Consider the following 115,343-nt stretch of genomic DNA (forward strand, 5'->3'; position numbering starts at 1 on the left):
GTAAGTCGGTAGGCGTTAATGCCATGATCCTCAGTATCTTGTATAAAGCCACGCCAAAAGAAGTGCGCTTTATTATGATCGACCCGAAAATGCTCGAATTGTCGGTGTATGAAGGCATTCCACATCTGTTAACCGATGTGGTCACCGACATGAAAGATGCGGCCAATGCGTTGCGCTGGTGTGTGGTTGAGATGGAGCGTCGTTACAAGCTGATGTCGGCACTGGGTGTGCGTAACATCGCGGGCTATAACGAGAAGGTGGATATGGCTGAGGCGATGGGGCGTCCCATCCCTGACCCGTTCTGGAAGCCAACCGACAGCATGGATATGACACCACCGGTACTGGAAAAAGAGCCTTATATCGTGGTGATGGTGGATGAGTTTGCAGACCTGATCATGACCGTCGGCAAAAAAGTGGAAGAGCTGATCGCACGTCTGGCACAGAAAGCACGTGCGGCGGGGATTCATCTGGTGCTGGCCACACAGCGACCTTCTGTGGATGTGATCACCGGTCTGATTAAGGCCAATATTCCGACACGTATTGCCTTTACGGTATCCAGTAAAATTGACTCACGTACCATTCTCGATCAGTCGGGTGCAGAATCTTTGCTGGGCATGGGTGACATGCTGTATCTGGCACCTAACTCTTCTATTCCGGTCCGAGTCCATGGTGCCTTTGTTCGCGACCAGGAAGTGCATGCCGTCGTGAAAGACTGGAAGGCACGCGAACGTCCTCAGTATAAAGAAGGTATCCTTAGCGGCGGCGACGATACTGAATCGGGTGCGGGTGGCGTTGACGGTGACGAAGAGCTGGACCAGTTGTTCGACCAGGCCGTTGAGTTCGTTGTCGACAAGCGTCGCGCCTCGATTTCCGGCGTTCAGCGGCAATTCCGTATCGGTTATAACCGTGCTGCGCGTATCATTGAACAGATGGAAGCGCAGGGAATTGTTTCGTCACCGGGGCATAACGGGAACCGCGAGGTGCTGGCACCACCTCCGCATGAGCGTTAAGTCTTCTTGTTTCGCTCACCATCAACGGGTCAGGCACTGCCTGGCCCGTTGAATTCCTGACAGCAGTCCCAATATTTGTAGGATACGGACTGGGAGATTCAATTTTTTCTCCTGTTGTTGTTATCAGCGCCTGGCTAAAGTTATCCACGTCACGCTTAACCCGAACGGGATACAAGAGTTTCAATAAGGATGCCGTAATGAAAAAATTAATGATTTCCTGCTGTGTGTTGGCTGCTTTTTCCTCGGTTACCGCCTGGGCTGATGCATCTGGCGATTTGCAGCAACGCCTGGATAAGGTGAAAAGTTTCCATGCCACGTTTAGTCAAAAAGTAACCGACAGCACCGGTGCATCGGTGCAGGATGGCGAAGGTGAGATGTGGGTTCAGCGTCCGAACCTGTTCAACTGGCATATGACAGCGCCGGATGAAAGCACCCTGATTTCCGATGGTAAAACGTTATGGTTCTACAATCCGTTTGTTGAGCAGGTTAGCGCCAGCTGGGTGAAAGATGCCACCAGCAATACCCCCTTTATGCTGATTGCACGTAACCAGGCGAGTGACTGGAAGCAATACAACGTTGCGCAAAAAGGGGATGACTTCTCTCTGACGCCGAAAAATGCTGATGGCAACCTGAAGCAGTTCACCATCAACGTGGCGACCAATGGCACCATCAATCAGTTCAGCGCGGTAGAGCAGGATGGGCAGCGCAGCAGTTATACGTTGAAAAGCCAGCAAAATGGCAGCATCAGTGCCGATAAGTTCAAGTTCACACCACCTAAGGGTGTAACTGTGGACGACCAGCGTCAGTGAGGTTTGCGTGAGTAACCTGTCCCTCGACTTTTCCCGTAATGAGTTTCAGCCTCTGGCCGCGCGTATGCGGCCACGTACGCTGGCCGAGTATATTGGCCAACAGCATCTGCTGGCAGCGGGTAAACCGCTGCCGCGCGCTATTGAGGCGGGTCATCTTCACTCGATGATTCTATGGGGACCGCCGGGGACGGGGAAAACCACGCTGGCCGAAATTATCGGTCACTATGGACAGGCTGACGTTGAGCGCATTTCCGCTGTCACCTCCGGGGTGAAAGAGATCCGTGAGGCGATTGAGCGTGCGCGGCAAAACCGCAATGCAGGTCGGCGTACCATCCTGTTTGTTGATGAAGTTCACCGTTTTAATAAAAGCCAGCAAGATGCTTTTCTGCCACATATTGAAGATGGCACCATTACCTTTATCGGTGCCACAACGGAAAATCCCTCATTCGAACTGAATTCAGCGCTGTTATCGCGTGCCCGCGTGTATCTGTTGAAATCTCTGACCACGGAAGACATTGCTGCCGTGCTGAACCAGGCGATGCAAGACGGTGAGCGTGGCTATGGTAATGACAACATCATCCTGCCTGAAAATACCCGCAATATGATTGCTGAGCTGGTCAACGGCGATGCGCGCCGCGCGCTGAATACGCTGGAAATGATGGCCGATATGGCTGAGGTGAATAGCAAAGGCAAGCGTGAACTGACGCCGCAGTTGCTCAATGAAGTGTCTGGCGAGCGTAGCGCACGCTTTGATAATAAAGGTGACCGTTTCTACGATCTCATATCGGCGCTGCACAAATCAGTGCGGGGGTCGGCCCCGGATGCGGCACTTTACTGGTATGCACGGATCATTACCGCAGGCGGTGATCCGCTGTATGTCGCGCGACGTTTGCTGGCTATCGCCTCCGAAGATGTTGGCAACGCGGATCCGCGTGGCATGCAGGTAGCGATCTCTGCCTGGGATTGTTTTACTCGTGTCGGCCCGGCAGAAGGTGAGCGGGCGATCGCCCAGGCGATTGTTTACCTGGCCTGCGCGCCAAAAAGCAACGCGGTGTATAACGCTTTCAAAGCGGCCATGCGTGATGCGCGTGAAAGCCCGGATTATGATGTTCCTGAACATTTACGTAATGCGCCAACCAAACTGATGAAAGAAATGGGGCTGGGAGCGGAATACCGTTATGCCCACGATGAACCTAACGCGTATGCAGCAGGTGAGGACTATTTCCCGGCGCAAATGGCACAAACCCGCTATTACCATCCGACCACGCGTGGGCTGGAAGGGAAGATTGGTGAAAAGCTCGCCTGGTTGATTGAACAGGATCAAAATAGCCCGACAAAACGCTACCGCTGACAGTGACGTTGCGGTAAGGTTAGCAATGAATTCAACGCATTCGATATGTCGGTGCGCCCCTTCTTTTTTAACTCAATCAATCATCACAGGACAAGCATGCTCGATCCCAATCTACTGCGTACTGAGCCAGACGCAGTCGCTGAAAAACTGGCACGCCGTGGCTATAAGCTGGACGTTGATACGCTGCGCGCACATGAAGAGCGTCGTAAAGTACTGCAGGTCGAAACTGAAAATCTGCAGGCAGAGCGTAACTCGCGATCCAAATCCATCGGGCAGGCCAAAGCACGTGGGGAAGACATCGAGCCATTGCGTCAGGAAGTGAACGTACTGGGCGAACGCCTGGACGCTGCAAAAGCAGAGCTGGATGCACTGTTGACCAGCATCAATGACTTTTCAATGGCCATTCCCAATATCCCTGCGGATGTAGTTCCACTGGGCAAAGATGACAGTGAAAACCAGGAAATCAGTCGCTGGGGTGAGCCGCGCAAGTTTGACTTCGCGGTGCGCGACCACGTTGAGCTGGGCGAAATGGCCGCAGGCCTCGATTTTGCCGCCGCAGTTAAACTGACCGGTTCACGTTTTATCGTGATGAAAGGCCAGATTGCACTGATGCATCGTGCTTTGAGCCAGTTCATGCTCGATCTGCATACCGAGCAGCATGGCTACCTGGAAACCTACGTACCTTACCTGGTGAATCATGCCAGCCTGTACGGCACGGGCCAGTTGCCTAAATTTGGCGAAGACCTGTTCCATACACGTCCGTTGGAAGAAGAAGCCTCCAGCAGCAACTATGCTCTGATCCCGACCTCCGAAGTCCCGCTGACCAACCTGGTACGCGATGAGATTCTGGAAGAAGAATCACTGCCGATCAAAATGACCGCACATACGCCATGTTTCCGTTCCGAAGCTGGCGCGTATGGTCGTGACACTCGTGGTCTGATCCGCATGCATCAGTTCGATAAAGTTGAAATGGTGCATATTACACGCCCTGAAGACTCAATGGATGCGCTGGAAGAACTGGTGGGTCATGCAGAGAAAGTGCTGCAACTGCTGAACCTGCCATACCGTAAAGTACTGCTCTGTACTGGTGACATGGGCTTTGGTTCTCACAAAACCTACGATCTGGAAGTGTGGTTGCCAGCGCAGGATACCTACCGTGAGATCTCGTCCTGCTCCAATATGGGCGATTTCCAGGCGCGTCGTATGAAAGCGCGCTGCCGTCCACGTGGTGAGAAAGCAACACGCCTGGTACACACCCTGAATGGCTCTGGCCTGGCAGTGGGTCGTACTCTGGTTGCGGTGCTGGAAAACTACCAGCAGGCTGATGGCCGTATCGCCGTACCGGATGTTCTGCGTCCGTATATGAAAGGCCTGGAGTTTATTGGCTGATCCACGCACAGGTTCGAGGCTGTACCAGCAGGATAAGTCGCCCTGAACAGTGTTTTGAAAAACCCGCCACTGGCGGGTTTTTTATTGTCAGAGATTGAGCAAAAATAATGATGGATAATAGTGATGCTATTCTGACTTATTACATGTGAATTCAATAAGATAATTCCGTCGACAGTCCTCTGCTAAACAGCTCTAAGCCATTGAAGATAAAAATTTTAAATCGCGTAGCTACAAATCGTGCTATTGCCTTTTTATTGTGCTTTTCCAATCGTCTACTCAGTGGCATGATGCGCGCAAAATCTCCCTCGTTTTCGGTCCCCCAACTACTATGTCCACCTGGTCACGTCCTGTTTTGGTGCTGCTGTGCGGCTTGCTGCTGCTAACAGTCTCTATTGCTGTGCTCAATACGCTGGTGCCGCTCTGGCTCACGCATGATGCACTGCCGACCTGGCAGGTGGGGATGGTCAGCTCGTCATATTACTGCGGGAACCTGCTGGGAACGCTGATGGCGGGTTGGGTGATCAAACGCTATGGCTTTAACCGTAGCTACTATCTCGCCTCTCTGGTCTTTGCTCTGGCAACGCTGGCACTGGCGCTGGGTACCGGCTTCTGGTCCTGGACACTATGGCGCTTTGTGGCCGGTATTGGCTGTGCGCTGATCTGGGTTGTGGTGGAAAGTGCGCTGTTGTGTAACGGGACGCTGCGTAACCGTGGGCGACTGCTGGCTGCCTATATGATCATTTATTATATTGGCACGGTTATCGGGCAATTACTGGTCAGCAAAGTCTCGACTGAATTGATGCACGTTCTCCCCTGGGTCAGCAGTGTGATACTGGCGGCGGTTCTGCCATTGGTCTTTTGTCGTGTCACTGCCAGCCAGGAAGGTGACGAAGAAACACCTGCAGGGCGGCTGTGGCCGATGCTGCGCCGCCGTAATGCCCGTCTTGGTATCAATGGCTGTATTATTTCAGGCATTGTTCTGGGGTCGTTATATGGTCTGATGCCGCTTTACCTTTCGCATCAGGGGATGAGTGACTCAACGGTAGGTTACTGGATGGCGTTACTGGTGAGCGCCGGTATTATTGGCCAGTGGCCGGTAGGCCGTCTTGCCGATCGTTATGGGCGCCTTTTGGTGTTGCGGGTGCAGGTGTTTGTGGTGATCCTTGGCGCTCTGGCGATGCTGAGTAATGCTGCGATGGCACCTGCCTTGTTTATTCTCGGCTGTGCAGGCTTTACTCTTTATCCAGTGGCGATGTCCTGGGCGTGTGAAACCGTTGCCCACCATGAACTGGTTGCGATGAATCAGGCGCTGCTGCTGAGTTATACCGTTGGCAGTCTGGTGGGGCCGACGATGACCTCAATGTTGATGCAAAGCTATTCAGACCGCTTGCTGTTTGTAATGATTGCCGGGGTCGCAATGGTGTATCTGGCGATGTTGCTGCGTAAGGCCGATCACCACGCCAATCCTGTGGCACACGCATAAAACAGACATTAAAAAGGCTGACTTCTGGCCAGCCTTTTTAATCACTAAAATTGAGTCCGAACCGCTAATACATCACGTAGTGACCGTAGCTTTCGAGAATACTTTTGACCCGTTCCATCGTGTCGGCTTTCGGTGGATGAACGCCGTCCAGCTTGTACTCTTCCCCCATTGCGACCCACTTATGTTTGCCCAGTTCGTGATAGGGCAGCAGTTCGATTTTCTCAACATTGCCCATATCGCGTGTGAACTCACCCAGACGATGAGCCGATTCATCATCATCAGAATAGCCTGGCACAACAACATAGCGGATCCAGGTGCGAATGTTACGCTTGGACAGATAACGAGCAAAATCGAGTGTGCGGTGGTTGGATACGCCGACCAGAATCTGGTGGACATCATCATTGATCTGCTTAAGGTCGAGCATCACCAGATCGGTAACGTCAAGCAGTTCGTCAATCACCGGGTCATAGCGGCGAACAAAACCGTTAGTATCCAGGCAGGTATTAATCCCTTCAGCTTTACAGGCACGGAACCAGTCACGTACGAATTCGGCTTGCAGGATAGCTTCCCCGCCTGACGCGGTAACACCACCGCCAGAAGCATTCATGAAGTGGCGATATGACACCACGTCTTTCATCAGTTCTTCTACGGTGATTTCTTTGCCGCCGTGCGTATCCCAGGTATCACGGTTATGGCAATACAGGCAGCGCATCAGGCAGCCCTGGAAGAAGGTGATAAAACGGATGCCGGGGCCGTCAACGGTCCCGCAGGATTCAAAAGAGTGGATGCGACCGAGTACTGACATTGCGATGAATTCTCCACGGTGACACAGTCTTTAGCTGTGTTAAGTCTGTTTTGGCAGGCGTCCGTATCAGGCGACTGAAAAAACCGGCTGGTGGTGAGCAGGCCCCCTTACGGGAGCCTGTTTAGAGCGCAGCGACTTACATAGACTGTGTAAAGGTACGTGTAATCACGTCCTGCTGCTGCTCTTTAGTCAGTGAGTTGAAGCGTACTGCATAGCCTGATACGCGAATGGTGAGCTGCGGGTATTTTTCCGGGTTCTCCATTGCTTCTAGTAGCATTTCACGGTTCATCACATTGACGTTCAAGTGTTGACCACCTTCGATGCTGGCTTCGTGATGGAAGTAACCATCCATCAGACCCGCAAGGTTGGTTTTGCGTACGTCGTCATTTTTGCCCAGTGCGTTTGGCACGATGGAGAAGGTGTAAGAGATACCATCTTTCGCGTAAGCAAACGGCAGTTTTGCAACCGAGGTAAGAGAGGCAACCGCACCTTTCTGATCGCGACCATGCATTGGGTTTGCACCTGGCCCGAATGGCGCGCCAGCACGACGTCCGTCCGGGGTATTACCCGTTTTCTTACCATACACCACGTTAGAGGTAATGGTCAGTACGGATTGAGTTGGCACTGCATTACGGTAGGTTTGCAGTTTCTGAATTTTCTTCATGAAACGTTCAACCAGGTCGCAGGCAATGTCATCCACACGTGAATCGTTGTTACCAAACTGCGGGTATTCACCTTCGATTTTGAAGTCTACAGCCAGACCATCTTCATCACGAATGGTGGATACTTTGGCGTATTTGATAGCAGACAGGGAGTCAGCCGCAACGGACAGACCTGCGATACCGCAAGCCATAGTACGGTAAACATCACGGTCATGCAGTGCCATCAGTGACGCTTCATAGCTGTATTTATCGTGCATATAGTGGATAACATTCAGCGCAGTGACGTACTGTTTTGCCAGCCAGTCCATAAAGTGATCCATACGGTTCATCACTTTATCGTAGTCCAGCACTTCATCCATCATTGGCGCTTCTTTTGGGCCAACCTGCATTTTCATTTTTTCATCCACGCCGCCGTTAATGGCATACAGCATGGTTTTCGCCAGGTTGGCACGTGCACCGAAGAACTGCATTTGTTTGCCGACGATCATCGGGCTTACGCAGCAGGCAATAGCGTAATCATCATTGTCAAAATCAGGGCGCATCAGATCATCATTCTCATACTGCAGAGAAGAGGTATCGATGGACACTTTTGCCGCGTATTTTTTGAAGTTCAGTGGCAGTTTTTCAGACCACAGAATGGTCATGTTTGGTTCCGGTGAAGGACCCATGGTGTAAAGGGTATTCAGGAAACGGAAGGTGTTTTTAGTCACCATGGTACGGCCGTCAACGCCCATACCTGCCAGTGATTCTGTCGCCCAGATTGGGTCACCTGAGAACAGTTCATCGTATTCAGGAGTACGCAGGAAACGTACCATACGCAGCTTCATCACCAGGTGGTCGATCAGTTCCTGTGCTTCCAACTCGTTAATCACGCCTGCTTTCAGGTCGCGTTCAAAGTAGATATCCAGGAAGGTCGATACGCGACCAAAGGACATCGCTGCACCGTTCTGGGATTTCACCGCAGCAAGGTAACCGAAGTAGGTCCACTGTACCGCTTCTTTTGCATTGGTAGCCGGACCAGAGATATCACAGCCATATTTTGCTGCCATCTCTTTAATCTGCTGGAGTGCGTGATGCTGGTCGGCAATTTCTTCGCGCAGGCGAATTGTCGCTTCCAGGTTAACACCGTTTTCCATATCGCTCTGCAGTGAGGTGAACTGAGCGAATTTATCTTTCATCAATGCATCGATACCGTACAGCGCTACACGGCGGTAGTCACCAATGATACGGCCACGACCGTATGCGTCAGGCAGACCCGTCAGCACACCTGATTTACGGCAGCGCATAATATCTGGAGTGTAGACATCGAATACACCCTGGTTATGGGTTTTACGGTATTCGGTGAAGATTTTTTTCACGGTAGGATCAAGTTCGCGGCCATACACTTTGCACGAACCTTCAACCATTTTAATTCCGCCGAAAGGGATCAGCGCGCGTTTCAGTGGAGCTTCTGTCTGCAGACCAACGATTTTTTCCAGGCTTTTATTGATATAGCCCGCATCATGAGAGGTAATGGTTGATGGCAGGTCGGTATCAAAGTCAACCGGTGCATGAGTGCGGTTTTCTTGTTTGATGCCTTCCATCACTTTGTCCCACAGGGCAGTTGTTGCCTCAGTGGCACCGGCCAGGAACGCTTCGTCGCCTTCATACGGTGTGTAGTTTTTCTGGATGAAGTCACGGACGTTAACGCTGGTCTGCCATTCGCCCTGTGCAAAGCTTTCCCAGGCTGTCGCCATTTTTTGATTAAGCTCGGTCATTTGATACCTACCTTATAACGTGAAGTTCGTTGTACGTTCCCGCCGTGTGACATCACACCGACGGTTGCAAAATTCTGTTAGTGGGTGAATCAGTGATGATCGCCATCACGCAGATAAATTACCCAGTAAGTTAAACCAACAAGCAAACCACCACCGATGATATTGCCCAGGGTAACCGGGATCAGGTTATCGGTAATAAAATGGCCAACGGTGAGGTGCGAAAACTGCTCTGCACTTGCTCCGGTAGCTTGCCAGAATTCGGGAGTCGCAAAGTCTTTAATGATGATCGCCATCGGGACGAGAAACATGTTGGCGATGCTGTGCTCAAATCCACTGGCAACAAACATCGCAACCGGCAGTACCATGGCAAACATTTTATCCATCAGACTACGACCGGAGTAACTCATCCATACTGCCATGCACACCATCAGATTCGCCAAAATGCCAAGGCAGACTGCTTCAGTGAAGGTATGGTGCATTTTGTGGTCAGCGGTTTGCAGGACATTCAGTCCCCAGGCACCGTTGGCCGCCATGTATTGCCCGGCAAACCAAATCAGAGCGACAAATAAGATGGCACCGATAAAGTTACCGACGTAGACGATAATCCAGTTGCGTGCGAGCTGCGCCCAACTGATACGACCGCTGGCTTTAGCAACCACGGTGAGAACAGTGGAAGTAAACAGGTCAGCACCGCAAACCACAACCAACATCAGACCCAGTGAAAAGCAGATACCACCAACCAGTTTTGCCAGCCCCCATGGGACAGCAGCCGTACCCGTTGTCGCAGTAATATAGAAAGCAAAGGCGATGGAAATGAAGACTCCAGCGGTAATTGCCAGAAAAAATGTGGTGAAGGGGTGTTTCGTTGCTTTATAGACACCTGCATCTTCAGCAACTTTCGCCATTTCTGACGGTAATAATAAATCAAAGGGGTTGCCAGCTTTCACACTAACGTCCTCCCAAAAGTAATCAGCGAGGAAAGTCTAACAAAGGAGTATAGGAAAGAATTTGATGTGGATCATATAGGCCCGGCTAATTCGCGGATAAGACCCTATTTTTATCATGGGTTTATTGTTTAAGTTGTTGTTTTTATTTAAATAAAACTTTTTTAATTATTAAAAAAATATTTGAGTATCAGATGTGTTTCGCGAAAGAGTGGGTGAATAAACGAGAGTAAATATAGCCAGGTTGTAACAATTAAAAAGGTAACAGCCTGCGCTGTTACCTTTTATTAACCTGCAGATAGAGATCGGCTGCGGTGAAATAATCTTGTCTGTTTATAACCCCCTTTAACCGGGTGCTATTTTTATAGTCAATTATTTCCAGTAAAGACGTTTGGCCGCCTGAAGTTTTTCATAAGCCGCCAGCAGAGATTGGTGTGCCGGGAACGCTTTCAGATCGTTATCAACCGCCTGCAAACCATAAAATGGCGCTTCACCACTGATAGCTGCTGAAGCTGTGTCTACGGCTTCCTGCCCATACATACGGACGAATGCCGTATGATACTGCAAAGGGTCGCGACCTTCTTCCTGGCTCAATAACAGCAGTGTTTGCAGGCAGCGATAGTAGTTGGCGCGTTCGGCGCTGAAGATCGACTGATTGAACTCCATGGTCCATTCCGTCCAAATCAATGCCTGTTCCAGATCGCCTGCTGCCAGTGCTAACATCGCCTTAAGTTCACCAATACGCAGTGTGTACCAGCCGTTATCTTTACCCGTTGCAAGGCCCAGCAGTTCGCGTACACGTGTGAAGTCGTCATGGCCGTCTTCATCCAGCTGCTCCAGCAGAGACAGATAGTCTTCTTTTTCCCAGCTGCTTTCCGGCAGGCTGAGTAGTGTATCGCGCAGGTAAGCACCCATGCTGTTGTTCGCCAGCAGCAGGTCTTCTGCCGGGTAGATATCAGACATGCCCGGCACGATGATGCGGCAAGCGTACACATCCAGATGCTCATAGTCCGCGATGTAAACTTCCTGATCTTCTGACTTGAAGATGTCCATCAGTGTCGAGAACTCTTCTTCAGTGCTGCCTTTAAAGCTCCAGTCAACAAACGGATAATCGGCGTCATCCTTAAACATATCCCACGAGATCAGACCGCTGGAATCGATAAAGTGTGTTTCCAGGTTGGCGTGTTCCGCCACTTCTTCATCGTCGAAGGTCGGCGGTGTGAACACATCCAAATCTTTGAGGCCACGACCTTGAAGCAGTTCGGTGACGGTACGCTCAAGCGCTACGCCAAAGTCAGGGTGAGCACCAAAGGAGGCGAAGCACGTGCCATTAGCAGGGTTAAACAGCACCACACAGATAACAGGATATTTACCGCCCAGTGAGGCGTCGTAAGAGAAGATTGGGAAACCTTCTGCTTCCAGCGAGGCGATGGCTTCGACAACGCCCGGATAACGATTTAACACGTCTTGCGGAATGGCTGGCAGGCTGATTGATTCCGCGATAATACGGTTTTTAATATAGCGCTCGAATACCTCTGACAGCCCCTGAACGCGGGCTTCGTTGGCGGTATTACCGGCAGACATACCGTTTGATACATACAGGTTGCCGATAATGTTCATCGGGATGTAAACGGTTTGCTGATCCGACTGACGGGTAAACGGCAGGCCACAGATGCCGCGTGCGGCATTGCCCGACTGCAAGTCAACCAGTTCGCTGGCGCTCACTTCGTTTTCCGGGTCGTAGAATTTACGCAGTCGTGGATCCAGAATGCCTTCTGGCAATTGGTCATCTTCCGGCAGTGGGAACCACTTCTCGTTAGGGTAGTGAACGAAGTCGCCGTTAGCGATCTTCTCGCCTAACCAGAAGTCAGCGAAGAAATAGTTGGTGGACAGGCGTTCAAAGTATTCGCCCAGCGCAGAGGCCAGAGCCGCTTTTTTGCTCGCGCCTTTACCATTGGTAAAACACAGCGGGCAGTCGCGATCGCGGATATGAACTGACCAGACATTCGGGACCGGGTTCAGCCAGGATGCTTCTTCGATGTTGAAGCCAAGATCCTGCAGTTTTTGCTGAAAGCGTGCGATGGAAACTTCCAACGCGGCGTCTTTGCCTGGGATATAAGTTTGAGTCATTTTGCCCACTCGTTATTGATTGTGCGGAAAGCGCGCAATGATACGGGGTTTCCGGCGGAATCGCTATCCGACATCATTAATTTCATGAACGCAAGAATGCCATTTTAGGATGAAAAGATAACGGGTCTGTTTTTTAAACAGGAAAACACCTCACAAAATATCGTCTGCTGTTGCATTTCCCCTACAAGCTGTTGCGGTACAGGCCGGTGAACTGGTCGGTCGACCTGATAAATCATTGCAGCAACGGGGTGGCAATGATAAAACCGATAGAGGAATCAAAACCGATTGATCTGAAAGTGGTGAGGGGAAATGAGTCAGGTTTTCAATTTTAGCTCAGGCCCGGCTATGTTGCCGGTAGAAGTACTTCGTCGCGCTGAACAGGAACTCTGCAACTGGCAGGGTTTAGGAACCTCCGTAATGGAGATCAGCCACCGTAGTAAGGAATTTATTCAGGTCGCGGAAGAGGCTGAAAAAGATTTTCGTGATCTGCTGAAAATCCCCTCCAACTATAAAGTTTTATTCTGCCATGGCGGTGCACGCGCTCAGTTTGCTGCCATCCCGATGAATCTGTTGGGGCAGCATGCTACGGCGGACTATGTTGATGGCGGTTATTGGGCAGCCAGCGCAGTAAAAGAGGCTCAGAAATACTGCACGCCAAATGTGATCGATGCCAAAACGACGATTGATGGCCTGCGCGGTATCAAACCAATGAGCGAGTGGGCACTGTCTGATGATGCTGCCTACGTTCATTACTGCCCGAACGAAACGATCGACGGTATCGCTATCCCGGAAACCCCGGACTTTGGTGATAAAGTGGTAGTGGCCGATCTTTCTTCCACGATTCTGTCGTCCCCGATCGATGTTAGTCGTTACGGCGTGTTGTATGCCGGCGCACAGAAAAATATTGGTCCTGCCGGGTTAACACTGGTCGTTGTGCGTGAAGATCTGTTGGGTCAGGCGCGTAAAGAATTGCCTTCCATCCTGGATTATAAGGTCCTGGCGGATAACGAATCTATGTTCAACACGCCACCGACCTTTGCCTGGTATCTGTCCGGCTTGGTGTTTAAGTGGCTGAAAGAGCAGGGCGGCGTGGCGGAACTGGATAAACGTAACCAGGCAAAAGCCGATCTGCTGTATGGCACCATCGATAACAGCAGTTTCTATCGCAACGATGTGGTAGCCGCTAACCGTTCACGTATGAACGTACCCTTCCAACTGGCTGATGCCACACTGGACAAACTGTTCCTTGAAGAGTCATTTGCAGCAGGTCTGCATGCTCTGAAAGGCCACCGTGTGGTCGGCGGCATGCGTGCTTCGATCTACAATGCGATGCCGTTGCAGGGCGTGAAAACGCTCACCGATTTTATGGTCGACTTCGAACGTCGCCACGGCTAAGGTACGCCTGCATTGGCAGTAAGTTTTGAATCTGAAACCCCGCAGCCCAGCGGGGTTTCATTGTAATTATTTTGGAGAATACGTTTCACATGCAGGATTCCCTGACGTTACAACCTATCGCCCTGGTCGATGGCACCGTTAACCTTCCCGGCTCTAAGAGTGTGTCTAACCGCGCGCTGCTGCTGGCCGCACTGGCAAAAGGCACCACCCGCCTGACGAATCTGCTTGATAGCGACGATGTTCGCCATATGCTGAATGCACTACAGGCGTTGGGCGTTCATTTCACACTGTCTGCCGATCGCACGGTGTGTGAAGTCGAAGGTCAGGGCGGTGCACTTCAGGCAGAAGGCGCGCTGGAACTGTTTCTTGGCAATGCCGGAACGGCAATGCGCCCTCTGGCGGCGGCACTGTGCCTGGGCAGCAACGACATCGTTCTGACCGGTGAGCCTCGCATGAAAGAACGTCCGATTGGCCATCTGGTTGATGCTTTACGTCAAGGGGGGGCCGATGTCGAATACCTTGAGCAGGAAGATTACCCGCCGCTGCGCCTGAAAGGCGGGTTCCGCGGTGGCGAAGTCGCCGTCGATGGTAGCGTTTCCAGTCAGTTTCTGACGGCGTTGCTGATGACCGCACCGTTAGCCGAAAACGATACTCGCATTGTGATTAAAGGTGATTTGGTATCAAAACCCTATATCGATATCACGCTCAACCTGATGGCGACTTTTGGCGTTAACGTTGAGAATGAAGATTACCGCGCGTTCCACATTCGTGGCCAGCAGCAGTATCAGGCACCCGGCGACTACCTGGTTGAAGGTGATGCATCCTCTGCGTCTTATTTCCTTGCCGCGGCAGCAATCAAAGGTGGAACGGTGAAAGTTACCGGTATTGGCCGTAACAGTATGCAGGGCGATATTCGTTTTGCCGATGTACTGGAAAAAATGGGCGCCAGCGTGGAGTGGGGCGATGATTTTATTGCCTGTACGCGTGGGGATCTTAATGCTATCGATCTGGATATGAATCATATCCCTGATGCTGCGATGACCATTGCAACAGCTGCCCTGTTTGCGAAAGGTACAACGGTTATGCGCAATATCTATAACTGGCGTGTGAAAGAGACCGACCGTCTGGCGGCGATGGCCATTGAACTGCGTAAAGTGGGTGCTGAAGTTGAAGAAGGCCATGACTTCATTCGCATTACACCACCCGCGCAGGTTAAATTTGCTGAAATTGGAACCTATAACGATCATCGTATGGCGATGTGTTTCTCCCTGGTTGCTCTTTCCTCAACGCCAGTGACCATTCTTGATCCAAAATGCACGGCGAAAACGTTTCCCGACTACTTCGAACAGCTCGCCCGTATCAGTCAACTGGCGTAACGGGCATCTTCGTCAGGAATGCGTGCCGCCTATGACAGAATACGGTGCGCAACCAACGCAGTTGCAGCTTCATGCATGAGGGGTATAATGCGCGTCGATATTTGTCTGGGCACCCGTTGCCCAGGCATTCCACCGACAGGAGAACGACATGATGGCAATAGCCCCAGTGATCACCATTGATGGCCCAAGTGGTGCAGGGAAAGGTACATTGTGTAAAGCGATGGCCGAGGCGTTGCAGTGGCACCTGTTGGACTCCGGTGCAATTTATCGCGTTCTGGCCCTGGCTGCGCTGCATCATCAGGTGGATATGGCTTCTGAAGAAGCTTTGGTTCCTATCGCCGCCCATCTTGATGTGCGTTTTGTTTCTAACAACGGCGAAATGGAAGTGATTCTGGAAGGTGAAGATGTTACCGGTGAAATCCGAACTCAGGATGTCAGTAACACCGCCTCCAAAGTGGCCGCATTCCCTCGTGTGCGTGAAGCATTGCTGCGTCGTCAGCGTGGTTTCCGGGATTTTCCGGGATTGATTGCCGATGGTCGCGATATGGGCACGGTGGTTTTCCCTGATGCACCAGTGAAAATTTTCCTTGATGCCAGCTCTGAAGAACGTGCTAACCGTCGTATGCTACAGTTGCAGGAAAAGGGCTTTAGTGTTAACTTTGAGCGCCTTTTATCTGAGATAAAAGAGCGTGATGAGCGAGATCGTAATCGAGCCATTGCACCACTGGTGCCGGCTGATGATGCGTTAGTGCTTGATTCGACAACGATGTCGATCGAGCAGGTTATCGACATCGCATTAAAGTATGCGCGTGAGAAGCTCGCGCTGGCGTAAATATCAACTACGCTTAATGACCTCTGCATGAGCTTCGGCTTGCAGAATGATTTATCTAACTCTGTGATATGGATGTCATGGAGCATGTGAAACAACCCCACCCGGCAGGATGTCAGGTGGACGTTAAATTGAAGAATCCTGAAGATTATCAATATGACTGAATCTTTTGCTGAACTATTTGAAGAATCCCTAAAAACAATCGAAACCCGTCCGGGTTCCATCGTTCGTGGCGTTGTTGTCTCTATCGACAAAGACGTAGTCCTGGTTGATGCGGGTCTGAAATCTGAATCTGCGATCCCTGCAGAGCAGTTCAAGAACGCAGCCGGCGAACTGGAAATCCAGGTAGGCGACGAAGTTGACGTTGCGCTGGATGCAGTGGAAGACGGCTTCGGTGAAACTCTGCTGTCTCGTGAGAAAGCTAAACGTCACGAAGCATGGATTACACTGGAAAAAGCTTACGAAGATGCTGAAACTGTTACCGGTGTTATCAACGGCAAAGTTAAAGGTGGCTTCACAGTTGAGCTGAATGGCATTCGTGCGTTCCTGCCAGGTTCACTGGTAGACGTTCGTCCAGTGCGCGATACACTGCACCTGGAAGGCAAAGAGCTTGAGTTCAAAGTCATCAAGCTGGATCAGAAACGTAACAACGTTGTCGTTTCACGTCGTGCGGTTATCGAATCCGAAAACAGCGCAGAGCGCGATCAGCTGCTGGAAAACCTGCAGGAAGGCATGGAAGTTAAAGGTATCGTTAAGAACCTTACTGACTACGGTGCATTCGTTGATCTGGGCGGCGTTGACGGCCTGCTGCACATCACTGATATGGCATGGAAACGCGTTAAGCATCCAAGCGAAATCGTGAATGTTGGCGATGAAATTACCGTTAAAGTTCTGAAATTCGACCGCGAGCGTACCCGTGTTTCTCTGGGTCTGAAGCAGCTGGGCGAAGATCCATGGGTTGCTATCGCGAAACGTTACCCAGAAGGCACTAAGCTGACTGGTCGTGTAACTAACCTGACCGACTACGGCTGCTTCGTTGAAATCGAAGAAGGCGTTGAAGGCCTGGTACACGTTTCTGAAATGGACTGGACCAACAAAAACATTCACCCATCTAAAGTTGTTAACGTTGGTGATGTTGTTGAAGTTATGGTTCTGGACATCGACGAAGAACGTCGTCGTATCTCCCTGGGTCTGAAGCAGTGCAAATCTAACCCATGGCAGCAGTTTGCAGAAACCCACAACAAGGGCGACCGTGTTGAAGGTAAAATCAAGTCAATCACTGACTTTGGTATCTTCATCGGCCTGGACGGCGGCATCGACGGCCTGGTTCACCTGTCTGACATCTCCTGGAACGCTACCGGAGAAGAAGCAGTTCGTGAATACAAGAAAGGCGACGAAATCGCTGCTGTTGTTCTGCAGGTTGACGCAGAGCGCGAGCGTATCTCCCTGGGCGTTAAGCAGCTGGCAGAAGATCCGTTCAACAACTACATCTCTCTGAACAAGAAAGGTGCAATTGTTAACGGTAAAGTGACTGCAGTTGACGCTAAAGGTGCTACAGTTGAATTGGCAGACGGCGTTGAAGGTTACCTGCGTGCTTCTGAAGCATCGCTGGACCGCGTAGAAGACGCAACTCTGGTTCTGAACGTTGGCGACGATGTTGAAGCTAAGTTCACCGGTGTAGACCGTAAAAACCGCGTTGTTAGCCTGTCTGTTCGTGCAAAAGACCAGGCTGATGAGAAAGAAGCAATCAATACTGTTAACACCAAACAGGAAGAAAGCAACTTCTCTAGCGCAATGGCTGAAGCTTTCAAAGCAGCTAAAGGCGAGTAATCGCTTTCAGGGCAGCGCAAGCTGCCCTGTACCGTCGTTACTGTCAGAACTTTTCCTAACAAGGATTAACCGGAGGTTATATGACCAAGTCAGAACTGATTGAAAGACTTGCCGGCCAGCACTCTCATATTCCGGCGAAAGTCGTTGAGGATGCGGTAAAAGAGATGCTTGAGCATATGGCAACAACGTTGTCAGATGGCGAACGCATTGAAATCCGGGGATTTGGCAGCTTCTCTTTACACTATCGTGCACCTCGTACTGGCCGTAACCCGAAAACGGGTGACAAAGTGGAGTTGGAAGGCAAATACGTTCCACACTTCAAGCCAGGTAAAGAGTTGCGTGATCGCGCTAATATTTACGGCGGTTAATACCTTAGGGTATTGCGATGAATCGATAAAACGACACTCCGGTGTCGTTTTTTTTTGCCCAAAATAAAACCATTGGTTTATGCATAAAATCTTGATGACATTTGCAAATAGCGAAAATTGTTTGCGAGGTGTTTTCCACATCCTTTCCGGGTGATATGACTTTCAGGAGTGATTGCTGCACACTGGTCATCATTGATACAGGGAGGTGTCATGTTGATAACTGTGAACCGGCTGGCATGGAGTGTCATTGCTGCAACGCTACCGCTGAGTTTCCTGTCTAAGCTTCCTGCTGCTGTCTACGACCTGCCCGTTTTGTCCGCAGCTGTTCTCATGGCGCTGTCCGGATGGCGTTGTGCAAAATTGGTCGCGCTGATATTAGTCTTGTTCCTCTGGGCAGTCTGTGCTGGGCGGGTCATGTTGGATCAAATAGAACAGCTGACGCACGGGCAGTTGAAAGCAGAAATTGTCGTAGAAAACGTACTACCCGATGGGAAGATGGTTAAAGTACGGCTGCTGCGCTACAAAGACAGGATTCTGTTCCCTCCGATTTATGCCACCTTGAAAGTTCCGCCGCAGGAGATAGCCTTTTGCGCCGGACAGCACTGGAACATGGAACTTGTTCTGCGTCCAGTGCATGCTCAGCTCAATGAAGGCGGATTTGACCGACAGCGTTTTGCGCTGGCTAATCATACGCCACTCACTGGCAGAGTGGTGTCGACAGAGGTTATTGATTCACAGTGCAGCTGGCGTGCCAGGGTGATTAATGCAACGCAAAAGAACTATGGTCATCTGACGTGGCAGGCATTGATTTCTGCGCTGGCCTTTGGCGAAAGAGCGGAAGTCGACAGGGAAACAAATCTGCTATTGCGTGAAACTGGCACGGCACATCTGATGGCGATTTCAGGTATGCATATTGCCCTTGCCGCGAGTTTCGGCTGGTTATTATCGCGTGGTGTTCAGTTCCTGTTGCCTGCCTGGTGTATTGGCTACCGATTGCCTATGTATTGCAGCCTGATGATTGCATTAGCCTATTGTTGGTTATCCGGTGGCAATCCCCCCGCGCTGCGGGCAATGCTGTCTTTACTGGTCTGGAGTACGCTTCGTTTGCGTTTTATCCACTGCCATAGTTGGCAGGTATGGTGCCTGTGCATCGCTTTGATCCTGTTTTTTGATCCATTAAGCGTACTTTCTGACAGTCTTTGGCTGTCAGCGCTGGCGGTAGCGGGTCTGTTACTGTGGTTTCACTTTTTTCCTCTACCTCGCCGTTTTAACCGTGGTAAACGCTGGCTGCTCTTGCGTTTACTGCATCTTCAAATTGGAATGCTACTGTTATTAATGCCACTACAAGCGATGCTGTTTCATGGGTTTAGCTTGAGCGCGTTGGTAGCAAATTTGTGGGCAGTGCCGTTAATCACGATGCTGACAGTGCCTTTGATTCTTGTGGCGATCGTGTGCAATCCGTTGCCGTGGGTCAGCCCGCTACTGTGGCAATGGGTTGACCACTCTCTGGCTCTGGTTTTTATTCCTCTTCAACATTTACCTCGCGGCTGGTTTCCTTTGGACCAAACATTGGGCGCTGCCAGCCTGTTATGCTGGCTGATACTTTTGAGTCTGCGTTTCGGCTGGTGGCGTACCTCACCTGTCAGCCTGTTTAGTGCGGCTCTTTTGCTGTGTAGTTGGCGCGAAGTAGGATCCCATCCGCATTGGCGTGTTGATATGTTAGATGTTGGCCATGGGTTAGCCGTCGTTGTCTCTCGTAACGGCGAGGCAACGCTATACGATACCGGTAACCGCTGGCCAGGAGGGGATGTTGCCCGTAGTCAGATCCTGCCCTGGCTCAACTGGCAGGGATTAAACGTCACCGATGTTATTATTAGTCACGGCCATCTTGACCATATTGGCGGGCTGGAAACTGTGCAGGCTGCATTCCCGGCGGCGCGTGTACGCAGCGCTCTGGCGCGTAGGGGGCACTTACCCTGTCGCAAAGGTACTCGCTGGCGCTGGCAGGAACTTCAGTTCAGCGTTCTCTGGCCACCCGAGGCGGAAAAAGGTGAGGGGAACAACCAATCCTGTGTCGTCGCCATCACGGACGGAAAATGGCGAGTGCTACTGACAGGAGACATTGAGGCCCCGGCAGAGCTAAAACTGGTCGCAGAACAGCGTGCCAGCCTGTCGGCGGATCTGTTGCAAGTTCCACATCACGGTAGCAGAACATCCTCTTCTCCACCTTTCTTACGCGCGGTGGGCGCCACAGCGGCGGTCGCATCAGCCGCGCGTTACAGTGCCTGGCGGCTACCAGCTGCCAAGATTATCCAGCGTTACGATAAAAATCACGTCGAATGGCATGATACGGCCCTTTCGGGACAGATCAGCGCCCGTTTTTTTGTTGATAACTGGCAACTTATGGGGTTAAGAGAACAAATAATGAACCGTTGGTATCATCAGTGGTTTGGCGTAGTCAGGGATTCCAGGTAGAATGAGCGGCTATTTCATTCAAAGCTGGTTAAATAATGCATCTGGATAAAGATCTCTCCACCTGGCAGACCTTCCGTCGACTCTGGCCAATGATTGTGCCATATAAAACGGGGTTGATTGTGGCTGCAGTCGCACTGATTATCAATGCGGCTGGCGATACACTCATGCTGTCACTGCTGAAGCCTTTACTCGATGATGGTTTTGGGAAAGCAGACAGCTCCGTACTACTCTGGATGCCGCTTGTCGTGATTGGTCTGATGCTTGTTCGCGGCGTTACCAGCTACGTTTCCAGTTACTGTATTTCCTGGGTGTCTGGCAATGTGGTGATGTCGATGCGTCGTCGCCTGTTCAGTCATATGATGGGCATGCCGGTCACCTTCTTCGATCAGCAGTCTACTGGTACGCTGCTATCGCGCATCACCTATGATTCCGAACAGGTTGCTTCGTCCTCTTCCAGTGCATTGATTACCGTCGTACGTGAAGGGGCGTCTATCATTGGTCTGTTCATCATGATGTTCTACTACAGCTGGCAGTTGTCGGTGATCCTGATCGTTCTGGCACCAATAGTCTCCTTCGCTATTCGCATGGTCTCAAAGCGTTTCCGCAATATCAGTAAAAATATGCAGAACACCATGGGCCAGGTGACGACCAGCGCGGAACAGATGTTGAAAGGGCATAAAGAAGTGCTGATCTTTGGTGGTCAGGAAATCGAAAGCGAGCGCTTTAACCGTGTGAGTAATCGTATGCGTCAGCAGGGGATGAAACTGGTTTCAGCATCCTCTATTTCTGACCCGATTATTCAGCTGATCGCCTCGCTGGCGCTGGCCTTTGTGCTGTATGCCGCGAGCTTCCCGAGTGTGATGGAAACCCTGACAGCGGGTACGATCACCGTAGTGTTCTCGTCAATGATTGCCCTGATGCGTCCGCTGAAATCACTGACTAACGTCAATGCTCAGTTCCAGCGCGGTATGGCTGCCTGTCAGACGTTGTTCTCCATTCTCGATAGCGAACAGGAAGTGGATACCGGCAAGCGCACAGTTGAGCGGGCAAAGGGCGACATTGAGTTCCGTGAGGTAACATTTACCTATCCTGGTCGCGAAGTGCCTGCCCTGCGAAATATCAATCTGACGATCCCTGAGGGTAAGACGGTGGCTCTGGTCGGGCGCTCGGGTTCAGGTAAATCAACGCTGGCGAGCCTGCTGACCCGTTTCTATGATGTGCAGCAGGGGGCCGTCCTGATGGATGGACATGACCTGCGTGAATATACCCTTGCCTCACTGCGTAATCAGGTGGCGCTGGTATCGCAAAATGTGCATTTGTTCAATGACACCATTGCCAATAATATTGCCTATGCGCGCGAGGAACAGTACAGCCGCGAAGATATTGAGAAAGCGGCAACGATGGCCCATGCCATGGACTTTATCGGCAAGATGGAGAATGGCCTGGATACCATGATTGGTGAGAATGGTGTATTGCTCTCAGGGGGGCAGCGCCAGCGTATTGCTATTGCCCGTGCCCTGCTGCGTGACAGCCCGATTCTGATCCTGGATGAAGCCACCTCGGCTCTGGATACCGAATCTGAGCGTGCTATTCAGTCAGCCCTGGACGAACTGCAAAAGAACCGGACTTCGCTGGTGATTGCCCACCGTCTTTCCACGATTGAAAAAGCGGATGAGATTGTAGTGGTTGAAGATGGTCAAATCGTTGAGCGTGGCAGTCACGAGATGTTGCTGGCAGAACGTGGTGTTTACGCGCAGCTGCATAAGATGCAATTTGGCCAATGATTGAACGCATCTGGAGCGGCCGCTCTGCGCTTTATCTGTTGTTGTTGCCTTTCAGCCTGTTATACGGGCTGATTAGTAATGTGCTCCGTCTTAGCTATTGCTGGGGCTGGCGTAAAGTGTGGCGTGCACCCGTTCCGGTGGTGATCGTCGGTAATCTTACTGCCGGCGGGAATGGTAAAACGCCAGTGGTCATCTGGCTGGTACAGGCACTGCAACAGCGGGGTTTTCGCGTTGGGGTGGTGTCTCGTGGTTATGGTGGTAAAGCAGAAAGCTATCCGCTGGTGCTGGGCGAAGAGACGACTACCCGTGAAGCCGGTGATGAACCGGTTCTGATCTATCAGCGTACCGGGGCGGCGGTCGCGGTCGCACCCCAGCGCCGTCAGGCCGTAGAGGCGTTGGTGAGCGGTGGCGGGGTCGATGTGATTATCACTGATGATGGATTACAGCACTATGCTCTGGCGCGTGATGTTGAAATCGTCGTCGTTGATGGTGAACGTCGCTTTGGTAATGGCTGGTGGTTGCCCGCAGGTCCCATGCGGGAACGCGCTTCTCGCCTGAAAAGTGTGACTGCCGTCATCGCCAACGGTGGCCATGCACAGCCGGGTGAACTGTCGATGCAACTGGTGCCGGGCCAGGCGGTAAACCTGCTTTCAGGGGAACATCGTCCGGCCGCACAACTGCAAAATGTGGTGGCAATGGCCGGTATTGGCCATCCGCCACGTTTTTACAACACGCTGCGTCAGCAGGGGGTTGTGATCCAAAAAGAGGTCTCTTTCGCTGACCATCAGAATTACACTGCCGCTACTCTGAATGCCCTGATAACGGAAGGACAGACACTGTTGATGACAGAGAAAGATGCGGTCAAAGCGCGCGCTTTTGCCACTGACAGCTGGTGGTATTTACCGGTTGATGCCATGCTTCCCGATGAGCAGACCATCGTATTGCTGAACAAAATCAGTGCATTAATTCCACGTTAATTCAGTCCACAACTCTCCACATCGCGCTACACTAAAGCCATCTGAACTTTACGGATGGCATCATGACGGCGGTAACTCTTTCTCTTGTTCAGGCGCGCCAGCTTCAGCTGGCGGCTCAGGGCCTGCTGCGCCCACCTTCACATAAAGCCCGGTTTGACGATCTACTGTCGGCGGTACGCCGAATGTCACTGCTGCAAATCGATACCATCCATGTGGTGGCGCGTAGCCCTTACCTTGTGCTATTCAGCCGTCTCGGCGAGTATCCGCACATCTGGCTTGAGCAGGCGCTGGCACAGCGAAACCTGTTTGAATATTGGGCGCATGAAGCCTGCTTTATTCCCATTGAGGATTACCCTCTGCTGCGTCACCGCATGCTGAACCCCTCAGCATTAGGCTGGAAGTACAGTCAGACATGGATGGATGAGCATCAGCAGGATATCACCCATTTGCTGGCACATATCCGTGAAAATGGCGCGGTTCGTTCGGCGGATTTTACCGCTCCGGCAGGGCAGAAGCCTGGTTGGTGGGCGTGGAAACCTCATAAGCGCCACCTGGAAAATCTGTTCACCGCCGGTGAGTTGATGGTCAGTGAACGTCGTCAGTTTCAGCGCGTTTATGACCTGCGTGAGCGGATGATGCCAGATTGGGATGATGCACAGCATGCACTCACCGAAGCAGAAGCGGTACAGCGTATGCTGGATAACAGTGCGTGCAGTCTGGGGATCTTTCGTCTGGCCTGGCTGGCAGATTATTACCGTCTGAAACGGGCGCCAGTTATCCAGGCCATCGATCGCTGGCTGGAGCAGGAAACAGTACGTGAAGTACAGGTTGAAGATCTCGGCACGATGTATGTCCATCACAGTCTGTTTACACAACTGGCTCACCCGCGAGCCGCTACTCATACTGCTATTCTGTCGCCATTTGACCCATTGGTGTGGGATCGCAAACGCGCGCTTGAACTGTTTGATTTTGACTATCGCCTGGAATGTTACACCCCGGAGGAAAAACGGCAGTATGGATACTTTGTCCTGCCTGTTTTGCATCGAGGTGCGTTAAAAGCACGACTGGATGCCCGTATGCAGCGCAAAACAAAAGTGCTGGAGGTCAAACAATTATGGCTGGAGCGGCACACACGCGTCAGCCAGCAGTTCGTGGATGATGTGCAGCGTGCTCTGACGAAATTTGCACGCTGGCAGGGGGCGGAGATGATCGAGGTCAATAAACTCCCTGACGCAATGGGTTCCTGCTGGCCAACTCGCTGGGAAATATAATCCGGGGCATGTTTTTCGTGGTGAGCGGGTAACTGCACCAGTACAGCTATGGTATTCTTAGCCCATTGCAAAATTGGATTTATCGCGGAGGATTTATGGATCATCGTCTACTCGAAATCGTTGCTTGTCCGGTCTGTCATGGCAAGTTGTACTACAACAAAGAGCAGCAGGAACTCATCTGTAAACCAGATGGCCTGGCATATCCGGTACGTGACGGTATTCCTGTGTTGCTGGAAGTTGAAGCACGCGCATTGACGCTTGAAGAGAGCCATCCATGAGTTTTGTTGCCATTATTCCTGCCCGCTTTGCTTCCACCCGTTTGCCGGGTAAACCCCTGGTCGATATTCACGGCAAACCGATGGTGGTTCACGTGATGGAACGTGCACTGGAATCCGGTGCTGAACGGGTAATTGTAGCCACGGATAATCAGGATGTGGCACGCGCGGTTGAAGCTGCGGGTGGTGAAGTCTGTATGACCCGTCCTGACCATCAGTCCGGCACTGAACGCCTTGCCGAAGTAATTGATCACTACCAGTTCCCGGATGACACGGTGATTGTTAATGTTCAGGGTGATGAGCCCATGATCCCACCGGTTATTATTCGCCAGGTGGCGGATAATCTGGCCAGCAGCACTGCGGGTATGGCAACGCTGGCGGTGCCGATTGAATCAGCGGAAGAAGCCTTTAACCCGAATGCGGTGAAGGTGGTACGTGATGCCAACGGTTATGCGCTGTACTTCTCACGAGCCACTATCCCGTGGGATCGTGAGCGCTTTGCGGCTTCCCATGACACTATCGGTGACCACTTCCTGCGCCATATTGGTATCTACGGTTATCGTGCCGGATTTATCCGCCGTTATGTCCGATGGGAAGCCAGTCCGCTGGAGCAGATCGAGCTGCTGGAGCAGTTGCGAGTGCTTTGGTACGGCGAAAAAATCCATGTTGATGTGGCAAAAGCCATTCCCAGCGTGGGTGTTGATACGCCAGAGGATTTGCTACGCGTTCGCGCAGCCATGCAGTAAATCCGCGTCGGGGCCACAGTGCTGGCCCCGCACTTTATACGACGAATTTGATCCAGTTCGGAGCAAATCTCATCCATTCGCACCATCATAAGACCTCTTGCCTGATAAGGAGGGCAGATGGAACAACTGCGATCTGAACTGGCACTGGTACTGGGCGAACCCGTCAGCCGGGTGGAGTGTATCAGCCAGCAGCCTTACGCCAGTCTTTATACCCTTTACGATGACAGTGGTCATTCACTGCCGTTAGTGGCGAAATACTTCAATATGAAGGGCATTGCAGCCCAGGAAGCGCATAAGCTCTCAATGCTGATGCGTGAAGGGAAGGTGCGTGTGCCTGCCGTATATGGTTTGGTGATCAGCCAGCAGCCGCCCCTGCATGAAGTCTTACTGATAGAGCGTATTGGTGGCGTTTCCGTTGAGGCGCCCACGCGTACGCCCGAGCGCTGGCAGCAGCTGCAGGAACAGATTGTTGAAGGGATGCTCGGCTGGCATCGTATCGACAGTCATGGGCTGGTGGGAACGGTAGATAGCACCCAGCAGAACCGATGGCCCGCCTGGTATGCGCAGCGAGTGGAGGTGTTGTGGGCGACGCTCAACTACCTGCGACCGGCATTGCTGAGTATGGATGACCGACGTGTGCTTTATCGCAGCCGTCAGAGTCTGCACGCACTGTTTAAAGATTTTGACGATCCCTGTGTTCTGGTCCACGGCAACCTGGTGCTCAGCAGCATAATGAAAGAGGCCTGGGGGGATCAGTTACTGGCGATGATCAATCCCGGTACGATACTTTGGGCACCACGAGAATTCGAACTGTTCCCGCTATGCGCATCCGGCGCAGGCGACGGCATCGTCAGTGAATACTTGCGGCGAGCCCCCGTAGCGGAAGGGTTTGTTGCACGCCGTTGGTTCTATAGTCTTTGGGAGGAAATTGCGCGGCTCATTCACACCGCGCAGTTTGACCGTGCGCGTTTTACGGCAGCCAGCCAGTCACTCCTTCCCTGGCTCGACTGACGGTTTGGCGGCGGGTTTCAGCCATTGCCACAAACGCCCCAGGCTTTCGTAGATCGCGCGCTCGCTGTGGCCCAGCCAGAATGATGAAGGTAAAACCCGCTCCCAGAAGTTCAGTGGTGATGTGACTGCCAACTGGTTTGCAGGCGCAGGCCAGGGGGCCAGGCCCTGACGCTGGAAGAAGATCATGGCCCGCGGCAGATGGTTAGCGGAGGTCACCAGCGCAAATGGGCGCTGCCCGACAATATGGGAAACTTCCAGGGCTTCCTGCTCAGTGTCACTGGGTTTATCCAGCGTAATAATCGCACTTTGCGGTACGCCCAGTGATTGTGCCACGAGTGAGGCCACTGCTGCTGAACTCATCGGGTTGCCCTGCGCATGTCCGCCGGTCACAATCAGTTTTGCCCCTGGGTTCGCCTGTAAAATACGAATGCCCTCTGTGAGGCGTGGCAAGCTATTGTTGAGCATATTTGAGCTGGGTGCCCATTGCGGATTCCATGTGTAGCCACCGCCGAGAACCACAACATATTCCACCGGGTGCTGATTGTGCCAGGTGGGATAGTTATTCTCGATGGGGGCCAGCAGTCTGTCAGCAACAGGTTGCAGGCTGATCAGCAACAGAATAGCCCAGGCAACGGAGATGAGTGTTTTGCCGCTTTTCTGCCAGCGGCTGAACCAGAGTAAGATAATCCCTAGTGCCATCACCAGCAGCAGCATTGGCAGTGGAAGCAGCAGGCCGCCAACAATTTTTTTCAGTGCAAAAAACATCAAAAAGGGTTCCTTTTGTCCGAAAAAACATCACACAATCACGAAGCGATGACTGAAAGGTTCATTATTTGCCAGTGTATGCCAAAATACCCCGCATCTTTCAAGCTACAGACGCGCTGACGCATTCCCTTCACTTCGCTGAATGACGTGAATGAGCACAGTGTAACGTCTGAACGCCGCTCGAAATAGCCGGGTAACCCCGTAGAATAAAGCCCTGAATGCCGGAGTCGTTGTATGCAGGATCGCAACTTTGATGATATCGCAGAAAAATTTTCTCAGAATATTTACGGTACCACCAAAGGCCGTATTCGCCAGGCCATTCTCTGGGAGGATCTTGATGCGTTGTTAACATCGTTCCCTGACGGTCCTTTATCGGTGCTGGATGCAGGGGGCGGAGAAGGGCAAACCGGCTGTGGCATTGCAGCCCGGGGTCATCAGGTGCTGCTTTGTGATGTCTCCGAAGAGATGTTGTCCCGTGCCCGCCGCCTCGCCGATGAAAAAGGTGTGAGCGGTAACATGCAATTCGAACAAATTAGCGCTCAGCAGGTCGGTCAACATTTGGATAAACCGGTTGATCTGGTATTGTTTCACGCGGTGCTGGAATGGGTGGCGGAACCTCAGCAGGTGCTGGCGGCGTTGTATGATGCACTGAAGCCTGGTGGTGTCCTGTCGCTCATGTTCTATAACCTCAATGGTTTGCTGATGCAGACGATGGTGCTCGGCAACTTCGGCTATTTACAAACGGGGTTGGCCAAACGTAAAAAGAAAACCTTGTCTCCGGACTACCCAAGGGATCCTGAACAGGTGTATGGCTGGCTACAAGAGTGTGGCTTTACGATTGAGCACAAAACCGGCATCCGCGTTTTTCACGACTACATGCGTGATAAAACCAAACAGATCGATCGTTTTGATGAGGTTCTGGCCCTGGAAAAGCAATACTGCCGCCAGGAGCCGTTTTTAAGTTTAGGGCGTTATATCCACGTTACAGCGCGGAAACCCATAAGGCAGACGAACTATGAGTGAATTTTCCCAGACTGTACCGGAGCTGGTAGCCTGGGCGCGAAAAAATGATTTTTCCGTCTCATTGCCAACCGAACGTCTGGCTTTTTTGCTGGCGATTGCCACCCTTAATGGGGAGCGCATGGATGGCGAAATGAGTGAAGGCGAACTGATTGATGCCTTCCGCCATGTCAGTGAAGGCTTCGAACAGACCAGCGAAACTGTCGTGGTACGTGCCAACAATGCCATTAACGATATGGTGCGCCAGCGCTTGCTCAATCGTTTTACCAGCGAACATGCAGAAGGTAATGCGATCTATCGTCTGACGCCGTTGGGCATCGGCATTACCGACTATTATATTCGCCAGCGTGAATTCTCCACCCTGCGTCTCTCTTTGCAGTTGTCGATCGTAGCGGGTGAGCTAAAACGTGCCGCCGATGCTGCTGATGAAGATGGCGACGAGTTTCACTGGCACCGCAACGTGTTCGCTCCGTTGAAATATTCGGTGGCAGAGATCTTCGACAGCATTGATATCACCCAGCGCATCATGGATGAACAACAACAGGGCGTTAAAGATGATATTGCTCAGTTACTCAACAAAGACTGGCGTGCGGCGATATCCAGCTGTGAACTGTTGCTGAACGAAACGTCCGGTACGCTGCGTGAACTTCAGGATACCCTGGAGGCTGCGGGCGATAAGCTACAGGCCAATCTGTTGCGCATCCAGGATGCCACGATGAATAGCCCCGATCTCGGCTTCGTCGACAAGCTGGTGTATGACCTGCAAAACAAGCTCGACCGCATTATCAGCTGGGGCCAGCAGGCGATTGACCTGTGGATCGGCTATGACCGCCACGTGCATAAATTTATCCGTACCGCGATTGATATGGATAAGAACCGCGTCTTTGCCCAACGTTTACGTCAGTCGGTACAGAATTACTTCGATCAGCCCTGGGCGCTGACCTATGCCAATGCTGACCGCCTGTACGATATGCGTGATGAAGAACTGACGCTGCGCAGTGAGGAAGTGACGGGTGAACTGCCTTCTGAACTGGAATACGAAGAGTTCAATGCTATCCGTGAACAGCTGGCGGCGATGATTGAAGAAGCACTGGCCATCTACAGGACACAGCAAAAGCCGCTGGATCTTGGGGCGGTGATTCGTGATTACCTGACACAATACCCGCGTGTACGTCACTTTGACGTGGCACGTATTGTCGTCGATCAGGCTGTACGCTTAGGCGTGGCCGAAGCAGATTTCTCTGGCCTGGCTGCAAAATGGCAGGCGATTAATGATTACGGAGCCAAGGTGCAGGCACATGTCATCGACAAATATTGAACAAGTGATGCCAGTTAAACTGGCGCAGGCACTGGCCAACCCGATTTTCCCGGCACTGGACAGCCAGTTACGCGCAGGGCGCCATATTGGTATTGAAGAGTTAGATCAACACGCCTTTCTGATGGACTACCAGGAATTTCTGGAAGAGTTCTATGCCCGTTACAACGTTGAACTGATCCGTGCGCCGGAAGGTTTTTTCTACCTGCGGCCACGTTCCACCACGCTGATCCCGCGTTCAGTGTTGTCCGAGCTGGATATGATGGTGGGTAAAATCTTATGTTATCTCTACCTCAGCCCGGAACGTCTGGCCAATGAAGGGATCTTTACCCAGCAAGAACTGCACGACGAGTTGATGTCGCTGGCCGATGAAAGCAAATTGCTGAAGCTGGTTAACCAGCGTTCTACCGGCTCAGACCTTGACCGCCAGAAACTTCAGGAGAAAATGCGCGCGTCGCTTAATCGCCTGCGTCGCCTGGGAATGGTGTGGTTTATGGGTAATGACAGCAGTAAATTCCGTATCACCGAATCCGTCTTCCGCTTTGGCGCCGATGTGCGCAGCGGTGACGATGCGCGTGAAGCGCAGCTGCGGATGATCCGCGACGGTGAGGCGATGCAGCTTGACGGTGGCCTGGCGCTGAATGATGAAAGCGAAGACGGTGAAAGTGACACTGAAAACAGTGTGCCGGACAGCGCGGAGGAAGAATAAATGATTGAACGTGGAAAGTTTCGCTCGCTGACGCTGATTAACTGGAACGGTTTTTTTGCCCGTACTTTTGACCTCGACGAATTGGTGACAACGCTGTCAGGTGGGAACGGTGCAGGTAAGTCGACCACGATGGCGGCATTTGTTACTGCGCTCATCCCCGATCTGACACTGCTGCATTTCCGTAACACTACTGAAGCCGGGGCAACCTCAGGTTCCCGTGATAAAGGCCTGCACGGCAAACTGCGCCCAGGCGTTTGTTACGCTGTGCTCGATGTGGTGAACTCGCTGCATCAGCGCGTGCTTGTTGGGGTCCGACTGCAACAGGTTGCCGGCCGTGACCGTAAAGTGGATATCAAACCTTTTAGTATTCATGGCCTACCGACCTCCATTAACCCGACCGAAATTCTGACTGAGACGGTGAATGCCCGTCAGGCGCGTGTGGTGCCAATCAGTGAACTGAAAGAGCGGTTTGAAGCGATGGAGAGTGTGCAGTTTAAACAGTACAACTCCATTACGGATTACCATTCTGTGATGTTTGACCTCGGTATTGTGGCGCGTCGTTTACGCTCTGCCGCTGACCGTAGCAAGTATTACCGCCTGATTGAAGCCTCGCTGTACGGGGGGATCTCCAGTGCGATCACGCGTTCCCTGCGAGATTACCTGCTGCCTGAAAACAGCGGAGTACGTAAAGCGTTCCAGGACATGGAAGCCGCGCTGCGTGAAAACCGCATGACGCTGGAAGCGATTCGCGTGACCCAGTCTGACCGCGATCTCTTTAAGCATCTGATCTCAGAAGCGACCAGCTACGTGGCGGCAGACTATATGCGTCATGCCAACGAGCGCCGTATCCATCTGGATGGTGCGATGCAGGTGCGTAATGATCTTTTCACCAGTCGTAAACAGTTATCCGCTGAGCAATATCGTCATATTGAGATGGCGCGGGAACTGAGTGAGCACAATGCCGCTGAAAGCGATCTGGAAACAGATTATCAGGGTGCCAGCGACCATCTCAATCTGGTTCAGACGGCACTGCGTCAGCAGGAAAAAATTGACCGCTACGATGCCGATCTCGAAGAGCTGACCTTCCGCCTCGAAGAGCAGAATGAGGTCGTCGCTGAAGCGCGTGAAGTGCATGAAGAAAATGAAGCGCGTAGCGAAAATGCTGAGCTGGAAGTGGATGAGCTGAAAAATCAGCTGGCTGATTACCAGCAGGCGCTGGATGTGCAGCAGACGCGCGCCATCCAGTATCAGCAGGCGTTGCAGGCACTTCAGCGTGCTCAGGAAATCTGCCAGATACGCGACCTCAGCGTGGATAACGCAGATGAATGGCAGGAAACCTTCCAGGCGAAAGAGCAGGAAGCGACCGACAAACTGCTGATGCTGGAACAAAAAATGAGTGTGGCGCAGGCCGCACACAGCCAGTTTGAGCAGGCGTTTGAACTGGTCAGTAAAATTGCCGGCCCGGTTAGCCGTAGCGAAGCCTGGCAGGTAGGGCGCGATCTGCTCCGTGATGCCAGCAACCAGCGTTATCATGCCGAACAACTACAGCCGCTGCGCAGCCGCCTGAGTGAACTGGCACAGCGTGTACGTGAACAGCAGGATGCCGAACGCCTGCTGAGTGACTTCTGCAAGCGACACGGTCAGCATGATGCCAGTGAGCTGGAGTCCTTACAGGCTGAACTGGAAGCACAGATTGAGCTGTTAAGCGAAAGCGTGGCGGACGCCGGTGAGCGCCGTATGACACTGCGCCAGGAGCTGGAGCAGCTCCGTGAACGCATTGCGCGTTTGACTAAACAAGCGCCGCAGTGGCTGGCCGCGCAGGAAATCCTCTCGCAGTTGAGTGAACAAACGGGCCAGGCGCTGGAAAACAGCCAGCAGGTCACCGAGTTTATGCAGCAACTGCTGGAGCGTGAGCGTGAAACCACGGTAGAACGTGATGAAGTCTCAGCCCGTAAGCGCGACATTGAGAAGCAGATTGAGCGTCTCAGCCAGCCGGGCGGGGCAGAAGACGCTCGCCTGAACAACCTCGCCGAACGTTTTGGTGGCGTGCTGCTGTCAGAAATTTATGATGATGTCACCATTGATGATGCGCCGTACTTCTCAGCATTGTATGGCCCGGCTCGTCATGCCATTGTGGTGCCTGACCTGTCACTGATCCGCGATCAGCTCGACGGTCTGGACGATTGCCCGGAAGATCTCTACCTGATCGAAGGGGATCCGCAGTCGTTTGATGACAGCGTATTTAATGTCGAAGAGCTGGAAAAAGCCGTCGTGGTGAAAGCGGGGGATCGCCAGTGGCGCTATTCTCGTTTCCCGAAAGTACCGCTGTTTGGTCGTGCTGCGCGTGAAAACCAGTTAGATGTGCTGCACGCTGAGCGCGAGGCGCTGGCCGAACGTTACGCTACGCTGTCATTTGATGTTCAGAAAACCCAGCGTCTGCATCAGTCCTTTAGCCGCTTTATCGGCAGCCACCTTGGCGTAGCGTTTGAGTCCGACCCTGAAGCAGAAATGCGCCTGCTCAATACCCGCCGTAACGAGGTGGAGCGTGCGCTGACGAATCATGAAAGCGAAAACCAGCAGCAGCGCCAGCAGTTCGAACAGGCGAAAGAGGGCGTTGCCCAGCTTAACCGTCTGTTGCCTCGCGTCAGCCTGCTGCTGGATGATACGTTAAAGGATCGTCATGAAGAGATTCAGGAAAAGCTGGATGAAGCGCAGGAAGCCGCGCGCTTTGTGCAGCAGCACGGTGCTCAACTGACGAAGCTGGAACCCATTCTCTCTGTCCTGCAGAGCGATCCTGAGCAGCATGACCAGTTAAAACTGGACTACCAGCAGGCGCAGCAGCAGCAGCGCGATGCGCGTCAGCAAGCCTTTGCCCTGACCGAAGTGGTTCAGCGTCGTGCGCACTTTGGCTACATTGATTCTGCAGGTATGCTCAACGGCACCAGCGACCTCAATGAGAAGCTGCGCCAGCGCCTTGAACAGGCGGAAGGTGAACGTACCCGCGCCCGTGAGCAGCTACGTCAGCATCAAACCCAGTTAGCGCAATACTCCCAGGTTCTGGCCTCGCTGAAAAGCTCCTATGACGCGAAACGCGACATGTTGAAGGAGCTTCAGCAGGAGATGCTCGATATCGGCGTGCAGGCGGATGCCTCCGCTGAAGAGCGGGCGCGGCTGCGTCGTGACGAACTCTACAGTGCCCTGAGCAACAACCGACTGCGTCGTAATCAGCTGGAAAAACAGCTGACCTTCTGTGAAGCCGAAATCGATGCGTTGCAGAAAAAACTACGCCGTCTGGAGCGCGAGTACCAGATAGGCCGTGAGCAGGTTGTGAGTGCGAAGGCGGGCTGGGTTGCGGTACTGCGACTGGTGAAAGACAATGGCGTTGAGCGCCGTCTGCACCGTCGTGAGCTGGCGTATCTCGGCGGTGACGAGCTGCGCTCCATGTCGGATAAGGCGTTAGGTGCGCTGCGTCTGGCGGTAGCGGATAACGAACATCTGCGCGACGTGCTGCGTCTGTCGGAGGATCCGAAGCGGCCGGAGCGTAAAATTCAGTTCTTCATTGCGGTTTATCAGCATCTGCGTGAGCGTATCCGTCAGGATATCATTCGCACCGATGATCCGGTCGAAGCCATTGAGCAGATGGAAATTGAGCTGAATCGCCTGACGGAAGAGCTGACTGCCCGTGAGCAGATGCTGGCCATCAGCTCGCGCAGCGTGTCGAACATTATTCGCAAAACGATTCAGCGCGAACAGAATCGTATTCGTCAGTTGAACCAGGGCTTGCAGGCCGTGAGTTTCGGGCAGGTGAAGAGTGTGCGTCTCAACGTTAACGTGCGGGAAGCTCACTCTACGCTGCTTGATGTGCTGTCTGAGCAGCATGAACAGCATCAGGATCTGTTTAAGAGCAATCGTCTGACCTTCTCCGAAGCACTGGCAAAACTCTACCAGCGCCTGAACCCACAAATCGATATGGGCCAGCGTACACCGCAGACCATTGGTGAGGAGCTGCTGGATTACCGCAACTATCTTGAGATGGAAGTGGAAGTTAACCGTGGCTCTGACGGCTGGTTGCGTGCAGAAAGTGGGGCGTTATCGACAGGGGAAGCGATTGGTACCGGTATGTCGATTCTGGTGATGGTGGTACAAAGCTGGGAGGAAGAGTCACGCCGTCTGCGCGGGAAAGATATCTCCCCTTGCCGTCTGCTGTTCCTTGATGAGGCCGCGCGTCTGGATGCAAAATCCATTGCCACCTTATTCGAGCTGTGTGACCGACTGGAGATGCAGCTGATTATCGCGGCACCGGAAAATATCAGCCCTGAAAAAGGCACCACTTACAAACTGGTTCGTAAGGTCTTCAATAATACTGAACATGTTCACGTTGTTGGGCTGCGTGGATTTGCTGCAGAACCGACGATAACGGCAAAAGATGTTGAGGCAGGAGCCTGATTCACGAAATCCTGTAAAAAATAATGGTACGCAGTGGTAAAATTTCTGTGTCCAGATTACTCTGCATAACGGCATTTGCAACGTAAGAGGCAAATGCCGTTTTCTGTTTCTATACTTATAACAACGACTAATTGCTGCGGGTTACTCATCCGGCAGTCTTAACAGGGAGCAAGGGATGTTGCTGCAGAAATCGTTTTCCACCCAGGTTGTTGCACTGGGTTGTAGTCTTTTGTGCTGGCTGGTGCCGGTGTCTTCTTCTGTGGCGGGAATTCCACCCGTCTCTGCTCCGATTGTGCAAAGTATCAGCGTCTCGCAGAGTGCATCGCATATCAGCGGCTTGTTCTCTCAGGGGATGGCGCCGTTCTATCTGAAAAACCTTGCACCGTTGTATGCCAGTCGTGGCATGCAGCCAATGTGGCAGGATGAGCAGGCGGTAAAACAGTTCCAGCAACAGCTGGCTGAGGTCGCGATTTCCGGTGTTCAGCCGCAGTTCTCCCACTGGGTAAAACAGCTGACGGATCCGAATATTACTGGCATGGCACGTGATGTGGTGTTGTCTGATGCCATGTTGGGTTATCTGCAGTTTACTTCTGGCGTTCCCAGCAAAGGGGAAACCTGGCTGTACAGCAATGTACCTTATAAGATGGAGGCCCCGTCTGTCGCGGTGATTAATCTGTGGCAAAACGCGGTAGTTCAGAATCGTCTCAATGGTTTTGTTCTCTCACTGGCCCCGCAGCATCCGCAGTATGTGCGTATGCATCAGGCATTAAAAACGCTGCTGGCAGAAAACCGTCCCTGGCCACAGCTGGTTGATAAGCAGACCCTGCGTCCTGGCCAGATCAGCAATGATGTGCCTGTGCTGCGCGATATTCTTAAACGTACCGGCATGATGTCGGCAGACAGCGAGCCACCAAAACCCACGGAAGAAGTGGTGGGCCCTATTGATGCGCCGTTGGTGCATGATGATGATAATGCCCAGCCTGATGCCCCTGTGCAGGCGAACGTTGATAACAATGTCGTCGTCAGCCCGTCTGCAATGCCGTCAGAAAATAATCCTCAGACTGCCGTTCCTCAGAATGTCGGTAATGTGCAGGGAACTGCCGCACCTATCAATGCTGATAATGTTTATACTCCGGACCTGGTCGCCGCACTGAAACGCTTCCAGACCTGGCAGGGGTTAGAGGCCGATGGTGCGATAGGTGCTCGCACCCGCGAATGGTTAAATGTTTCCCCACAACGTCGTGCATCGCTGCTGGCATTGAATATCCAGCGTCTGCGACTGCTGCCGGATGATATGCATAACGGCATTATGGTGAACATTCCTAATTACTCACTGGCCTACTATGTCAACGGTAATGAAATTCTCTCTTCCCGAGTGATTGTCGGCCGCCCTGACCGTAAAACGCCGTTGATGCGCAGCGCGCTGAATAACGTTGTCCTCAACCCGCCGTGGAATGTGCCCACCACCTTAGTGCGCAAGGATATTGTGCCGAAGGTCAAACAGGACCCGATGTACCTGTATAAGCACAATTATACGTTACTGTCGGGTTGGAGCAGTGATGCTCAGGTGGTTGATCCTTCGATGATTGACTGGAGCATGGTTTCTGCCGCTTCGTTCCCGTACCGCATTCGTCAGGCACCGGGCCCGACGAATTCACTGGGGCGCTATAAATTCAACATGCCGAGTTCGGATGCGATCTACCTGCACGACACACCAAATCACGGTCTTTTCCAGAAAGATATTCGTGCTCTCAGTTCTGGCTGTGTACGTGTGAACCGGGCATCCGATCTGGCTAATTTGTTGCTGCAGGATGTGGGCTGGAACGACACGCGGATTTCCAGCACCTTGAAAGAGGGGGATACACGCTATGTGTCCATCCGTCATCGTATCCCGGTTAACCTCTATTATCTGACCGCCTGGGTGGCAGATGATGGCCAGCCGCAATTTCGTACAGATATTTACAATTATGACAATACGGCACGTTCTGGTGCGCAGGTGCTAACGCAGGCTGGTCAATTATTGCTCTAATGATTGATTAATCAGCAGTTCCCGTGCAGGGAATAGTTATGCTAAAAAGCCGGTGTAAAGGGTGTGATGCCAATCTTTGCGCCGGTTTTACTTTTGTTGGGTTGACGTAGGTATTCTCCCCCGGTAAGGTTCAAAACGGTGTAATTAGTGCACTGTTCCGAATTCTTTAGCTGGGTAATACTGATTCATGGATAAATTCGACTCTCATCGCCGTAAGTGGCTGACGTTAGGCGGCGCGGCGCTCGGTGTGGCATTGCTCCCCGGGCAGGCCTTCGCCTCGCTTTCAACTTCCCGCCCGCGTGTATTAACGCTTAATAATCTCAATACCGGCGAAAACCTTAAAACGGAATTTTTTAACGGTAAAAGCTATGACAAGGATGAACTGGCACGACTGAATCATTTCTTCCGTGACTACCGGGCCAATAAAAGTAAAAGCATCGATCCCCATCTTTTTGACCAACTCTTCCGTCTGCAATCGCTGCTCGATAGTCGTAAACCGGTGCAGCTAATCTCTGGCTACCGTTCTCTCGGCACCAATAACTCATTACGGTCGCATACCCGCGGTGTAGCGAAACATAGCTACCACACGCTGGGGCAGGCGATGGATTTCCACATTGAAGGAATTTCGTTAAGCAATATACGCAAAGCCGCACTTTCGCTGCGGGCGGGTGGTGTAGGATACTACCCAAGTAGTAACTTTGTGCATATTGATACCGGGCCGGTTCGGAACTGGTAAAACGAAATTCCGGCACCCTGTGGTGACCGGTAACGGAGAGTTATGGACTATCATATTATCCCGGTCACTGCGTTCTCGCAGAATTGTTCGGTGATCTGGTGTACGGAATCAAATGAAGCTGCGCTGGTGGATCCGGGTGGCGACGCAGAGACAATTAAACGTGAAGTGGCTGCGCTGGGTGTTAACCTGACCCAAATACTGCTGACGCACGGTCACCTTGACCATGTCGGTGCCGCTGCTGAACTGGCCGCACATTATTCTCTACCGATTGTAGGGCCACATAAAGCCGATAAATTCTGGCTTGATAGCCTGCCGACACAAAGCCAGATGTTTGGTTTTGCCGAATGTCCTCCCCTGGTCCCCGATCGCTGGCTGGAAGAGGGTGAGACTGTGCAGGTAGGGCAGACCTCTCTGGAAGTGCTGCTTTGCCCGGGGCATACGCCGGGACACATTGTGTTCTTTGACCGTGCAGGGCGCCTGCTGGTCTCTGGCGATGTGATTTTCAGTGGCGGGGTAGGACGATCTGATTTCCCCCAGGGCAGCCACAGCGACCTGATAGCCTCTATTCATAACAAACTGTTGCCACTGGGGGATGACGTCACCTTCATTCCAGGCCACGGACCGATATCGACGCTGGGGCGTGAACGAATCAGTAACCCGTTCCTGCAATAAACGCATCTCGGCATTGGTGCCATAAAAAAAGCCTGCTTAAGCAGGCTTTTTTGATCGCGATAAAGCTCAGCGGTGGGGCAACGAAAGATTCACTGGCTAAATTACAAAACCGCGACGATGGCTTCACACAGTGGAGACATATTGTCAGGTGTCATCCCCGCCACGTTCACACGGCCTGAATTTACCGCGTAGACGCCAAACTCATCTCGCAGGCGCACAACCTGATCTTTCGTCAGGCCGCTGAATGAAAACATCCCATTCTGATCGATGATAAAGCTGAAATCGCCTTTCGCGCCTTTCTCTTGCAGGGTATTCACAAACAGCTGACGCATACGCTGAATACGCTCGCGCATGCTGGTCAGCTCCTGCTCCCACAAGGCACGCAGCGCGCTGTTGCCGAGAATGGTGGCGACGACGGCTGCACCGTGTGCGGGGGGGTTGGAGTAGTTGGCACGAATGGTGGCTTTCACCTGACTGAAGGCGGTATCCACGATGGCTGCATCAGCAGCGACCAGCGTGAAAGCACCGACGCGCTCATTGTAGAGGCCGAAGTTTTTAGAGTACGAGCTGCATACAATCAGTTCCTGATGGCTGGCAGCAAACGCACGCAGGCCTTCGGCATCTTCTTCCAGACCACGGGCAAAGCCCTGATAGGCAAAGTCGAACAGTGGCAACCAGCCTTTCGCCAGTGACAGTTCAGCCAGCTGGGCCCACTGAGCGGCCGTTGGGTCAATGCCGGTTGGGTTGTGGCAGCAGCCATGGAACAGCACGATATCACCCGCCTGTGCGGCGCTCAGGCTGTTTAACAAGCCGTCAAAGTCCAGCGCATGCTGTGCAGCGTCATAATAATCGTATTCGCACACTTCCAGGCCGGCAGCGGCAAAGACATTTTTGTGGTTTGGCCAGCTTGGGTTGCTCACCCAGATACGTTTAGCGCTGGTCTGGGTGGCGATGAAATCGGCTGCTACGCGCAGTGCGCCAGTGCCGCCAGGCGTCTGTGCGGTACGTGCACGATGGTTGCTGATAAGGGCGCTGTCTGCTCCGAACAACAGCTCCTGGGTGCAGCGGCCAAAATCGGCGATACCATCAATGCTGAGATAGTTTTTGGTGGTTTCGTTTTCCAGCAGATACTGTTCAGCTTTTTTCACGCTGGTCAGTACCGGCGTTTTGCCGGTTTCATCTTTATACACGCCAATACCGAGGTTGATCTTATTTGTGCGGTCATCAGCGCGGAACAGATCGGCTAAACCAAGAATAGGGTCGGCGGGTGCAGCTGCAATACGTTCAAACATAGTCGAAGTCCGTTAGCTTAGTCTAAAGCGAAGTGAGGACTCAGGTTACCGCCACAAGTGGCAAATTACCAACCGTTTGCATCAAAAAAACAGCAGAAAGCGAGTGGGGAAGGGAGAAAAACAAAAAAGGGGCCGAAGCCCCTTTTTGATGCACTTTTAATCGCGACAGAAGTCGCGATTAAATGGCAATTAGAACTGGTACACCAAGCCAACACCCACGGTGTTGTCAGTGTTCACACCCAGGTTACGGGTGTCATCAGTTGCGTCAACCAAGTTAATTTTGTAATCAACATAGGTAGACATGTTTTTGTTGAAGTAGTAGTAAGAACCTACAGAGATGTATTTGTACAGATCTACATCGCCAATACCTTCAACATTTTTAGCTTTATCCTGCACATATGCCAGGGATGGACGCAAGCCGAAATCGAACTGGTACTGAGCTACTGCTTCGAATTTCTGCTCTTTGTTTACTGCGCCTTCAGCATCAACACCGTTCAGGGTGCCAGAAATCCAAGTAGAGTTACGAGTTTCACCGTACATTGCTGCCAGGTATACGTTGTTCGCATCGTATTTAACCGCAGTAGACCATGCTTCTGCTGATTTGCTGCCGTTAGCAAAGGCAGCAGCCTGCTGGCCATCGGTACGGTCAGACTTGGTGTAAGCACCTGTTACCGCAACGCCAACTGGAGAGGTATAGGTTACAGAAGTACCCCAGCCGTCGCCGTTTGCATCAGCTGCGTCACGACCGTTAGCGCTGTCTTCGTTTTTTCCCTGATATTGCAGAGCGAAGTCCAGGCCATCAACCAGACCGAAGAAGTTGCTATTACGGTAAGTTGCCAGACCGTTAGAACGACCAACCATGAAGTTGTCAGAGATACCGGTGTCGCCACCGAATACTGGCAGCACGTCGGTCCATGCCAGTGGATCGTAGCCTACACCGTAGTTACGGCCGTAGTCGAATGAACCGAACTCACCGAATTTCAGACCGGCGAAGCCAACGCGAGTTTTAGAGCCTTCGGTGCCCTGGTTTTCTGCAACGTTAGCCTGGATGTTGTATTCCCACTGGCCGTAACCGGTCAGTTGGTCGTTAATCTGAGTTTCGCCTTTGAAGCCGAAACGAACATAAGAAGCATCACCATCAGCACCGTTGCTGTTAGTGAAAGTGTGGCGCGCATCAACTTTACCGTACAGGTCCAGTTTGTTGCCATCTTTGTTATAGATTTCTGCTGCGTTAGCGGCACCAGCAGCCAACAGTGCTGGGATCACTACTGCAAGAATGTTGCGCTTCATCATTTTGTTATTACCCTCATTGGAGTTATTTGGACACCTGCCACTGCCGTCAATAATTCTTTACAGAACCACGATGAGAGTTTGGTGTCTTCCTGTGTCTGCACGCATCTTTCCATTCGCAGCCTGGTTAATCTAGCCCGAAAATGCTACTAATCTCTTATTCTGGTAACAAAGAGAAAATATGTATTACAAAATGTAAAATTTACGGAACTTTGTGAACCAACTCTAAATTTACAAAAATAAAAAAAGGTCAGCGAGGCTGACCTTAGTATATATATGAATTTCTTATATTTAATGCAGAAATCAGAACGTCGCGTTGCGTGGGGTACGTGGGAAGGCGATAACATCCCTTACATTTTGTACACCGGTGACATAGGCGATTAATCGTTCGAAACCTAATCCGAAACCTGAATGTGGGACCGTACCGTAACGACGCAGGTCGCGGTACCACCAGTAATCTTCTTTATTCAGGCCCATTTCGGCCAGACGCGCATCCAGCACATCCAGACGCTCTTCACGCTGAGAACCCCCGATGATTTCACCAATTCCTGGTGCCAGAACATCCATCGCGGCAACGGTTTTGCCATCGTCGTTTAAACGCATATAGAAAGCTTTGATATCTTTCGGGTAGTTCTTCACCACCACCGGTGCTTTAAAGTGTTTCTCTGCCAGATAACGTTCGTGCTCAGAGGAGAGGTCAATACCCCAGGATACGGCGTTTTCAAACGTCTGGCCTGACGCCAGCAGGATCTCAACGGCTTCGGTGTAATCCACCTGCGCGAAATCGGTAGTCACAAAACGCTCGAGGCGCGAAATGGCATCTTTGTCTACGCGCTCGGCGAAGAAGGCCATATCATCAGCGCGCTCTTCAAGTACCGCTTTAAACGCGTACTTCAGCATGGCTTCCGCCAGGGCAGCGTTATCTTCCAGGTTGGCGAAGGCCATTTCCGGCTCCAGCATCCAGAATTCCGCCAGGTGACGGCTGGTGTGGGAGTTTTCCGCACGGAAGGTTGGGCCAAAGGTGTAGATTTTGGAAATCGCGCTGGCATAGGTCTCGCCATTAAGCTGACCTGATACGGTCAGAAACGCTTCTTTGCCGAAGAAATCTTCGTCGTAATTAACTTTACCTTCCGGCGTGCGCGGCAGATTTTCCAGATCGAGCGTCGATACACGGAACATTTCACCCGCGCCTTCGGTATCGGACGCGGTAATCAGCGGCGTGGACACCCAGAAGAAGCCCTGCTCATCGAAGAAACGGTGCAGTGCCTGTGCCAGCGTATGGCGCACACGGGCGACGGCGCCAATCAGATTGGTACGCGGGCGCAAGTGGGCCACTTCACGCAGATATTCAATGCTGTGGCGCTTAGCAGCCATTGGGTAGGTATCCGGATCATCAACCCAGCCGATGACTTCCACGTGGGTGGCCTGAATTTCAAAACTCTGACCTTCACCCGGAGATTCAACCACTTTGCCGGTAATAACCACCGAACAGCCGGTAGTCAGGCGCAATACTTCTTCCTGATAATTATTCAGAGAATTATTAACGACAGCCTGAACGGGATTAAAGCAGGAACCGTCATAAACGGCGATAAAGGAAATACCGGCTTTTGAATCTCTTCGTGTACGCACCCAACCACGTACGGTGACTTCGCTGTCAACCGCGACCCGGCCGTGCAGTACATCCGCTACAGGCACAACGCTCATATAAGTCTCTCACTATTAATCTGAATGAATTACCCCGAATTTAGGGTCTTGCTATGTTACTTGCCGGGCGATGATAAACAAGCGAAATTCCGGCAATAAAGGCAGATTTCTTTAGAAGAAGAGGGAATCTGGGGCCGACACGTGTGCCGACCCCTGAGGTATTCCTATAAATTAAGACAGGCATAAAGCGGAGTGGCCGACCTTCTGTTTCGGTCGGCCAGTGATGCTAGCTGGCTTTTTTGACCAGCGGCAGGTCGAAGGCTTTGCGCAGGGCGCGAACAAAGGCTTTATCCTGGCAAATGGTTTTACCCGGACTGTCCGACAGTTTAGCAACGGGTTTGCCGTTACACTCCACCAGCTTAATCACGATATTAAGCGGTTTAACCTGAGGAATATCGCAGGTCAGGCGGGTACCAATGCCGAAAATAACATTAATACGCTGACCGAAATGGCGGTAAAGCTCCACCGCTTTTTCCAGATCGAGGTTATCAGAAAATACCAGCGTTTTACTTAGCGGGTCGATACCCAGCTGTTGATAATGTGCGATGGCTTTTTCACCCCATTCCAGCGGATCGCCAGAGTCGTGGCGCAGTCCTTGATAAGCGCTGGCAAACTCAAGGCCGAAATCACGCAGGAAGGCATCCATAGTAATACAGTCTGTCAGGGCAATACCTAACTGGTCCGGGTACTCTTCAAGCCAGGATTGCAGTGCGGCGCGCTGGCAGTTAGCCAGCACCGGGCTAAGCTGCTGGTGGGCCTGGAACCACTCGTGTGCCTGGGTGCCCACCGGCATGATATCCAGCTGACGTGCCATCTCGTAATTACTGGAGCCAACCAGCCACGGGAAATCCTGTTTCAGCGTACTGACGATCGCCAGCTGAACATCGTGTGAGAAACGGCGACGCGTGCCGAAATCCATCAAACGAAAACGCGACATATCGAGATCGGCGGTCAGCGCTTTAAACTGTGCCAGTTTACTCTTCAACTGACTCACAGCCATTTCCGGCGTGACCTGCGGTGAACGATGGCGATGCACCACTTCGCTGATCAGCGCCAGCAGCGGCACTTCCCACATGATCACTTCACGCCACGGCCCGCTGATGCGGATATCCAGTTTTCCCTGGTGATTGCGCACGCGAACCTGAGCGGGGTCATAGCGGTAACTGCGCAGCCAGTTGAGGTAATCCGGGGTGAAAAAAGGCAGGCCAGAGAGATAAGTGAATTCATCTTCGGTCAGCGTTAATGCGGACATGGTTTCGATTTGTTGCTGTATTTCATCAACATAAATACCCAGCATGTCGTCACCCCGGCAGCGAAACTCGGCGGCCACAGTCACATCGTAATAACGATGGAATACCGCCTGCTGCATATGGAGTTTGTAGGCATCGGTATCGAGCAGCGTAGTCAAAATCGGGGAAGCGTGTCGTGTCATGGTGCGTTTCAGCATCCTCTGGCGAAGAGCGTTATCCCTGGTTCAAATGAAGAAAAAGTCGCAGGAGTATAACCCGAATAGATATTTAGTGAACCCAATCACAGCACAATTCAGGCTGAGAGGTCGAGGTAAATACGTGCGATTGTTAATGAAATGTCTTCTTTTATGGCAAAGGCCGCAATTGGCAGTGATTCAACGTGGCAACCTGGTGATAACAGGAATAGACTTGAAAAGGTTAACTAATTATCGACGTGAGAAGGACTTATGACGCAACTGCCACAAGCCAAAAATCGCCATGATTATCGTGCGCCTGACTACACTATTACCGACATTGATTTGACGTTTAATCTTGATGCCAGTACCACCCAGGTCACCGCCGTCAGCCAGATTAAACGGTTGGGAGCCAGTGGCGCCGAATTGCGCCTGGATGGCGAAGACCTGACGCTGATCTCGTTACATGTCGACGATCAGCCCTGGCCGCACTATCGGCAGGAAGAAGGGGCACTGGTGTTACAACAGCTGCCTGAGTCCTTCACGTTAAAAATCGTCAATGACATTCATCCGGATAAAAACACCGCGCTTGAAGGTCTGTACAAATCAGGCGAAGCACTATGTACCCAGTGTGAAGCGGAAGGTTTCCGCCATATTACCTGGTATCTCGACCGTCCCGACGTGCTGGCGCGTTTTACCACCACCATTATTGCAGAGCAGAAGCACTATCCCTTCCTGCTTTCAAATGGTAATCGCGTTGATGCCGGGCATATGGAAGATGGCCGCCACTGGGTTAAGTGGCAGGATCCATTCCCGAAACCTTGTTACCTGTTTGCCGTGGTGGCCGGTGATTTCGACGTGCTGCGCGACAGCTTCACCACCCGTTCCGGCCGTGATGTCGCGTTGGAAATCTTCGTTGATCGGGGCAACCTTGACCGTGCTGACTGGGCGATGACCTCGCTGAAAAACAGTATGAAGTGGGATGAAGAGCGTTTCGGCCTGGAGTACGATCTCGATATCTTTATGATTGTCGCCGTCGACTTCTTCAATATGGGGGCGATGGAGAATAAAGGGCTGAATGTCTTTAACTCCAAATACGTGCTGGCCAAAGCGGAAACCGCCACCGATAAAGACTATCTCGGGATTGAGGCGGTTATCGGTCATGAATACTTCCACAACTGGACCGGTAACCGCGTCACCTGCCGCGACTGGTTCCAGCTCAGTTTGAAAGAGGGACTGACGGTGTTCCGCGATCAGGAGTTCAGTTCTGACCTCGGTTCGCGTGCGGTCAACCGCATTGATAACGTGCGTGTGATGCGCGGTTCACAGTTTGCTGAAGATGCCAGCCCGATGGCGCACCCGATCCGCCCTGAGCAGGTGATCGAGATGAACAACTTCTACACCCTGACGGTGTATGAGAAGGGGTCTGAAGTGATCCGCATGTTGCACACCTTGCTTGGCGAAGAAAACTTCCAGAAAGGCATGCAGCTCTACTTCGAGCGCCATGATGGCAGTGCAGCGACCTGTGATGACTTTGTTCAGGCGATGGAGGATGCTTCCAATGTTGACCTGTCACAGTTCCGCCGCTGGTACAGCCAGTCGGGTACGCCCGTGTTGTCCATCCGTGATGACTACAATCCTGAGCTGGAACAGTACACGTTGCACGTGACACAGATGACGCCGCCAACCGCCGATCAGAAAGAGAAGCTGCCGCTGCATATCCCGCTGGATATTGAACTGTACGATGGGGAGGGGCAGGTCATTCCGTTACAGCACAATGGCCATCCGGTGCATCATGTACTCAATGTCACCGAGTCTTTCCAGACCTTCGTCTTTGATAAGGTTTACTTCCAGCCTGTGCCTTCCCTGCTGCGTGAATTCTCTGCGCCGGTGAAACTGGACTACAACTGGAGCGATGCGCAGTTAACCTTCCTGATGCAGCACGCACGCAATGATTTTGCCCGCTGGGATGCGGCACAAAGTCTGATGGCGAACTACATCAAAATTAACGTGGCCCGCCAGCAGCAGGGGCAACCGCTGTCGCTACCCTTGCACGTTGCGGATGCCTTCCGTGCGGTGTTGCTCTCTGAGTCCAGCGATCCTGCCCTGATGGCGTTGATACTGTCGCTGCCGGGTGAGAATGAGATTGCCGAGCTGTTCGACATCATTGACCCGCAGGCAAATGCTGTTGTGCGTGAGGCGCTGGTTCGCACGCTGGCAACCGAGCTGGAAGATGAGCTGCTGGCGGTGTATTACGCCAGCCAGACCCCGGAGTATCGCATTGAACACGCGGATATCGGCAAGCGGTCGTTGAAAAATGTCTGCCTGAGTTACCTGGCCTTTGCGGATGTACCGCAAGCCGATAAGCTGGTCAGCGCACAGTATCACCATGCTAATAACATGACGGATACCGTGGCGGCTCTGTCGGCTGCCATGGCCGCACAGCTTCCTTGCCGTACGGCGCTGTTCGCTGATTTCGATGAGCGCTGGCATCAGGATGGTCTGGTCATGGATAAGTGGTTTGCCCTGCAGGCGACCAGTCCGGCAGCGGATGTGCTGGCACAGGTACGAGTACTGTTGAGCCACCGTTCGTTTACCCTGAGTAATCCGAACCGTATCCGCTCGTTGATTGGTGCATTCGCTTCGGCGAATCCGTCCGCATTCCATGCGGCAGACGGTAGCGGTTATCAGTTCCTGACGGAGATCCTTAGCGATCTGAATACCCGTAACCCACAGGTCGCGGCACGCATGATTGAGCCGTTGATTCGTCTCAAGCGTTATGATGCAGGCCGTCAGGCGCTGATGCGCCAGGCTCTGGAGCAGTTGAAAGGGCTGGATAAGCTGTCAGGCGATCTGTTCGAGAAGATCACCAAGGCACTGAACGCCTGATAAAAGCGGTCAGTGATAAACAAAAAAATGGGCGATATCTTCGCCCATTTTTATTTTTTAGCCATGTGCATAATGGCGGTCCTGTTGGACGGGTGAACGTTTCATCACGCGGTCGAGCACTTCCGCTTCCAGTTCCGCCAGTTTGACCGAGCCTTTACGGCGTGGACGTGGCAGCTCAACCAGCAGGTCCAGTCCGATATTCCCTTCTTCAATCAGCAGAACCCGGTCAGCCATTGCTACCGCTTCACTGACATCATGGGTCACCAGCAACACGGTAAAGTGATGCTGTTGCCAAAGCGATTCAATCAGATCCTGCATCTCAATACGGGTTAAGGCATCCAGCGCACCGAGTGGCTCATCCAGCAGCAGCAAGCCCGGGCGATGAATCAGGGCTCGCGCCAATGCCACGCGTTGTTTTTGCCCGCCGGACAACGCAGCAGGCCACTCTTTGGCACGATCTGCCAGACCAACGGCATCCAGCGCCGCCAGCGCCTGTTCTTTCCAGGCTTTGCCTTTCAGGCCAAGGCCAACGTTATCGATCACGCTTTTCCACGGCAGCAGGCGCGCATCCTGGAACATCAGACGAATATCTTCCCGTGCTTCATTCAGTGATGCACTGCCGGCCAGCAGCTCGCCACTGCTGGCTTTCTCCAGCCCGGCCAGCAGTCGTAACAGGGTGCTTTTACCGCAGCCACTGCGGCCCACCACGGCGACAAACTGGCCCGAGGGAATATGCAGGTTGATGTTATTCAGTACTGTGCGCTGGTTATATTGCTTGCTGACACCATTGATCACCAGCGGCGTACCGGCATTAAGACGCGCCGGAGACGTGTTTAATTAGCTCATGCGTTTTACTCTTTTAGTTGATACGCTGGATGCCAGCGCAGCCAGACACGCTCCAGCAGTTGAGCGCTGACGTCAGCCAGTTTGCCCAGCAGGGCATAAAGAATAATCGCCACCACCACCACATCGGTTTGCAAAAACTCGCGGGCATTCATGGCGAGGTAGCCGATGCCGGAGTTGGCTGAAATGGTTTCGGCAACGATCAGGGTCAGCCACATCAGGCCCAGCGCAAAACGCACGCCGACCATAATGGAGGGCAGGGCGCCAGGCAACACCACCTGGATAAACAGACTCCAGCCAGACAGACCATAACTGCGTGCCATCTCCACCAGCCCGCGATCGATATTACGGATACCATGGTAGGTATTCAGGTAAATCGGGAACAGCGTCCCCAGCGCAACCAGAAAGATTTTGGCCGATTCATCAATTCCGAACCACAGGATCACCAGCGGGATCAGCGCCAGATGGGGGACGTTGCGCAGCATCTGCACGGAGGTATCGAGCAGGCGCTCACCCAGACGTGACATTCCGGTGATTAACCCCAGTATCAGACCAATCGATCCACCGATGCTGAAACCAATCGCCGCACGCCAGCTACTGATCGCCAGATGTTGCCATAGCTCACCGCTGGCAGACAGCTTCCAGAAGGTCACCACAATGGCTTCCGGTGACGGCAAAATGCGCGTTGAAAGCCAGCCCATTTGTGAGGCTAACTGCCATACCGCCACCAGCAGGATCGGCAGCGCCCAGGGCAGCAGGCCATTGCCGATACGATTAAGGGTCTTACTCATTCTCCACCTCTAACTTTGCGATACTTTTTGTGGGGCAAAATCATGCGCAACATGTTCCCCGTGCGCCTGAACGACCTGCGGTTGCGGGATCGAAGGGACATTAAGATCCAGATGTGGGAACAGCAGTTCGCCCACGCGATATGCTTCTTCCAGGTGCGGATAGCCGGAAAGAATAAAGGTCTCAATGCCGAGATCGGCATATTCCTGCATACGGGCTGCCACCGTCGGGCCATCGCCCACTAAAGCGGTTCCGGCACCGCCACGCACCAGGCCCACACCTGCCCACAGATTCGGGCTGATCTCAAGCTGGTCACGTTTGCCACCGTGCAGGGCAGCCATTCGCTGTTGGCCAACAGAATCTGTTTTCGCCAGTGCGGCCTGCGCTTTGGCAATGGTCGCATCATCAAGATGCGAGATCAGACGGTCAGCGGCCTGCCATGCCTCTTCATTGGTTTCACGCACAATCACATGCAGACGAATACCAAAACGCACTTTACGCCCTAATGCGGCGGCTTTCGCCTGTACCTGAGCAATTTTTTCTTTGACCTGCTCAGGCGGTTCCCCCCAGGTCAGATAGACATCAACCTGTTCGGCAGCCAGATCCTGCGCGACATCAGACGACCCGCCAAACCACAGTGGCGGACGGGGCTGCTGAACCGGCTTAAACATCAGACGCGCGCCACGCACATGAACATGTTTCCCTTCGTAATCAACCGTCTCGCCTTCCAGCACGCGGCGCCATACGCGGGTAAACTCGGCAGACTCTGCATAGCGCTCACGGTGATCGAGGAACACGCCATCTCCCGCCAGCTCTTCCGCATCGCCACCGGTGACCAGATTAAACAGTGCGCGGCCGTTAGAGAGGCGGTCGAGCGTGGCTGCCTGACGGGCAGCCTGCGTGGGCGAGATCACGCCGGGGCGCAGTGCCACCAGGAAGCGCAGACGCTGGGTGACCGGGATCAGCGAGGCGGCAACCAGCCAGGCATCTTCACAGGAGCGGCCGGTCGGGATTAGCACTCCGCCAAATCCCAGGCGATCGGCAGCCTGCGCGATTTGTTGCAGGTAAGCATGATCCACCGGGCGGGCACCTTCGTTGGTACCCAAATATTTCCCATCACCGTGAGTGGGAAGAAACCAGAATACGGAGAGACTCATTATGTTATTCCTCAATCAATGGGTTGACGGGCCATGCCAGATGCGGCTGGAAATATCGACTTTCACCGGCATCAGCTTGCTGGTGTAAAACAGATCGGCAGTTTGCTGCTGCGCCTGTGCTGTCTTCTCACTGACCAGGGTAATGGCGGTTGGCGGGCGATGATCGAAATAGGTTGAGATCACCGGTTTTGGCAGACCCATCGCCGTTGAAAGCAGGTCCACGCTCTGTTCACGATGGCTGCGCGTCAGGGCATCGGCCTGGCTGAAGGTGTCCAGTACCTGTTGCAGAAACACGCCATTCTTTTCGGTGAACGGGCGAGTTGCGAGGTAGAACGAGCCGGTCAGATTTAACGTGTCGCCATTTTTCAGTACGCGCACGCCGCCCTGCTGGATGGCCGCAGAGTAATAGGGATCCCAGATTGCCCAGGCGTCAACATCTCCCTGCTGGAAAGCGGCGCGGGCATCCGCAGGCGTCAGAAACGCAGGCTGAATATCATTGAAACCCAGTCCGGCCTCTTTTAATGCACGTAACAGCAGATTGTGGGAGCTTGAGCCCTTCTGGAAGGCCACTTTATGGCCCTTCAGGTCTGCCACGGTTTTCAACGGACTGTCTTCACGCACCAGAATCACTTCAGATCGTGGTTTTGGCGGTTCGGAACCGACATACAACAGATCCGCGCCAGCGGCCTGAGCGAAAATCGGCGGGATGTCGCCGGTGCTGCCAAGGTCAATGCTGTTGACGTTTAATGCTTCCAGCATCTGTGGCCCGGCAGGGAACTCTACCCATTTAATGGTGGTATGCGGGAAGCGCTTCTCCAGCAGCTGGTGGGATTTCGCCAGCACCATACTGACCGAGCCTTTTTGGTAACCAATACGGACCTGGTCGGGGGCCGGGATGGCGTCAGCAGCAATCGCCTGGCTGGCCAGCAGCCCGGTTATCAGCAGGGTGCTAAATATGCGAGCAAACAATGTCATAGACGGTCACCTTTTCAGACGGCAGCAGCCAGTGGTTGATGGCGGCGGGCAAGTGCATGCCAGAAGGTATCGATCGACTCTGCCAGCCGCTCAGCCAGAATCGGAGAGAGTTCAGGCGTCCGGTCGTAATGGCTGATCTGCGTATCGTCAGCGAATACCCCGTGCAGCACTTCCTGCGCTTTCAGTGCATTCAGAACGGGTTTCAGTGCGTAATCGACGGCCAGCAGATGGGCTACGGTGCCGCCTGTTGCCAGCGGTAACACCACTTTATGTTCCAGCGCACGTTCTGGCAGCAGGTCAAGCAGCGTTTTCAATGCCCCGGCAAACGATGCCTTATAGACAGGGGTTGCGACGATCAACCCGTCAGCCGATTCGAGGTCTTCCTTTAAGGCCAGCAGGGCGGGGGAATCGAAGCGGGCATACAATAAATCTTCGGGATTGAAGTTATGCAGATTCCACGGGATAACCTCGACGCCGCGTTTTTCCAGCGCATGCTGGCAAATGGTCAGTAGTGCGGTGGAGCGTGAAGGAAAACGGGGGCTTCCCGCCAGAGTAATAACGCGCATAACCTCTCCTTATAACCAAAAGTTATTGATAAACGAAATTCAAGAACCGATGACTCATCCTGACAGAGCGCGTTTGGACGCTTAAATGATTTATCCGGCATATTTTTGCCAGTTTGCACATATAGCGCGGCATAACGGCCTTGATGAAGTAAAAAAACCGTCGATTCAGGCCCGCTTTTGCGCCAGGTCATTTCCCTTTACCCCATGAAACCCGGATAATACGACCCCGATTTTCCATCGGGACCTCAGGAGTGACCATGTATTACCCTTTCGTTCGTAAGGCGCTGTTTCAGCTCGATCCTGAGCGCGCGCATGACCTGACTTTGCAGCAGTTGAAGCGTATCTCCGGCACCCCGCTGATGGGTCTTATCCGTCAGTCGCTCCCTTTTAAGCCCGTAACCTGCATGGGACTGACCTTTAAGAATCCACTGGGCCTGGCCGCTGGCCTGGATAAAAATGGCGAATGCATTGATGCATTTGGTGCGATGGGGTTTGGTTCCATTGAAATTGGTACCGTGACGCCGCGCCCTCAGCCGGGCAATGATAAGCCGCGTATGTTCCGGATTGTGGCAGCGGAAGGGATCATCAACCGCATGGGCTTCAATAATATGGGCGTTGATAACCTGGTAGAGAATGTTAAAAAAGCCCATTTTGACGGTATCCTCGGCATTAATATTGGCAAGAATAAAGATACCCCGGTAGAGCAGGGTAAAGACGATTATTTAACCTGTATGGATAAGATTTATCCGTATGCTGGCTACATCGCCATCAATATCTCTTCACCTAACACCCCAGGCTTACGATCTTTACAATACGGCGAAGCGCTGGATGATTTGCTGGCGGCGATTAAAATCCGTCAAAACGATCTTCAACAGATCCATCATAAATATGTTCCTGTGGCGGTTAAGATCGCACCGGATCTTTCTGAAGAAGAATTGATCCAGGTGGCCGACAGTTTAGTGCGTCACAATATTGATGGCGTGATTGCGACCAATACCACCCTCGATCGTGAGCTGGTAAAAGGATTAAAGCACGCGGAAGAAGCGGGTGGGCTAAGTGGTCGTCCGGTACAGCTGCGCAGTACCGAAATCGTTCGCCGTCTGGCGCTGGAATTACAGGGGCGCATCCCAATTATTGGCGTTGGTGGGATTGATTCACTGGTTTCGGCGCGTTAAAAAATGACGGCGGGTGCTTCGCTGGTGCAAATATATTCTGGATTTATTTACAAAGGTCCGCCTTTGATAAAAGAAATTGTGACTCATCTCTAGGTTAATTTAGCGTTAAATATGCCAGGGGCTTTATTTTCGCTGCTGTCTCGTTTATATTTTGTGCTGTTCAGACAATATTCAAATTTTACAGAGCGAGCTGAGAGCGTTAACGAAGCCTCTGGTTTCCGGAAAGGGAATATGCTTTTCCGGCTACTTGTAACTAAGTATTAATACAGGAACCATCATGAGGATAAAACCAGACGATAACTGGCGTTGGTTTTTCGACGAAGAACATGACCGGATGATGCTCGACCTGGCGGACGGTATGTTATTTCGTTCCCGCTTTCCGCGCAAAATGTTAACGCCTGATGCTTTTGATGTTTCCGGTTTCTGTGTTGATGATGCTGCACTGTTTTTCACCTTTGACGAACGCTGCCGTGATACGCAATTGAATGCCGATCAGCGAGCTGAGCTGGTGCTGAATGCGCTGGTGGCCACGCGTTTCCTGAAACCATTGATGCCTAAAAGCTGGCATTTTGACAGCTATATTCAGGGAAACTGGCGTCCGGCTGACGGTGAACTGGTCAACGTCAAGGTCTCTGACAGCGGTGAATCGGCAAGTCTGCTGGTGGTAGAGTCTGGTGACAGCGCCGCACTGTGCCTGCTGGCGCAGGCGCAGTTAACTGTGGCTGGTCGTGGAATGGTATTGGGTGATGCAATTAAAATTATGCATGATCGCTTGCTTCCTCACGCCAGTGCAGATGGTATTCGCTTCGCACGCGCGGTGTAAGTCACCGCGCTTGCTATTAGCGCAGCACCACATCGCCCGCCGGAATACAGCTACAGCTTAATACGCTGCCGTCCTGACGTATCGCCCCTTTTTTCATCGCTTTCACTTCCCCACTGACCAGTGTGACTTTGCAACTTCCGCAGATACCTGAGCGGCAGGAATAAGGCACTTTAATGCCCTGAAGCTCCAGCTGTTCCAGCAATACCTGTTGATTGTTACCAGTAAAATGCTGGCCCTGCCAGTGGATGGTCACATCGCGGGCTGCAACGGTGGCAACCTCCAGCGTTTCTGTTACGCGTCCTGCACCGTAAGCGCGTGGCGTATGGCTGGTTAACACCTCAATTTTATCGCCCACGCGAACGACGCCGCTGCTGCGAGCCACCAGGTTAAGGCCAAAATCAATATCACCGCTTCCATCCAGCGCACTGCGAAACCCCTGTAAGGTATTCAGTGGCTCGCCGCCGGGATGTTTACGACCATATTGTGTGCTGACGGTGGTTAATACACAGCGGCTACAGGGTTTCGGCACATCGAAGATAATTTCCCCGATACGTAATGACGACCAGCTATCTTCCGCCCATGCACCCGCACCGCTAACCACCAGGTTGGGGCGAAACTGTTCCATTCTCACCCCCGCCGGACAACGTTGTTGCAGATCGTGCAAAGAGGCCTCATTGACCAGCAGAAACGGGTAACCGTCAGCAAATCCCAATGGGACCTCGTCAAAGCGTTTTACCCGGCGGGTCATCTCCGGGCCGACCCAGCGTAACTGCACCTGGCGCGGGAAAAAATCACTCAGCCATTGATTAATCGTGTCGGGAGCGATTAACGCGGTGAACTGGCTACCCCAGACTTCGGTTGGCGCGGGAGTCTTGAGGAAATCCTCAAAGCGCACGGTCGCACTGCTGCCATCCGGCGCGCTCAGGTGTAACCCGTCGACGATCAGCGCCGGGGTAAACAGCACCATTTCAGGATATTGCCGCGCGGTAATAAAGGTGCCATCGGGTTCGGTCAGCATAAAGATACGGTCGAAGGCCAGACCGCTGTTCAGCGCCTGCGCATGGGAAACCTGCATCCCTCGCATTGATTTAACCGGATGAACAAATAAACGAGACAGACTGATCATGGCGATTCTCCATTGCGCCCACCGCGGACCCTGTTATTTACAGGGTTTTTGCAGTAATAAACGCTAACTTTATGACATGACGTCATGATTAGCTATAATGCGCAGCAATTTCTGATGACGATAAGTGACGCTATGAATTCTCTGTTTGCCAGTACGGCGCGTGGGCTCGAAGAGCTGTTAAAAAGTGAACTGGAAGCGCTGGGGGCCGAAGGCTGCCAGGTGGTCCAGGGCGGCGTACATTTCCAGGGCGATGATCGTCTGATGTATCAGAGTCTGATGTGGAGCCGACTGGCTTCACGTATCCTCCTGCCGCTAACCGAATGCGGCGTTTACAGCGACCTCGATCTTTATCTCGGGGTGCAGGCGATTGACTGGCCAGCCATGTTTGGCAGCGACCAAACCTTCGTGGTGCATTTCAGCGGGTTGAATGAGGTGATCCGTAATAGCCAGTACGGCGCGTTGAAAGTGAAAGACGCTATCGTTGATAGCTTTACCCGTAAAAACCTGCCGCGCCCGAATGTTGACCGCGAGCAGGCGGATATTCGCGTTAACGTCTGGTTGAATAAAGATACGGCCAGTATTGCCCTGGATCTGAGCGGGGACGGCCTGCATCAGCGCGGCTATCGCCAACAGACGGGTCAGGCTCCGTTGAAAGAGAACCTGGCAGCGGCCATCGTGCAGCGATCCGGTTGGCAGGTGGGATCGCCGCTGGTGGATCCGATGTGTGGTTCCGGGACCTTGCTGATTGAAGCCGCAATGATCGCCAGCGATCGTGCGCCAGGACTGCAACGTAAACACTGGGGCTTTACGGGCTGGAGCCAGTTTAATCAGTCCCTGTGGAGCGATGTGACGCGCGAAGCACACGAACGCGCCCGTAAAGGGTTAGAGGAAACCACGTCGCGCTTCTACGGCTATGATAATGACTCCCGGGTGATCGAACGTGCCCGCGCCAACGCCCGTAACGCCGGGCTGACTGACCTCATTGAGTTCACGACCCAGGACGTGCTGAAGTTGACCAACCCGCTGGCGCAGGGAGTGACCGGGACGGTGCTGAGTAACCCACCGTACGGCGAGCGTCTGGACAGTGAACCTGCATTGATTGCGCTGCACGGCCAGCTGGGCCGTATTATGAAAACGCATTTTGGTGGCTGGAACCTGTCTCTGTTCAGTGCTTCACCAGAGCTGCTGAGCTGCCTGCAATTGCGAGCCGACCGCCAGTTTAAAGCGAAGAACGGCCCGCTGGATTGCGTGCAGAAAAACTACCAGTTGGCGGAAAATCCGACCGGTGCCGCTGCGGGCCAGTTGGCAGAAGACTACGCCAACCGTCTGCGCAAAAATACCAAGAAACTGGATAAATGGGCGCGTCAGGAAGGGATTGAATGCTATCGCGTCTACGATGCCGATCTGCCCGACTACAATGTGGCGGTCGACCGCTACGGCGACTGGGTTGTGGTGCAGGAATATGCGGCGCCGAAAACCATCGAGCCCGCCAAAGCGCGTCAGCGCCTGTTTGATGTCATTGCCGCAACCCTCAGCGTGCTCGAACTGCCGGCTAACCGACTGGTGCTGAAAACCCGTGAAAAACAGAAAGGAAAAAATCAGTATCAGAAACTGGGCGAGAAGGGCGATTTCTTTGAAGTCGGTGAGTTTAACGCCAAATTATGGGTTAATCTGACGGACTATCTCGACACTGGCCTGTTCCTCGACCACCGTGTTGCCCGCAAAATGCTGGGGCAGATGAGTAAAGGGAAAGACTTCCTGAACCTGTTTGCTTACACCGGCAGCGCCAGCGTTCATGCTGGTCTGGGAGGCGCGCGCAGCACGACTACGATCGATATGTCGCGTACCTATCTCGAATGGGCCGAGCGCAATATGCGTCTCAACGGTTTGTCCGGGCGTCAGCACCGTCTGATGCAGGCAGACTGCCTGAGCTGGCTGCGTGATGCGGATGAACAGTTTGATCTGATCTTTATCGATCCGCCGACGTTCTCTAACTCCAAGCGTATGGAAGAGAGCTTTGACGTGCAGCGCGATCATCTTGATCTGATGAAAGATCTGAAGCGTCTGCTGCGTAAAGGGGGCACCGTAATGTTCTCCAACAATAAACGCGGCTTCAAAATGGATTCTGCCGGCCTGGAAGCTCTTGGCCTGGCTGCTACTGAAATCACTGCGAAAACACAGTCGCAGGATTTTGCCCGTAATCGTCAAATTCACAACTGCTGGCTGATCACTCACGCCGGTAAGGAATAAGTTTTTATGTCACTAATCAGTATTCATGGCGCTTACCTCTCATTCAGCGATGCGCCGCTGTTGGATAACACTGAACTGCACATCGAAGAAAACGAGCGTGTTTGTCTGGTTGGCCGTAACGGGGCGGGTAAATCCACCCTGATGAAGATCATCAACCGCGAACAACCGCTGGATGATGGGCGCATTATTTATGAGCAGGACCTGGTGGTGGCACGCCTCCAGCAGGATCCGCCACGTAATGTGCAGGGCTCGGTGTATGATTTTGTCGCGGAAGGTGTGGAAGAGCAGGCGGAACACCTGAAAGCCTATCACGCGATCTCGCATAAAGTGATGGACGATCCGAGCGACAGAAACCTGAATGAGATGGCGCGCTTACAGGGCATTCTTGACCACCAGAATCTGTGGCAGCTGGAAAGCCGTATTCACGATGTGCTGCAACAAATCGGTCTGGATGGGGACGCCGAGCTGTCCTCATTATCCGGTGGATGGTTGCGTAAAGCTGCGCTTGGGCGCGCGCTGGTCAGCAATCCGAAAGTGCTGATGCTGGATGAACCCACTAACCACCTCGATATTGAAACTATCGACTGGCTGGAAACGTTCCTGAAAACATTCCAGGGCAGCATCATCTTCATTTCGCATGACCGTTCGTTTATTCGCAACATGGCGACGCGCATTGTTGATCTGGATCGTGGCAAGCTGGTTTCCTGGCCGGGCGATTACGATCTGTATCTGACCAGCAAGGAAGAAGCGCTGCGTGTTGAAGAAATGCAGAACGCCGAATTCGACCGCAAACTGGCGCAGGAAGAAGTGTGGATCCGTCAGGGCATCAAAGCGCGCCGTACGCGTAACGAAGGGCGTGTTCGTGCGCTTAAAGCGTTACGCCGTGAGCGTTCCGATCGCCGTGAAGTGATGGGTAAAGCTAATATGCAGGTCGAAGAGGCTTCTCGCTCCGGCAAGATTGTCTTCGAGCTGGAAAACGTCAGCTATGCGGTGGGTGGTAAACAACTGGTGCGTGATTTCTCCCGCCAGGTACAACGCGGTGATAAAATTGCCCTGATCGGCTCTAACGGCTGTGGCAAAACGACCATGCTGAAGTTGATGCTCGATGAGCTCAAGGCTGATAGCGGCCGCGTGCATATTGGCACCAAGCTTGAAGTCGCCTACTTTGACCAGCACCGCGCGGACCTGGACCCGGATCGCACGGTCATGGACAACCTGGCAGAGGGTAAACAGGAAGTGATGGTAAATGGTAAGCCACGCCACGTGCTGGGCTACCTGCAGGAGTTCCTGTTCCACCCTAAACGCGCGATGACGCCGGTGCGTGCTTTGTCTGGTGGTGAGCGTAACCGCCTGTTGCTGGCACGTCTGTTCCTTAAGCCAAGCAACCTGCTGATCCTCGATGAACCGACCAACGACCTCGATGTGGAAACGCTTGAGCTGCTGGAAGAGTTGGTTGATGGTTATCAGGGCACCGTTCTGCTGGTGAGCCACGATCGTCAGTTTGTTGATAACACCGTGACCGAATGCTGGATCTTTGAAGGCAATGGTGAAATCGGTGCGTTTGTTGGCGGCTACCACGATGCGCAGCTGCAGCGTAGTGCCTATAAACAAAACCGCGCCAGCGCAAAATCCACCAGTGCGCAGCCGCGTCAGGAAAACGCAAAAACTGACGCCGCAAAAAAACCTGCGGCTAAGTTAAGCTACAATTTGCAGCGTGAACTCGAACAACTGCCGAAGAAAATGGAAGAGCTGGAAGCCCGTCTTGAAACGTATCAGACGCAGGTTGCCGATGCTAACTTCTTCAACCAGCCCCATGATGTGACCCAGCCTGTACTGGATTCGCTCGCCAAGGCTGAACAGGAGCTGGAAGTCGCTTTCGAACGTTGGGAATACCTGGAGTCGTTAAGCAACGGCGCCTGATACTGCTGTTCTGAAATTATCGAGGGTCAGGTATGTGTTCGTCGCACCACGCGCATCAATGGATGCTTTGCCCACAGTGTGACCTGATGACACAGTTGCCAGATATCCGGCCGGGCAGCAAGGCAAGCTGCCCACGTTGTCATACCACACTTCAGTCTAACTGGGTTGAGCCGCGAAAGCGGCCAACGGCCTATGCGCTGGCAGCACTGTTTATGCTGCTGCTGGCTAACTTATTCCCTTTCATCAATATGCATGTTGCCGGACTCAGCAGTGAAATCACCCTGACCAAAATACCTCAGGTGATGATTTCCGATGACTACAGTAGCCTTGCGACGCTGTTTTTGCTGTTTGTTCAGGGGGTTCCGGCCTTCTGTATGCTGGTGATCCTGCTCTTAGTGAATGATATTACGTTGCCACAGGGGCTGAAACGCACTCTGGCACGCGTGTTGTTTCAGCTGAAAACCTGGGGCATGGCGGAGATCTTTCTCGCCGGTGTGTTGGTGAGCTTTGTAAAGCTTATGGCTTATGGTGATATCGGCATTGGCACCAGTTTTATCCCCTGGTGCCTGTTCTGCCTGTTACAGCTCAGAGCGTTTCAGTGTATTGATCGCCGTACATTATGGCTGCGGGTCGCCCCATTGCCTGTGCTTCCCTTCACGCCATTACCCGCCGTGAGTGGCTTGCGTCAGGGGCTGCGTTCCTGCAGTTGTTGTACTGCGGTACTCGCCAGCGATACGTTGGAGTGTCCGCGCTGTGGGGTTCATGGGCATGTCAGACGAAAGCACAGCCTGCAATGGACACTCGCTTTATTGATGACATCAATCTTGCTCTATATCCCGGCCAATCTGATGCCGATCATGATTACCGAGGCGCTGGGCAATAAAATCACCTCAACCATTATGGCTGGCGTGATCCTGCTGTGGAGTGATGGATCCTACCCGGTGGCGCTGGTGATTTTTATCGCCAGTATCATGGTCCCAACGCTGAAAATGATGGCCATCGGCTGGTTGTGCTGGCATGCCAACGAGCGCGACAGCAACCGGGACGACAGTGATAAAATGCATAAAATATATGAGGTTGTTGAGTTCGTCGGGCGCTGGTCAATGATTGACGTATTCGTGATTGCCGTGTTATCGGCACTGGTGCGAATGGGGCAGTTGATGAGTATTTATCCAGCCAGTGGTGCGGTGCTGTTTGCCCTGGTGGTGATCCTGACGATGTTTGCCGCCATGACGTTTGATCCCCGTCTCACCTGGGACCGGATACAAGAAAAGAAGACTGAGGAGCCTGCAAGTGACGGACAATAACCACGGCGTAGCCACGGTAGATAAGATAAAGCGCTGGTCGCCGGTGTGGATCATCCCCATCGTCACCGTCTTGATAGGCGCATGGATTTTGTTTTATCACTTCAGCCATCAGGGCCCGGTAGTCACGTTAATGACCACCAACGCTGAAGGTATTGAAGGGGGGAAAACCCTGATTAAAAGCCGCAGCGTTAACGTCGGGGTGGTCGAAAGTGCCGTGCTAACCGATGATCTGCACCATGTGGAAATCAAGGCACGGCTTAATTCCGGCATGGAAAAACTGCTGCGTGAAGACAGCGCTTTTTGGGTGGTGAAACCCGCTATTGGTCGTGAAGGGATCACCGGGCTGGGAACGCTGCTGTCGGGTGCCTACATTGAACTTCAGCCCGGGGCAAAAGGTGAAAAAGCGGCGCAGTATGAACTGCTGGATTCACCCCCACTGGCGCCGCTGGATGCTAAAGGTATCCGCATTACCCTCGACAGTGAAAAAGCAGGCCAGCTTAATGCGGGTGACCCGGTGCTGTTCCGTGGTTATCGCGTGGGGTCTGTTGAAACCAGCGCCTTTGATGCGGACAAGCGCATGATGACCTATCAGTTGTTTATTTCCGCACCTTATGACCGCCTGGTGACCAGCAACGTTCGCTTCTGGAAAGACAGTGGAATAGCGGTGGATATGTCGGCTTCAGGAATGCGTGTGGAGATGGGATCGCTGACGACTCTGTTCAGCGGTGGTGTCAGCTTTGATGTACCAGAAGGCTGGGAGCGCGGCGAGCGGGTTGAAAACAAAGCGGAATACCGTCTGTTCAACGACCAGCGCAGCATTCAGGATTCACTCTATACCGAACACAAAGACTTCCTGCTGTTCTTTAACGACTCTATTCGTGGTCTGCAAAAAGGCGCGCCAGTCGAGTTCCGCGGTATCCGTCTGGGGACGGTCGCGGAGGTACCATTTACCATGCCAGGCCTTGCTCAGCGTCTGAATAATGATTACCGCATTCCAGTTCTGATCCGTATTGAACCGGACCGCTTCGAGAATCGCTTAGGTAATGATTTCAATATTGAGCAGCATCTGAAAGACGGTATCAAAAGTGGGCTACGAGCTTCACTGAAGTCTGCCAATCTGTTGACGGGCGCATTGTATGTCGATCTCGATTTCTACAACAACGCGAAACCTGTTAGCGGTCCGACGACGTTTGCTGACTATGAGCTGATCCCAACGGTCAGCGGTGGCCTGGCGCAAATTCAGCAGAAGCTGATGGAATCTCTGGATAAGATTAACAGTCTGCCGCTGAATCCGTTGCTGAACGAAGCGACCGGCACGTTGAAAGAGAGCCAGCGTACGTTGCGTGAAATGCAGAAAACGCTCGACAGTCTTAATCAGATCACTTCCAGCCAGTCGATGAAAGAGCTACCGGCGGATATGCAAAGCACGCTGCGTGAACTGAATCGCAGCATGAAGGGCTTCCAGCCAGGCTCACCGGCTTACAATAAGATGGTGGGAGATATGCAGCGTCTCGATCAGGTCCTGCGTGAATTGCAGCCTGTATTAAAAACGCTCAACACCAAGAGTAATGCGTTGGTATTCGAAGCCAAACCCGGTCAGGACCCACAGCCGAAGAGGGCGAAATAATGATGAAATGGATCCCCGTAGCTTTTGTGCTGGCACTGAGTGCTTGCAGCACCCCCAAAACGGCTTACTACCAATTGCCAACGGCGTGCAGCACGGCTGTTGTGGCCAGTCGGAACGTGGCGACGCCAGTATGGATAGAACGCGTATCGGTGCCGGATTACCTTGCCGGGAATGGTGTGGTCTACCAGAGCAATGATGTCCAGTTCGTGATAGCGGCGAATAACCAGTGGGCCAGCCCGCTGGATCAACAGTTGCAGCAAACGCTGGTGACCAATCTCAGCACGGCGTTGCCGGGAGCGCTGGTCTCGTCTTCTCCACTGGGACAGCAACACGATACGCTCAATGTCACCGTAACGGGTTTCCATGGTCGCTATGATGGACAGGCGGTGATCAGTGGTGAATGGATACTTGAACACAATGGGAAACTGCAAAAGCAGCCGTTTACGCTGGTACTACCGCAAAGCGAAGATGGTTACGATGGGTTAGTAAGAACCCTGGCTAAAGGATGGCAGCAGATTGCGGGGCAGGTCGCTAATGCGATAATTCGCGAACAATAAGAAAAAATTAACTAACGTACTAAGCCTTTGATTGTTGCAGAACCTGATTTCTGTGGCATCAAAGGCTTTTTTATTGCCATTCAGTCAGATAGCAGTGTTTTTTCAGCGAGCAGTGGCGAGAAATCATCATGGGTTTGATACACATTCATGACATTGGCGTGAAATTTGCGCGTTGATCTTTACTGAAAGTCGCGGTAGAACTTATGAGTGGTTGCGCGAAACGTAACCACTGTATCTTTCCACCAGATTCCACCAGACTAAATGAGGGAAACGCGGCATGAAGAGACAGAAACGAGATCGCCTGGATCGGGCACAATCACGGGGTTATCACGCAGGCATTACAGGACGCTCAAAAGAGATGTGTCCGTATCAAATGCTGGATGCTCGATCTCACTGGTTGGGAGGTTGGCGACAAGCCATGGAGGACAGGTCGGTTACCGCGTAACACCTGTCAGAGAAAGGGAAAAACCTCCGCTTATGCGGAGGTTTTCATTTTTATCCTTCATACTTCAAGTTGTCTCTGCGTTGGCTGCTTTCAGTCACCCGAATCACTGACTTCACTCAGCTCATCGGGATTCCTTCTTTTGCCGCCTTAATACAACTCGAATTATTTTGGATATCAGAAAGCAGTGAGAGACTTAGAACGCGGTGGTGTCTTTGAACAGGCCCACTTTCAGGTCAGTAGCGGTGTAAATCACGTTACCATCGACCAGTACTTCGCCATCTGCCACGCCCATCACCAGTTTACGGTTGATAACGCGTTTGAAATGAATACGGTAAGACACTTTCTTCGCGGTTGGCAGAACCTGGCCGGTAAATTTCACTTCACCCACGCCCAACGCACGACCTTTACCTTCAGCGCCTAACCAGCCGAGGTAGAAACCAACCAACTGCCACATAGCATCAAGGCCGAGGCAGCCTGGCATGACCGGGTCACCGATAAAATGGCAGCCGAAGAACCACAGGTCAGGATTGATATCCAGTTCAGCTTCAACGAAGCCTTTACCGTAGTTACCGCCGTCTTCGGTCATTTTAACCACGCGGTCCATCATCAACATATTTCCAGCTGGCAATGGCGGGCCTTCCGCGCCAAACAGTTCACCGCGACCAGAGGCAATCAGGTCTTCTTTTGTATAGGATTCGCGTTTATCTACCATGTTTTCAATAAGCCTTATTTTAATGAAGCAGGGAGTTTAGCTTACACGTGTACGCCGGACAAGTCCGATCAGCCGGGCGTAAACCAGTTTAACCAACGCAACGGCCACGGTCGATGGCGTGGTTCAGGGTGAAGTATCTGTGCGATACGGTCCTGAATCGAACGTAACAGGCACGCTCCTGTCTCTTTGTCCCACTCTACACCCGTTAACAGCGGCAGAGCTTCATCAACGCTGGAGACGGCCCACAGATGGAATTTACCTTCACGAACGGCATCAACCACCTCCTGCTGAAGCGAGAGGTGACGCACATTGGCCGCAGGAATAATGACCCCCTGGGTTCCGCTTAATGTGCGTTGATTACAGATGTGGAAGAAGCCTTCAATTTTTTCATTCAGCCCGCCAACAGGCTGCACGCGACCAAACTGATCGACGGAACCCGTCACAGCCAGCTGTTGATTGAGCGGCTGTGAGGCGAGGGCACTGATCAGTGCACACAGCTCAGCCAGGGAGGCGCTGTCACCATCGACTTCGGAGTAGGATTGCTCAAAAACGATTGAGGCAGAAAACGGCAGCTGTTGCTCAAGCTCCAGCTCTGCAATCAGCCATGCCTGCATGATCATCATACCTTTGGCATGAATATTACCGCCAAGCTCGGCTTTGCGCTCTACGTCGGTGAACTCACCATCGCCAACATGAACGACGCAGCTAATGCGTGAAGGTTCACCAAATGCGCGAGGATGGCCTGGGAATTCCATGACCGACAAGGCGTTGATCTGACCGATCATCTCGCCTTCTGTTTCAATCAGAATCTGATCAAGCAGGATCTCGTCACGAATGCGCTCAGGCAGGAAACCTTCACGCCATTCGCGCGTGCTGAGGGCATCCTGAAGATTTTCGGCAGTGAGCTGATTGTCTTCGCTGTAGAGTGCGGCTTCCTGTAACTGTCGGCCCAGCCATTGAGGATCCAGTGGAAGGGTATCCTGATCGCCGGTATAGCGTGCGGCCTCACGGATCAACACTGGCCAGAAATCAGGCGCAGGAGAGGGATAGCCAAGACTGTGGGCAACACTTTGCACCCACTGTAACCAGTGGTTGAATTCCTCTTCGTCCACGAGTTGAATATTGTCTTCGAACTCGCTGTACAGCGATAGCCCTGCCAGTTCAGGCTCCATATCCTGGAAATCTGCCAGCACATCGCGTTCACCCACCAGTACCAGGCGGAACTGCATTGGCATGGATGGGATCGCTAATGGCAGAGGACGGGTTTCATCCTGGGAATACCAGTCAAACCGTTGATTAACCATGATCTGTTTTAGCCGCAGCCACAGCAGCGGTTGCGCCATCAGGGCACGCATTGACAGGATCAATACTCCGCCATTGGCACGATGTACCAGACCTGGTGACAGCGTTATCGTAGACTGATGGATGCGTACACAGCCAAAGAGTTGTTCGGCTTCAATCCATTCAGCCTGATGAACTCCCCCTTCGCTGGCGAAATTATCCGCAGCGTTTTCCGCCGGACGCCAGTTTACCGCGTGTTCGCTGATGTCATATTGGCCACCAAATAAGGCCGGAACATCATCATCATCGACAGTAAGAGAGGAAAGAATATCCTGCAATAAAGCGAGATATTCAGCGCTCTCAGGGCTTTTGACCAGCATTAGCGGTACTTTGGCCGGGGTTTGCAGTAGCAGGCTCAAGCCATTAAACAGGCGTGCCTGCACGGATGCAAAGCACTCTGTATCGGCAGCATAGGCCTGCGAGAGGAGATGCTGGAAGCGTTCTGTATCGGGCTGTAGGGCGCGCCACTCTAATCGGTTGTTGGTCAAAGTTATCGTATTTTTCTTAGATGATTAAAAGCGGCATTATACAATATTTCAGCCGGTTAAGCACAGTGCACATGCACATCTGCGCTGCTTGCGTTAACATTGACGCTGATGTCCCTGTTTTCTTTACAGCCTGATGAAAAAAAGCTGTTATTCTTAATTCGTAATGTGGTCAGCATGAGATTCCGATGAAATACCAGCAACTGGAAAATCTTGAAAGCGGATGGAAATGGAAATACCTGGTCAAAAAACACCGTGAAGGTGAATTGATCACGCGTTATATCGAGTCAAGTGCAGCGCAGGCCGCCGTCGATGAGCTACTGGTGATGGAAAATCGACCAGTAGAGGTATTGAAATGGATCAGCCAGCATATTAATCCGCTGCTTGAAAATCGCATGAAGCAGACTATCCGTGCGCGTCGCAAACGTCATTTTAATGCCGAACATCAGCATACGCGTAAGAAATCTATCGATCTGGAATATCTGGTTTGGCAGCGGTTGGCTGGTCTTGCGCAGCGTCGAAATAGTACGTTGTCTGAGACGATAGTGCAGTTAATTGAAGATGCAGAACGTAAAGAGCAGTATGCCAGCCAGATGTCCTCGCTGAAGCAGGATCTAAAAGCGATTTTGGGCAAGCCTGAATAAAATCGACATATGCCTTATCCCTTCCTCTTTTTCACCTTATTCAGCCAATAAAAAACCCCGCCGGAGCGGGGTTTTTTTAACGAGATAACTTAAGCCTGTGGCTGAGTTACAACGTCTTTGATGCCTTTAACTTCGATTTCTACGCGACGGTCTGGCGCCAGGCAGTCGATCTGGGCGTTACGGCCTTTCACGCTGTCACAGGTGCTGCCGGTAACAGGGTTAGATTTACCCTCGCCACGTGCAGAGATCTTGTTAGCAGGGATGCCTTTAGACACGAGGTAGTCTACAACAGACTGAGCGCGTTTTTCAGACAGTTTCTGGTTGTACTGCTCTGAACCGATACGGTCAGTGTAGCCCAGAACGACAACAGAGCCGTCTTTAGGATCCAGATTGCTCAGCTGGGTATACAGCTGATCCAGAGCCTGCTGACCTTCTGGCTTCAGAGTGGCCTTGTTGAAGTTGAACAGAACGTCAGACTTCAGGGTGAAACGCTTGGTTTCAACAACTGGCGCTGGAGCCGGAGCCGGAGCAACAACTGGTGCTACTGCATCATCCTGACCGAAACGGTAGGAAACGCCAACACTCAGCATTGAGTTATCAGGACGCGCACCAACGGTACCTGCGTCACCGATGTTGTTAACCCACTGGTAATCCAGACGAGTTGCCCAGTTTTTGGTCACTGCGTATTCAACACCAACAGCAGCCAGCGGAGAAACGCCGGTGTCGTGGTCGCTGATACGAGTGCCGTTAGCGTTCTGGGTGGAGTCTGCACGCCATACCATGCCGCCCAGACGAGTGTACACGTCCAGATCGTCAGCAACTGGGTAGCTTAATTTAGCTGCCAGCTGAACGCCCTGCGCTTTGAAAGCGCCGTTGACGTTGTTGCCTTTGTTAGGCATGCGGCCTAACCAGTCGTAACCCAGCTCGAAGCCCAAGTACTGGTTTGCCTGATAGCCACCAAATGCACCAGCGCCGAGCTGGCTTTCATGTGATGGGCCGTCGTTATCTTGGTAACCGTTACCGTAGTAACCTTTGTCGTGGTACTGAGACCAGCCCAGTTTAGCACCGGTGTACCAGGTGTCATCTTTAGGGGCGGCCTGCGCTACGGTAGCGAAGCCAGCCAGTGCCACTGCAATTGCGATAGCTGTCTTTTTCATTTTTGCGCCTCGTTATCATCCAAATAGGCAATGAGCTTTAAATTAGCTCTTTGATTTAATCCTTCGCCGGGTTGAGAAGCTCGATTGTGACTCTTCCAAAAAATGGAGGTTATTGAGCACCCTGGCGAGCTAAAGTCTACAACGTACCAGCAAACTTACAAGTATGATGTGACGATGGTCAGCAAAAAAACAGCGTTTCATACACATTTTTTAACATTTGAGGGTGAATTCTTTGCTCAAAAACAGGTCTGAGAACCCAGCTAAACCGTTGTCGCACCGCGTCATAACATTATTAGCCTGTTAAGAAGGGTCTGGCAGAGATAAAGTCTGAGAAAAATCTTATTTTTACTTAATGATACAAAGATGAGTGAATTCTTAATCCATTAAGCGGTCTGGCTGAGGAGTAAATGCTATTTTCTGAGCGCATAATTAACCCCAGTGCCTGCCCTGAACTTGCTGCTTCTTGCAAGCGTTGACGATCCACTTCTGATACTTCTTCATCCAGCCAGCCTAAAACCACACTGTAATTCCCTGTCTGCAAGGCTTTGATCATGGCTTCTACCGTGGTGATCGTACCGCAGTAGGGAGACTGCATGACTTTATCAAGGGGTAACCCGGAGCGCTGTAACCAGTCGCGGCTGAGCTTCTGTTGCGGTGTCAGCCATAACTGCCAGCGAGACTGCATCCCCAGCTGCTGCAACAAAGGCAGCAGCAGCAATTGAGTCATGTCAGGTTGATTCTCACTGTAAATCAGTTCGCTGATCAGGCCATTCGCACAAGTCGAGCCAGAGGACGCAGATGCGGAAGCATGCATGTTACGACTAACAGACTGAGATTTCAGGAAATGAGTACGCATAATGTCTTCGCTCACTAGGTTACTGTATGGATATACAGTATATGTGTGGTGAACAAAGATCAACCTTTAATCTGACTTCCTGACACATGTCGGCTCAGAGGCTGGTGTACTGAGAGTCTGTGTACACATGGCGAATGTATTAAGGCTTTTTTTCAGGTCTGACGGGTGTCGTTCCAGAGCTTCCTGACATTTCAAGCATTCTTGTTCTTACGGTTAAGAATTTAAACATTTGAGGTACATGGCAATCATTTATCAATGATAAGTGTCCGCACTTTGTATCGCAATTAACGATTACATCAGAAAGGAATAAAAGATAATATCGCTGCGAGTACCTATTTTCATATTCTATTTCCCGCCCTGGAAAGTAACGATACTTAACTTGTTTCTCATCGGGGGGATTAACGTTTACTCAGTCATGGTCGAGTAGGTGCTCGGGCTTTCTGAACATTTGGTGGATGGCGATGAAAACATGAAAACTTCACCCATACATCCGCAGGATAAAAATTGTGGAATACATCCATTTTGGATCTCATTGGAACAGAATATCAGCATGTTTATTTTTCATGGTAACCCAGCCTTAACGGGCTGCAGAGGGATTCGATAGGGGGAGAATCGTGGTTTTTTTTTGATGAAGGGCCGTGAAACGCGGTTTGTACAGTATCTTCTTGCTTAACTTACTCTGGTTAGCATGCCCGTTTGGTTGACCGGCTTTGTCGCGTTACTGTTATCCCGCTGGACGAAAAAATATTTAAGACTGAATTTTAACGAAGTGTGTTTTATTGAGTTTTTAACCGGATGCAGATATTGTGGTTTTTAATGCTATTTTTTCTAAGGAGAAAATGCCGTCCTTGAATGTATTCTTATGAGCGATTTTTTTCGTAACGCCTCGCAAAATTACAATGTAAACACATGAAATAAAAATTAGTCGTTGAACCTGTAATGAGTATTGCCTATTTTCTAATATGTTTTACCGAGACCTTATGAGTTATTTCTTAACTAACTTGGGATGATAATATGGATCGTTCGAAACGTAAAATTGCAGAAGCGAAACAACGACTGGCTCAGCTTGGAGAGGTGCAGTCCCGTACACAGTTTGGCGGTTATTGCCTGGCAGTGGAAAAAACTGTGTTTGCCGTGGTGGCTCAAGGAGAGCTTTATCTTCGCGCCTGTGAAGAGGTTCAATCCTATATTGTTGAGCGTAAGATGACACCGCTGAGCCTTAGTAAGCGTGGTGTGCCAGTAGAACTCAATTACTATCGTGTTGATGGTGCCTTGTGGTCTGATGGTGAACAGCTGGTAGCCATCTCCCAGCTTTGCCTGCAGGGAGCGAAGCAACAGCAGAGAGAGCGTCAGAATAACCGCCGTCTGAAGGACCTGCCCAATATGGGCATCAGAATGGAAATGTTACTACGGCAAGTGGGTATTTCAACCATCGAGATGCTGGTTCAACAGGGAGCAAAACGAAGCTGGCTGCTGCTACGTAACAACAACAAGAATCTGGGGTTAACGGTGCTCTTCGCTTTGCAAGGGGCCATTGTCGGTCGCCACTATGCCGCGCTTCCACAAGAGATGAAAGAAGAGCTGCGCCTTTGGTTTAACTACAATACGCAGCGAGAGCGTAAAAAGCCGCGTGAAGAAGATTAACCACGTAAGGCTATTTGTTTTTTAAGGCGCGTAATTTCAGGTAAAAGAGCCACCAGTAAACCAACCTGCTGCAAGACCAGTGGTTCTTTTGTTTCGGCATTGGCTTCGCTGTGCTGTAAGCGTAGCGCCAGACTGTCGATCATACGCTGTGCTTTCGCCTCATCGACGATGTCAATATGCAGTACATCGTCGACATAACAGACGGCATCATCCATGAGCTGCAGCATGGCATCGTTTTCCAGCTTCTCACGATGCGCGCCTAAAGCAGAAATGTAGCTCAAAAATGAATGGTTAAGGCACAGCAAACGGAAAGCCGCTTCTCGCAATGCCAGATCAGATTTATTTTCGACCGAGAGATTAGAAACAACGGATGCCAGTTCTGCATCACCGTTATGGGCATCGCGGCGAGCAATACGATAATCCAGTCGGTTATCTTTACCCTGGTGATACTGCACCAGAATAGCATCGAGATAGCGGCAGTTCGCATTCAGGGTGCGTTCAGCAACGGCAGGAAGCCGGCGAAAACGCCAGTCAGGCCAGATAAATGTCACCGCCAGCCAGGCAATACCGCAGCCAACCAGCGTATCAACAATACGCGGTATCGCGACTTCAAATCCTTCGCCCAACAGGTTGAAGCACAGTAACACCAGCAAGGTAATAAACATGGTGGCATGCGCATACTGAACGTTGCGGAAAGCGAAGAACAGCACGCCCGTAACCACAATCAGCATCAATTGTCCTTCAACAGAAGGAACCAGCCACAGCAACGGCAGACCCAGTACAATCCCGGCGAGTGTACCGATAATACGTAATGCCAGGCGACGACGCGTCGCACTGTAATTGGGCTGGCAGACAAACAGACTGGTGAGCAATATCCAGTAACCGTGTTGCACCCCGGTAGCCTGAATAATACCATAGCCAACGCACAGCAGAAGCGACATGCGGACTGCATGACGAAACAGCGGAGACTCCGGGCTGAGATGGCGGCTCAGGCGAAGACGAATATCGCTCCAGCCAGTTAGCCCCTCGCTGGATAGCGTCTGGTCATGCGGGGCATCGCCCTCTGTCAGAACTTGCTCTGATTCAATAGTCGCCAACTGGGCATCAATCGCTTTAAGGTTGTTCAGCAGGTAGGCCATGGCTTTGACCTCCGTGCTGTCAGGCTGCGCGGTTTCAAGGCGATGCAGCGCAGCGTGCAGGTTTATAAAGACTCGTTCGAAGCGCGCATCATGCTGATAAGGCTCTCGCAGTAAGATTGAGCGCGAGAGCCGTCGGCAAGCTTGTGCCTGTAAAGATAAAAGACGCTGAAAGCGGAACAGAATATCGCTCTCCCCCCATGCTTTACGCAGTGCGTGATACTGCACATGGGAAGAGCTGGCTCGTTCATGGATATCCTGCGCAACAAAATAGTAGTGTAGCGTTCTGCGAGTACCACGCTGACCACGGTCACCGCGCAGTCGTGACTGAATCGATGCTTTGGCCTGATTAAGCAGTTGAACCAGTTGACTGTTCGCCATTGCCACGTCGACCAGCGTTTGGTGATCATCCCCTTCAATATCGGGATCAAACAGGTTGGCTTTGGCTTCCAGATAGCGCGCCAGTTGCGCAAAGCAGCGAGATATATTTTCCTGCAACGGCCGGATAGGGAACAGCAGATGTCCGGATAAGGTCAGAAGGTTGTACCATACTGCACCCAGCAGTAGCAGCACCGGTTGCAGATACCATTGCGGAAATAAATGAATGCCCAGCATGGTATAAATGGCGATCAGTAATGCGCCAAAGGCGATTGTTGCGTAACGAGGCCCCAGTGCGCCGAGCAAAATGAAGCCCCAACTGGACAGCGCTAGCCCGGCAACAAATAGCCACGGATGCGGGAAGAGTAATTCGACTGAAACGGAAGCAATACAAAAACAGACCAGCGTGATCAGCAGGTTACGTAATCGTCCGGCAAGACGATCGTCAAGATCCGCCAGCGCAGCAGCCACGACTCCCAGCGTTAGTGGGATCGTCCAGGTAATCTGATGCAGCCACCAGGGTACGGCAGTGGTGCCTGCCAGCGCCAGAGTGATGCGGATATTGTACAACCAGGTACTGTTAAAGGCGTAGCGGCGTACATTGCCGATCATGGTCTTGTTCATTATCGTAACTTAGCGGAAACGCGCACGTGCGTTGGCTTCACGAGCGGCCTGAGCAACTTCGACGGAAACCACGCGGCGGCCAACCGGCCACAAGGCAATAGCAGCAATTTTAAAATTAGCGATACCAACGGGAATGCCAATAATCGTCACACACTGTGCGATGCCTGCCATGATATGCATCACGCACAGCCACCAGCCAAACAGTACCAGCCAGAAAATGTTCAGCAGAGTGCCGCCAGAATTCAGAAGCGCATTTTTACCTGATGGGTTCAGCTCATCAACATGCACTGCTTCATTACCATAAGGGAGGAGAGACAGTTTGGTTATCTCCCAGCAGGAGCGGGTGAGTGGCAGGGTAAAGATAAAAATAATGCTCACAACCGTGGCCACCAGCCAGGAGAATGTGGTCAGGAATCCACCCAGCACAAAATTCAGAACATTTAATACGGTGCGCATAAAAGAGTTTCCCTTCAGCAGATAACGGTGATTAACCGACAATACCTTGATTGTAACGTGTTTTAGCGCTGGAGAGGTACACGTCAGCCAGTTAAACTGTCTGATGATGAAAATAACCTCAGCCAGGGTCACCGGAATGGAACTGAAAGCAACAGCGTTGGGTAAACATCTGGCACAGCATCCTTATAATCGGGTGCGTCTTCTGACCGCAGGTGTAGAAGTTAGCGGTGAAAAGCATGAGTATTTGATCCCGTTCAATCAGTTACTGGCAATTAAATGTAAGCGTGGGCTGGTATGGGGTGAGCTTGAGTTTACGCTGCCTGACGAAAAGGTCGTGCGCCTTCACGGCACCGAATGGAGTGAAACACAGCGCTTTTTCCACTATCTCAACCAGGAATGGCAGCAGTGGAGTAAGGAAATGAGCGATGTTTCAGCCAGCGTTCTGTTAGCACAGCAGCAGCAAATTTATGAGGCGGAACAACAGGACAAATGGCTGCGTCGTAGTGATATCAGTGCCTGGCAACTGGCGATCCGTAAAGCGTTTGACGCCGTGCCGTTGCCCGCAGAACGATTGGGGGAATTTGATAATTGTCGCGAACCCTACCTTTACTGCCAGCAGTGGCTCCATAACAGCGATGCACGCCGTGTTCAGCGCAACAATGAATGGACCAACCGTATGCTGGAACAGCATGCGGATTTCTTTAATCAGGTGGAAACCTCACCGCTGAATCTTTCCCAGGCACGCTCCGTTGTTAACGGAGAGGATGCCGTGCTGGTTCTGGCGGGGGCAGGCAGTGGTAAAACATCCGTGCTGGTGGCGCGGGCAGGTTGGTTGATGATGCGTCGGCAGGCCAGTGCGGGGCAGATTCTATTGCTGGCGTTTGGTCGCCAGGCGGCCAAAGAAATGAACGAACGTATCCAGGAACGCCTGCATACCGAAGAGATCCAGGCGCGTACTTTCCATTCCCTGGCTTTACACATCATTCAGCAGGGCAGCAATAAAGCCCCCACGATCAGCAAACTGGAAACCGATCATGGTGCGCGTCAGGCGCTACTGATTGAGATCTGGCGACAGCAGTGTAATGAGAAAAAAGCGCATGCGAATGGCTGGCGGCAGTGGCTGACAGAGGAGCTGGAGTGGGAACTGGAGGAAGGCAGTTTCTGGCAGGACGATCGCCTGGCGCGGCGCCTAGCCAGTCGGCTTGAGCGTTGGCTTGGACTGATGCGTATGCACGGCGGAGCACAGGCTGCGATGATCGAGAGTGCACCTGACGAAGTCCGCGATCTTTTCAGCAAACGGGTCAAATTAATGGCACCGATGATGAAAGCGTGGAAGGGTGCGCTGAAAGAAGAGGGAGCGGTTGATTTCGCCGGGCTGATTCATCAGGCGGTAAATATCCTTGATAAAGGGCGCTTTATCAGCCCCTGGAAACATATTCTCGTCGATGAGTTTCAGGATATCTCTCCGCAGCGTGCCGCTTTGCTGGCGGCACTGCGCCGTCAGAATAAACAGACCACACTGTTTGCGGTGGGGGACGACTGGCAGGCTATCTATCGCTTCAGTGGCGCTGAAATGAGCTTAACAACGGCCTTCCATCACCATTTTGGTGAAGGCGACCGTTGTGTGCTGGATACCACCTACCGTTTTAATCAGCGTATTGGCGAAATCGCGAATACCTTTATTCAATGCAACCCTCATCAGTTAAAAAAACCACTTAACAGCCCGATTAAAGGCCATAAAAAAGCCATCTCTTTGTTGCCTGAAGAGCAGTTGGAAGCGCTGATGAACAAGCTGAGTGGCTATGCCGCTGCTGGCGAGAGAATTCTGGTTCTGGCGCGTTATCACCATCTGCGACCGGAAATACTGGATAAAGCCGCAACGCGCTGGCCGAAGCTCAATATTGATTTTATGACTATTCATGCCAGCAAAGGGCAGCAGGCAGATTATGTCATTCTTCTGGGGTTGGCAGAGGGCAAAGAGGGCTTCCCGGCAGCAGCCAGAGAGTCAGTGATGGAAGATGCGCTGTTACCTGCCCCGGAAGACTTTCCGGACGCCGAAGAGCGAAGACTTGCGTATGTTGCAATCACGCGTGCGAAGCAGCAGGTGTGGTTAATGTATGATCGTGATCATCCCTCGGTATTTGTTGCCGAGTTCAGCCGTCAGGGCGTACCGGTATTACGTAAACCCTGACGGCCAGCGCCTGAGTTACTTCAGGCGCTGTTGCAGGTAGCGTTCGTAATCCGGGATCTGGATTTCAACCTGGCGGGCGAACAACGGTGACTGAATAATGAAGTCAGCGGTGGCACGGTTCGTTGCAACAGGAATATTCCACACGGTGGCCAGACGCAGCAGCGCTTTCACATCGGGGTCATGTGGTACCGCATTCAGTGGGTCCCAAAAGAAAATCAGTACATCAATTTTCCCCTCCGAAATCAACGCACCGACCTGCTGATCGCCGCCCATTGGGCCACTCAGCATCGCCGTTACCGGTAATCCGGTGGCGCGTTGTACCAGATTGCCGGTTGTTCCGGTGGCGTAAAGCGTATGATGCTGCAACTGTTCTTTATGAACATCCACCCACTGCATTAAAGCATTCTTACAGTGGTCGTGGGCTACCAGCGCGATATGTTTCTGTGGCTGGAGAGTGCGGGTTGTCTGATCCATTCAGTATCCTGGTTGGGTAGGGCAAGAGGAATAAGCAAACAGAGGATTGAGTGTAGCGCCGGGTATCTGCCGATATCAACTGGTATGCAGGGCCTTCATCAACATCACAAAACGCTGACGGGTGGCTGAATCGACCTGCAAGTACCAAAGACGCAGCATGCGTTCGGCCGGATGCTGGCTGGTTGAGGGATCGGGAAGAACAGAAGCCGATTGAGAGGTACGGCGCATTGGCTGAGCAAAGCGTGGCACCGAGGCGACTTTGTTATCGAGGTTATACTGTATCATTGCCTGTTCGAGATCGTCCTGCGTCTGCAAACGAAGCGCATCCCGTTGGCTCTCAATCTCGACGCCGTGTTCATTCACCAGCGTAAACTGCGGATTTTTGTCGAAGTGCTTTCCGTCATGCAACGTTTGCAACGCGGGTAACTGAATCACGACCGACTGAGTGCTGGCAGTAAATTTGACAATCTGAGGCGCTGAAACCCAGTTGATCGGCGTCTGCGCGTTGCGTGTGACCGTTCTTTCTACACGAAAGAGCAACTGGTGTTCCCCGCGCTCGAGTTCCAGACCTTCTGCGCCTTTGAGCAGCGAACCCGAAATCTTGTGTCCATCCAGTACCAGCAGGTCAATATCGGCTGAAAGCTTCAGCGTTGTCGCCTGCACGGTTGCGGCAACCAGCATCGCTATCAGTCCGGTGATGACCATACGCAGCTTCATTCTTTCTCCAGCAGGGTAAAGGATATAAGGGGGTGTGAATGTATCAAAGTCTTTCAGTATGGCAGCATATTAACATTTAAAAATACTTAATCGTGCTATAAATCGAGAATCGCATGAGTTGCATTTTTTAATGTGGTGAATAAGCCACACTTAGCGGCAATAGAGCCAGTAAGGCAAATGGAGGCAACAATGAGTGATAAAACCATCGCTGATGTTCTGACATCGACAAAAACCATTGCACTGGTCGGCGCCAGTGATAAACCCGGGCGGCCAAGTTACGGTGTGATGGCTTACCTGTTGTCACAAGGTTATCAGGTCATCCCGGTTAGCCCCAAACTGGCAGGCAGTACTTTGCTGGGGCAAACCGTTTACGCTGAACTGAGTGATATTCCCCACAGCATTGATATGGTCGATGTCTTTCGCAATACGGAGGCTGCGTGGGGTGTGGCGCAGGAGGCGATTGCTATTGGCGCAAAATCGCTGTGGTTCCAGATTGGCGTGATCAACGAACAGGCCGCTGTTCTGGCTGGAGAAGCCGGGTTGAAGGTGATCATGGACCGCTGCCCGAAAATTGAAATTCCCCGCCTGGGGCTGGAAAAATAACAAAAAAACCCCGTGTTAACGGGGTTTTTTTAATGCCTGAGGCTGGGGGCCTGGAGCTGCTGGCGGATTGATGCCGCCAGTTCATCTAGAGAGGGCTGTTCAGGATGCTCACCAGGTGATTCCCATGCGATTTGCGCTTCTGCCAGGTAGGTTTGCACCCGCTGACCATCATCATCTTCCATCACCACGTGATACCAGGGTGAGGAGCGAAGCGTTTCGGCGCCGTCAACCTCGTCTATAGCGGGCTCGGTTAATGAGTATTCCGGGTCGACATCAACAATAACCCCGAGAAAACCGAGTAGCTGGTGGCGTACCTGTTGTCCGATACCATATTTGCTGGCAATCATCGTAACCTCCTGAGAAAAGTTGCCCTTATCTCTATATATATGGAGGCAAAGGCAGCGTTTTCAAGTTACAACACGCGGCAGGCAAATCCTTTCAGATACATTCCTTCCGGATAGCTGGCGATAACCGGGTGATCGGCAGCCTGACGGAACTGCTCAATAAATTGAACGTCGCGCTGTGCATCAAGGGCGGCATCGGCAATGATTTTCTGGAACAGGTCAGTCGCCATCAGGCCTGAGCAGGAGAAGGTCATCAGCATCCCGCCAGGATTGAGTAACTGCATCGCCAGCATATTGATGTCTTTATAACCACGGCAGGCACCCATCAACTGGTTTTTGTTCTCAACAAATTTCGGCGGATCCATGATGATCAGATCGAATTTTTCGCCTTCCTCGCGATAACGGCGCAGCAATTTAAAGACATCGTCACGCTGGAACTTCGCTTTGCTCACATCCAGACCGTTCAGCTCCACGTTCTGGCGGGCCACATCCAGCGCAGCCTGTGAGGTATCTACACTGATCACTTCTGAGCAGTTACCCATCAGCGCCGATACCGCAAACCCACCGGTATAAGAGAAGCAGTTGAGCACACGACGGCCTTCCGCGTAGCGGCGGGTTGCCAGGCGGCTGTCACGCTGATCAAGGTAGTAACCGGTTTTATGCCCGGTCTGAATGTCGACCAGCAGTTTCATACCGTGTTCGGTAATCGGCAGCAGCTCAGGCGGAGTATCACCCAGCACTACGCCCTGTGTCAGTTCCAGACCCTCTTTTTTACGCACGCTGACATCAGAGCGGTCATAGATAGCACAATTCGGGTAGCAGGTCTGCAGAGCGGTAATCAGCGGTGCTCGCTGATACTCAGCACCGGCAGAAAGCAGTTGCAGCACCAGGAAGTTGCCGAAGCGGTCGATGGTGATACCCGGTAAGCCATCAGACTCACCGGCAATCAGTCGGTAACTGTCAAGGTTATCGCGCTGCGCAAGCCAGTCACGCAGCTGCTGCGCGGCCTGTAAACGGCGTACGAAGAAATCGATATCAATCGACTCATCCTGCTGCCAGCTCCACACGCGGGCGCGGATCTGCGATTCCGGTGACCAGGCGGCACGTGCCAGCCATTTACCCTGGCTGTCACAGACATCAATAGTTTCACCCGACTGGGCTTTGCCTTCCATACGGGCAACTGCCCCTGAGAAAACCCACGGATGGCGACGAAGTAAGGACTTTTCACGTCCTTTGGCAAGAATCAAACGAACAGTCATATTTTGCTATGCTTACACTCAGAGAATCAGTCGATATTGTCCGGTGCCGACCACGAAAAAGCAATCGGTGTTGGCAAGAGGAGAGAAAATGGCAATCATCTGCATCCGCGTATGGGTCCACGGTAGTGTTCAGGGCGTCGGGTTTCGTTACAGCACTCAGCGGGAAGCAAAAGCGCTGGGCGTGAAGGGGTATGCCAAAAATCTGGATGACGGCAGTGTTGAAGTGCTGGCCTGCGGTGAGGCGCAGCAGGTTGAGGCCCTGCTGGCGTGGCTAAAAGCAGGTGGGCCACGCAGCGCCCGCGTGGAGAAGGTGCTGGCGGAGCCACACCATCCCGCACACCTTCCGCACGGATTTAGCACGATTTAATGTTTACAGGCACTTGGCAGGTTTTGGTAGTCCGGCAATTTTTGTTGCCTGCTTCGCAGGGCCTTTTGGGAACAGTCGGAACAGATAGCGGCTGTTACCTTTCTCTTCGCCGTACTTTTGTGCCATCGCTTTCACCAGCATTCTGACCGCCGGGGAGGTATTGAACTCCAGATAGAAGGCGCGCACAAAGTGCACCACCTCCCAGTGGGCCTCACTTAATTCAATCCCTTCCTCTGCGGCTAACAGCGGGGCCAGCCCTTCGCTCCACGCGGCAGTAGATTTCAAATATCCCTGAGCGTCACGTTCAATCTCTTTCCCGTCAAACTGCACTGTCATTGCCTCACACTAAAAATCGGCGATCAGTTTACCAAACTTTTGGCCCAGCAAAAATAAAGCCCCGCAGTGCGGGGCTTTAATAACGTTGTTTGTATGACTTAGTTACTGCGTGACATACCCAGCAGGCTCAGCAGACTGACAAAGATGTTGTAGATAGAAACATACAGACTGACGGTGGCGCGGATATAGTTGGTTTCGCCACCGTGAATGATGTTGCTGGTTTCCCACAGAATGGCCCCGGTAGAGAACAGCACAAACAGCACGCTGATCGCCATATGCAGGGCAGGGATGTTAAGGAAGATATTGGCCACGACGGCAATCAACAGCACCACAAAGCCCGCCATCAGCATCCCGGAAAGGAAAGACATGTCCTTACGGGTGGTCAGCACATAGGCTGAACAGCAGAAGAAGACTAATGCTGTGCCCCCTAATGCCAGCCCGATCACATCACCCATTCCAGCAGACAGGAAGCTGTTCAGGATTGGGCCCAGGCAATAACCCAGGAAACCGGTAAAGGCAAAGGCCGCCAGAATACCCGCCGGGCTGTTAGCCAGGCGATGGGTCAGGAACATCAGACCATAAAAGCCGACCAGCATCAGTATTAAACCGGGTGCCGGCAGCGCGTACACAGTACTTAGCGTGGCAGTCACCGCTGAGAACGCTAAGGTCAGGCCGAGCAGAAAATAAGTATTACGCAGGACTGTGTGCGTGCTCAGTAACGAGCTGTCGCGCGTGGACGAAACAATGCGATCCATAAATCACCTCTTAGGGTCACGAAAGTAAGACTCAGACTATCATGCAGAATAAGGAGCAGATGGCGGTGGGGAAAGGCGTTTTACCCTTCTTTACGCGCTAATCCGCTGATTCTTTAAACAAGGTGGCGATATTAGCGACAATCAAACCGTTTGAGGCTTTTTTTTTGGCAGTTGATACAAAACTCACTTTACAAGCAGAACAGGGATGTTTATAGTGCGCCCCATTGTGGAAGCGTGGCCGAGTGGCTGAAGGCACCGGTCTTGAAAACCGGCGACGGGAAACCGTTCTAGAGTTCGAATCTCTACGCTTCCACCATCAAATCCAACGGGTCAGCGTAAGCTGGCCCGTTTTGCTATACGCGAAATAAAAAAGCGGGTGATGTGCTGCTGCGGCTTTTTTCTCCTTTTTGATCTCTATTGCTGAAATTTACAGCAAACAATCACAAATGCTCACAAAATCAACAAAGTAGCGAAAAATAGTGTTGGCAAAGTGAAAAACATCTCCTATACTGCGCTCCATCAGTTAGCGAGAGTCTTCTTAAGCAAAGCTGATAACCGTGTGGAAGCGTGGCCGAGTGGCTGAAGGCACCGGTCTTGAAAACCGGCGACGGGAAACCGTTCTAGAGTTCGAATCTCTACGCTTCCACCATCCATTCTGACCCCGTGCTGGCAACAGCGCGGGGTTTTTCGTTTTATCGCATCCCAGATAACCCGTGTTCAACAGTCGCCAGATAAATACAAAAATAATCTTTTACCATATCAATAAATTCCTGAGAAAGTGCGAGTTGCTGTGACTCGTCCTGTATCTTCAGCAGATTGACCTGCTCTGCTGCCTGTAGGCAGCGCCGAATATGTGACCTTGAGACGCCACAGAAAAAAGCGGCTTTGAGAATATTGTAATGAATGATCGGTGATTTCTGTTTGATGCTCTCAAGATAGATATTAAACATAATCATATGACCGCCATCCCGACTCAAAAACTCGCCGCTGCCTGGCACCAAATCATGCAGAAATAACCGATTCAGGGTGATCTCTGAGTAAGTGCGGAAGAATTCCGGCACAAAATTTGGATGTTTTTGATAAAAGTTCAAATCAAAATCATCTATCAACATGGCACAAGGAATCAGCATCGTGTTAATCATGCGCCGGGTTTCTGCCAGCGCTTTCGTTGTCGGTTTATAGTTGAGCTTACGTTTATCTTTTGCATCGCGATAAACCTCCAGTCTTCCCCCCACGCGCAAAAAAAGCAAAAAAGAATCCAGTGAATTACTGCTAAACAGGTCATTTCCAATACAAAATCGTTTAATGTCTTTAAACGTACTACCTGAACGTGTGTAGTAAATACCTAATATGGCTGAGCCGACAATAAATCTGTTTGCCTTGAACAGAGTCTTGAAATAGAGCGGATTAGTTAAGTACTGTTTAAGTAAAAGATCATAGTGGCATTGAATGGCATCATCAATCTTACTCCTCTCCCTGAATTCCCTGGACATACTTTTTAGCTTAACTTCCAGCGCTAACTTCTTCCTACTAACAAAAGGCATACGTAAATATCTTATTTTCTTATTTTAAAATTGGTAAGAATTATCTTATTTGCCACAGGTGATTGTGTCAACCAACTAAGATATTTTGCTTTGCGTTTTTCTCTATGGATTCGATAGCTGGATAATAAACACCTTGTTTTACATGTGTTTAGTTGTTGTTGAATATATCGCTCCACTTAAAAATGCTATCACAATGTTAATAATATATTTAACTTTATGTTTTTTAAGGTTTTTAAATTAACAACAAAAATGGACAGTGACTTGATGAAAGATCGGATTAGTATTGCGGCACTTCACAACGGAATACCCGAGATGAGTCTGGCTGTCATTTAAGTAAACTAAAGCCGGAGCTTTTGTGAGGATGGATCATTCTGCAAGACAGATAAAACTCAAGGATATCTAAATGGAAATTAAAAAAATCGCTGCTATTTCACTTTTCACTATCGCAGCGTCAGGTGCAGTTAATGCCGCCGATGAAGGAAGTGGTAAAATTACTTTTTACGGTTCAATCGTCAATGCACCTTGCTCAATTGCACCCAATGTTGACGACCAGAAAATCCCTCTGGGGCAGGTGTCGAATACATTGCTGGCTAACGGCGGAGAGCAGACTGCGATCCCTTTTACCATTGATTTACAGAACTGCGATAACAGCACGAAAAAAACGGTAACCGCGACCTTTACCGGTAAATCCGGTGTGGATGGCCGACTGGGTATTACCGGAGAAGCAAGCGGTGCCAGTATTCTTTTGCGCGATGGTAGCGGCAAGAAAATCGAGCTGGGTACAGCAACTACAGCACAGAATATTAATGGTGGTGCGAACACTCTGCAATTCACCGCAGCACTGAAAGGTGATGGTACAACCGATGAACCTGTTGCTGTAGGCACGGGTGCATTCACCGCGGTCACAAATTTCACCCTGGCTTATCCCTGATATCCTTTTTGCCGGATGAACATGGCGTCCGGGATCCCGGGCGCTATTTATTTGTTTATCAGACGAAAACGGATCCTCCGCCTGCTTAATTATGGAAAAAGTAACATTAAAAATAAAATTTCCAGGGATATTGGCTATTTCCATTTTTCTGGGGTTGGCGGTATGGGGTGGTCGTGTTCATGCTGATGATATTCAGTTCAATACCGATCTGTTTGATGTGGAAGACCGTCAGAATATTGATGTATCGAATTTTACCCATAAGGGCTACATCATGCCGGGTCGTTACCCCATGAATATCCGTCTGAATAACGATCCGCTGGCAGAACGCGCCATCAATTTTTATTTAGCGGAAGACCATCCTGAGACGAGCCTGCCCTGCCTTGATGCGCAGCTCGTCAGCGAGCTGGGGCTGCGATCCGAATCTGTCAGTGCGTTGAAGTGGTGGCATGAGGGGCAGTGCCTCGATATTCGCAGCCTGAAAGGAATGCAGGCAAGGGGCGATCTTTCCACCACAACGCTGGCGATTAGTGTGCCACAGGCATTCCTCAACTATCAGTCCGCCAACTGGGATCCTCCCTCGCGTTGGGATGAGGGGATCCCAGGCGTGCTGTTTGATTACAACCTGAATAGCCAGGTCCGTTTTACCCCTCATGCCGGTGAGCAACGAACCACCGCCGGAACAGGCGTCGCCGGTGCCAACCTCGGTCCCTGGCGGCTACGTGCAGACTGGCAGGGGCGTCGCGACACACTCAATGGTACTACGCGCAATACCTTCGACTGGACGCGTTACTCTGCCTCACGCGCGCTGCCGGAAAGCGGAGCCAGGCTGGTAGTCGGTGAGGACTATCTGGTCTCTGATATTTTCGACAGCTTCCGCTTTGCTGGTGTCAGCCTGATCACCGATGACAATATGTTACCTCCCAACCTCCGTGGCTACGCACCGGAAATTACCGGTGTGGCGCGTACCCACGCCAGAGTCGTCGTGATGCATCAGGGACGTGTCCTTTATCAGACTCAGGTGGCCGCAGGGCCGTTCCGCATCCAGGATATTGATGATTCAGTGCTGGGGGAATTACAGGTTCGTATCGAAGAAGAGGATGGGTCGGTTCAGACTTTCACCCTTAACACCGCGACGATCCCCTATCTGACGCGTCCCGGACAGTTGCGTTACAAAATGGCGCTGGGGCAGCCGATAAACGGGCAGCACAGTATGAGTGGGCCGCAGTTTGCCAGCGGCGAATTCTCCTGGGGAGTGAATAACGGCTGGTCGCTGTATGGCGGAGCGATCGGCAGTGAGCACTATCAGGCGCTTGCCAGCGGGATTGGTCGCGATCTGCTGGTGTTCGGTGCCATGTCTTTTGACGTGACTCATTCGGTGGCCCGACTTCCGTGGGGAGATACCCGTCAGGGGAATTCATACCGACTGAGCTATTCCAAACGCTTTGACGATTATGGCAGTCAGGTCACCTTTGCCGGCTATCGCTTTTCTGAACGCGAGTTTATGACGATGGATGCATTTCTCGATGCCGAACGTCACGGTAACGGGCAAAGCAACAGCCGTGAAATGTACACCGTCACGCTGGCTCAGGATTTGCGGGCACTGGGAACCAGCGCACAGCTCAGTTACAACCGTCAAACCTATTGGGACAGGCCGGAAAGCGAACGCTATAGCCTGGCATTGTCGCGCTACTTCGACATTCTGCAGTGGAAAAATGCCAGCCTTTCATTCTCTGCCTGGCAGAACCGTTATAACCAACTGAGTGATAAAGGGCTTTATCTCTCTTTATCATTACCAATTGGTCATCAGGGCACTCTCAGCTATAGCGGTTCGAGTGGGCGCAATAATAACAGCCAGCAGGTTAATTATTACAACCAGATAAATAATAACGACAGTTACAGTCTCAGTGCCGGAACCACCAATAGCAGTAATACCCTGTCCGGATATTATCTGCATGATGGCAGTAGTGCACAGCTGACCGGAAGCGTCAATGTGCAGCAAGATAATTATCAGGCCTTTGGCGCCTCGTTGAAAGGTGGAATAACCGCGACAGCAAAAGGGGTAGCGGCGCACCGTCAGAACTCTCCTGGGGGAACGCGTTTATTACTGGATACCGACGGTGTTGCCAATATTCCAGTGCGGGCCAACGGCGGAATTGTTTACAGCAATAGTCGCGGGAAATTAGTGATTTCCGATATCAGCAGCTATTACCGAAATCAGGTGGGCATTGATATTAATAAACTGCCGGAAAACGCCGAAGTTACCTCATCCATTGTGCACGCCACGCTCACCGAAGGGGCGATTGGTTATCGTCATTTTCCGGTACTGGCGGGATTGAAAGCGATGGCCGTTATCCGTCTGGAAGAGGGGACATCCCCGCCGTTCGGAGCACAGGTGATGAATGCACGTCAGCAGGCGGTGGGGTTGGTGGCGGATGGCGGCAGCGTTTATCTCAGTGGCATGCAGTCAGGAGAACATTTGAGCGTCTCCTGGGATGGCAGACAACAGTGCCAGATTACGCTGCCGCTATTGAATAAAGACAGGCTGGATAATCTTCTACTGCCGTGTATCGGCGACCACGCGATGTCGGGTAAGCCCCAGAATCAAATCAAGGAATAAATGTAATGAAACAGTCAACAAGCACGGGGGTGCTGAATACCCTTGCCGCCGGTATAGTCTTTTTTTCATCCTGGTCGCAGGCGGCTCTTTCTCTCGATCGTACCCGTATTATTTTGGATGCAGGAAACCCGTCGGTCAGCCTGACCATTGCCAATGAAAATCCCCGGCTTCCTTATCTTGCTCAGGGCTGGATTGAGAATGAACAAGGTGAAAAAGTGAATTCACCGTTAACGGTACTGCCGCCAGTACAGCGCATAGAGGCCGGTGATAAAAGCCAGATAAAGATACAGTCGCTTTCTTCGGTGAATTTACTTTACCAGGATAAAGAAACGTTATTTTATTTTAACCTGCGCGAAATTCCACCGCGCTCCGATCAGCCAAATACGCTGCAAATCGCGTTGCAGACGAAAATAAAATTATTCTATCGCCCGGAGGCGCTGCAGATTTCGTCCGCGCAATATGCCTCACCGATTCAACAGCAGGTGCAGCTGGTCCGCAAAGGAGGGCGCTACCGTTTGCACAATCCCACGGGTTACTACATCACGATTATTGAAGCCAGCCACGGCAAGGGAGAGGAGCCTCTTAAGGACTTCACCCCGGTGATGGTTGCCCCGCGTGCTGACGTGGAGCTGAATGTCAGCCCCGCTGCGTTGGGGGACGCGCCGGTACTCCAATACGTCAATGATTTTGGTGGCCGATCCAGCCTGATATTCCGCTGCCATGGGATGACCTGTAAGGTCATCACACAAGCATGAAACGTTTGATGCTCTGGCTGATCGTAATGCTGCTGCCGCTAAAGGCGCTGGCCTTCTCCTGCATTGATAAACGCGATGGTAAAGCGTTTGATGCTGTCGGACAGCGCAATATTGATGTCACCGTTAACCTGTCGCCGGAAATTATGATCGGTGACGTAGTGGTGTTCGATCTGTCCCAATACTTTACCTGTCAAAACACCATCCCTGCCCGCTACGTCGACTATATGCGCATCAATGCCGGGACCTATCAAACCTCGCTGGATGCCTCTTTCAACAGCGGTCTGGAGATTAACGGTAAGCGCTATCTCAACCCGATAACCTCAGCGCTGACGATTTATGAGCTGCGCGATGGTAACTGGCATGATCTGCAGGTTAAAGCGTTCTATCAGTTGAAAGATAATCCAGGGCGCGGCGTGTATATCAAAGCCGGTACCGTTGTGGCCAGTATGCAGATGTACAAATGGAGCGCGCCCGCCGGCGGCGTGTTTACCGCTAACTGGCGGGTGATTGCTGCCAATGATGCTTACTACACCTCCGGTACCTGTGCGATCAACAACGGGCAGGATATTGATGTGAGTTTTGGCTATATCGCGCGTAATCAGTTAAGCCAGAGCGCGACCCTGTCGCCGTTCCGCCGTGAAGTGCACATTCCCTATCAGTGTAAAGATACCAGTAGCTGGCCGATAAAAATGACGCTATCAGCGGATGTCAGCAGCTTCTCGGGCAACGCGATTAAAACCACCAATCCTGACCTGGCGGTACAGATTTACCATCAGGGCAAACTGGTCCGTCCGTTCGACAGCATCAGTAGCCGGATTACCAATGGTGTGGGCGGCGATGATTTCAGCTTCGTGCTGCTCAGATCCTCCAATGCGGCGGTGGCTACCGGGCCATTCAACGCCACGGCGGTATTGGTAATGAGTCTGCAATAAAGCCAGTTGCTATTCGGGTCAAGGAGAAAAGATGTCCGATCCACGCTGTTTAACGCTGGTAATGTTCGATCATGACCGTTTCTTTGTCGAGGGGGTTCTGCGCTTTCTACAGTCTCAGTATCCGCATACTGTCAGGAGGCTATCGACCAGGCCGGTCAAAAAAGTGGACCTGTTACTGACGGGACTGGATGCCGTTTCACTCTGTGCCTCGCTGCAGTTCGGGCGGATGATGACAGCAGAAAGCCAGCTAGTCGTGGTTCATCATTCGTTTGAAGAAAGCTGCAGAGGATTACCGCCAGGCCTGCAACGTTACCCCACACGGCATCTTCACCCCAGGCAGTCACTGGAACAACTGGGCAAGGTGTTTAAGCAACTGATACCGGATAAAAATCGGCTGATTACCCTTATCGACCCGCGGGCGGTCAAAGAAGATGTCCTTACGCCACGCGAGAAAATGCTCATTGCACATTTGCGCAGCAGCTTAACACCGCGCCAGATTGCAGCCAGCATGGCTTTACATCCTAAAACCATCAGTACTTACAAACGTTCGGTGATGTTGAAACTGGGGATGCAAAAAAATCTGGAACTTTATCACTGGTTATTTTATTCCTCATTATCAGAAGGGGAACGATCATGACACGATACGGGTCAGCGTGGTTGTGCCTGGCGGTTGCTTTTAGCTGTGAAGGCGCGGATAACGGCTATGGAAAAATTAATATTTCTGGCGTGGTGGTGGATGCCCCATGCTCTATCTCTCCGGGGGCCGATAATATCCAGGTCAACTTTGGTGATGTCAGTGCTTCTGCGCTGCAGAACGGGCATGAGTCCGCAGCGGTGGACTTTTCGCTGGATCTGCTGCGCTGCAGTACCTCGCTGAAAAATCGGGTACGCGTGACTTTCCAGGGTACGGCGTTTCCTGATGGTTTATTTTCGGTCGGGCAGGGTAACACTACCGTGGGTATTGCCGTTCGTGACCGCTTCGGGCAGCAGGTATTCAATAACCAGCCTGTTGCATGGCAGCGCATTAATAATGGCGATAATCAGCTCCGTTTTTCCTCGGTACTGAAAGGACGTGCAGCGGTGGTGAGCAGCGGCAGCTTTCAGACTCAGGTACTGTTTACGGTGGAATACCTCTGAGCCATAAGAAACAGGGCGTAACCGGGACGAACACCCTTCTGTTTTCCCCGGCTTCCTGTTATTTTCTTCACGGGTGGGCGATTAGATCATTCCTAAAAACATCTTGTTTCTTTTCAAACTCCTGAAGCCACTAAACCGCCGGGTGCAGAGTCTGCTATATTCTCACTATTCATCTTTCTATGAGCATCTGGCTTGTACTCTGGAGAGCGGTTGTGGTGAGTCAGTGCCGATGCGCTGATTTATTTCTGCGCTGCATGTTAGGCCAGCCAGCCAGTTTACCCCTTTGAATCAATGGAATACACACATGATCAACAAGTATAGTCTTTGTGCGTTAGCCGTTTGCTCCGCACTTTCCGGGGTTCCTGCCTGGGCTGCTGATAGTGATTACCAGCTGGAACAAGTGCTGATGATGAGCCGCCACAATCTGCGTGCTCCCTTAGCGGATAACGGCAGCGTACTGGCACAGGCGACAAAAAAAGCCTGGCCGAAGTGGGATGTAGCGGGTGGACAGCTGACCACCAAAGGCGGCGTGCTGGAAGTGTATATGGGGCGCTATACCCGTGAATGGCTGGCACAGCAGGGCTTGGTAAAAGACGGTGAGTGTCCGGCACCTGATGACGTCTATGCTTATGCAAACAGCCTGCAACGCACCGTTGCTACCGCCCAGTTCTTCGTGGCGGGGGCTTTCCCTGGCTGTGATGTTGCCGTTTCTCATCAGGATGAGATGGGATCGATGGACCCGGTGTTTAATCCGGTGATCACCAACGGCAGTGAAGATTTTAACAAACAGGCGCTGACCGCGATTAACGGCGAAGGCGAGAAGCTGGCATTGAAACCCGCTTTCCAGCGTCTGGAAAAAATCATCGACTATAAAAATTCACCTGCCTGTGACGGTAAAAAGCAGTGTGATCTTTCCAGCGATAACCAGAACAAATTCAGTGCCGATAACGGTAAAGAACCGAATGTGTCTGGCCCGCTGAAGGTGGGGAACTCACTGGTTGATGCCTTCACCCTACAATATTACGAAGGCTTCCCGATGGAGCAGGTCGCCTGGGGGCAGATCAAAACGCCTGAGCAGTGGAAAGAACTGGCGGCGATCAAAAATGGTTATCAGGACACGCTGTTCACCTCTCCGATTGTCGCACGTGAAGTGGCTGCCCCGCTGGTGGACTACATCCGCAGCTTGCTGGTCGATCAGGATCAAGCCACTGCGCCTAAAGTAACCTTAATGGTTGGCCATGATTCGAATATCGCGTCACTGCTGACAGCCCTTGATTTCAAACCTTATGATCTGCCAGGACAAAACGAGCAAACGCCGATTGGCGGTATGGTGCAGTTCCAGCGCTGGCATGATAAGAAAAATGACCGTGAGTTGGTGAAGGTGGAATACGTCTACCAGACGTCCAGCCAGCTGCGTGATGCGGAAGCTCTGTCCCTGGATAACCCACCGAAGCGTGTCACTCTGCAAATGGCTGGTTGTCCGACCGATGCTAACGGTTTCTGTTCATGGGATCAGTTCACTCAGGTTCTGAACAAGTCGTTGCAGGGAACGCCGTTACAGGTGGCTGAACAGGCACCGACTGCTGCGCCAGCTACCCCGGCGACCAACCCGGCTGACGAAAACGCCGTCGTCAATAAGACACTGGCGGACAAAGCGGCCGCAGACCAGGCCGCAGCGGATAAAGCGGCTCAGGCCAAAGCCTCTGCGGAGAAAGCGGCTGCTGATAAAGCCGCTGCAGATAAAGCAGCGAAAGAGAAAGCCGCTGCAGATAAGGCCGCCGCTGAACAGGCCGCAAAAGATAAAGCGGCAGCAGACAAAGCCTCCGCAGACAAAGCGGCTGCCGATAAAGCCGCAGTGGATAAAGCGAAAGCGGACAAAGCAAAAGCAGAAAGCGCGCCAGACGCGAAACCTGCAGCTAACTGATCTGGGGGGAGGCATTGACGTCTCCCCACGTTCAGAGATGAAAAGGGGCGACCTGGTTAACAGGTCGCCCCTTTTTTAATGGCGATATTTTGATGCGGGGCCGCGCAAAAACACCACGACTCCCGACACATCCTTAATCCTTACTGATCACAACCAGTTTCTGGTTCACAAACTCTTTAATGCCGAGGTCGGAAAGTTCACGACCATATCCTGACCGTTTCACGCCCCCGAAGGGCAGTTCTGCCGCGGTATTGCTCGACGAGTTGATGTACACCATCCCGGTTTCAATCCGCGAAGCCAGTGCTTTGCCACGGGCGATATCTTTCGTGAACACGGCGCCACCCAGTCCGTAGTGCGAATCATTGGCCAGTTTCACCACGTCATCGTCATTTTTCACCACATAGATCTGAGCCACCGGTCCGAAGAACTCTTCAAAGTACGCCGGATTGTCGCGTGTGATGCCGGTCAGGATGGTGGGCTGATAGAAACAGCCGTCACCCGGTACGGGCGCACCACCGAGCAGCACGTTAGCGCCTTTCTCTTTCGCCTGCTGAACCTGCTTATGCAGACGATCGCGTGCCTCAGCGGAGGAGAGTGGGCCGAGAGTGGTGCTGGCATCAAGGGGATCGCCAATTTTCACCGCCTTAAATGCCTCGGTCATTTTTTCCAGGAAGCGATCGGCCACCTTCTCATGCACCAGGAAGCGTTTGGCGGCGGTACACACCTGGCCGCAGTTGCTCAGGCGGGCACCAACACCGGCCTTCACGGCTTTCTCCAGGTCGCTGTCGTCCAGTACCACAAAAACATCGTTGCCGCCCAGTTCGAGCGTGGTCTTTTTCAGATATTTCCCCGCCTGCTGTGCCACTGCGCTGCCTGCACGCTCGGAACCGGTGAGAGCGGCACCCTGCACACGGTCATCAGCGATCAGCGCTGCCACCTGATCGTTACTGGCGAAGATATTGGTCCACGCCCCCGCTGGCGCACCGGCTTCGGTCACCAGAGCCTCGAATAACACGGCACAGTGCGGAACATTTTGCGCATGTTTTGCCAGTACCGGGTTTCCGGCAGCGAGGTTAGGCGCCAGCACACGCATTAGCTGATAAAACGGGAAGTTCCAGGGCTCAACGGCCACCAGAACGCCAATCGGATGGTTCTCTACCCAGGCCTCGCCAAGTTCACTGGGGTAGGGCGTTGGCGCAAGAAAACGCCCGGCATTCTCGGCATAGTAGCGGGCAATCTGTGCACAGAGTTGCACTTCACCGCGACTTTGCTCAATCAGTTTTCCCATCTCAATACTGGCCGCTTCGGCCAGTTCGTCAACACGGCTATCAATCAAATCTGCCAGTTTTTTCAGCACCTGCACTCGGGGCTGGAGATCGCCTTTGGACCAGTCAGAGTGATACAGCGCATCGGCGGTGGCCAGCGCCTGTTCAATCTGGCTGTCGCTATGGTCAGGCCAGGACTTGATCAGCTTATTACTTGCGGGATTAATCGTCTGGTACGGCATTACGCCTCCTTTGGATAGTGTCAGTAATCAGCCGGGTTCTGGCTGTCAGTATGTCAACCCAGCATTAAGCGTAGACGACATGACGGCAGGTTGGTGGGTTCTCAGAGGAGTCTCAGTTGCAAAATGTAAGCGTTGAAACGGCGGGCGCAGATACCCGCCGATGGGGTATCAGACGTTCCTGCGCTCAACCACCTTATTATCCCAGGTGAGCACATCTGCACCGGTCTTATCAAAGGCGCGCAGCAGGACCTCATCGCTACCCTGTTGCTGCCAGATAGCTTCGGCCAGACGCTCATCGTAATTAGCGACCTCAAAGATAGCTTCGGCGATTTCGGGTGACGTTCCGCGCAGACTTGCCCATTCGCCAACGTGATGCGCTTTCGATTGTTGTGTTGCCATAACGCTCTCCTGTGGTTGATGTTGTCCGTTCAATGCCTGATTCGTCAGTATAGAAGAGTGCGCGTTGCCTGCTCGTGGTGCAATCAATGTTTGCTTAAAAAAACAGCGCGTTCACATTTTTTGCCACAATGCATTAATAAAAATTAAGGGGATAAATCAGTGCATTCGGGGCTATCTGGCACAGGAAATGGCGAGTCAGCGATGCATCCTTAGTTGAATACACTATGCTTAACAACGCGGCAGGCCAGCGTTTGCCGCCATTGTTGCCGGGAAACGCCAGCTGAGCACGGGCACAATGCAGTATGATGTCTTAACTATTCGGAGGTAAGAAATGGCAGAACATCGTGGTGGATCTGGCAATTTCGCTGAAGACCGTCAAAGAGCATCAGAAGCCGGACGTAAAGGCGGCAAGGTCAGCGGGGGGAATTTTAAGAATGATCCTCAGCGCGCCTCTCTGGCAGGAGAAAAAGGTGGCCGCAACAGTCGCGGGAGCAAAAGTAAGACCGATGACGGTAACTAAGCAGCCATGCCGCCCGCCGCCGGGTTCTCCGGCGGCATAAACATCCCCCCATTTTCAACGCTTGACCCCCCGCAGCGAACGCAGCACACTGACGCCAAATTTCCAGCAGAGTGCGCCAATGTCCGGTTTTTTATCACGTTATAAATTTGCAGTGAACCCCCAGGAAGGGGTGCTGATCCTGATCACGATGGTCTGGGGCGGCACCTTCCTCGCCGTGCATCATGCCATGACGGTCAGCGGCCCCTTCTTTTTTATCGGCGTGCGCTTTGCTACAGCGGCCGTGTTGCTCGGGCTGATTTCATGGCGGGTTCTGCGGGGTGTCACCTGGTATGAGGTGAAAGCGGGGGCGCTGATTGGTCTGGCGATTGGCCTTGGCTATGGTTTGCAAACCTACGGCATGCAGACGATTACCAGCAGCAAATCAGCGTTTATCACGGCGCTCTATGTGCCGCTGGTGCCGCTGTTACAGTGGGTTTTTCTTGGCAGAATGCCCGGGCTGATGTCGTGGGTGGGTATCGTGCTGGCTTTTGGCGGTCTGCTGCTGTTGGCGGGGCCGGAAAGCGGTGAGATGGCGTTCAACGCCGGAGAGATTGCCACGTTGTTGAGCACGCTGGCCATCGCGGCGGAGATCATCCTGATCAGCGCCAGTGCAGGAAACGTCAATGTGCAGCGAGTCACCGTGATCCAGCTGGCGGCGGCTTCCCTTTTTGGCTTTGTGATGATGGTTCCGAATGGTGAGTCGGTGCCGCCGTTCAATCCTTATCTTCTCTACAGCGCCATCGGACTGGGCATCGCCAGCGCACTGATCCAGGTGACGATGAACTGGGCGCAGCGCAGCGTGTCGCCAACGCGAGCCACGGTCATCTATGCGGGTGAGCCGGTTTGGGCCGGGATTGTCGGGCGTATTGCCGGGGAGCGATTGCCGGCTATCGCCCTGCTGGGCGGGGCACTGATCGTACTGGGCGTGCTGATCAGTGAGCTGAAACTGAAACGGAGAAAAGCTGCCCCTGAAAAGCCTGCGTAAAACGGATGGCATGCCTCATCTCTACGAGATGAATGAAGTGTTCAGCTGTGGATGGGACATGTGGACCGAATTGTTTCGTAGGGGTCGGGCATGCCCGACCCGCACATTCGTACAGAGGGATTAATGATCCTGACGCACTACACTACTGCCGCTGAGTGCGGCGGCGCGTTTATGGCTGAGTAGGGCGTTCAGTAAAATCGCCCCAAACGTTGCCGTACCGATCCCTCCGAGCGTAAAGCTGCCGATTTTTAGTGCGAAATCTCCCGCACCCAGTACCAGTGTCACGGCAACCATAATCAGATTACCATTCTGGCTGAGATCGACATTGTTCTGTACCCAAATGCGAGCACCGGCTACCGCAATCAAACCAAACACAACGATTGATGCGCCGCCAATAACAGGCCCCGGGATGGTATGAATCAGAGCGCCAAATTTGGGTGAGAAGCCCAGTACCATGGCAATCAGAGCCGCGGCGACAAAGACCAGCGTGGAGTAAACTTTCGTCACCGCCATCACGCCGATATTTTCCGCGTAAGTGGTGACGCCGCTGCCGCCAACGCCGCCGGATAACATCGTTGCCACCCCGTCACCGACAAATGCCCGGCCCATATAAGGGTCAAGATTGCGTCCGGTCATACCGGCTACGGCCTTGATATGTCCGAGGTTCTCGGCCACAAGAATGACCGCCACCGGCGCAATCATCACCATGGCCTGAGTACTGAACGTCGGGCTGGTGATCAGCGGCATGCCAAACCAGGGGGCATTCGCCAGCAGGCTGAAGTCGACGGGTTTCCCTAATCCAAAGCCGTTGGTCAGCAGCGCATAGATTGCCCAAGCGACAATCAGCCCAACGAGGATCAGCAGGCGCTGCACCATGCCGCGGGTGAATACCGCGACCACGCCGATACACAACACGGTCATGACTGCCATCCAGCTATCGAACATCGAGGCTGAAACGCCGCGCACGGCAATCGGTGCCAGGTTCAGACCAATCGCCATGACAACGGCACCCGTCACCACGGGCGGCATCAATTTTTCTATCCAGCGGGTGCCTGCTTTCATCACCACAAAACCGATCAGGGTGTAAACCAGACCGCAGGCAATGATGCCACCCAGCGCTACGCTGAGGTTCGGGTTCAGTCCCTGACCGCTAAAGCCCGTCACGGCGATCACCACGCCCACAAACGCCGCGCTGGAGCCCAGATAACTGGGTACGCGGCCTCCGGTGATCAGGAAGAACAGCAACGTACCCACGCCCGACATCAGGATCGACAGGTTCGGGTCCAGCCCCATCAGCAAAGGCATCAGCACGGTGGCACCAAACATGGCGACCGCGTGCTGCAGGCCCATCACTACCGTTTGCCCGAGGGGCAGTGTTTCATCAGGCGCGACAATACCGGTTGTCGACGCTGTCGTTTTCGACCATTGAGGGAACCAGGAACCTGCCATCGTTATCTCCAGAGTGTGAGCACTGCATTGACCGGCGAGTAAAGCCCGGGATCAGAAACTACGTTGTGGTAACGGGTGGTAGCCACGATCGAAATAGATCAGGCCATGATTGCTGTCGCTGAACACCAGTGCCTGTGCCTCGCACACTAAAATATCGTGGGTGCCGACGCTCATCACCTGTGTCACCAGACAGTCAAACGACACCAGTGCGCCGCTGAGGATCGGCGATCCGGTGACCTGCGTTGACCAGTCAGCGGCGATAAATCGCTCGGCCATCGGCGTTTTACCGCCAAACAGGTTAGATAGCGCTTCATGACCGGACGCCAGCGTATTCACGCAAAGCTGTCTGTTTTCTCTGAAGGTCTCATACACCGATGCGGAACGGTTCAGGCACACCAGCAGCGTCGGTGGCGTGTCGGTGACGCTACACACCGCCGAGGCAGTAAATCCGGCACGTCCGGCAGGACCATCGGTGGTGATAATATTGACGGCGGCACCCAGGCGTGCCATCGCATCGCGGAATTGTTGCTTTTCCACGCCGGTGACAGGCGGGGTGGGTGCCAGGGTATTCAAGGTTTCTGCCATAGTGGCTCCATATCAGCGGTATTCGCGGCCAGGCTGTCATCTTGCAGCCAGCCCATCAGCAGGTGATTAAAGGTGGAAGCGTCGGTGACACTCATAGCGTGGCCACCCCAGTTCATGCGTTGCAGGGTGGCGTGCGGCAATGCTGCCAGCAGTTGTTCGGAACAGGTCCATGGCACCAGCAGGTCGTCGCGTGAACAGAGCAACAGCACGGGCTGGGTAATCTGTGCGGCATGAGAACTGTAGTCGCAGGCCATCAGCGCATGCAGGCGCTTGAGCAAGTTATCCATACCCTGAAAATGCGCCGTATGCAGCGTATCTTCAGCTTCAATACGTGCCTGATGTTCCGACAGCCAGTCAGCGGGATAAAGAAACAGTGGCTGGGCACGAACATAAGCCTCGACCCCGACATTAAGCAGCAGATCCTGGCGTACGCGGAAACAGCGACGGGTGTGTGCATCCAGTTGTAACCAGCCGTTAACCAGCACCAGCCGCGACACACGTTCGGGGTAGTCGAGTGCCAACTGTAGGGCAACCATGCCACCGAGCGCATGGCCAACTATATCGAACTGCATAATATTGTGCTGTTCCAGCAGCATCGCCAGCTCACTGGCCATCTGCGACATACTGTAGCCTTCAGGCAGCGTATCCGGACTTTTTCCGGTGCCGCGCTGGTCGTAAACCACCACGCGAAATGCCGCGCGTAGCGCATTCATTTGCGGCAACCAGAAACTCCCCAGTCCGCCCAGTCCGGCAGATAACACTACGGTTCTGGCCCCGGGTTCATCGCGACCTGACAGCTCAATATGCATGAGTCACTCCTTATTTACCGATATGCGCCACGCTGGCGATTTCAATCAGCGCATCGGGTTTCACCAGTCCGCACTGAATGCAGAAGCGGGCGGGCTTTTCGCCGGGAAAATAGTCTGCGTACACCGCGTTCACGGCAGCGTAGTTACTCCAGTCGGTAATAAAAATGGAGTTAAATGTCACGTCATCCATTGTGCCGCCTGCGGTTTCAATCACGCTCTTAATCGTTTCCAGCACGTGGCGGGTTTGCGCGGCGGCATCTCCCACGTGAACCACATTATTGTCTTTATCGAACGGCAGCGTGCCGGAGACATACACCACGCCATCGGCCAGCGTTCCCGGAACAAAAGGGGCGATCGGTACGCTGGTGCCTGGTGGGGTAATAATCGTTTTTGGCATTGTTTTTTTCTCCGTTTAAATGCAGGTGTCAGGCTGTCTGGGCTGCAGTGGCTGGTTCCGTTTGTAATGCCGAGCAGAAACTGCCGACGTCAGACACCCAACCAAAGAAGGTTTCAATATTGAACAGGGCGGCCTGCTGGGCAAACAGTGGGCCTGCCTGATAGGTGGCGTCCTCAAGGACGATGCCGAAGTATTCAAGGAAGAAACCGTCACGCAGGGTGGACTCCACGCATACGTTGGTGGCAATGCCGGTAAACACTAAATGACGGATGCCCCGACTGCGCAGCATGCTGTCGAGTGCAGTATTAAAGAAGCCGCTATAGCGCGGTTTAGGCAGTACGATATCGCCCGGCTGCGGTGTTAGCTGATCGACCAGCTCATAATCCCAGCCACCCTTTGCCAGCAACGTGCCCTGCAGTTCCGGGTTCTGGCGCATGGTTTTCAGCGCATTCGATTTATGCCAGTTCGGTGAACCGGGTCCGCCGGCTTCGACGTACTGATCGTCCCAGCCATTCTGGAACCAAATCACCTGGATCCCAGCCTGACGGGCAGCCTTGACCGCCACATTGATCTGATCGATGACCGGGCGAGTGGCCGACACGTCAAACCCGGCGAGATCGAGATAGCCGCCTGTGGTGGCATAAGCATTCTGCATATCCACGACGATCAGCGCCGTTTGCTCCGGTGGGAAGACAATCGCTTCCGGGCGCGCGGGCAGGGTGATAGCGTCCAGGGTGGATGCGGTAGTGCACACAACAGCAGGTTTGTTATTCATTATGCCACCTCCTGTGCAGCATCAATCACATCGATACGGCACTGCATCAGCGGCTGGATACGCTCGCCAAAGTTCTCAATACCTTGCAGGAAGTCATCGAAGGTCAGCAGCACGCCGTGGGTGCCTTCCACCGTGGCAACGTCGTCGAGCATCCGCGCCACGTTGGCATAGGAGCCGACGAGGGTGCCCATATTGATATTCACGGCGGAAGTCGGGTCGGCCATCTGGCGTACGTTGGTGTCGCTGCCGGATCGTTTGTCCTGCTGGCTTTGGGTGGTCAGCCACGACAGCGCCTCTTCATCGGCACCGGCTTTGTAATGTTCCCATTTGGCGCGTGCGGCCTCATCGGTTTCATCAGCGATGATCATAAACAGCACATAGGAGCCGACATCGCGGCCTTGTGCATCGGCTGCGCTTTTCATTCGTGCCGCCGTCGGGGCGAAAGCGGTTGGCGTATTCACACCCTTACCAAAACAGAAGTTGTAGTCGGCGTGTTTGGCTGAAAATTCCATGCCTGCGTCGCTCTGTCCTGCGCAGATGACCTTCATCGGTTTCTGCGGTTGCGGGCTGAGGCGGCAGTCATTCATGGTAAAGAACTCGCCTTTCAGGTCGGACTTACCGTTGCCCCACAGATCGCGCAGGACGCTGACATATTCAGTCAGATAGTCGTAACGGCGTGAGAAGTATTCATCACCCGGCCACAGGCCCATTTGATCGTATTCGGGTTTCTGCCACCCGGTCACCAGGTTGACGCCAAAGCGGCCATTAGAGATGGAGTCGATGGTTGACGCCATGCGGGCCACAATCGCCGGAGGCAAGGTTAGGGTGGCGGCGGTGGCATAGATTTCAATGCGCGAGGTGACGGCGGCCAGGCCTGCCATCAGGGTAAAGGACTCGAGGTTATGGTCCCAGAATTCGGTTTTGCCACCGAAGCCGCGCAGTTTGATCATAGAGAGCGCAAAATCGAAGTGATAATGCTCTGCCTTCTGCACAATCGCTTTGTTCAGTTCAAAGGTCGGCATGTATTGCGGCGCGTTTTGAGAAATTAACCAGCCGTTGTTACCGATCGGGATAAAAACACCAATTTTAATGTGACATCCTCTGCTTGAGTGAAAGAGTGAATCCCGGCGCTGCGATGCATCCTGCAGTTTCCTTTGAAGCGGCGCTGTGAATCAAATTGCAAAGGCTGTGCCAGTTTGAAAATTGTTATTTAAAACAGTGAGTTGTTTTTTGTTTGTAAAACTCTGGTGGAATGAGTGGTCCATTTCAGACCATTTGGTAAAAAAGGTTGCACAAAAAGCAGGCGAGGATGGTCAATTAGAGTGCATGCCTAAGGGACAGCGCTAATTAGGTATGCGTCAGCTGTTTTGCTATTATCCCCGCAACCCACATGGATCATGGAGTCACGGTGAATTCTACTGATAAGTTACCGGCTAAAGCCCCGACGCGTCGTTCGCGCGCGGTGGCTGCAAAGCGTTCCGCTATTCTCTCTGCGGCGCTGGAGTTTTTCTCACAGTTCGGCATTCATGGCACCAGCCTGGATAAGGTAGCCGAACGTGCAGATGTATCGAAAACCAATCTGCTTTACTACTTCCCCTCTAAAGAAGAACTTTATATTGCTGTGCTGAAGGACCTGCTGGATGTCTGGCTGGCACCGCTGCGCGCGCTGCGCCACGATCAGCATCCTCTGGAGGCAATACGCGATTACATTCGTCTTAAGCTGGAGGTTTCACGCGATCACCCTCAGGCTTCACGTCTGTTCTGCATGGAGATGCTGCAAGGCGCACCGTTACTTAAAGCCGAACTGGCGGGGGATTTGCGTCATCTGGTTGAAGATAAGGCGGCCATCATAGAAACCTGGGTTTTGCAGGGAAAACTGGCCGCTGTTCAGCCTGATCATCTGATCTTTATGTTGTGGGCCACGACCCAGCACTATGCTGACTTCGCCACCCAGGTGGAGGCGATAACCGGGCAGACGCTGAATGATGAGCATTTCTTCAACCAGACGGTCGAAAATGTGCAGCGTATGGTGATTGAAGGTATCCGCGTACGCTAAGAGCCGTGATTAACAGGGAGCGATGATGGATTCCGTTTCACAATTGGTATTGGGCGCATCGGTCGCTGTTGCCGTGATGGGGCGTAAAGCCCCGGTATGGCAGGCGGCTGCCGTGGGGGCGGTTTGTGGTACGCTGCCCGATCTGGATGTCTTTATTGATCACGGCGATGCCATCCGCAATATGACTCTGCACCGCACTGAGAGCCATGCGTTGTTCTGGCTGACGCTGGCGTCGCCGCTGCTTGCCGGGTTGTGCAGCCGTCTGTGTCGCCAGCCGCAGGCTTTCGGACGCTGGTGGGCGGCAGTGTGGCTGGCGCTGATTACTCATCCTCTTCTTGACCTGACCACTATATATGGCACGCAGTTAGCGCTGCCTTTCACCGATCGTCCTTTTGCCATCGGCAGCATGTTTATTATCGATCCGCTATATACTCTGCCCTTGCTGGCCGGGCTGATAGCGGCACTGGTATGGCGACACCGTCACGGGCGGCGCTGGAATACGCTGGGCTTAAGTCTGAGCTGCCTGTATCTCGTCTGGAGCATGGTGGCGCAGGCATGGGTCACTCACGAGGTGAAGCAACAGCTGGTTCAGCAGCACGTCAGCGCAGAGCGACTGCTGGTGACGCCCACGGCATTTAACACAGTACAGTGGCGTGTGGTGGTGATGTCGGCTGATGATTATCAGGAAGGATTTTGGTCGTTATTGAGCCCGGATAAGCCGCTGGCGCTTACCCCTCATGACAACGGCAGTGCACTGTATCAACAGTACAGCAGTAACTGGTATGTTCAGCGCGTGGTCTGGTTCAGTCGTGGTTTTTATGCGATGAAGCGGGTGGGGGATCATATTACGATCACTGACCTGCGGATGGGGGAAGAACCCAATTACAACTTTACCTTTGATCTCGGCCCTGAGCCATTACAAGACGGGCCATTTAAACCGGAACGCTTGCCGGTTCAGCGCCCTCCACTGGGGCAGGCGCTGCATAAACTGTGGTCACGATTCTGATGCAGCAGGCAAGGTTGACCTGGCCTGCTTGTTTATCAGGCAGATTTACGCTGACGCAGGAACCATCCCACCGCCAGAATGATAAACCACAGTGGCGTGACCATCAGCGCCTGACGGGTATCCTCTTGCAGCGTTAACAGCACCAGCACAAAGGCAAAGAAGGCCATACACACCCAGCACATAAATTTGCCCAATGGCATTCTATAGCTGGATGTCGCGTGGCGTTCCGGATGCTTCTTGCGGTAGGCCAGATAAGAGCAAAGGATAATCGTCCAGACAAACATAAACAGAATGGCAGATACCGTCGTGACCAGCGTGAACACCGTCATCACATTGGGGATCAGGTAAATCAGCGCGACGCCGCCCAGCAAACACAGGCAGGAGAAGAACAGACCTGTGGTCGGCACCGAACGGCGTGACAGCAACCCAAAGCGGCGATGTGCCACACCCTGCTGAGCCAGACCGTAAAGCATGCGGCTGGTCGAGAAGATGCCGCTGTTAGCCGATGAGGCCGCGGAGGTCAGTACCACAAAGTTCACGATGCTCGCCGCTGCCGGTAAACCAATCAGCATAAACATTTCAACAAACGGGCTACGATCGGCCACCACCTGATCCCACGGCGTCACCGCCATAATCACCATCAGCGACAAAACGTAGAACATAATGATGCGTAAAGGGATGGCGTTAATGGCGCGTGGCAGGACGGTCTTAGGGTCATGCGTTTCTGCCGCCGCAGTACCGACCAGTTCGATACCCACAAAAGCAAACACCGCAATCTGGAAGCCGGCGAAGAAACCACTCAATCCTTTCGGGAACATCCCGCCGTGATCCCAGATGTTGCTCAGGGAAGCGGTACCGCCACCCGGTGACGGATAATGCATCGCGACCAGCACAATGCCGGTGGCAATCAGCGCAACAATGGCGACGATTTTAATAATCGCAAACCAGAACTCCATCTCGCCGAACAGTTTCACCGTCGCAATATTGAGCGACAGGAAAACGACGATGCACAGCAGGGCGCTCATCCAGATAGAGAAGTCCGGGAACCAGAGCTGGAAATAGGAACTGATGGCCACGACATCGGCAATCCCGGTGACCACCCAACAGAACCAGTACGTCCAGCCGGTGAAATAGCCTGCCCACGGACCCAGCAGGTCGGCGGCGAAGTCGCTGAAGGATTTGTACTCAAGATTAGAGAGCAGCAGCTCGCCCATCGCGCGCATGACAAAGAACAGCATAAAACCGATGATCATATAAACGAAAATGATCGACGGCCCGGCAAGGCTGATCGTTTTTCCAGATCCCATAAACAGACCGGTGCCGATAGCACCGCCGATGGCGATCAGCTGAATATGGCGATTGTGCAGATTGCGCTGGAGCTGGTCCGCTCCTTTTTCAGAGGCAGCAGCCTCTTTTGATTGATCAACCATTAATGGGTTTCCTGTCCTGTGGTAATGATATGAAAGCTCTGATGGCTTTTCGTATGTCTGATGTTGTTGAGGTTAGTGCGATCAAGAGCTTAACGTAAAATCCCGGTCGATAAAGCAAAATTGCAGCTAAACTACGATAACGAAGCGTCATATGCTTAAAAACCCGGCATCACTTCTTTGTGCCAGGGTAAAAGGAGGGGAGTTGAAGCGATTCATCACGTTGGTTGCTGTTCTCCTCGCCGGAGGATGGCTGTGTTCGCTGCTGTTACGTGTTTTACCCCCCGCCTGGGATCCCTTTGCGCCATTGTCGGTCACCGATGCACCGACGCTGGTTACACGTTATAAACTGAAGAGACTGGCTGCCAACCCGGAGGCCTGTTTCGCGGTGCTGCAACAGGCTCGAACACAGGGATATCTGAGCTACACCCGACCAGGCACACAGCAGGGACGTTGTCCGTTGGTTGACCCGGTCAGAATAACGGGCTTTGGCGATGTGACCCTCAGCAGCACCTTCCTCAGCAGCTGCACGCTGGCGGTCAGCAGCACGATGCTGGTCACTCAAACGCTCAAACCCATGGCTACTCGTGAGCTGGGGTCGCCACTAACGCGCATTGATCACCTCGGTAGCTACGCCTGTCGTAATATTTATCACCGTGCAGAAGGTCGCTTAAGTGAGCACGCCACGGCTGACGCCTGGGACCTCAGCGGTTTTCGTTTACAAAACGGCCAACGCATCAGTGTACTGAGTCACTGGAGAGGCGGAGATGATCGCAGCCGATGGTTGCACCTCGTCTTTGCCCGTAGCTGCCATCTGTTTGGTAATGCCTTAGGACCGGAATATAACGCGGCACATGCCAATCATTTTCATCTCGGTATGCGCGGTTTTGGTTTGTGCCGCTGAAAGCGCGTGGAGATGGCTGATACCTGCGGACTATAAATGAGACAACGAGTGATGAGCAATATTGATATAGCGCGATGCAATTAATGATGCATAAAGTCGATGCATTTGTAGGGCATGCACTCATGCTGCTTGTTTCAGGAGGCAGGTATTCGCAGAGACGTATTTTCGCATAACAATACGCAGCAGAACTTAAAACGAAAAGATGATGATGCAAATTGTACATATTGCCGTTAACCCCATGTGATAACTGTGGGATTGTCTGCTGTTGCTACATAGTCATTAACCTATTGCGTGAAAGCCAAATGGTAACAGGAGGGAGGTAATTGATAATTATATCAATAAGTTTTGACTTTTTGTCGGACGAGTCACATTTTTTTTACTGAAAAAAAGCCCTGAAACACTGTAAAACTATTGTGCGTAAACGCCATGACAAAAGGGGCAAAATTATTGAATCTTTATAGGAAAAATCCTATTCTAACCCCTGTGGTGAGTGGTGCGATAAATCGATGTATCTCGTTGGCGACACTGAGAACAAAATGTGACATAGGTTATTATCGGTCTGGTGTCCATTTTTTGGGCTTATTTTCCTGGTGATTTTTATGCCCAAACAGATCAATACCTGAACGTTGTAAACTGTTTTTTGTTCAGAAATATCACTCTGGACAATTAAAATTTTTACTCGATTTCATTCATTTTTTTACTGCCATATTCACAATGACAATTATAATCAGGGCGGGGATTTTCCCTGTCGGACTGAGGCATTAATGACATCTGAGAACTATTTCAGTTGGCGAAACAGGATGCAATTGGCTTTTGGTACGGGAAGCAACACCGCTCATATTACCAGGATAATTGAGCAACAGGCGGGGGAGCTGGAATTCGATTTTTATGCTCTTTTTATTCGTCATCCCGTTCCTTTTACCCGGCCAAAAACTTTTTTTTACAGTAATTATCCGCAGAAGTGGATTGAGTATTATTTGCATGAAGACTTAGTACAGCGCGATCCTGTGATGAAGAAGTGCCGTTCACCGGGAGCGATGTGGTTGTGGGGAGGCGATCTGCTCCCCGAGGAGCAGTGCGTTCTGCAAGCTGCCAGAGAACATGGTATTTATCACGGTATTTCTTGTTCCGTGATGGCGAAAAACAGATCCGTAGGTATATTATCGCTGTCGTCTGCCAATCCTTCTAAAATGATAGCGTTAACGACAGAACTTGAACTTAAACTCCAGTATATTTCGGAGCTGTCAATGGCTGCATTGATCGAAATGGATGATATTTCGATGCTGGCAACGAAACTGGAATTAAGTGAAAGAGAACTCGAAATTCTCAAATGGACCGCAGAGGGAAAAACATCGGCAGAAATATCACTGATCCTCTCTATCTCAGAGAATACCGTTAATTTTCACCAAAAAAACATGCAAAAACGATTTAATGCACCAAACAAAACGCAAATTGCCTCTTATGCCGCAGCAATCGGTTTAATCTGAAAGAGGATGCAACTACCAAATTTGGTAGTTTCGAATTGCCACCCGGTTGTCTACCCTGCGCCCAGGGTAACAACCCTGCCCGAACCGTCAGGAGCGGCGCTCACGAGGGAATGCGACAGGGGATCATGAATGAAGATTATCCAGACCAAGCTGAAGGACATGCCGTCATCTTTACTGGCAGAATTAGGAAGTTATCGTTACAGCGTCTTTGCCAGAGGTGAAGGTTGGTCGATTCCGTCTCGTCTTAGTACCCCGGGCCAGGAGTACGATCGCTTCGATCGTTCCGATGTGATCTGGTTGATTGCCTGGACTGCGCAGTTTGGTATCTGTGGTTGTGCGCGTTTAATGGCATGGCAGGATCCGGACAGCAACCGTTCAGCCGCAGGTGCTGAAAATAGTAACAATGAGAGTGATATCGTCTGGGAAATGTCACGTTTCTCTGCCCGGCTTGAAATTGATGCGGAGTTGCCGCTGAACATTTTATGGCATGCGGTGCAGTTGGCGGGACAATCGGGCATTCAGTATCTCTACAGTGCGGCAACGCCGATGCTGGAGCAGATGTTTGAACAGCATCAGGTGAACTATGATCCGCTCACACCAGGGATCATTCAGTCAGAAGACAACCTGTTTGCGGTCAAAATCCCGATTGCTCAGCCGAATCTGGCTGAAAAGTTCCATGGCGCACGTCGCTTCCGGCCTGAAGAAGTGCTGCCTACACTTGGGGTATCTGTTAGCTGGGGGCCACGCGGGCGCTAAGTTTATTATCCATGCCATTTCGACCACAGCGTGATCAGCACCCACGCTGCTACGCCCCAGCATAATACGGCTGCCAGCAGTGCCAGTGGCAGCCGCATCATCGTAATAAAATACCAAAGTGCCAGCAGATAGATAAAGTAGGGCAGAATCGCCCACATGCCAAAGACGATGGTGGTTCGCAGCGCCTCGATGCCCCGCTCACTGGCCACAATATAGTGGGCTATCAGTGCGAAGGTGGGAAACAGCGGAATGAGACCGGCAAGATAGTAATGACGGGTTCTCTATAACAGGCCGATTAACACCACGACCGCAGCACCCAGTATTGCTTTGAAAAGTAAGCCCATTGCTTTGTTCTGTCAGTTAAAACACTACGGTGTGACAAAACCAATAAAAAAGCAACGGGCGTTTAACGCGGCGGGAAGGCGGGTGTATTACTGACGATAAGCGTGTTTGATCTGCTTGACCGTATTGCTGAACACTTCTGCCTGCTGCTGATCTTCCAGCGCGGCGATGTAGCGTTCCATATTGATGATGACTTTACCGGCATCTGCCTGACCCATACCTTTCAGCATCAGTGTGACAAGTGCTTTCATGCACGTCACTTCGTTAGCTAATGCCTGCACTTCTTCGCTGGTTGAAAAGTCAGTCTCGCTCATGATTTCTCCCGATAGTCTTTGAAAAAACAGTGCTTCCGGTTAGTTTACCAGGCACGTAAAGTGTTCGAAAGTATATCATATAATGGCATGAAGAAAGCAGTGAGTCGGTTAAGATTAATGATAAAACAATCGGTTGTGCGTTAGTGTTATGTCACGTTGTAGAAAGTGCTAAAATTTAGGAAAATATTGACTTTATTTTTAAATGAAAAATAGCATTTTTTATACAACTTATTGTAAATTATAATTTATTTTATTATGGTGCTGGCGGATGAGATTTTTTTCGACCTAAAAGATTAACGTTTACAAGTTACACCTTTGCATTATTGAAGAATTTACGTGCTATTTAGCCTCTACAGATAAATTAGATTTGGTATAAAGTTCGACATTATTTCTGTTCTAACAGCCGTGAAAAAGTAGTAACATCATCGGCCTGCAAATGTTTTTTTCGCCACCTGCCTTAGCCGCTTAAGGAGCATCGTTTGATAAGCGTTTTTCTTGTTGATGACCACGAGCTGGTTCGCGCAGGTATTCGTCGCATCCTGGAGGATGTCAAAGGTATCCAGGTTGTTGGAGAAGCGAACTGCGGTGAAGATGCGGTAAAATGGTGTCGTGCTAACAGTGCTGATGTGGTGCTGATGGACATGAATATGCCAGGTATTGGCGGACTTGAAGCGACGCGCAAGATTATCCGTTACACGCCAGACTGCAAAATTATCATGTTAACGATTCATACCGAAAACCCGTTGCCAGCAAAAGTGATGCAGGCGGGGGCTTCTGGTTATCTCAGCAAAGGGGCAGCGCCGCAGGAAGTGATCAGCGCGATTCGCTCTGTCAACTCGGGGCAGCGCTATATTGCCTCCGATATTGCGCAACAGATGGCACTGAGCCAAATCGAACCGCAAAAAGCGGAATCGCCGTTCAACAGTTTGTCGGAACGCGAGTTGCAGATTATGCTGATGATTACTAAGGGCCAGAAAGTGACGGAAATCTCCGAACAACTCAATCTGAGTCCTAAAACTGTTAACAGCTATCGTTACCGCATGTTCAGCAAACTGAATATCAGTGGGGACGTGGAGTTAACGCATCTGGCCATCCGTCATGGCCTGTACAGCGCGGAGCCGTTAATCAGTAGTGAATGATCAGTTTGATGCAAAGTATTTCCTGAAAACCGTCACCAGCCAGCCCGGCGTTTACCGGATGTATGATGCTGCGAGTACGGTTATCTACGTTGGCAAAGCGAAAGATCTCAAAAAACGGCTCTCCAGCTATTTTCGCGGAAACCTCGCCAGTCGTAAGACGGAAGCGCTGGTGGCGCTGATTTGCCAGATAGACGTGACGGTGACCCATACGGAAACCGAAGCGCTGCTGCTGGAACATAACTACATCAAACTTTACCAGCCGCGCTACAACGTGCTGCTGCGTGACGATAAATCCTATCCCTACATCTTTCTGAGCGCGGATGCCCATCCGCGCCTGGCAAGCCATCGCGGTGCCAAGCATGCGAAAGGGGAATACTTCGGTCCTTTCCCTAACGGCTATGCGGTACGAGAGACGTTATCGCTGTTGCAAAAAATTTTCCCGGTACGCCAGTGTGAAAATAGCGTGTATCGCAACCGCTCACGTCCGTGTCTGCAATACCAGATTGGTCGTTGCCTTGGGCCTTGCGTGAAGGGGCTGGTGACGGAAGAGGAGTATGCGCGCCAGATCGACTATGTGCGCTTGTTCCTTTCGGGTAAAGACGATCAGGTCCTGAATCAGCTAGTTGCACGCATGGAACATGCCAGCCAGGAAATGCGCTTTGAAGAGGCCGCCCGTCTGCGCGATCAGATACAGGCGGTGCGCCGCGTCACGGAAAAACAGTTTGTCTCCAATCAGGGGGACGATCTGGATGTCATCGGTGTTGCGTTCGACTCTGGAATGGCCTGTCTGCACGTATTGTTTATCCGTCAGGGTAAGGTGTTGGGCAGCCGAAGTTATTTCCCGAAAGTGCCCAGTGGCACAGAACTGGCTGAAGTTGTGCAGACATTTGTGGGGCAATTCTATTTGCAGGGTAGCCAGGCACGCACGTTACCCGCTGATATTCTGCTGGATTTCCAGTTACCGGAAAAAGAGCTGCTGGCGGACTCGCTGACAGAGCTTGCCGGAAGGCGTATTGCCATCCAGAGCAAACCCCGGGGCGACCGCGCCCGTTACCTGAAGCTTGCCCGCACCAATGCGGCTACCGCGCTGGTGACGCGTCTGGCACAGCATTCCACTATACACCAACGGCTAACGGCTCTTGCCGACACCCTGAAGTTACCGGCTATTCGTCGTATGGAATGTTTTGATATCAGCCACACGATGGGGGAGCAGACGGTCGCCTCCTGTGTGGTTTTTGATGCCAACGGGCCACTGCGCAGCGAATATCGTCGCTATAACATCACGGGCATCACCCCCGGTGATGACTATGCGGCCATGAACCAGGTGCTGCGTCGCCGTTATGGCAAGGCCATTGAAGAGAGCAAAATTCCTGACGTAATTCTGATCGATGGTGGCAAAGGCCAGCTTTCACAGGCGAAAGACGTTTTCGCTGAACTGGATGTGACCTGGGATAAACATCATCCTCTGTTGCTGGGGGTGGCAAAAGGCACCGATCGTAAAGCCGGGCTGGAAACGCTGTTCCTTGAACCGGAAGGGGAGGGATTTGCTTTGCCGCCAGACTCTCCGGCGTTACATGTTATCCAGCATATTCGTGATGACTCTCACAATCATGCAATAACAGGCCATCGTAATAAACGGGCTAAAGTGAAGAACACCAGTGCGCTGGAAACCATTGAAGGGATCGGTCCAAAACGGCGCCAGATGCTGCTCAAGTACATGGGAGGCCTGCAACCGTTGATCAATGCCTCTATGGAAGAAATCGCCAGTATCCCTGGAATTTCACATGCGCTGGCTGAAAAAATCTTCTATGCGCTGAAACACTAAGCATTGCAACACCCGTAGCAATGTAGGAACATAGGGACAAATTCTACTCTGTCCAAACAGTTAGCGTAATTATGCCATTTAATATTCCGACCTTACTTACCCTGTTTCGCGTTGTATTAATCCCATTCTTTGTACTGGCATTTTACCTGCCATTTCAATGGGCTCCACTGGCATGCGCACTGATTTTCATCTTTGCTGCGGTGACTGACTGGTTTGATGGTTACCTGGCCCGTCGCTGGAAACAAACGACCCAGTTCGGGGCGTTCCTGGATCCGGTGGCCGATAAAGTGATGGTGGCGATCGCGTTAGTGCTGGTGGCCGAGTATTTCCACTCATGGTGGATCACCTTACCGGCTGCCACCATGATTGCCCGTGAAATCATCATTTCAGCTCTGCGCGAGTGGATGGCTGAAATCGGCAAACGCAGCAGTGTGGCCGTTTCGTGGATTGGTAAAGTCAAAACCACGGCCCAGATGTTGTCACTGTTTGCGCTGTTATGGCGCCCGAACAGTATTGTTGAGGGCGTTGGCGTTGCCGCGTTGTACATTGCCGCTGTGCTAACCTTCTGGTCAATGTTCCAGTATTTGAGCGCTGCACGTGGCGATTTGCTCGAACGGTGATCGAAGCGACTTAAAAAGCAGCAAACGGATGCATTGTGAGGATAATTTGGTTGACTCATTGCGCCAGAACAGTAGAATGCAACGCATCGAAAGGCAGCTCAGGCAGCCAGAAGATAAAGCAAATCAGCAAGTTCTGAAGGTCTCATTTAAAACAGAATAAAACTGATGGCAATGCGGGAATAGCTCAGTTGGTAGAGCACGACCTTGCCAAGGTCGGGGTCGCGAGTTCGAGTCTCGTTTCCCGCTCCAAATTAGTCGCCAGAGATGACTCTTTGATGACAAAAAGATTTAAAGGCGCGTTGGCAGAGTGGCCATGCTACGGATTGCAAATCCGTCTACCTCGGTTCGACTCCGGGACGCGCCTCCAATTAACACCCATGCCCGGGTGGTGAAATCGGTAGACACAAGGGATTTAAAATCCCTCGGCTTATGGCTGTGTGGGTTCAAGTCCCACCCCGGGCACCATATTATCAGTACCGATTAAAACGAATAAAAACAAGCAGTAAGCAATGTCGTAACCGCCTCGAAAGGCGGTTTTTTTACGTCTGAATTAATCCTTTCCTAATATGCCTTCCTAATATTCGCTTCTACTTCTGCCCACCAACAACCGGAACTACCGCTATTTTTCGGTCGTGACGTACAGACCGTTCAACATTTTTTACCATCACGAACCGCAGATTTAAGGCTGGGCCTTTAAAGAAAAGGAGGTTACCTGCGTTGAGGCGTAATGGAAAAATGGATGAATTACTCAAGCAATTGCGATATTTCATTCGCACCTTGAGTGCTATAACAATGGCCTAAGGGATCGCTATGATGATTAAGACATACGTGGCGATAAAATGGAGTTGTTTTATTAGGGATAAATAATGAAAAAACTGTGCATTGATCAAAACACCATTATCATCGGTGACTTGTCGTTGACTATTTCTGCTGCTGAAGACGAATGCGGTTGTATCAATATTAAAGTGTGCTGCAATACTCAGAAACCACCAGTGACAAAGCCGCCAGTAACCTGCCCACCAACGACAGAACCACCATTGACAAAGCCGCCAGTAACCTGCCCACCAACGACAGAACCACCAGTGACAAAGCCGCCAGTAACCTGTCCACCAACGACAGAACCGCCAGTCACAGAACCGCCAGTCACAGAACCGCCAGTCACAGAACCGGCAGTCACAGAACCGCCAGTCACAGAACCGCCAGTCACAGAACCGCCAGTCACAGAACCACCAGTCACAGAACCACCAGTGACACCGAGCTTTCTAGGATAATAAAGCACTGGCTGAGTGATGCTGGACCAGCCTATATCACTCCAGCTGCTTTGAAAGAGACTGATGTAGGTGCAGTAAAAGTCGTCTTTTGATGGCTCTCAGAAAATGAAAGCCATACTAACGCGGTGAAGAACGCTTATTTAATCTTCACCGTTTATTATCCAGACCTGATTGCCCATCCTCATCATTCACTTATCTAAGATCCAACACGATTCAGCATCTTGTCAGACGAAGGATCATCTATTACTGCGGACAACCCCAGCACCATCACCGTCACCCACTCTTCTGAAATCCAACGCTGTTCCACATCCTGCCAACCGAGTCGACGATAAAGAGCCTGTTGGTCCGGTGTATACAGCCATAACGCATCTATCTGTTGTGCGCGGGCGCGGTCAATACAGGCGTTTACCAGGCTGGAACCTATTTCTTTACCGCGCCACTCTGTTGGTGTGAACACTTCGCCCAGCCAGTAACGACGTTCTGGCCTGTCATCCAGCTCATATTCGATCACGCTGGCCGTGCCGGTCAGCGTGCCGTCAGTGTCACAGGCGATCAGGGTAAAACTGCCGCTGTCGTGCTGGTTACGCTCATCAAGACGTTGGCTGATGGTGGCTAACGAGGACCAGTTCGCGAGTTCAGACCATTCGCTATGCAACAGACGAGCAATCTCATGGCGGCGTTCAGGCTGCTGGCGCAGGGTAAAAATGGGCATCATGCTGTTCCTTAAGCGGTAGCCGCCTGGCGAGGCGGAAAAGAATTATCTACACTCTTCTGAGGTTGTCTTCCTTTCTTTATCTCATCGTGGCTATAATTGCTATATCGTTTAGTTAGAGCTCTAATTATCAGGCATCTTACCTATTGAATACCCAGGAACTGAATTTCTCCCGTTTGCTGCATCTTACTGCCCACGCCTGGCGTCAGGCGATAGATCGGCGGATGAAAGATAATGGTCTCAGCATGAGCAGCTGGATGGCCGTGGCGACGATCGCCCTTCAGGATGAGCCGATGAGTCAGAAAGAACTGGCGCAGTCGTTGGGTCTGGAAGATGCCAGCGTCGTGCCGCTGATTGACCGTCTGGTAAAGCAGCAACTGGTCGAGCGGGTACAGCCTCCTGAAGATCGGCGTAAACGACTGCTGCATGTCACGCCGAAAGGCGAGGTGTTGTATCAGCGTTTGAAAACGGAGGCTGATGCACTGCGCAATGAGCTGCTGTCTGGCGTGAATGCGGGCGATCTGGCGGTCACCCAGCGTGTACTGCAGCAGCTGCTGGCGGCGACAGAGGTGAAGTAAGGTGTCCCGCATTAAATCCAATCCCTATGCTCCGCGTGAGTGGGCGCCTGGCGAAAAGCCCATGCTGCCTGGATCGCCCTCTACGCCGCTGCACCCCACCCATAAACGCATTGCCTTTGGTATCGTTGGCCTGTTGATTTGCATCACCGGGGCGCTCAGTAACGCGCTGGTGACTGCCAACCTGACCAATTTGCAGGGCGTGTTTGGTGCCTACAATAACGAGATTGCCTGGCTGCCCGCCGTTTACGTGATGGGAAATATCTCGATTAACCTGCTGCTGGTGAAGTTTCGCCAGCAGTTCGGGCTGCGGGTATTCACCGAAGCGTTTTTGGTGCTGTATGTGCTGGTGGCGTTCTTCCATCTGCTGGTCAACGACCTCAGTTCCGCGATTATCGTCCGTGCGGCGCACGGCATGGTCGGTGCCGCACTCAGTTCACTGGGTATCTATTATCAGGTTCAGGCCTGGCCCGCGAAACATCGCCTGAAAGCGCTGGCGATTGGTCTGGGGGCTTCACAGCTCGCCATTCCTCTTGCGCGTCTGTTCTCGACGGAACTGCTGCAACTGGATGAGTGGCGCGGGTTGTACCTGTTTGAGCTGGGGCTGGCGTTAATGGCGCTCGGTGCGGTGCTGATCCTTAAACTGCCTCCGGGAGAGCGCACCAAAGTTTTCGAGAAAAAAGACTTTCTGACCTTCTTCCTGTTGGCACCCGGTATGGCGCTGTTCTGCGGCGTACTGTCGCTCGGGCGCATTGAATGGTGGACCAGCACGCCGTGGCTGGGCGTTTGCCTCGCCCTCGGGCTGGTGCTGGTCACGGCAGCCGTGCTGGTGGAACACAATCGCAGTAATCCACTGATTAACACCCGCTGGCTGGGGAGCGGGGCGATATTCCGTCTCGGTATTGTGATGATCCTGCTGCGTATCATGCTGGCCGAACAGAACACCGGTGCGATTGGTTATCTGCAACAGATTGGCATGTTGAACGATCAGATGCAGGGGCTGGCGCTGGCGATCCTTGCCGGGGTGGCGGCGGGGATTATCTGTAGCGCGCTGACCATTAATCCCAAACATCTGAGCTGGCCGATTGTACTGTCGCTGATTATCGTGATGGTGGCCTCGCTGATGGATGCCCAGTCCAGCCCGCTGACCCGCGCCAGTAATATGTATTTCAGTCAGTTCCTGCTGGGCTTCAGTACCTCCTTCTTTATCGCACCAGCGATGCTGCTGGGCGTGGGCAGCGTGGTGACTCAGCCGAAGAACCTGGTCAGCTTTGTAGTGCTGTTTGGTATGAGTCAAAACCTCGGCGGCCTGATGGGTTCGGCGCTGCTCGGGACCTTCCAGACCTGGCGCGAAAAATATCACTCCAGCCTGCTCGGTGACCAGCTGTCGCTGCTGGATCCGAACGTGACCGATCGTTTAGCCCAGTACAATAATCTGTTTGCCAGCCTTGTGGGTGACAGCACCCTGCAAAGTGCTCAGGGCACGGCACAGCTGCAAACCGTTGCCACATTACAGGCGAATGTACTGGCCTATAACGATGTGTATATGCTGACTGCCATCATGGCAGGGATCACTTTACTCTGGGTGCTGTGGCGTCTTTCGCGTCTGCGTTATCTCAACTGGCAGCAGGCCAAACGCGAAGCCGAAGCGGAACAGCGCGCGATGCAAAATCTTAACAAGACTATTGCCCGGTAAGCGTTCTGTGGAACGAAGAAGGGAACACGGGGAAAACATGAGTCAACAGGAACAGCAGCAACTCACCGAGCGTCTGAGAAATAATAAGCTGCGTATTTTATCGATTGCCCTTGGATCGGGGATTGCCCTGGTCGGCGTACTGGTGATCCTTTACGCCTGGCAGCTACCGCCCTTTACCAGCCAGACACAGTCAACGGAAAACGCCTATGTGCGCGGCCAGGTGACTTTTATCAGCCCGCAGGTCAGTGGTTATATCACTGAGGTTAAGGTGTTGGACTTCCAGCCGGTCCACCAGGGCGACCTGATGATGACCATTGACGACCGCATCTATCGCCAGCGCGTGCACCAGGCGATGGCGCAGCTGGATATGAAAAAAGCGACGCTGGCCAACAATATTCAGCAGCGCCGCAGCGCGGAAGCGGTGATCAAACGCAATGACGCCGCACTGCAAAACGCCAAAGCCCAGGCGGTAAAAGGTGGGCTGGATCTGAAGCGTGTGGAAAATCTGGTCTCAGATGGTTCACTTTCTCTGCGTGAACGCGATGCATCGCGTGCCAGCAATAGCCAGACACTAGCGGATGTGCAGCAGGCGCAGGCCACACTGGAAGTCTCTCGCCAGGATCTGCAAACCGTGATTGTTAATCGTGCCTCGCTGGAGGCGGATGTCGCCAGCGCGCAGGCCGCGCTGGAACTGGCGCAGATCGACCTCGACAACACCAAAATTATCGCCCCGCGTGATGGGCAGTTAGGGCAAATCTCTGTGCGGCAGGGCGCTTACGTCACGGCGGGAACCCGGCTGACCTCGCTGGTGCCGCAGCAGATGTGGGTGGTGGCTAATATGAAGGAGACCCAGATGGCGCGCATCCGTCCGGGGCTGCCTGTGACGTTCCACGTTGATGCACTGGACGGTGAACAGTTTAACGGTGAGGTTGAGTATATCTCCCCGGCAGCGGGATCGGAGTTCAGTGCGATCTCACCGGATAACGCCACCGGCAACTTTGTGAAAATTGCCCAGCGCATTCCGGTGCGAATTAAGATCACCAGCGATAACACGGCCCATCTGCGTCCGGGTATGTCGGTCGAGGTCAATATCGATACTGCGGCCGTGCAGGATGGAGATAAAAAATGATGCCTGCGCCGAAAACTCTGGTGATGATGATGCTGACGGCCACGCTGGCAGGCTGTGCTACGGAAGTGGAGCAGGCACCGTCGGCGTTGCCAATACCGATGCAGTGGCGAAACCAGGTTGGACCGGGTGCGGCGGTGGAAGCGAGCTGGTGGCGGGCGTTTAACGATGCATCACTGAACCAGCTGGTGGAGCAGGCGCTGCGCAACAACCCGGATATATTAACCGCCCGTTCACGCGTCGATCAGTATCGTGCTCAGCTACGTGGAGCGCAGGGGGATAACTACCCGACGCTGGATGCCGGCGTGGCGGCAAGCCGTGCGCGGGCTATCTCCGCGGCAACGGGCCAGCCTGCGCAATCCACCGTCTTCCAGGGCCTGTTACAGGCCAACTACAACGTCGATTTATGGGGTGAACGCAGCAGCAGCATTGATGCAGCCAAAGCCTCGCTGGCAGCCCAGCAGGCGGCGGCGAGCGCGGCCGAACTGACCATCGCCAGTTCGGTGGCGTCAGGGTATATGACCCTGGTGTCGCTCGACGAACAGCTGCGGGTTACGGAAGCCACGCTGGCCAGCCGTGCCAACTCGTTAAAGCTGGCACAGCGCCAGTTTGAAACGGGTTACACCTCGCGCCTGGAGTGGGTGCAGTCGCAGTCGGAATATCAGACGGCAAAAGCGCAAATCCCGCTGTTACAACATCAGATTGCTGAGCAGGAAAATGCCCTGAGTATTCTGGTTGGAATGAACCCGCGTCAGATTGCCCGCCAGAACCACTTTGACCACGTGGCACCGCAGACGCTGCCTGCCGTGATGCCGTCTCAGCTGTTGCAGCGCAGGCCGGATATCGTGCAGGCCGAACGCCAGCTCCTGGCGGCGGATGCATCACTTCAGTCTTCACGCGCCAGTCTGCTGCCTTCACTGAATCTCACCGCCACCGGAACAATGCAAAGCTCGGTGCTCCATGAACTGGTGGAGAATCCGTTCCGCCTGTGGAGTATTGGCGGCAGCGTGCTGGCACCGTTGCTGAACCGTGAAGCGCTGACCGCGCAGGTTGATGTCTCCATGGCCACGCGCAACCAGGCACTGTACAACTATGAAAAAGTGGTACGCAGTGCGTTTGGAGAAGTGAATAACGATCTGGATGCCATTACCCGTTATCAGGAGCAACTCTCCGAGTTACAGGCACAGGAGAAAGTGGTGCAGGAGGCGCTGCGTATCGCGCGCAACCGCTATCAGAATGGCTACGCTTCCTATCTGGATGAGCTGGATGCTCAGCGTACGCTGTTCAGCATCCAGCTCAGTGTGGTGCAGGCCAAAAATAATCTGTTGCTGGCGCAGATCGATCTCTACCGCGCACTGGGCGGCGGCTGGCAGGCGTCATAACAGATAGGCAGGCTTGCTGCTGTCGGCCTGCGATCAGCCAAAGAGTTTCAGTTTCGCCGTCAGTTTCCGCAGTGCCTTCTTCTCCCCGGCGATAGCCAGCCCGAGGTGTTGTAGATCGGCGGTGGCAATCTGACTGACGGCAGCTGAAAATTCGGCGTAATCCACCGTCATCTGGCCCTCCTGCGGAAAGATAATCGCATCAAACTGCTGCTCTTCGCAGCACTCAAGCAGCACACTCAACTGGGTATTATCGGCTGACAGCACCGGGATGCCCACCGGGATCAGGCCCGGATAGCACTGGCCACTGGCATCCGCTAACGCATCACCGACCAGATGCGGATGACGCTGCCCCAGCGTCAGGCTCAGTACCGCGGCGGCGTTGGCCGCCTTGCCC

The 115,343-nt window shown here is 52.4% G+C and carries 98 protein-coding genes, 5 tRNA genes and 3 pseudogenes (2 of these 106 only partly in view); 64 read left to right on the plus strand and 42 right to left on the minus strand.

Features of this window, described 5'->3' with window-relative positions; translation table 11 throughout:
- From WH277_RS13395 to WH277_RS13415, 5 genes are all read left to right on the plus strand, one after another.
- Positions 1–1,010, plus strand: partial view of a DNA translocase FtsK 4TM domain-containing protein gene (locus WH277_RS13395; RefSeq protein ID WP_133841046.1) — the final stretch only. Its footprint begins 2,350 nt before the window's first position; only the last 1,010 of its 3,360 coding nucleotides appear in the window; its start codon lies off the left edge, out of view; its stop codon occupies positions 1,008–1,010.
- Positions 1,011–1,207: 197 nt separating this feature from the next.
- The gene (lolA, locus tag WH277_RS13400; RefSeq protein WP_133841045.1) at positions 1,208–1,819 is read left to right on the plus strand and encodes an outer membrane lipoprotein chaperone LolA; all 612 of its coding nucleotides are present in this window, start codon (positions 1,208–1,210) and stop codon (positions 1,817–1,819) included.
- A gap of 7 nt (positions 1,820–1,826) precedes the next feature.
- Positions 1,827–3,170, plus strand: a complete 1,344-nt coding sequence (locus WH277_RS13405; protein WP_167864862.1) for a replication-associated recombination protein A — start codon at positions 1,827–1,829, stop codon at positions 3,168–3,170.
- Between the two features lie 96 nt (positions 3,171–3,266).
- Positions 3,267–4,559, plus strand: coding sequence for a serine--tRNA ligase (gene serS / locus WH277_RS13410; RefSeq protein WP_133841043.1), 1,293 nt, complete (start codon positions 3,267–3,269; stop codon positions 4,557–4,559).
- Positions 4,560–4,887: 328 nt separating this feature from the next.
- Entirely contained in the window at positions 4,888–6,042 is a 1,155-nt protein-coding gene (locus WH277_RS13415; RefSeq protein WP_212815953.1) for an MFS transporter, read from the plus strand.
- Between the two features lie 64 nt (positions 6,043–6,106).
- Here WH277_RS13415 and pflA read toward each other — a convergent pair whose 3' ends face one another.
- From pflA to ycaO, 4 genes are all read right to left on the minus strand, one after another.
- Positions 6,107–6,847 carry a pyruvate formate lyase 1-activating protein gene (gene pflA / locus WH277_RS13420; RefSeq protein WP_133841041.1) on the minus strand — a complete coding sequence of 247 codons (741 nt, stop codon included), beginning with the start codon at positions 6,845–6,847 and terminating at the stop codon, positions 6,107–6,109.
- 136 nt (positions 6,848–6,983) lie between these two features.
- Positions 6,984–9,266, minus strand: coding sequence for a formate C-acetyltransferase (gene pflB / locus WH277_RS13425; RefSeq protein ID WP_133841040.1), 2,283 nt, complete (start codon positions 9,264–9,266; stop codon positions 6,984–6,986).
- 89 nt (positions 9,267–9,355) lie between these two features.
- Positions 9,356–10,213 (minus strand): formate transporter FocA, encoded by an 858-nt coding sequence (gene focA / locus WH277_RS13430; RefSeq protein WP_159337134.1) that lies wholly within the window; start codon positions 10,211–10,213, stop codon positions 9,356–9,358.
- Positions 10,214–10,582: 369 nt separating this feature from the next.
- Positions 10,583–12,340 (minus strand): 30S ribosomal protein S12 methylthiotransferase accessory factor YcaO, encoded by a 1,758-nt coding sequence (gene ycaO, locus WH277_RS13435; protein ID WP_159337133.1) that lies wholly within the window; start codon positions 12,338–12,340, stop codon positions 10,583–10,585.
- A 309-nt stretch (positions 12,341–12,649) separates the two neighbouring features.
- On the opposite strand from ycaO, the gene serC reads away from it, so the two are divergent.
- The 12 genes from serC to WH277_RS13495 all read left to right on the plus strand — a co-directional run bounded on the left by serC (position 12,650) and on the right by WH277_RS13495 (position 26,677).
- Complete coding sequence (gene serC / locus WH277_RS13440) at positions 12,650–13,735, plus strand: 3-phosphoserine/phosphohydroxythreonine transaminase (RefSeq protein WP_133841037.1); 1,086 nt, start codon at positions 12,650–12,652, stop codon at positions 13,733–13,735.
- Between the two features lie 89 nt (positions 13,736–13,824).
- Positions 13,825–15,111 carry a 3-phosphoshikimate 1-carboxyvinyltransferase gene (gene aroA, locus WH277_RS13445; protein ID WP_133841036.1) on the plus strand — a complete coding sequence of 429 codons (1,287 nt, stop codon included), beginning with the start codon at positions 13,825–13,827 and terminating at the stop codon, positions 15,109–15,111.
- A gap of 148 nt (positions 15,112–15,259) precedes the next feature.
- Positions 15,260–15,943 carry a (d)CMP kinase gene (gene cmk / locus WH277_RS13450; protein WP_133841035.1) on the plus strand — a complete coding sequence of 228 codons (684 nt, stop codon included), beginning with the start codon at positions 15,260–15,262 and terminating at the stop codon, positions 15,941–15,943.
- 153 nt (positions 15,944–16,096) lie between these two features.
- Positions 16,097–17,770: a 30S ribosomal protein S1 gene (gene rpsA, locus WH277_RS13455; protein ID WP_133841034.1), complete on the plus strand. Its 1,674-nt coding sequence runs from the start codon at positions 16,097–16,099 to the stop codon at positions 17,768–17,770.
- 80 nt (positions 17,771–17,850) lie between these two features.
- On the plus strand, positions 17,851–18,138 hold the full coding sequence (gene ihfB, locus WH277_RS13460; RefSeq protein WP_062743871.1) for an integration host factor subunit beta: 288 nt from the start codon (positions 17,851–17,853) through the stop codon (positions 18,136–18,138).
- A gap of 210 nt (positions 18,139–18,348) precedes the next feature.
- On the plus strand, positions 18,349–20,613 hold the full coding sequence (locus WH277_RS13465) for a ComEC family protein (protein ID WP_133841033.1): 2,265 nt from the start codon (positions 18,349–18,351) through the stop codon (positions 20,611–20,613).
- 35 nt (positions 20,614–20,648) lie between these two features.
- The gene (gene msbA / locus WH277_RS13470; protein WP_133841032.1) at positions 20,649–22,397 is read left to right on the plus strand and encodes a lipid A ABC transporter ATP-binding protein/permease MsbA; all 1,749 of its coding nucleotides are present in this window, start codon (positions 20,649–20,651) and stop codon (positions 22,395–22,397) included.
- Positions 22,394–23,374, plus strand: coding sequence for a tetraacyldisaccharide 4'-kinase (lpxK, locus tag WH277_RS13475; protein WP_339505790.1), 981 nt, complete (start codon positions 22,394–22,396; stop codon positions 23,372–23,374). The genes msbA and lpxK overlap by 4 nt, the downstream gene beginning before the upstream one ends.
- 62 nt (positions 23,375–23,436) lie before the next feature.
- Positions 23,437–24,645 (plus strand): winged helix-turn-helix domain-containing protein, encoded by a 1,209-nt coding sequence (locus WH277_RS13480; RefSeq protein ID WP_339505791.1) that lies wholly within the window; start codon positions 23,437–23,439, stop codon positions 24,643–24,645.
- Positions 24,646–24,740: 95 nt separating this feature from the next.
- A complete protein-coding gene (locus WH277_RS13485) occupies positions 24,741–24,923 on the plus strand; it encodes a Trm112 family protein (protein WP_023654621.1) in 183 nt (60 codons plus the stop codon).
- On the plus strand, positions 24,920–25,666 hold the full coding sequence (gene kdsB / locus WH277_RS13490) for a 3-deoxy-manno-octulosonate cytidylyltransferase (RefSeq protein WP_133841029.1): 747 nt from the start codon (positions 24,920–24,922) through the stop codon (positions 25,664–25,666). The genes WH277_RS13485 and kdsB overlap by 4 nt, the downstream gene beginning before the upstream one ends.
- A 117-nt stretch (positions 25,667–25,783) precedes the next feature.
- Positions 25,784–26,677 (plus strand): YcbJ family phosphotransferase, encoded by an 894-nt coding sequence (locus tag WH277_RS13495; RefSeq protein ID WP_227535960.1) that lies wholly within the window; start codon positions 25,784–25,786, stop codon positions 26,675–26,677.
- Here WH277_RS13495 and elyC read toward each other — a convergent pair.
- Positions 26,654–27,442, minus strand: a complete 789-nt coding sequence (gene elyC / locus WH277_RS13500) for an envelope biogenesis factor ElyC (protein WP_133842089.1) — start codon at positions 27,440–27,442, stop codon at positions 26,654–26,656. The genes WH277_RS13495 and elyC overlap by 24 nt on opposite strands.
- Before the next feature lie 234 nt (positions 27,443–27,676).
- On the opposite strand from elyC, the gene cmoM reads away from it, so the two are divergent.
- The 7 genes from cmoM (at position 27,677) to WH277_RS13535 (ending at position 38,369) form a co-directional block, all read left to right on the plus strand.
- Complete coding sequence (gene cmoM, locus WH277_RS13505; RefSeq protein ID WP_133841027.1) at positions 27,677–28,465, plus strand: tRNA uridine 5-oxyacetic acid(34) methyltransferase CmoM; 789 nt, start codon at positions 27,677–27,679, stop codon at positions 28,463–28,465.
- Complete coding sequence (gene mukF / locus WH277_RS13510) at positions 28,458–29,780, plus strand: chromosome partition protein MukF (RefSeq protein WP_133841026.1); 1,323 nt, start codon at positions 28,458–28,460, stop codon at positions 29,778–29,780. Before cmoM ends, mukF begins: the two co-directional genes overlap by 8 nt.
- Positions 29,761–30,486, plus strand: a complete 726-nt coding sequence (mukE, locus tag WH277_RS13515) for a chromosome partition protein MukE (RefSeq protein ID WP_133841025.1) — start codon at positions 29,761–29,763, stop codon at positions 30,484–30,486. The genes mukF and mukE overlap by 20 nt, the downstream gene beginning before the upstream one ends.
- Positions 30,487–34,932: a chromosome partition protein MukB gene (gene mukB, locus WH277_RS13520; protein WP_339505792.1), complete on the plus strand. Its 4,446-nt coding sequence runs from the start codon at positions 30,487–30,489 to the stop codon at positions 34,930–34,932.
- Between the two features lie 175 nt (positions 34,933–35,107).
- On the plus strand, positions 35,108–36,961 hold the full coding sequence (gene ldtD, locus WH277_RS13525) for a L,D-transpeptidase (RefSeq protein WP_133841023.1): 1,854 nt from the start codon (positions 35,108–35,110) through the stop codon (positions 36,959–36,961).
- Between the two features lie 187 nt (positions 36,962–37,148).
- Complete coding sequence (locus WH277_RS13530) at positions 37,149–37,697, plus strand: YcbK family protein (protein WP_133841022.1); 549 nt, start codon at positions 37,149–37,151, stop codon at positions 37,695–37,697.
- A gap of 42 nt (positions 37,698–37,739) precedes the next feature.
- The gene (locus tag WH277_RS13535) at positions 37,740–38,369 is read left to right on the plus strand and encodes an MBL fold metallo-hydrolase (protein WP_133841021.1); all 630 of its coding nucleotides are present in this window, start codon (positions 37,740–37,742) and stop codon (positions 38,367–38,369) included.
- 101 nt (positions 38,370–38,470) lie between these two features.
- On the opposite strand, the gene WH277_RS13540 is transcribed toward WH277_RS13535, so the two are convergent.
- The 4 genes from WH277_RS13540 to pncB all read right to left on the minus strand — a co-directional run bounded on the left by WH277_RS13540 (position 38,471) and on the right by pncB (position 44,087).
- Positions 38,471–39,661: an amino acid aminotransferase gene (locus WH277_RS13540; protein WP_133841020.1), complete on the minus strand. Its 1,191-nt coding sequence runs from the start codon at positions 39,659–39,661 to the stop codon at positions 38,471–38,473.
- 189 nt (positions 39,662–39,850) lie between these two features.
- Entirely contained in the window at positions 39,851–40,954 is a 1,104-nt protein-coding gene (ompC, locus tag WH277_RS13545) for a porin OmpC (RefSeq protein WP_339505793.1), read from the minus strand.
- 300 nt (positions 40,955–41,254) lie between these two features.
- Positions 41,255–42,655 (minus strand): asparagine--tRNA ligase, encoded by a 1,401-nt coding sequence (gene asnS / locus WH277_RS13550; RefSeq protein ID WP_133841019.1) that lies wholly within the window; start codon positions 42,653–42,655, stop codon positions 41,255–41,257.
- A gap of 226 nt (positions 42,656–42,881) precedes the next feature.
- Entirely contained in the window at positions 42,882–44,087 is a 1,206-nt protein-coding gene (gene pncB, locus WH277_RS13555; RefSeq protein ID WP_159337126.1) for a nicotinate phosphoribosyltransferase, read from the minus strand.
- A 264-nt stretch (positions 44,088–44,351) separates the two neighbouring features.
- Here pncB and pepN point away from each other — a divergent pair, with 264 nt between their 5' ends.
- On the plus strand, positions 44,352–46,967 hold the full coding sequence (pepN, locus tag WH277_RS13560; protein WP_167864853.1) for an aminopeptidase N: 2,616 nt from the start codon (positions 44,352–44,354) through the stop codon (positions 46,965–46,967).
- A 57-nt stretch (positions 46,968–47,024) separates the two neighbouring features.
- Here pepN and ssuB read toward each other — a convergent pair.
- The 5 genes and pseudogenes from ssuB to ssuE form a co-directional block, all read right to left on the minus strand.
- A pseudogene (gene ssuB / locus WH277_RS13565) lies at positions 47,025–47,804 on the minus strand (aliphatic sulfonates ABC transporter ATP-binding protein); the annotation flags it as partial.
- Between the two features lie 14 nt (positions 47,805–47,818).
- Positions 47,819–48,601, minus strand: coding sequence for an aliphatic sulfonate ABC transporter permease SsuC (gene ssuC, locus WH277_RS13570; RefSeq protein WP_339455109.1), 783 nt, complete (start codon positions 48,599–48,601; stop codon positions 47,819–47,821).
- Positions 48,602–48,610: 9 nt separating this feature from the next.
- Positions 48,611–49,756: an FMNH2-dependent alkanesulfonate monooxygenase gene (ssuD, locus tag WH277_RS13575; protein WP_133841014.1), complete on the minus strand. Its 1,146-nt coding sequence runs from the start codon at positions 49,754–49,756 to the stop codon at positions 48,611–48,613.
- A 15-nt stretch (positions 49,757–49,771) separates the two neighbouring features.
- Entirely contained in the window at positions 49,772–50,731 is a 960-nt protein-coding gene (locus tag WH277_RS13580; protein ID WP_339505794.1) for a sulfonate ABC transporter substrate-binding protein, read from the minus strand.
- 14 nt (positions 50,732–50,745) lie between these two features.
- Positions 50,746–51,297, minus strand: coding sequence for an NADPH-dependent FMN reductase (ssuE, locus tag WH277_RS13585; RefSeq protein WP_133841012.1), 552 nt, complete (start codon positions 51,295–51,297; stop codon positions 50,746–50,748).
- Positions 51,298–51,554: 257 nt separating this feature from the next.
- Between ssuE and pyrD the strand changes: the two are divergent.
- A pseudogene (gene pyrD, locus WH277_RS13590) lies at positions 51,555–52,565 on the plus strand (quinone-dependent dihydroorotate dehydrogenase).
- Between the two features lie 184 nt (positions 52,566–52,749).
- Complete coding sequence (locus WH277_RS13595) at positions 52,750–53,295, plus strand: cell division protein ZapC (RefSeq protein ID WP_133841010.1); 546 nt, start codon at positions 52,750–52,752, stop codon at positions 53,293–53,295.
- Between the two features lie 16 nt (positions 53,296–53,311).
- On the opposite strand, the gene WH277_RS13600 is transcribed toward WH277_RS13595, so the two are convergent.
- Entirely contained in the window at positions 53,312–54,421 is a 1,110-nt protein-coding gene (locus tag WH277_RS13600; protein WP_133841009.1) for a YcbX family protein, read from the minus strand.
- Positions 54,422–54,553: 132 nt separating this feature from the next.
- Between WH277_RS13600 and rlmKL the strand changes: the two genes are divergently transcribed.
- From rlmKL to rmf, 6 genes are all read left to right on the plus strand, one after another.
- Complete coding sequence (gene rlmKL, locus WH277_RS13605; RefSeq protein ID WP_133841008.1) at positions 54,554–56,671, plus strand: bifunctional 23S rRNA (guanine(2069)-N(7))-methyltransferase RlmK/23S rRNA (guanine(2445)-N(2))-methyltransferase RlmL; 2,118 nt, start codon at positions 54,554–54,556, stop codon at positions 56,669–56,671.
- A gap of 6 nt (positions 56,672–56,677) precedes the next feature.
- The gene (locus WH277_RS13610) at positions 56,678–58,591 is read left to right on the plus strand and encodes an ABC transporter ATP-binding protein (protein ID WP_339505795.1); all 1,914 of its coding nucleotides are present in this window, start codon (positions 56,678–56,680) and stop codon (positions 58,589–58,591) included.
- A 32-nt stretch (positions 58,592–58,623) separates the two neighbouring features.
- Positions 58,624–59,898 (plus strand): membrane integrity-associated transporter subunit PqiA, encoded by a 1,275-nt coding sequence (pqiA, locus tag WH277_RS13615; protein ID WP_133841006.1) that lies wholly within the window; start codon positions 58,624–58,626, stop codon positions 59,896–59,898.
- Positions 59,885–61,525 (plus strand): intermembrane transport protein PqiB, encoded by a 1,641-nt coding sequence (pqiB, locus tag WH277_RS13620; RefSeq protein WP_133841005.1) that lies wholly within the window; start codon positions 59,885–59,887, stop codon positions 61,523–61,525. Before pqiA ends, pqiB begins: the two co-directional genes overlap by 14 nt.
- Positions 61,525–62,082 carry a membrane integrity-associated transporter subunit PqiC gene (pqiC, locus tag WH277_RS13625; RefSeq protein ID WP_339505796.1) on the plus strand — a complete coding sequence of 186 codons (558 nt, stop codon included), beginning with the start codon at positions 61,525–61,527 and terminating at the stop codon, positions 62,080–62,082. The genes pqiB and pqiC overlap by 1 nt, the downstream gene beginning before the upstream one ends.
- A 277-nt stretch (positions 62,083–62,359) precedes the next feature.
- Positions 62,360–62,527 carry a ribosome modulation factor gene (gene rmf / locus WH277_RS13630; RefSeq protein ID WP_072277417.1) on the plus strand — a complete coding sequence of 56 codons (168 nt, stop codon included), beginning with the start codon at positions 62,360–62,362 and terminating at the stop codon, positions 62,525–62,527.
- A gap of 193 nt (positions 62,528–62,720) precedes the next feature.
- On the opposite strand, the gene fabA is transcribed toward rmf, so the two are convergent.
- Together fabA and WH277_RS13640 are read right to left on the minus strand one after the other, a co-directional pair.
- Positions 62,721–63,239, minus strand: coding sequence for a bifunctional 3-hydroxydecanoyl-ACP dehydratase/trans-2-decenoyl-ACP isomerase (gene fabA / locus WH277_RS13635; RefSeq protein WP_133841003.1), 519 nt, complete (start codon positions 63,237–63,239; stop codon positions 62,721–62,723).
- 68 nt (positions 63,240–63,307) lie between these two features.
- Positions 63,308–65,068, minus strand: coding sequence for an AAA family ATPase (locus tag WH277_RS13640; protein ID WP_159337122.1), 1,761 nt, complete (start codon positions 65,066–65,068; stop codon positions 63,308–63,310).
- 185 nt (positions 65,069–65,253) lie between these two features.
- On the opposite strand from WH277_RS13640, the gene matP reads away from it, so the two are divergent.
- The gene (gene matP / locus WH277_RS13645) at positions 65,254–65,709 is read left to right on the plus strand and encodes a macrodomain Ter protein MatP (protein ID WP_133841001.1); all 456 of its coding nucleotides are present in this window, start codon (positions 65,254–65,256) and stop codon (positions 65,707–65,709) included.
- A gap of 89 nt (positions 65,710–65,798) precedes the next feature.
- On the opposite strand, the gene ompA is transcribed toward matP, so the two are convergent.
- Positions 65,799–66,866 (minus strand): porin OmpA, encoded by a 1,068-nt coding sequence (ompA, locus tag WH277_RS13650; protein WP_159337121.1) that lies wholly within the window; start codon positions 66,864–66,866, stop codon positions 65,799–65,801.
- 349 nt (positions 66,867–67,215) lie between these two features.
- Positions 67,216–67,722, minus strand: coding sequence for an SOS-induced cell division inhibitor SulA (gene sulA / locus WH277_RS13655; RefSeq protein WP_133840999.1), 507 nt, complete (start codon positions 67,720–67,722; stop codon positions 67,216–67,218).
- Positions 67,723–68,736: 1,014 nt separating this feature from the next.
- On the opposite strand from sulA, the gene WH277_RS13660 reads away from it, so the two are divergent.
- Positions 68,737–69,366 carry a TfoX/Sxy family DNA transformation protein gene (locus WH277_RS13660; RefSeq protein WP_133840998.1) on the plus strand — a complete coding sequence of 210 codons (630 nt, stop codon included), beginning with the start codon at positions 68,737–68,739 and terminating at the stop codon, positions 69,364–69,366.
- Here the strand turns inward: WH277_RS13660 and yccS are convergent.
- Positions 69,363–71,504, minus strand: a complete 2,142-nt coding sequence (yccS, locus tag WH277_RS13665; protein ID WP_171149381.1) for a YccS family putative transporter — start codon at positions 71,502–71,504, stop codon at positions 69,363–69,365. The two genes, WH277_RS13660 and yccS, sit on opposite strands and share 4 nt — an antisense overlap.
- 9 nt (positions 71,505–71,513) lie before the next feature.
- Positions 71,514–71,960, minus strand: coding sequence for a YccF domain-containing protein (locus WH277_RS13670; protein WP_133840996.1), 447 nt, complete (start codon positions 71,958–71,960; stop codon positions 71,514–71,516).
- 136 nt (positions 71,961–72,096) lie between these two features.
- Here WH277_RS13670 and helD point away from each other — a divergent pair, with 136 nt between their 5' ends.
- Positions 72,097–74,151 carry a DNA helicase IV gene (helD, locus tag WH277_RS13675; RefSeq protein ID WP_212815958.1) on the plus strand — a complete coding sequence of 685 codons (2,055 nt, stop codon included), beginning with the start codon at positions 72,097–72,099 and terminating at the stop codon, positions 74,149–74,151.
- Positions 74,152–74,166: 15 nt separating this feature from the next.
- On the opposite strand, the gene WH277_RS13680 is transcribed toward helD, so the two are convergent.
- Both WH277_RS13680 and WH277_RS13685 read right to left on the minus strand, forming a co-directional pair.
- A complete protein-coding gene (locus WH277_RS13680) occupies positions 74,167–74,625 on the minus strand; it encodes a methylglyoxal synthase (RefSeq protein ID WP_133840994.1) in 459 nt (152 codons plus the stop codon).
- Positions 74,626–74,700: 75 nt separating this feature from the next.
- Complete coding sequence (locus tag WH277_RS13685; protein ID WP_133840993.1) at positions 74,701–75,342, minus strand: DUF2057 family protein; 642 nt, start codon at positions 75,340–75,342, stop codon at positions 74,701–74,703.
- Positions 75,343–75,531: 189 nt separating this feature from the next.
- Here WH277_RS13685 and WH277_RS13690 point away from each other — a divergent pair, with 189 nt between their 5' ends.
- Positions 75,532–75,945, plus strand: a complete 414-nt coding sequence (locus WH277_RS13690; protein ID WP_133840992.1) for a CoA-binding protein — start codon at positions 75,532–75,534, stop codon at positions 75,943–75,945.
- Between the two features lie 29 nt (positions 75,946–75,974).
- Here WH277_RS13690 and hspQ read toward each other — a convergent pair whose 3' ends face one another.
- Both hspQ and rlmI read right to left on the minus strand, forming a co-directional pair.
- The gene (gene hspQ, locus WH277_RS13695) at positions 75,975–76,292 is read right to left on the minus strand and encodes a heat shock protein HspQ (protein ID WP_133840991.1); all 318 of its coding nucleotides are present in this window, start codon (positions 76,290–76,292) and stop codon (positions 75,975–75,977) included.
- A 65-nt stretch (positions 76,293–76,357) separates the two neighbouring features.
- Entirely contained in the window at positions 76,358–77,548 is a 1,191-nt protein-coding gene (rlmI, locus tag WH277_RS13700; protein ID WP_339505797.1) for a 23S rRNA (cytosine(1962)-C(5))-methyltransferase RlmI, read from the minus strand.
- A gap of 88 nt (positions 77,549–77,636) precedes the next feature.
- Between rlmI and yccX the strand changes: the two genes are divergently transcribed.
- The gene (yccX, locus tag WH277_RS13705; protein ID WP_133840989.1) at positions 77,637–77,915 is read left to right on the plus strand and encodes an acylphosphatase; all 279 of its coding nucleotides are present in this window, start codon (positions 77,637–77,639) and stop codon (positions 77,913–77,915) included.
- 3 nt (positions 77,916–77,918) lie between these two features.
- On the opposite strand, the gene tusE is transcribed toward yccX, so the two are convergent.
- Both tusE and yccA read right to left on the minus strand, forming a co-directional pair.
- Positions 77,919–78,245, minus strand: coding sequence for a sulfurtransferase TusE (gene tusE, locus WH277_RS13710; RefSeq protein WP_133842087.1), 327 nt, complete (start codon positions 78,243–78,245; stop codon positions 77,919–77,921).
- Between the two features lie 104 nt (positions 78,246–78,349).
- A complete protein-coding gene (gene yccA / locus WH277_RS13715; RefSeq protein WP_133840988.1) occupies positions 78,350–79,006 on the minus strand; it encodes an FtsH protease modulator YccA in 657 nt (218 codons plus the stop codon).
- A 228-nt stretch (positions 79,007–79,234) separates the two neighbouring features.
- On the opposite strand from yccA, the gene WH277_RS13720 reads away from it, so the two are divergent.
- Positions 79,235–79,322, plus strand: a tRNA-Ser gene (locus tag WH277_RS13720).
- A 245-nt stretch (positions 79,323–79,567) separates the two neighbouring features.
- A tRNA-Ser gene (locus WH277_RS13725) sits at positions 79,568–79,655 on the plus strand.
- A gap of 43 nt (positions 79,656–79,698) precedes the next feature.
- On the opposite strand, the gene WH277_RS13730 is transcribed toward WH277_RS13725, so the two are convergent.
- Entirely contained in the window at positions 79,699–80,550 is an 852-nt protein-coding gene (locus WH277_RS13730) for a hypothetical protein (RefSeq protein WP_133840987.1), read from the minus strand.
- 403 nt (positions 80,551–80,953) lie between these two features.
- Between WH277_RS13730 and WH277_RS13735 the strand changes: the two genes are divergently transcribed.
- The 7 genes from WH277_RS13735 (at position 80,954) to agp (ending at position 88,846) form a co-directional block, all read left to right on the plus strand.
- Positions 80,954–81,481, plus strand: a complete 528-nt coding sequence (locus WH277_RS13735; RefSeq protein ID WP_133840986.1) for a fimbrial protein — start codon at positions 80,954–80,956, stop codon at positions 81,479–81,481.
- 130 nt (positions 81,482–81,611) lie between these two features.
- A complete protein-coding gene (locus WH277_RS13740; protein WP_244874709.1) occupies positions 81,612–84,098 on the plus strand; it encodes an outer membrane usher protein in 2,487 nt (828 codons plus the stop codon).
- A gap of 5 nt (positions 84,099–84,103) precedes the next feature.
- Positions 84,104–84,853, plus strand: coding sequence for a fimbria/pilus periplasmic chaperone (locus tag WH277_RS13745; RefSeq protein WP_339505798.1), 750 nt, complete (start codon positions 84,104–84,106; stop codon positions 84,851–84,853).
- The gene (locus WH277_RS13750; RefSeq protein ID WP_159337116.1) at positions 84,850–85,785 is read left to right on the plus strand and encodes a fimbrial protein; all 936 of its coding nucleotides are present in this window, start codon (positions 84,850–84,852) and stop codon (positions 85,783–85,785) included. The genes WH277_RS13745 and WH277_RS13750 overlap by 4 nt, the downstream gene beginning before the upstream one ends.
- A gap of 163 nt (positions 85,786–85,948) precedes the next feature.
- Positions 85,949–86,422, plus strand: coding sequence for a LuxR C-terminal-related transcriptional regulator (locus tag WH277_RS13755; RefSeq protein WP_166653670.1), 474 nt, complete (start codon positions 85,949–85,951; stop codon positions 86,420–86,422).
- A complete protein-coding gene (locus tag WH277_RS13760; RefSeq protein ID WP_133840981.1) occupies positions 86,419–86,922 on the plus strand; it encodes a fimbrial protein in 504 nt (167 codons plus the stop codon). Before WH277_RS13755 ends, WH277_RS13760 begins: the two co-directional genes overlap by 4 nt.
- A 304-nt stretch (positions 86,923–87,226) precedes the next feature.
- Positions 87,227–88,846 carry a bifunctional glucose-1-phosphatase/inositol phosphatase gene (gene agp, locus WH277_RS13765; RefSeq protein WP_339505799.1) on the plus strand — a complete coding sequence of 540 codons (1,620 nt, stop codon included), beginning with the start codon at positions 87,227–87,229 and terminating at the stop codon, positions 88,844–88,846.
- A gap of 133 nt (positions 88,847–88,979) precedes the next feature.
- Here the strand turns inward: agp and WH277_RS13770 are convergent, their stop codons facing one another.
- The gene (locus WH277_RS13770; protein WP_133840979.1) at positions 88,980–90,353 is read right to left on the minus strand and encodes an NAD-dependent succinate-semialdehyde dehydrogenase; all 1,374 of its coding nucleotides are present in this window, start codon (positions 90,351–90,353) and stop codon (positions 88,980–88,982) included.
- 168 nt (positions 90,354–90,521) lie between these two features.
- Positions 90,522–90,752 carry a YccJ family protein gene (locus WH277_RS13775; protein WP_133840978.1) on the minus strand — a complete coding sequence of 77 codons (231 nt, stop codon included), beginning with the start codon at positions 90,750–90,752 and terminating at the stop codon, positions 90,522–90,524.
- Between the two features lie 331 nt (positions 90,753–91,083).
- Between WH277_RS13775 and WH277_RS13780 the strand changes: the two genes are divergently transcribed.
- Both WH277_RS13780 and WH277_RS13785 read left to right on the plus strand, forming a co-directional pair.
- The gene (locus WH277_RS13780) at positions 91,084–91,272 is read left to right on the plus strand and encodes a general stress protein (protein ID WP_133840977.1); all 189 of its coding nucleotides are present in this window, start codon (positions 91,084–91,086) and stop codon (positions 91,270–91,272) included.
- A 118-nt stretch (positions 91,273–91,390) separates the two neighbouring features.
- Positions 91,391–92,296, plus strand: a complete 906-nt coding sequence (locus WH277_RS13785) for a DMT family transporter (protein WP_339505800.1) — start codon at positions 91,391–91,393, stop codon at positions 92,294–92,296.
- Between the two features lie 120 nt (positions 92,297–92,416).
- Here WH277_RS13785 and rutG read toward each other — a convergent pair whose 3' ends face one another.
- The 6 genes from rutG to rutA are packed head-to-tail and all read right to left on the minus strand — an operon-like array spanning position 92,417 to position 97,402.
- Positions 92,417–93,745 carry a pyrimidine utilization transport protein G gene (gene rutG / locus WH277_RS13790; RefSeq protein ID WP_133840975.1) on the minus strand — a complete coding sequence of 443 codons (1,329 nt, stop codon included), beginning with the start codon at positions 93,743–93,745 and terminating at the stop codon, positions 92,417–92,419.
- A 51-nt stretch (positions 93,746–93,796) separates the two neighbouring features.
- Positions 93,797–94,330 (minus strand): NADH-dependent FMN reductase RutF, encoded by a 534-nt coding sequence (gene rutF, locus WH277_RS13795; RefSeq protein ID WP_133840974.1) that lies wholly within the window; start codon positions 94,328–94,330, stop codon positions 93,797–93,799.
- Positions 94,315–95,139 (minus strand): pyrimidine utilization protein D, encoded by an 825-nt coding sequence (rutD, locus tag WH277_RS13800; RefSeq protein WP_133840973.1) that lies wholly within the window; start codon positions 95,137–95,139, stop codon positions 94,315–94,317. Before rutD ends, rutF begins: the two co-directional genes overlap by 16 nt.
- Before the next feature lie 10 nt (positions 95,140–95,149).
- On the minus strand, positions 95,150–95,536 hold the full coding sequence (rutC, locus tag WH277_RS13805; RefSeq protein ID WP_133840972.1) for a pyrimidine utilization protein C: 387 nt from the start codon (positions 95,534–95,536) through the stop codon (positions 95,150–95,152).
- Between the two features lie 28 nt (positions 95,537–95,564).
- The gene (rutB, locus tag WH277_RS13810) at positions 95,565–96,311 is read right to left on the minus strand and encodes a pyrimidine utilization protein B (RefSeq protein ID WP_167864350.1); all 747 of its coding nucleotides are present in this window, start codon (positions 96,309–96,311) and stop codon (positions 95,565–95,567) included.
- Positions 96,311–97,402: a pyrimidine utilization protein A gene (gene rutA / locus WH277_RS13815; RefSeq protein ID WP_133840970.1), complete on the minus strand. Its 1,092-nt coding sequence runs from the start codon at positions 97,400–97,402 to the stop codon at positions 96,311–96,313. Before rutA ends, rutB begins: the two co-directional genes overlap by 1 nt.
- Before the next feature lie 299 nt (positions 97,403–97,701).
- Between rutA and rutR the strand changes: the two genes are divergently transcribed.
- Positions 97,702–98,367 (plus strand): HTH-type transcriptional regulator RutR, encoded by a 666-nt coding sequence (gene rutR, locus WH277_RS13820; protein ID WP_133840969.1) that lies wholly within the window; start codon positions 97,702–97,704, stop codon positions 98,365–98,367.
- A gap of 25 nt (positions 98,368–98,392) precedes the next feature.
- Complete coding sequence (locus tag WH277_RS13825) at positions 98,393–99,373, plus strand: metal-dependent hydrolase (RefSeq protein WP_133840968.1); 981 nt, start codon at positions 98,393–98,395, stop codon at positions 99,371–99,373.
- 35 nt (positions 99,374–99,408) lie between these two features.
- Here WH277_RS13825 and cycA read toward each other — a convergent pair whose 3' ends face one another.
- On the minus strand, positions 99,409–100,803 hold the full coding sequence (gene cycA / locus WH277_RS13830) for a D-serine/D-alanine/glycine transporter (RefSeq protein ID WP_133840967.1): 1,395 nt from the start codon (positions 100,801–100,803) through the stop codon (positions 99,409–99,411).
- Positions 100,804–101,005: 202 nt separating this feature from the next.
- Here cycA and WH277_RS13835 point away from each other — a divergent pair, with 202 nt between their 5' ends.
- The 3 genes from WH277_RS13835 (at position 101,006) to WH277_RS13845 (ending at position 103,947) form a co-directional block, all read left to right on the plus strand.
- A complete protein-coding gene (locus WH277_RS13835; protein WP_238337049.1) occupies positions 101,006–101,704 on the plus strand; it encodes an extensin-like domain-containing protein in 699 nt (232 codons plus the stop codon).
- Positions 101,705–102,468: 764 nt separating this feature from the next.
- Positions 102,469–103,191: a transcriptional regulator SdiA gene (gene sdiA / locus WH277_RS13840; RefSeq protein ID WP_133840965.1), complete on the plus strand. Its 723-nt coding sequence runs from the start codon at positions 102,469–102,471 to the stop codon at positions 103,189–103,191.
- Between the two features lie 129 nt (positions 103,192–103,320).
- Entirely contained in the window at positions 103,321–103,947 is a 627-nt protein-coding gene (locus tag WH277_RS13845; protein WP_133840964.1) for an autoinducer synthase, read from the plus strand.
- Between the two features lie 5 nt (positions 103,948–103,952).
- On the opposite strand, the pseudogene WH277_RS13850 reads toward WH277_RS13845, so the two are convergent.
- A pseudogene (locus tag WH277_RS13850) lies at positions 103,953–104,291 on the minus strand (GlpM family protein).
- A gap of 87 nt (positions 104,292–104,378) precedes the next feature.
- Positions 104,379–104,603 (minus strand): DUF2594 family protein, encoded by a 225-nt coding sequence (locus WH277_RS13855; RefSeq protein ID WP_133840962.1) that lies wholly within the window; start codon positions 104,601–104,603, stop codon positions 104,379–104,381.
- A 479-nt stretch (positions 104,604–105,082) separates the two neighbouring features.
- Here WH277_RS13855 and uvrY point away from each other — a divergent pair, with 479 nt between their 5' ends.
- The 6 genes from uvrY to WH277_RS13885 all read left to right on the plus strand — a co-directional run bounded on the left by uvrY (position 105,083) and on the right by WH277_RS13885 (position 108,652).
- Positions 105,083–105,742 carry a UvrY/SirA/GacA family response regulator transcription factor gene (gene uvrY / locus WH277_RS13860; protein WP_133840961.1) on the plus strand — a complete coding sequence of 220 codons (660 nt, stop codon included), beginning with the start codon at positions 105,083–105,085 and terminating at the stop codon, positions 105,740–105,742.
- Positions 105,735–107,567: an excinuclease ABC subunit UvrC gene (gene uvrC / locus WH277_RS13865; protein ID WP_133840960.1), complete on the plus strand. Its 1,833-nt coding sequence runs from the start codon at positions 105,735–105,737 to the stop codon at positions 107,565–107,567. The genes uvrY and uvrC overlap by 8 nt, the downstream gene beginning before the upstream one ends.
- Positions 107,568–107,638: 71 nt before the next feature.
- Complete coding sequence (pgsA, locus tag WH277_RS13870; protein WP_133840959.1) at positions 107,639–108,187, plus strand: CDP-diacylglycerol--glycerol-3-phosphate 3-phosphatidyltransferase; 549 nt, start codon at positions 107,639–107,641, stop codon at positions 108,185–108,187.
- 173 nt (positions 108,188–108,360) lie between these two features.
- Positions 108,361–108,436: transfer RNA gene (locus WH277_RS13875), tRNA-Gly, on the plus strand.
- Between the two features lie 44 nt (positions 108,437–108,480).
- A tRNA-Cys gene (locus tag WH277_RS13880) sits at positions 108,481–108,554 on the plus strand.
- A gap of 12 nt (positions 108,555–108,566) precedes the next feature.
- Positions 108,567–108,652: transfer RNA gene (locus WH277_RS13885), tRNA-Leu, on the plus strand.
- 514 nt (positions 108,653–109,166) lie between these two features.
- Here the strand turns inward: WH277_RS13885 and WH277_RS13890 are convergent.
- Both WH277_RS13890 and WH277_RS13895 read right to left on the minus strand, forming a co-directional pair.
- Positions 109,167–109,409 (minus strand): hypothetical protein, encoded by a 243-nt coding sequence (locus WH277_RS13890; RefSeq protein WP_339505801.1) that lies wholly within the window; start codon positions 109,407–109,409, stop codon positions 109,167–109,169.
- Positions 109,410–109,654: 245 nt separating this feature from the next.
- Positions 109,655–110,173, minus strand: a complete 519-nt coding sequence (locus WH277_RS13895; protein WP_339505802.1) for a GNAT family N-acetyltransferase — start codon at positions 110,171–110,173, stop codon at positions 109,655–109,657.
- 143 nt (positions 110,174–110,316) lie between these two features.
- Here WH277_RS13895 and WH277_RS13900 point away from each other — a divergent pair, with 143 nt between their 5' ends.
- The 4 genes from WH277_RS13900 to WH277_RS13915 all read left to right on the plus strand — a co-directional run bounded on the left by WH277_RS13900 (position 110,317) and on the right by WH277_RS13915 (position 114,949).
- Positions 110,317–110,748: a MarR family winged helix-turn-helix transcriptional regulator gene (locus WH277_RS13900; RefSeq protein ID WP_133840957.1), complete on the plus strand. Its 432-nt coding sequence runs from the start codon at positions 110,317–110,319 to the stop codon at positions 110,746–110,748.
- 61 nt (positions 110,749–110,809) lie between these two features.
- Complete coding sequence (locus WH277_RS13905) at positions 110,810–112,441, plus strand: MFS transporter (RefSeq protein WP_205945556.1); 1,632 nt, start codon at positions 110,810–110,812, stop codon at positions 112,439–112,441.
- A 37-nt stretch (positions 112,442–112,478) separates the two neighbouring features.
- Positions 112,479–113,570 carry an HlyD family secretion protein gene (locus WH277_RS13910; protein WP_133840955.1) on the plus strand — a complete coding sequence of 364 codons (1,092 nt, stop codon included), beginning with the start codon at positions 112,479–112,481 and terminating at the stop codon, positions 113,568–113,570.
- A complete protein-coding gene (locus tag WH277_RS13915) occupies positions 113,567–114,949 on the plus strand; it encodes an efflux transporter outer membrane subunit (RefSeq protein WP_159337107.1) in 1,383 nt (460 codons plus the stop codon). Before WH277_RS13910 ends, WH277_RS13915 begins: the two co-directional genes overlap by 4 nt.
- A 33-nt stretch (positions 114,950–114,982) precedes the next feature.
- On the opposite strand, the gene WH277_RS13920 is transcribed toward WH277_RS13915, so the two are convergent.
- Positions 114,983–115,343, minus strand: partial view of a DUF2000 domain-containing protein gene (locus tag WH277_RS13920; protein WP_133842085.1) — the 3' portion only. Its footprint extends 47 nt past the window's final position; the window shows 361 of its 408 coding nt (coding positions 48–408); its start codon lies beyond the right edge, outside the window; the stop codon is at positions 114,983–114,985.

The sequence above is a fragment of the Erwinia sp. MYb416 genome, assembly GCF_037479575.1.
In the GTDB taxonomy this organism is placed as follows: domain Bacteria; phylum Pseudomonadota; class Gammaproteobacteria; order Enterobacterales; family Enterobacteriaceae; genus Erwinia; species Erwinia rhapontici.

Excerpts from the sequence above, each read along its gene's own strand:
- pncB (WP_159337126.1), bottom strand. The coding sequence starts at position 44,087 with ATGACACGACACGCTTCCCCGATTTTGACTACGCTGCTCGATACCGAT.
- msbA (WP_133841032.1), top strand. The coding sequence starts at position 20,649 with ATGCATCTGGATAAAGATCTCTCCACCTGGCAGACCTTCCGTCGACTC.
- rutD (WP_133840973.1), bottom strand. The coding sequence starts at position 95,139 with ATGCATATTGAGCTGTCAGGTCGCGATGAACCCGGGGCCAGAACCGTA.
- WH277_RS13680 (WP_133840994.1), bottom strand. The coding sequence starts at position 74,625 with ATGGATCAGACAACCCGCACTCTCCAGCCACAGAAACATATCGCGCTG.
- hspQ (WP_133840991.1), bottom strand. The coding sequence starts at position 76,292 with ATGATTGCCAGCAAATATGGTATCGGACAACAGGTACGCCACCAGCTA.
- rutG (WP_133840975.1), bottom strand. The coding sequence starts at position 93,745 with ATGGCAGGTTCCTGGTTCCCTCAATGGTCGAAAACGACAGCGTCGACA.
- yccS (WP_171149381.1), bottom strand. The coding sequence starts at position 71,504 with ATGAACAAGACCATGATCGGCAATGTACGCCGCTACGCCTTTAACAGT.
- serC (WP_133841037.1), top strand. The coding sequence starts at position 12,650 with ATGAGTCAGGTTTTCAATTTTAGCTCAGGCCCGGCTATGTTGCCGGTA.
- ompA (WP_159337121.1), bottom strand. The coding sequence starts at position 66,866 with ATGAAAAAGACAGCTATCGCAATTGCAGTGGCACTGGCTGGCTTCGCT.
- WH277_RS13745 (WP_339505798.1), top strand. The coding sequence starts at position 84,104 with ATGAAACAGTCAACAAGCACGGGGGTGCTGAATACCCTTGCCGCCGGT.
- pflA (WP_133841041.1), bottom strand. The coding sequence starts at position 6,847 with ATGTCAGTACTCGGTCGCATCCACTCTTTTGAATCCTGCGGGACCGTT.
- rlmI (WP_339505797.1), bottom strand. The coding sequence starts at position 77,548 with ATGACTGTTCGTTTGATTCTTGCCAAAGGACGTGAAAAGTCCTTACTT.
- WH277_RS13610 (WP_339505795.1), top strand. The coding sequence starts at position 56,678 with ATGTCACTAATCAGTATTCATGGCGCTTACCTCTCATTCAGCGATGCG.
- pepN (WP_167864853.1), top strand. The coding sequence starts at position 44,352 with ATGACGCAACTGCCACAAGCCAAAAATCGCCATGATTATCGTGCGCCT.
- fabA (WP_133841003.1), bottom strand. The coding sequence starts at position 63,239 with ATGGTAGATAAACGCGAATCCTATACAAAAGAAGACCTGATTGCCTCT.
- matP (WP_133841001.1), top strand. The coding sequence starts at position 65,254 with ATGAAATACCAGCAACTGGAAAATCTTGAAAGCGGATGGAAATGGAAA.
- ssuC (WP_339455109.1), bottom strand. The coding sequence starts at position 48,601 with ATGAGTAAGACCCTTAATCGTATCGGCAATGGCCTGCTGCCCTGGGCG.
- helD (WP_212815958.1), top strand. The coding sequence starts at position 72,097 with ATGGAACTGAAAGCAACAGCGTTGGGTAAACATCTGGCACAGCATCCT.
- yccX (WP_133840989.1), top strand. The coding sequence starts at position 77,637 with ATGGCAATCATCTGCATCCGCGTATGGGTCCACGGTAGTGTTCAGGGC.
- WH277_RS13535 (WP_133841021.1), top strand. The coding sequence starts at position 37,740 with ATGGACTATCATATTATCCCGGTCACTGCGTTCTCGCAGAATTGTTCG.
- pgsA (WP_133840959.1), top strand. The coding sequence starts at position 107,639 with ATGCCATTTAATATTCCGACCTTACTTACCCTGTTTCGCGTTGTATTA.
- WH277_RS13760 (WP_133840981.1), top strand. The coding sequence starts at position 86,419 with ATGACACGATACGGGTCAGCGTGGTTGTGCCTGGCGGTTGCTTTTAGC.
- ihfB (WP_062743871.1), top strand. The coding sequence starts at position 17,851 with ATGACCAAGTCAGAACTGATTGAAAGACTTGCCGGCCAGCACTCTCAT.
- WH277_RS13465 (WP_133841033.1), top strand. The coding sequence starts at position 18,349 with ATGTTGATAACTGTGAACCGGCTGGCATGGAGTGTCATTGCTGCAACG.
- WH277_RS13480 (WP_339505791.1), top strand. The coding sequence starts at position 23,437 with ATGACGGCGGTAACTCTTTCTCTTGTTCAGGCGCGCCAGCTTCAGCTG.
- WH277_RS13915 (WP_159337107.1), top strand. The coding sequence starts at position 113,567 with ATGATGCCTGCGCCGAAAACTCTGGTGATGATGATGCTGACGGCCACG.
- WH277_RS13770 (WP_133840979.1), bottom strand. The coding sequence starts at position 90,353 with ATGCCGTACCAGACGATTAATCCCGCAAGTAATAAGCTGATCAAGTCC.
- WH277_RS13495 (WP_227535960.1), top strand. The coding sequence starts at position 25,784 with ATGGAACAACTGCGATCTGAACTGGCACTGGTACTGGGCGAACCCGTC.
- ssuD (WP_133841014.1), bottom strand. The coding sequence starts at position 49,756 with ATGAGTCTCTCCGTATTCTGGTTTCTTCCCACTCACGGTGATGGGAAA.
- ldtD (WP_133841023.1), top strand. The coding sequence starts at position 35,108 with ATGTTGCTGCAGAAATCGTTTTCCACCCAGGTTGTTGCACTGGGTTGT.
- WH277_RS13530 (WP_133841022.1), top strand. The coding sequence starts at position 37,149 with ATGGATAAATTCGACTCTCATCGCCGTAAGTGGCTGACGTTAGGCGGC.
- WH277_RS13895 (WP_339505802.1), bottom strand. The coding sequence starts at position 110,173 with ATGATGCCCATTTTTACCCTGCGCCAGCAGCCTGAACGCCGCCATGAG.
- mukE (WP_133841025.1), top strand. The coding sequence starts at position 29,761 with ATGTCATCGACAAATATTGAACAAGTGATGCCAGTTAAACTGGCGCAG.
- elyC (WP_133842089.1), bottom strand. The coding sequence starts at position 27,442 with ATGTTTTTTGCACTGAAAAAAATTGTTGGCGGCCTGCTGCTTCCACTG.
- WH277_RS13660 (WP_133840998.1), top strand. The coding sequence starts at position 68,737 with ATGGATCGTTCGAAACGTAAAATTGCAGAAGCGAAACAACGACTGGCT.
- lolA (WP_133841045.1), top strand. The coding sequence starts at position 1,208 with ATGAAAAAATTAATGATTTCCTGCTGTGTGTTGGCTGCTTTTTCCTCG.
- rutF (WP_133840974.1), bottom strand. The coding sequence starts at position 94,330 with ATGGCAGAAACCTTGAATACCCTGGCACCCACCCCGCCTGTCACCGGC.
- WH277_RS13690 (WP_133840992.1), top strand. The coding sequence starts at position 75,532 with ATGAGTGATAAAACCATCGCTGATGTTCTGACATCGACAAAAACCATT.
- WH277_RS13670 (WP_133840996.1), bottom strand. The coding sequence starts at position 71,960 with ATGCGCACCGTATTAAATGTTCTGAATTTTGTGCTGGGTGGATTCCTG.
- aroA (WP_133841036.1), top strand. The coding sequence starts at position 13,825 with ATGCAGGATTCCCTGACGTTACAACCTATCGCCCTGGTCGATGGCACC.
- lpxK (WP_339505790.1), top strand. The coding sequence starts at position 22,394 with ATGATTGAACGCATCTGGAGCGGCCGCTCTGCGCTTTATCTGTTGTTG.
- pqiC (WP_339505796.1), top strand. The coding sequence starts at position 61,525 with ATGATGAAATGGATCCCCGTAGCTTTTGTGCTGGCACTGAGTGCTTGC.
- WH277_RS13775 (WP_133840978.1), bottom strand. The coding sequence starts at position 90,752 with ATGGCAACACAACAATCGAAAGCGCATCACGTTGGCGAATGGGCAAGT.
- rpsA (WP_133841034.1), top strand. The coding sequence starts at position 16,097 with ATGACTGAATCTTTTGCTGAACTATTTGAAGAATCCCTAAAAACAATC.
- ompC (WP_339505793.1), bottom strand. The coding sequence starts at position 40,954 with ATGATGAAGCGCAACATTCTTGCAGTAGTGATCCCAGCACTGTTGGCT.
- WH277_RS13580 (WP_339505794.1), bottom strand. The coding sequence starts at position 50,731 with ATGACATTGTTTGCTCGCATATTTAGCACCCTGCTGATAACCGGGCTG.
- mukF (WP_133841026.1), top strand. The coding sequence starts at position 28,458 with ATGAGTGAATTTTCCCAGACTGTACCGGAGCTGGTAGCCTGGGCGCGA.
- WH277_RS13685 (WP_133840993.1), bottom strand. The coding sequence starts at position 75,342 with ATGAAGCTGCGTATGGTCATCACCGGACTGATAGCGATGCTGGTTGCC.
- WH277_RS13485 (WP_023654621.1), top strand. The coding sequence starts at position 24,741 with ATGGATCATCGTCTACTCGAAATCGTTGCTTGTCCGGTCTGTCATGGC.
- pflB (WP_133841040.1), bottom strand. The coding sequence starts at position 9,266 with ATGACCGAGCTTAATCAAAAAATGGCGACAGCCTGGGAAAGCTTTGCA.
- WH277_RS13825 (WP_133840968.1), top strand. The coding sequence starts at position 98,393 with ATGGATTCCGTTTCACAATTGGTATTGGGCGCATCGGTCGCTGTTGCC.
- serS (WP_133841043.1), top strand. The coding sequence starts at position 3,267 with ATGCTCGATCCCAATCTACTGCGTACTGAGCCAGACGCAGTCGCTGAA.
- WH277_RS13905 (WP_205945556.1), top strand. The coding sequence starts at position 110,810 with ATGCTGCCTGGATCGCCCTCTACGCCGCTGCACCCCACCCATAAACGC.
- yccA (WP_133840988.1), bottom strand. The coding sequence starts at position 79,006 with ATGGATCGCATTGTTTCGTCCACGCGCGACAGCTCGTTACTGAGCACG.
- WH277_RS13910 (WP_133840955.1), top strand. The coding sequence starts at position 112,479 with ATGAGTCAACAGGAACAGCAGCAACTCACCGAGCGTCTGAGAAATAAT.
- asnS (WP_133841019.1), bottom strand. The coding sequence starts at position 42,655 with ATGAGCGTTGTGCCTGTAGCGGATGTACTGCACGGCCGGGTCGCGGTT.
- WH277_RS13855 (WP_133840962.1), bottom strand. The coding sequence starts at position 104,603 with ATGAGCGAGACTGACTTTTCAACCAGCGAAGAAGTGCAGGCATTAGCT.
- rutR (WP_133840969.1), top strand. The coding sequence starts at position 97,702 with ATGGATCATGGAGTCACGGTGAATTCTACTGATAAGTTACCGGCTAAA.
- cmoM (WP_133841027.1), top strand. The coding sequence starts at position 27,677 with ATGCAGGATCGCAACTTTGATGATATCGCAGAAAAATTTTCTCAGAAT.
- rmf (WP_072277417.1), top strand. The coding sequence starts at position 62,360 with ATGAAGAGACAGAAACGAGATCGCCTGGATCGGGCACAATCACGGGGT.
- WH277_RS13595 (WP_133841010.1), top strand. The coding sequence starts at position 52,750 with ATGAGGATAAAACCAGACGATAACTGGCGTTGGTTTTTCGACGAAGAA.
- WH277_RS13750 (WP_159337116.1), top strand. The coding sequence starts at position 84,850 with ATGAAACGTTTGATGCTCTGGCTGATCGTAATGCTGCTGCCGCTAAAG.
- WH277_RS13780 (WP_133840977.1), top strand. The coding sequence starts at position 91,084 with ATGGCAGAACATCGTGGTGGATCTGGCAATTTCGCTGAAGACCGTCAA.
- WH277_RS13845 (WP_133840964.1), top strand. The coding sequence starts at position 103,321 with ATGAAGATTATCCAGACCAAGCTGAAGGACATGCCGTCATCTTTACTG.
- rutC (WP_133840972.1), bottom strand. The coding sequence starts at position 95,536 with ATGCCAAAAACGATTATTACCCCACCAGGCACCAGCGTACCGATCGCC.
- WH277_RS13540 (WP_133841020.1), bottom strand. The coding sequence starts at position 39,661 with ATGTTTGAACGTATTGCAGCTGCACCCGCCGACCCTATTCTTGGTTTA.
- ssuE (WP_133841012.1), bottom strand. The coding sequence starts at position 51,297 with ATGCGCGTTATTACTCTGGCGGGAAGCCCCCGTTTTCCTTCACGCTCC.
- rutB (WP_167864350.1), bottom strand. The coding sequence starts at position 96,311 with ATGAATAACAAACCTGCTGTTGTGTGCACTACCGCATCCACCCTGGAC.
- WH277_RS13415 (WP_212815953.1), top strand. The coding sequence starts at position 4,888 with ATGTCCACCTGGTCACGTCCTGTTTTGGTGCTGCTGTGCGGCTTGCTG.
- agp (WP_339505799.1), top strand. The coding sequence starts at position 87,227 with ATGATCAACAAGTATAGTCTTTGTGCGTTAGCCGTTTGCTCCGCACTT.
- pqiA (WP_133841006.1), top strand. The coding sequence starts at position 58,624 with ATGTGTTCGTCGCACCACGCGCATCAATGGATGCTTTGCCCACAGTGT.
- cmk (WP_133841035.1), top strand. The coding sequence starts at position 15,260 with ATGATGGCAATAGCCCCAGTGATCACCATTGATGGCCCAAGTGGTGCA.
- WH277_RS13600 (WP_133841009.1), bottom strand. The coding sequence starts at position 54,421 with ATGATCAGTCTGTCTCGTTTATTTGTTCATCCGGTTAAATCAATGCGA.
- cycA (WP_133840967.1), bottom strand. The coding sequence starts at position 100,803 with ATGGTTGATCAATCAAAAGAGGCTGCTGCCTCTGAAAAAGGAGCGGAC.
- WH277_RS13730 (WP_133840987.1), bottom strand. The coding sequence starts at position 80,550 with ATGCCTTTTGTTAGTAGGAAGAAGTTAGCGCTGGAAGTTAAGCTAAAA.
- ycaO (WP_159337133.1), bottom strand. The coding sequence starts at position 12,340 with ATGACTCAAACTTATATCCCAGGCAAAGACGCCGCGTTGGAAGTTTCC.
- WH277_RS13785 (WP_339505800.1), top strand. The coding sequence starts at position 91,391 with ATGTCCGGTTTTTTATCACGTTATAAATTTGCAGTGAACCCCCAGGAA.
- kdsB (WP_133841029.1), top strand. The coding sequence starts at position 24,920 with ATGAGTTTTGTTGCCATTATTCCTGCCCGCTTTGCTTCCACCCGTTTG.
- rlmKL (WP_133841008.1), top strand. The coding sequence starts at position 54,554 with ATGAATTCTCTGTTTGCCAGTACGGCGCGTGGGCTCGAAGAGCTGTTA.
- WH277_RS13735 (WP_133840986.1), top strand. The coding sequence starts at position 80,954 with ATGGAAATTAAAAAAATCGCTGCTATTTCACTTTTCACTATCGCAGCG.
- sdiA (WP_133840965.1), top strand. The coding sequence starts at position 102,469 with ATGACATCTGAGAACTATTTCAGTTGGCGAAACAGGATGCAATTGGCT.
- mukB (WP_339505792.1), top strand. The coding sequence starts at position 30,487 with ATGATTGAACGTGGAAAGTTTCGCTCGCTGACGCTGATTAACTGGAAC.
- sulA (WP_133840999.1), bottom strand. The coding sequence starts at position 67,722 with ATGCGTACTCATTTCCTGAAATCTCAGTCTGTTAGTCGTAACATGCAT.